Origin of the sequence: Paenibacillus sp. FSL A5-0031, from assembly GCF_001956295.1 — a bacterium.
Taxonomy (GTDB): Bacteria; Bacillota; Bacilli; order Paenibacillales; family Paenibacillaceae; genus Pristimantibacillus.
This window is the reverse complement of record NZ_MRTD01000013.1, coordinates 1-115,343: the sequence shown is the minus strand read 5'-3', so window position 1 is coordinate 115,343 and position 115,343 is coordinate 1. Positions and strand designations below refer to the sequence as shown.

The 115,343-nt window shown below is 44.8% G+C and carries 94 protein-coding genes (1 of these 94 running past the window's edge); 13 read left to right on the top strand and 81 right to left on the bottom strand.

Annotated elements, in window-relative coordinates; all coding sequences use genetic code 11:
- The 5 genes in view from BK120_RS22300 to BK120_RS22280 are tightly spaced (at most 51 nt apart) and all read right to left on the bottom strand, a layout consistent with a single transcriptional unit that may run on beyond the window.
- Positions 1-258 carry the 5' portion of a transglutaminase domain-containing protein gene (locus BK120_RS22300; protein WP_076269705.1) on the bottom strand. 2,388 nt of this gene lie to the left of the window's left edge, so only the first 258 of its 2,646 coding nucleotides appear in the window; the start codon lies at positions 256-258; the stop codon falls past the left edge of the window.
- 6 nt (positions 259-264) lie between these two features.
- A complete protein-coding gene (locus BK120_RS22295; RefSeq protein ID WP_076269704.1) occupies positions 265-1,290 on the bottom strand; it encodes a carbohydrate-binding family 9-like protein in 1,026 nt (341 codons plus the stop codon).
- 51 nt (positions 1,291-1,341) lie between these two features.
- Positions 1,342-2,220 (bottom strand): sugar phosphate isomerase/epimerase family protein, encoded by an 879-nt coding sequence (locus BK120_RS22290; protein WP_076269703.1) that lies wholly within the window; start codon positions 2,218-2,220, stop codon positions 1,342-1,344.
- Between the two features lie 33 nt (positions 2,221-2,253).
- Complete coding sequence (locus tag BK120_RS22285; protein ID WP_076269702.1) at positions 2,254-3,540, bottom strand: alpha-L-fucosidase; 1,287 nt, start codon at positions 3,538-3,540, stop codon at positions 2,254-2,256.
- 19 nt (positions 3,541-3,559) lie between these two features.
- Positions 3,560-4,945 carry an alpha-L-fucosidase gene (locus BK120_RS22280; protein ID WP_076269701.1) on the bottom strand — a complete coding sequence of 462 codons (1,386 nt, stop codon included), beginning with the start codon at positions 4,943-4,945 and terminating at the stop codon, positions 3,560-3,562.
- A gap of 135 nt (positions 4,946-5,080) precedes the next feature.
- Between BK120_RS22280 and BK120_RS22275 the strand changes: the two genes are divergently transcribed.
- Complete coding sequence (locus BK120_RS22275; protein WP_076269700.1) at positions 5,081-7,381, top strand: helix-turn-helix domain-containing protein; 2,301 nt, start codon at positions 5,081-5,083, stop codon at positions 7,379-7,381.
- A gap of 84 nt (positions 7,382-7,465) precedes the next feature.
- Here BK120_RS22275 and BK120_RS22270 read toward each other — a convergent pair whose 3' ends face one another.
- The 7 genes from BK120_RS22270 to BK120_RS22240 form a co-directional block, all read right to left on the bottom strand.
- Entirely contained in the window at positions 7,466-9,079 is a 1,614-nt protein-coding gene (locus BK120_RS22270) for an extracellular solute-binding protein (protein WP_076269699.1), read from the bottom strand.
- 41 nt (positions 9,080-9,120) lie between these two features.
- A complete protein-coding gene (locus BK120_RS22265; protein WP_076269698.1) occupies positions 9,121-10,029 on the bottom strand; it encodes a carbohydrate ABC transporter permease in 909 nt (302 codons plus the stop codon).
- 18 nt (positions 10,030-10,047) lie between these two features.
- Positions 10,048-10,977: an ABC transporter permease gene (locus tag BK120_RS22260; protein WP_372239018.1), complete on the bottom strand. Its 930-nt coding sequence runs from the start codon at positions 10,975-10,977 to the stop codon at positions 10,048-10,050.
- Between the two features lie 500 nt (positions 10,978-11,477).
- Positions 11,478-12,908: a glycosyltransferase family 2 protein gene (locus BK120_RS22255; RefSeq protein WP_083682319.1), complete on the bottom strand. Its 1,431-nt coding sequence runs from the start codon at positions 12,906-12,908 to the stop codon at positions 11,478-11,480.
- 36 nt (positions 12,909-12,944) lie between these two features.
- Positions 12,945-13,994 carry a HEAT repeat domain-containing protein gene (locus BK120_RS22250; protein ID WP_076269696.1) on the bottom strand — a complete coding sequence of 350 codons (1,050 nt, stop codon included), beginning with the start codon at positions 13,992-13,994 and terminating at the stop codon, positions 12,945-12,947.
- The gene (locus BK120_RS22245) at positions 13,991-17,149 is read right to left on the bottom strand and encodes a hypothetical protein (RefSeq protein ID WP_076269695.1); all 3,159 of its coding nucleotides are present in this window, start codon (positions 17,147-17,149) and stop codon (positions 13,991-13,993) included. The genes BK120_RS22250 and BK120_RS22245 overlap by 4 nt, the downstream gene beginning before the upstream one ends.
- Before the next feature lie 25 nt (positions 17,150-17,174).
- On the bottom strand, positions 17,175-19,367 hold the full coding sequence (locus tag BK120_RS22240; protein ID WP_076269694.1) for a family 2 glycosyl transferase: 2,193 nt from the start codon (positions 19,365-19,367) through the stop codon (positions 17,175-17,177).
- 404 nt (positions 19,368-19,771) lie between these two features.
- Between BK120_RS22240 and BK120_RS22235 the strand changes: the two genes are divergently transcribed.
- Complete coding sequence (locus BK120_RS22235; protein WP_076269693.1) at positions 19,772-21,904, top strand: heavy metal translocating P-type ATPase; 2,133 nt, start codon at positions 19,772-19,774, stop codon at positions 21,902-21,904.
- A 60-nt stretch (positions 21,905-21,964) separates the two neighbouring features.
- On the opposite strand, the gene BK120_RS22230 is transcribed toward BK120_RS22235, so the two are convergent.
- The 3 genes from BK120_RS22230 to BK120_RS22220 are packed head-to-tail and all read right to left on the bottom strand — an operon-like array spanning position 21,965 to position 24,255.
- Positions 21,965-22,147 (bottom strand): twin-arginine translocase TatA/TatE family subunit, encoded by a 183-nt coding sequence (locus BK120_RS22230; protein ID WP_076269692.1) that lies wholly within the window; start codon positions 22,145-22,147, stop codon positions 21,965-21,967.
- A 26-nt stretch (positions 22,148-22,173) separates the two neighbouring features.
- A complete protein-coding gene (locus BK120_RS22225) occupies positions 22,174-23,373 on the bottom strand; it encodes a ZIP family metal transporter (RefSeq protein WP_256710984.1) in 1,200 nt (399 codons plus the stop codon).
- 18 nt (positions 23,374-23,391) lie between these two features.
- Entirely contained in the window at positions 23,392-24,255 is an 864-nt protein-coding gene (locus tag BK120_RS22220; RefSeq protein ID WP_372239017.1) for a multicopper oxidase domain-containing protein, read from the bottom strand.
- 533 nt (positions 24,256-24,788) lie between these two features.
- Here BK120_RS22220 and BK120_RS22215 point away from each other — a divergent pair.
- Entirely contained in the window at positions 24,789-25,514 is a 726-nt protein-coding gene (locus BK120_RS22215) for a hypothetical protein (RefSeq protein ID WP_076269690.1), read from the top strand.
- Between the two features lie 14 nt (positions 25,515-25,528).
- Here the strand turns inward: BK120_RS22215 and BK120_RS22210 are convergent, their stop codons facing one another.
- Together BK120_RS22210 and BK120_RS22205 are read right to left on the bottom strand one after the other, a co-directional pair.
- Entirely contained in the window at positions 25,529-27,847 is a 2,319-nt protein-coding gene (locus tag BK120_RS22210) for a glycoside hydrolase (RefSeq protein ID WP_076269689.1), read from the bottom strand.
- A gap of 85 nt (positions 27,848-27,932) precedes the next feature.
- A complete protein-coding gene (locus BK120_RS22205; protein WP_076269688.1) occupies positions 27,933-29,345 on the bottom strand; it encodes an aminotransferase-like domain-containing protein in 1,413 nt (470 codons plus the stop codon).
- 151 nt (positions 29,346-29,496) lie between these two features.
- Between BK120_RS22205 and BK120_RS22200 the strand changes: the two genes are divergently transcribed.
- Positions 29,497-30,405, top strand: a complete 909-nt coding sequence (locus tag BK120_RS22200) for a DMT family transporter (RefSeq protein ID WP_076269687.1) — start codon at positions 29,497-29,499, stop codon at positions 30,403-30,405.
- Between the two features lie 106 nt (positions 30,406-30,511).
- Here the strand turns inward: BK120_RS22200 and BK120_RS22195 are convergent, their stop codons facing one another.
- From BK120_RS22195 to BK120_RS22145, 9 genes are all read right to left on the bottom strand, one after another.
- Positions 30,512-31,966, bottom strand: coding sequence for a DHA2 family efflux MFS transporter permease subunit (locus BK120_RS22195; RefSeq protein WP_076269795.1), 1,455 nt, complete (start codon positions 31,964-31,966; stop codon positions 30,512-30,514).
- A 264-nt stretch (positions 31,967-32,230) separates the two neighbouring features.
- Complete coding sequence (gene rsgA / locus BK120_RS22190) at positions 32,231-33,316, bottom strand: ribosome small subunit-dependent GTPase A (RefSeq protein ID WP_372239015.1); 1,086 nt, start codon at positions 33,314-33,316, stop codon at positions 32,231-32,233.
- Between the two features lie 329 nt (positions 33,317-33,645).
- Entirely contained in the window at positions 33,646-34,644 is a 999-nt protein-coding gene (locus BK120_RS22185; protein ID WP_256710987.1) for a glycoside hydrolase family 53 protein, read from the bottom strand.
- Between the two features lie 1,105 nt (positions 34,645-35,749).
- A complete protein-coding gene (locus tag BK120_RS22170) occupies positions 35,750-42,271 on the bottom strand; it encodes an endo-1,4-beta-xylanase (RefSeq protein ID WP_076269683.1) in 6,522 nt (2,173 codons plus the stop codon).
- 1,143 nt (positions 42,272-43,414) lie between these two features.
- Complete coding sequence (locus tag BK120_RS22165; RefSeq protein WP_076269682.1) at positions 43,415-44,608, bottom strand: winged helix-turn-helix domain-containing protein; 1,194 nt, start codon at positions 44,606-44,608, stop codon at positions 43,415-43,417.
- Entirely contained in the window at positions 44,605-44,802 is a 198-nt protein-coding gene (locus BK120_RS22160; RefSeq protein ID WP_076269681.1) for a hypothetical protein, read from the bottom strand. The genes BK120_RS22165 and BK120_RS22160 overlap by 4 nt, the downstream gene beginning before the upstream one ends.
- Positions 44,803-45,292: 490 nt before the next feature.
- The gene (locus BK120_RS22155; RefSeq protein WP_144376824.1) at positions 45,293-45,739 is read right to left on the bottom strand and encodes a cupin domain-containing protein; all 447 of its coding nucleotides are present in this window, start codon (positions 45,737-45,739) and stop codon (positions 45,293-45,295) included.
- A 49-nt stretch (positions 45,740-45,788) separates the two neighbouring features.
- A complete protein-coding gene (locus BK120_RS22150) occupies positions 45,789-46,232 on the bottom strand; it encodes an SRPBCC family protein (RefSeq protein WP_076269679.1) in 444 nt (147 codons plus the stop codon).
- Positions 46,225-46,545, bottom strand: coding sequence for an ArsR/SmtB family transcription factor (locus tag BK120_RS22145; RefSeq protein WP_076269793.1), 321 nt, complete (start codon positions 46,543-46,545; stop codon positions 46,225-46,227). The genes BK120_RS22150 and BK120_RS22145 overlap by 8 nt, the downstream gene beginning before the upstream one ends.
- A gap of 531 nt (positions 46,546-47,076) precedes the next feature.
- Between BK120_RS22145 and BK120_RS22140 the strand changes: the two genes are divergently transcribed.
- Positions 47,077-48,054 carry a tRNA dihydrouridine synthase gene (locus tag BK120_RS22140; RefSeq protein ID WP_076269678.1) on the top strand — a complete coding sequence of 326 codons (978 nt, stop codon included), beginning with the start codon at positions 47,077-47,079 and terminating at the stop codon, positions 48,052-48,054.
- Between the two features lie 178 nt (positions 48,055-48,232).
- Here the strand turns inward: BK120_RS22140 and BK120_RS22135 are convergent, their stop codons facing one another.
- The 14 genes from BK120_RS22135 to BK120_RS22070 form a co-directional block, all read right to left on the bottom strand.
- Positions 48,233-48,847 carry an undecaprenyl-diphosphatase gene (locus BK120_RS22135; protein ID WP_076269677.1) on the bottom strand — a complete coding sequence of 205 codons (615 nt, stop codon included), beginning with the start codon at positions 48,845-48,847 and terminating at the stop codon, positions 48,233-48,235.
- Positions 48,848-49,164: 317 nt separating this feature from the next.
- Positions 49,165-50,799 (bottom strand): chaperonin GroEL, encoded by a 1,635-nt coding sequence (gene groL, locus BK120_RS22130; RefSeq protein ID WP_076269676.1) that lies wholly within the window; start codon positions 50,797-50,799, stop codon positions 49,165-49,167.
- 78 nt (positions 50,800-50,877) lie between these two features.
- Positions 50,878-51,159 (bottom strand): co-chaperone GroES, encoded by a 282-nt coding sequence (groES, locus tag BK120_RS22125; protein WP_054026679.1) that lies wholly within the window; start codon positions 51,157-51,159, stop codon positions 50,878-50,880.
- A 304-nt stretch (positions 51,160-51,463) separates the two neighbouring features.
- Positions 51,464-52,681, bottom strand: a complete 1,218-nt coding sequence (locus BK120_RS22120; protein WP_372239014.1) for a DUF2264 domain-containing protein — start codon at positions 52,679-52,681, stop codon at positions 51,464-51,466.
- A 16-nt stretch (positions 52,682-52,697) separates the two neighbouring features.
- Positions 52,698-53,828 carry a glycoside hydrolase family 88 protein gene (locus BK120_RS22115; RefSeq protein ID WP_144376823.1) on the bottom strand — a complete coding sequence of 377 codons (1,131 nt, stop codon included), beginning with the start codon at positions 53,826-53,828 and terminating at the stop codon, positions 52,698-52,700.
- 33 nt (positions 53,829-53,861) lie between these two features.
- Positions 53,862-55,700, bottom strand: coding sequence for a heparinase II/III family protein (locus BK120_RS22110; protein ID WP_083682317.1), 1,839 nt, complete (start codon positions 55,698-55,700; stop codon positions 53,862-53,864).
- Between the two features lie 189 nt (positions 55,701-55,889).
- Complete coding sequence (locus tag BK120_RS22105) at positions 55,890-56,483, bottom strand: TetR/AcrR family transcriptional regulator (protein WP_076269674.1); 594 nt, start codon at positions 56,481-56,483, stop codon at positions 55,890-55,892.
- A 68-nt stretch (positions 56,484-56,551) separates the two neighbouring features.
- The gene (locus tag BK120_RS22100) at positions 56,552-57,718 is read right to left on the bottom strand and encodes a YhgE/Pip domain-containing protein (RefSeq protein WP_076269673.1); all 1,167 of its coding nucleotides are present in this window, start codon (positions 57,716-57,718) and stop codon (positions 56,552-56,554) included.
- Between the two features lie 204 nt (positions 57,719-57,922).
- Positions 57,923-58,675: a twin-arginine translocase subunit TatC gene (tatC, locus tag BK120_RS22095; RefSeq protein WP_076269790.1), complete on the bottom strand. Its 753-nt coding sequence runs from the start codon at positions 58,673-58,675 to the stop codon at positions 57,923-57,925.
- 129 nt (positions 58,676-58,804) lie between these two features.
- Positions 58,805-59,050, bottom strand: coding sequence for a twin-arginine translocase TatA/TatE family subunit (tatA, locus tag BK120_RS22090; RefSeq protein WP_076269672.1), 246 nt, complete (start codon positions 59,048-59,050; stop codon positions 58,805-58,807).
- A gap of 54 nt (positions 59,051-59,104) precedes the next feature.
- Positions 59,105-60,160, bottom strand: coding sequence for a molybdopterin-binding protein (locus tag BK120_RS22085; RefSeq protein ID WP_076269671.1), 1,056 nt, complete (start codon positions 60,158-60,160; stop codon positions 59,105-59,107).
- Positions 60,157-60,651, bottom strand: coding sequence for a MogA/MoaB family molybdenum cofactor biosynthesis protein (locus tag BK120_RS22080; protein WP_054026672.1), 495 nt, complete (start codon positions 60,649-60,651; stop codon positions 60,157-60,159). The genes BK120_RS22085 and BK120_RS22080 overlap by 4 nt, the downstream gene beginning before the upstream one ends.
- Positions 60,652-60,678: 27 nt before the next feature.
- On the bottom strand, positions 60,679-61,158 hold the full coding sequence (moaC, locus tag BK120_RS22075) for a cyclic pyranopterin monophosphate synthase MoaC (protein WP_076269670.1): 480 nt from the start codon (positions 61,156-61,158) through the stop codon (positions 60,679-60,681).
- Positions 61,159-61,241: 83 nt separating this feature from the next.
- Complete coding sequence (locus BK120_RS22070) at positions 61,242-61,841, bottom strand: 5-formyltetrahydrofolate cyclo-ligase (RefSeq protein ID WP_256710983.1); 600 nt, start codon at positions 61,839-61,841, stop codon at positions 61,242-61,244.
- A gap of 154 nt (positions 61,842-61,995) precedes the next feature.
- Here BK120_RS22070 and abc-f point away from each other — a divergent pair, with 154 nt between their 5' ends.
- Positions 61,996-63,930, top strand: coding sequence for a ribosomal protection-like ABC-F family protein (abc-f, locus tag BK120_RS22065; protein WP_076269668.1), 1,935 nt, complete (start codon positions 61,996-61,998; stop codon positions 63,928-63,930).
- A 125-nt stretch (positions 63,931-64,055) separates the two neighbouring features.
- Here abc-f and BK120_RS22060 read toward each other — a convergent pair whose 3' ends face one another.
- From BK120_RS22060 to yyaC, 20 genes are all read right to left on the bottom strand, one after another.
- Positions 64,056-64,706, bottom strand: a complete 651-nt coding sequence (locus tag BK120_RS22060; RefSeq protein ID WP_076269667.1) for a response regulator transcription factor — start codon at positions 64,704-64,706, stop codon at positions 64,056-64,058.
- Complete coding sequence (locus BK120_RS22055; RefSeq protein WP_076269666.1) at positions 64,684-67,080, bottom strand: ATP-binding protein; 2,397 nt, start codon at positions 67,078-67,080, stop codon at positions 64,684-64,686. The genes BK120_RS22060 and BK120_RS22055 overlap by 23 nt, the downstream gene beginning before the upstream one ends.
- Before the next feature lie 32 nt (positions 67,081-67,112).
- Entirely contained in the window at positions 67,113-67,283 is a 171-nt protein-coding gene (locus tag BK120_RS35450) for a competence pheromone ComX (RefSeq protein WP_161807554.1), read from the bottom strand.
- Positions 67,284-67,412: 129 nt separating this feature from the next.
- The gene (locus BK120_RS22050; protein WP_076269665.1) at positions 67,413-68,342 is read right to left on the bottom strand and encodes a polyprenyl synthetase family protein; all 930 of its coding nucleotides are present in this window, start codon (positions 68,340-68,342) and stop codon (positions 67,413-67,415) included.
- A gap of 48 nt (positions 68,343-68,390) precedes the next feature.
- Positions 68,391-68,618 carry a hypothetical protein gene (locus tag BK120_RS22045; RefSeq protein ID WP_076269664.1) on the bottom strand — a complete coding sequence of 76 codons (228 nt, stop codon included), beginning with the start codon at positions 68,616-68,618 and terminating at the stop codon, positions 68,391-68,393.
- A gap of 63 nt (positions 68,619-68,681) precedes the next feature.
- Positions 68,682-69,425 (bottom strand): ABC transporter ATP-binding protein, encoded by a 744-nt coding sequence (locus tag BK120_RS22040; RefSeq protein ID WP_076269663.1) that lies wholly within the window; start codon positions 69,423-69,425, stop codon positions 68,682-68,684.
- A gap of 536 nt (positions 69,426-69,961) precedes the next feature.
- A complete protein-coding gene (locus BK120_RS22035) occupies positions 69,962-70,774 on the bottom strand; it encodes a class I SAM-dependent methyltransferase (protein ID WP_076269662.1) in 813 nt (270 codons plus the stop codon).
- A 104-nt stretch (positions 70,775-70,878) separates the two neighbouring features.
- A complete protein-coding gene (locus tag BK120_RS22030) occupies positions 70,879-72,444 on the bottom strand; it encodes a 2-isopropylmalate synthase (protein WP_076269661.1) in 1,566 nt (521 codons plus the stop codon).
- Between the two features lie 962 nt (positions 72,445-73,406).
- The gene (gene tsaD, locus BK120_RS22025) at positions 73,407-74,450 is read right to left on the bottom strand and encodes a tRNA (adenosine(37)-N6)-threonylcarbamoyltransferase complex transferase subunit TsaD (RefSeq protein WP_144376825.1); all 1,044 of its coding nucleotides are present in this window, start codon (positions 74,448-74,450) and stop codon (positions 73,407-73,409) included.
- Between the two features lie 38 nt (positions 74,451-74,488).
- Positions 74,489-74,977, bottom strand: a complete 489-nt coding sequence (gene rimI, locus BK120_RS22020) for a ribosomal protein S18-alanine N-acetyltransferase (RefSeq protein WP_076269659.1) — start codon at positions 74,975-74,977, stop codon at positions 74,489-74,491.
- Positions 74,974-75,792: a tRNA (adenosine(37)-N6)-threonylcarbamoyltransferase complex dimerization subunit type 1 TsaB gene (gene tsaB, locus BK120_RS22015; protein WP_076269658.1), complete on the bottom strand. Its 819-nt coding sequence runs from the start codon at positions 75,790-75,792 to the stop codon at positions 74,974-74,976. Before tsaB ends, rimI begins: the two co-directional genes overlap by 4 nt.
- Positions 75,789-76,277 carry a tRNA (adenosine(37)-N6)-threonylcarbamoyltransferase complex ATPase subunit type 1 TsaE gene (gene tsaE, locus BK120_RS22010; protein ID WP_076269657.1) on the bottom strand — a complete coding sequence of 163 codons (489 nt, stop codon included), beginning with the start codon at positions 76,275-76,277 and terminating at the stop codon, positions 75,789-75,791. Before tsaE ends, tsaB begins: the two co-directional genes overlap by 4 nt.
- A 13-nt stretch (positions 76,278-76,290) precedes the next feature.
- A complete protein-coding gene (gene thiL / locus BK120_RS22005; RefSeq protein ID WP_076269789.1) occupies positions 76,291-77,394 on the bottom strand; it encodes a thiamine-phosphate kinase in 1,104 nt (367 codons plus the stop codon).
- Between the two features lie 237 nt (positions 77,395-77,631).
- Entirely contained in the window at positions 77,632-78,501 is an 870-nt protein-coding gene (locus BK120_RS22000) for a YitT family protein (protein WP_076269656.1), read from the bottom strand.
- 201 nt (positions 78,502-78,702) lie between these two features.
- Positions 78,703-79,785 carry an HD-GYP domain-containing protein gene (locus BK120_RS21995; protein ID WP_076269655.1) on the bottom strand — a complete coding sequence of 361 codons (1,083 nt, stop codon included), beginning with the start codon at positions 79,783-79,785 and terminating at the stop codon, positions 78,703-78,705.
- A gap of 121 nt (positions 79,786-79,906) precedes the next feature.
- Positions 79,907-81,583: a histidine kinase N-terminal 7TM domain-containing diguanylate cyclase gene (locus BK120_RS21990; protein ID WP_256710986.1), complete on the bottom strand. Its 1,677-nt coding sequence runs from the start codon at positions 81,581-81,583 to the stop codon at positions 79,907-79,909.
- A gap of 123 nt (positions 81,584-81,706) precedes the next feature.
- Positions 81,707-82,894, bottom strand: a complete 1,188-nt coding sequence (locus BK120_RS21985) for a class I SAM-dependent methyltransferase (protein WP_076269654.1) — start codon at positions 82,892-82,894, stop codon at positions 81,707-81,709.
- 53 nt (positions 82,895-82,947) lie between these two features.
- Positions 82,948-83,610, bottom strand: coding sequence for a DUF6483 family protein (locus BK120_RS21980; RefSeq protein WP_076269653.1), 663 nt, complete (start codon positions 83,608-83,610; stop codon positions 82,948-82,950).
- A 21-nt stretch (positions 83,611-83,631) separates the two neighbouring features.
- Positions 83,632-84,495: an alpha/beta fold hydrolase gene (locus BK120_RS21975; RefSeq protein ID WP_076269652.1), complete on the bottom strand. Its 864-nt coding sequence runs from the start codon at positions 84,493-84,495 to the stop codon at positions 83,632-83,634.
- A 14-nt stretch (positions 84,496-84,509) separates the two neighbouring features.
- The gene (gene yyaC, locus BK120_RS21970) at positions 84,510-85,130 is read right to left on the bottom strand and encodes a spore protease YyaC (RefSeq protein ID WP_256710981.1); all 621 of its coding nucleotides are present in this window, start codon (positions 85,128-85,130) and stop codon (positions 84,510-84,512) included.
- A 110-nt stretch (positions 85,131-85,240) separates the two neighbouring features.
- Between yyaC and BK120_RS21965 the strand changes: the two genes are divergently transcribed.
- A complete protein-coding gene (locus tag BK120_RS21965; RefSeq protein WP_076269651.1) occupies positions 85,241-85,468 on the top strand; it encodes a DUF1128 domain-containing protein in 228 nt (75 codons plus the stop codon).
- Between the two features lie 101 nt (positions 85,469-85,569).
- Here the strand turns inward: BK120_RS21965 and BK120_RS21960 are convergent, their stop codons facing one another.
- From BK120_RS21960 to BK120_RS21945, 4 genes are all read right to left on the bottom strand, one after another.
- Complete coding sequence (locus BK120_RS21960) at positions 85,570-86,022, bottom strand: hypothetical protein (protein ID WP_076269650.1); 453 nt, start codon at positions 86,020-86,022, stop codon at positions 85,570-85,572.
- Positions 86,023-86,243: 221 nt separating this feature from the next.
- A complete protein-coding gene (locus BK120_RS21955; RefSeq protein WP_076269649.1) occupies positions 86,244-87,833 on the bottom strand; it encodes a UDP-glucose--hexose-1-phosphate uridylyltransferase in 1,590 nt (529 codons plus the stop codon).
- Positions 87,834-87,866: 33 nt separating this feature from the next.
- Positions 87,867-88,853 (bottom strand): UDP-glucose 4-epimerase GalE, encoded by a 987-nt coding sequence (gene galE / locus BK120_RS21950; protein WP_076269648.1) that lies wholly within the window; start codon positions 88,851-88,853, stop codon positions 87,867-87,869.
- Between the two features lie 43 nt (positions 88,854-88,896).
- Entirely contained in the window at positions 88,897-90,069 is a 1,173-nt protein-coding gene (locus BK120_RS21945) for a galactokinase (RefSeq protein ID WP_076269647.1), read from the bottom strand.
- 205 nt (positions 90,070-90,274) lie between these two features.
- Between BK120_RS21945 and BK120_RS21940 the strand changes: the two genes are divergently transcribed.
- Together BK120_RS21940 and BK120_RS21935 are read left to right on the top strand one after the other, a co-directional pair.
- Complete coding sequence (locus tag BK120_RS21940; protein WP_076269646.1) at positions 90,275-91,144, top strand: AraC family transcriptional regulator; 870 nt, start codon at positions 90,275-90,277, stop codon at positions 91,142-91,144.
- Positions 91,145-91,245: 101 nt separating this feature from the next.
- Positions 91,246-92,475: an NAD(P)/FAD-dependent oxidoreductase gene (locus tag BK120_RS21935; RefSeq protein WP_076269645.1), complete on the top strand. Its 1,230-nt coding sequence runs from the start codon at positions 91,246-91,248 to the stop codon at positions 92,473-92,475.
- A 150-nt stretch (positions 92,476-92,625) separates the two neighbouring features.
- Here BK120_RS21935 and BK120_RS21930 read toward each other — a convergent pair whose 3' ends face one another.
- Positions 92,626-93,180, bottom strand: a complete 555-nt coding sequence (locus BK120_RS21930; RefSeq protein WP_076269644.1) for a general stress protein — start codon at positions 93,178-93,180, stop codon at positions 92,626-92,628.
- A gap of 193 nt (positions 93,181-93,373) precedes the next feature.
- Here BK120_RS21930 and BK120_RS21925 point away from each other — a divergent pair, with 193 nt between their 5' ends.
- Entirely contained in the window at positions 93,374-94,564 is a 1,191-nt protein-coding gene (locus BK120_RS21925) for a magnesium transporter CorA family protein (protein ID WP_076269643.1), read from the top strand.
- Positions 94,565-94,636: 72 nt separating this feature from the next.
- On the opposite strand, the gene BK120_RS21920 is transcribed toward BK120_RS21925, so the two are convergent.
- On the bottom strand, positions 94,637-95,605 hold the full coding sequence (locus BK120_RS21920) for a Gfo/Idh/MocA family protein (protein ID WP_076269642.1): 969 nt from the start codon (positions 95,603-95,605) through the stop codon (positions 94,637-94,639).
- Positions 95,606-95,755: 150 nt separating this feature from the next.
- Between BK120_RS21920 and BK120_RS21915 the strand changes: the two genes are divergently transcribed.
- Entirely contained in the window at positions 95,756-96,571 is an 816-nt protein-coding gene (locus tag BK120_RS21915; protein WP_076269641.1) for a lipase family protein, read from the top strand.
- Between the two features lie 98 nt (positions 96,572-96,669).
- On the opposite strand, the gene trhA is transcribed toward BK120_RS21915, so the two are convergent.
- The 15 genes from trhA to BK120_RS21840 form a co-directional block, all read right to left on the bottom strand.
- Positions 96,670-97,317 (bottom strand): PAQR family membrane homeostasis protein TrhA, encoded by a 648-nt coding sequence (gene trhA / locus BK120_RS21910; protein WP_076269640.1) that lies wholly within the window; start codon positions 97,315-97,317, stop codon positions 96,670-96,672.
- A 73-nt stretch (positions 97,318-97,390) separates the two neighbouring features.
- Complete coding sequence (locus BK120_RS21905; RefSeq protein ID WP_076269639.1) at positions 97,391-98,086, bottom strand: lipase family protein; 696 nt, start codon at positions 98,084-98,086, stop codon at positions 97,391-97,393.
- A gap of 274 nt (positions 98,087-98,360) precedes the next feature.
- Positions 98,361-98,564: a hypothetical protein gene (locus BK120_RS21900; RefSeq protein ID WP_179089865.1), complete on the bottom strand. Its 204-nt coding sequence runs from the start codon at positions 98,562-98,564 to the stop codon at positions 98,361-98,363.
- Positions 98,565-98,596: 32 nt separating this feature from the next.
- Positions 98,597-99,514, bottom strand: a complete 918-nt coding sequence (locus BK120_RS21895) for a TRM11 family SAM-dependent methyltransferase (RefSeq protein WP_076269638.1) — start codon at positions 99,512-99,514, stop codon at positions 98,597-98,599.
- 27 nt (positions 99,515-99,541) lie between these two features.
- Positions 99,542-99,871 (bottom strand): LapA family protein, encoded by a 330-nt coding sequence (locus tag BK120_RS21890; protein WP_076269637.1) that lies wholly within the window; start codon positions 99,869-99,871, stop codon positions 99,542-99,544.
- 186 nt (positions 99,872-100,057) lie between these two features.
- Positions 100,058-101,869 (bottom strand): FTR1 family iron permease, encoded by a 1,812-nt coding sequence (locus BK120_RS21885; protein ID WP_076269636.1) that lies wholly within the window; start codon positions 101,867-101,869, stop codon positions 100,058-100,060.
- Between the two features lie 66 nt (positions 101,870-101,935).
- Positions 101,936-103,243, bottom strand: coding sequence for an iron uptake transporter deferrochelatase/peroxidase subunit (gene efeB / locus BK120_RS21880; RefSeq protein WP_076269635.1), 1,308 nt, complete (start codon positions 103,241-103,243; stop codon positions 101,936-101,938).
- A gap of 4 nt (positions 103,244-103,247) precedes the next feature.
- On the bottom strand, positions 103,248-104,111 hold the full coding sequence (efeO, locus tag BK120_RS21875) for an iron uptake system protein EfeO (protein ID WP_372239016.1): 864 nt from the start codon (positions 104,109-104,111) through the stop codon (positions 103,248-103,250).
- Between the two features lie 139 nt (positions 104,112-104,250).
- Positions 104,251-105,345: a glycosyl hydrolase family 18 protein gene (locus tag BK120_RS21870; RefSeq protein WP_076269633.1), complete on the bottom strand. Its 1,095-nt coding sequence runs from the start codon at positions 105,343-105,345 to the stop codon at positions 104,251-104,253.
- 37 nt (positions 105,346-105,382) lie between these two features.
- Complete coding sequence (locus tag BK120_RS21865) at positions 105,383-107,044, bottom strand: polysaccharide deacetylase family protein (RefSeq protein ID WP_076269632.1); 1,662 nt, start codon at positions 107,042-107,044, stop codon at positions 105,383-105,385.
- 38 nt (positions 107,045-107,082) lie between these two features.
- Positions 107,083-108,954, bottom strand: a complete 1,872-nt coding sequence (locus BK120_RS21860) for a glycosyltransferase family 2 protein (protein WP_179089864.1) — start codon at positions 108,952-108,954, stop codon at positions 107,083-107,085.
- 21 nt (positions 108,955-108,975) lie between these two features.
- Entirely contained in the window at positions 108,976-110,289 is a 1,314-nt protein-coding gene (locus BK120_RS21855) for a nucleotide sugar dehydrogenase (protein ID WP_076269630.1), read from the bottom strand.
- Between the two features lie 27 nt (positions 110,290-110,316).
- The gene (locus BK120_RS21850; RefSeq protein ID WP_076269629.1) at positions 110,317-111,768 is read right to left on the bottom strand and encodes a polysaccharide deacetylase family protein; all 1,452 of its coding nucleotides are present in this window, start codon (positions 111,766-111,768) and stop codon (positions 110,317-110,319) included.
- A gap of 240 nt (positions 111,769-112,008) precedes the next feature.
- Complete coding sequence (locus BK120_RS21845) at positions 112,009-113,091, bottom strand: Gfo/Idh/MocA family protein (protein ID WP_076269628.1); 1,083 nt, start codon at positions 113,089-113,091, stop codon at positions 112,009-112,011.
- 85 nt (positions 113,092-113,176) lie between these two features.
- Positions 113,177-113,746, bottom strand: coding sequence for a C40 family peptidase (locus tag BK120_RS21840; RefSeq protein WP_076269627.1), 570 nt, complete (start codon positions 113,744-113,746; stop codon positions 113,177-113,179).
- Between the two features lie 374 nt (positions 113,747-114,120).
- On the opposite strand from BK120_RS21840, the gene BK120_RS21835 reads away from it, so the two are divergent.
- Both BK120_RS21835 and BK120_RS36445 read left to right on the top strand, forming a co-directional pair.
- The gene (locus BK120_RS21835; RefSeq protein ID WP_076269626.1) at positions 114,121-115,062 is read left to right on the top strand and encodes a hypothetical protein; all 942 of its coding nucleotides are present in this window, start codon (positions 114,121-114,123) and stop codon (positions 115,060-115,062) included.
- An 84-nt stretch (positions 115,063-115,146) separates the two neighbouring features.
- The coding region (locus BK120_RS36445; RefSeq protein ID WP_144376821.1) for an NHLP leader peptide family RiPP precursor at positions 115,147-115,343 on the top strand (197 nt) is incomplete at its 3' end.

The following is a 115,343-nucleotide window of genomic DNA, read 5'->3' as shown; positions in this document are numbered from 1 at the left end:
CACTTTTCCCCGAATGTCCAGCGTCTGCCGCACATGGCTTAGAAACAACGTACCGTCATAATCAGCCATATCGTTTACAGGCATATAGGCGTACAAATATTTGAGCGCCCATGTCTCTTCATCCGTCAGCGGCTGCTGAAAAATATCAAACAGCTCATGCTCTCTCGCCTTAGCGAGCAGCTGCTTCTCACGAAACTTGCGTTCAATCAGCTCCATCGACGCTTGCTCTAATGAGAATACAGAGGTTTGCAATGTCATGCGTACTCACTCCTTCCATAGCTTTCCGTCTTGCCTAATGCAGAAGCTCGACTTCCCATCGCTAGACGGCGTTGTGATTTGGAACATGGAGCGGGTCGTCTCAATGACAGGCGTTATGCTCCACTGCTCTCCGCCATGCATCAACGATTCCGCATCCGCTGTAAATTTACCGTGACTTGCGAAGTAATTGCGCTCACGATAATAGAGCTTGCGGAGCTCCCACTTTATGCGTTCATCCGGCGGCTGTTCGAACGAATCCGGGCCATCTTCCCCTGCAAACATGACATAACCCCATAGCTCAGGATAATGCATATTAATAAGTCCCATCGGAGACCATACCCAGTTGTCCTCTGGATAGGATTTACCCGTTTCCGGATTGATGATCTTGCGGTATTCGCCATCCTTCACTTCAACGCGCCATTCAACGCGGGAGAAATTGACGCGCCAAAACTCGCCATTCACTGGCGCTCTGCCTTCAGGCGCGCATTCGCGCAAGCTTTTCCAAGGCATCGCTACCTCAATGCTCCACTTCCGATTCGCTGCTTCCGGCCGATTCAGCTCGCCGTCAATATGTACGGCTGTCTGAAGCCCGCTAATGTCCCAGCCGTTAATCGGCGGACCACCGTCACGGTATGGTTTAACCAGCAGCAGATCCCACACGGTGTTCAGCGCGTTAATTTCAAACTCGTAATAATTGTGGCTGTCACCATCGGGATCAATAAATATTTCAAAATCATTATCATAAAAAATGACCGAATCCCGCTCCGTCAACGTCGCCCAAATCTCGTCTTCAATCAATTCTGCCGCAAAATAGAAATAGTCGTCATCCCACAGCATTTTCACGCGGGTCTGCTTCGCAGGTTTTGGCCGAAGATCGCCTTCGATATCTACAAAATCGTCCGTCCAATCCGCTGCTGCCCAGAACGGCTTATCTACTCGCCCGTCAAGAATGAGCGGCCCCGCCGCGCGGCGACATACATAATGTTTGGGTGCATATTCGATGTTCGGCTCCTGCAATCCGCTTAAATTCATGTTATCCCTCCGTTTGAATTGCTATGAATCTATGAAAACGATGAAGCTCGCTTAAAGTACACATTCATGCCAGAAGCGGCGCAGATTGTCCATCGCAATGCGGGAGGCGGATTTGCACTCTTCCATGCCTTCGAATTCAATCGTCATATAACCATCGTAACCCGATTCCTTAATAAGCTTGACGATTTTACGGATCTCAATATCCCCTTGTCCTACAATCGCCCCGCGCAAGTAGTTACCGTTCGAGGTCAAAAACCAATCACCGTCACCCGGATGCTGATCATATGGACGGAAGTAGAAATCTTTGAAATGGATAAGTGATGCATAAGGCAAGTTTTTCTTAACGCCGATGATCGAATTCTCATCCACGCACATAAAGTTGCCGATATCGAGTGTCGTCTTGAAATTCGGCCGGTCTACCGCATGAAGAACACGTTGAACCCGGTCGCTGGACTGTACGCTGAAGCCATGATTCTCTATCGTCGTTGTAATCCCGTATTGCGCGGCATAGTCCGCGATAAGCTGGCTGCCCTTCACCATGAGATGCAGGTTCTCCTCGAACCACCTAATTGTCATCTTCTCCTGCGGAATGGTGAAGGCGGTTACATCGTGCCGCATATGATTCATGCCGAGTCGATGCACAAGATCAACATGCAGCTTGACCCGCGCGACTTCCTCTTCAAACAATTGCTCCGTATCCTGCACGAAGTTCGCCGGCATCGAATAGTTGGAGAGGGCAATGCCAACCTCCTTTGCTTTCTCACGTACAGCATCCGCCAGCTCCGGGTTGTCAACGAGCGTATAGCCATATGGAACAATCTCCATATGCTCGCCGCCGTTACCCGCTATCCAAGAGATGGCATCAAGAATGCTCATCTCTCCCGATTTTATGGCGCTTAGCAAGCTGTAAGAACTTAATCCAATTTTCATCGTTTCTTCCTCCTAAGTAGACTGATCACATGATTAGTTATGCGTTACAACTGCGCCAGAACCACCATACATATCTAGCTCCTCATCAAATTCCAGCTTAAGTACGGTCACTTGCTTGTGAGTGTCTTCCGCTGTCAGATGAATCCATGTCGTCCCCGGAATATTGAACCACGGCACCCCTCCATGAATTTCATGCGTAAGCTCTTTGCCGGAATGCAACACTGTAATTTTTTTGATCTTGTTACATAATCCCTTTAGGCATACATTCTCTTTCGGATCATCATACACGAACAGATACAATGACTTTTTATCTTTGGATATGGTGCTGCCGCCCAAATAATAGCGGGTCATAATGCCTTCGTCTGTCCCAAATACCGCTTCTTCGTGCGTTCGAATCCATTCGCCTAATCCCAGCAAAATATCCTCTTGCCGTTTGTCTATCGTTCCATCCTCCATCGGCCCGATATCAAGCAGCATGTTGCCGCCTAGGGTAATGCAATCACAGAACATTCGAATGATTTGATTTAATGATTTATATTTATCGTCCGTCGGCACATACCCCCACGAACTATTAATGGTTGTGCAAAACTCCCAAGGCCCCTCCGGCCGTGTGATCGGAATCCCTTGCTCCGGCGTTTTGTAATCCCCATAGCCTTGCAGGCGTGAGTTGATAATAATGTCTGGATTAAACGATTGCAGATACTGCTTGAATTCGGGCAAATTCCACTGCTCAGCGCTGCGTTCCCAATCGCCGTCGAACCAAAGAAGATCAACCTTCCCATAGTTCATTAAAACTTCCCGCAGCTGATCATTGTTAAACTTCAGAAAAGCATTCCACTTTTCTTCATCCTGAACACCGTTTACCGGGCTCGAAAACTTGTTAACTTTGCTCAAATCATCCGGCACCTTGCCGCCTTCAAACACAGATGGATAATCGGGATGCGACCAGTCGATGAGCGAATAATACATCCCAAGTCGAATCCCTCTTTTCGTGACGGCTTCCGCATATTCCTTGATCAGATCCCGCTTCGCCGGCGTTTTCTTCACAACGCTAAGGTCGCTGTACTGTGTATCAAACAATGCTACGCCGTCGTGGTGCTTGGTCGTAAGCACTGCGTACTTCGCTCCCGATTGCTCAATTAAATCAGCCCATTTGTCCGCATCGAACTTCGAAGCCGTAAAGCCGTCCAATTGTTTCATATAATCGTCATAGCTCATTCTTCCGTTATAGAACGACCATGACTCCGAGACACCATCTACTGCATAAATACCATAATGTATAAAAATACCTAGCTTAGCTTCCTTAAACCATTGCTGCATAGCAGACTACCCCTCTCGATTAACGAATCCGAAACACATGCGCGATTGGTGCTTGTTCTGAGCATTCATTCACTGGCAAACGGACAATAATGCCGTTTTCTGCTTGGCTGTACTGCAAATGGTCTTGTCCGCCTACGAGATCAATCTGGCTGAAAGACTTCTGTATAGGGAGGTATAATTCCTCTTTCACAGCCTCTTTTTCATCCTTGTACAAATAAAAGGCATAGACCGTATCTCCTTTTTTCGTAAAGTGGCAATTGTCAGCAGAAAAAGGCTCACAAATTCGTGTTCCATAGATCGCCTCACCATAAACCTTCAACCAATCGCCCATCCCTTTGATACGGCTAATGGCTGTAGTCGACAACCTGCCGTCAGGCTGCGGACCAACATTCAATGCCAGGTTTCCGCCTTTCGCAACGATTTCAACGAGCAGATGGATCAGCTGTCGAACCGTCTTATACTTGTCCTCATAACGGAAGGAGAATGAGGTGCCCATCGTAATACAGCTCTCCCACGGCACGTTAAGCGGACGCTCAGGCAATGTCTGCTCTGGTGTAATAACATTTTCATAAGGACCGCCGACCGTGCGGTCAGCCGAGAGCAGCCAAGGCTGAATTTCCCGCGCCTTCTCAACCACCTCGCCTAATCGAATGTTTTGATCGCGGTAATCGTTAACCCAACCTGCATCGAGCCATAACATATCTATGCGGCCATATTTCGTCATCAACTCCATAATTTGCGCATGGGTGAACTGCACGAATTGCTCCCACAAATGCGGATATTGCTTCGGGTCATAGGAAGGCCCGCGCGCGGTAAACGACCCACGCTCCATGCCTGGCGCCCAATAATATGGCGTATGCCAATCTGCCTTCGAGAAGTAAGCAGATATAGCTAAGCCCTTTGCGCGAAAAGCATCAAACAGCTGCTTGCAAATATCGGCGTACTTATGCGAATGGAAAGGACAATTTGGGCTCGTAATCCGGTAATCCGTCGTATGGGTGTCCCACATGCAGAAGCCATCATGATGCTTGGTTGTAAAATTTAAATATTTAAAGCCATTCTCCGCAGCAAGATCTGCCCATAGCTCAGGCTGAAAGCGAAGCGGGTTAAAGGTTTTGTTTAGCCCAAAATACTGCCGCTTCAATTCCTCTGCGTCTACATTCCAATCGATACCATCGCGTGACCATTCCTCATCTTTGTCACTTAGCGCCCATGATTCAACTACACCTAACTGTGAATAAGGCCCCCAGTGCATCATAAGGCCCAGCTTCTGATCCTTGAACCACTCCAGCCGCTCCTGCAGAAGCGGGTTCTCTGGCTTTACCCATTGCTCTTCGCTGCTGTAATTGTGGACACCTTGCTCAACAACTTGCTCTATTTCGTCTGTCGTCTTTATTTCGCTCATGGTTACCTCCAAGTATAGTAGGACTTTCGTAAGCTTTACGTTCATTGCCTTCTTCTGCTCTATGTCCAAATTGTAAATTTGTTGCTATGATTAGTAGCGACGAAAAGGATTGATCGATCATAGGGGGCAGACGAGATGAAACGAAACTACTTCAAATCCAAACTGTTTTTAAAATATATCTGGTCCTACTTGTTTATTTTGCTTATCCCATTAGTACTTATGACGATATTTATCTATCAAAACGCAGTAACCAATCTACGTACTGAAATTGAGCAATCCCGCCTCGGCCAGCTCACGCAAGCCAAAGTTATTGTTGACGGGCGGATGAAAGAGCTAAGTGAAATTGCTTCACGCGTCTCGTATGACAAGAGGCTGACTCCGTTTCGGGTTCACGATTCTTATTACAGCGGTGAAGCCATACAAGCTCTTGATCAATACAAAGCGACCAGCTCTATCATTAGCGAGATGTTCTTGTATTTTCACAAGGATGCAAATATTTATTCCGCGAAGGGTCTATCGAGCATGGATGTATTCGCAAACACCTTTACCTTTCACAATTGGAGCAAAGACACTATTTTTCAAGATTTGAATACGGTTAAATATCCAACGATGCGTCCAGCTGACACCGTAGTCCTAAGCGCTAATTTGCAGGATTCGATGCTCGCTTATCTTGTTCCCATTACGCCGTACAACCCTAATCCACATGGAACGATTATGTATCTAATTAAAGAATCAGAGCTTACGAGTTTAATCGATTCGATTCTAGGCAATTATCAAGGCTTGACTTATATTTTGGACAACAAAGGTCAAATTCTAGTAGACAATCGCCAGGGCGAAGCCTTAACGAATGCAGAGGCGCAGTCTCTATATAGTCTCGCGCCAGGCATTCATGATAAAACCTTAAATGGCAAGCCGCATTCCATCGTATCCGTAAAATCAGAAAATAATGGCTGGACTTATGTGACCGTCATGCCAAGTTCCCAGTTTCTTAGCAGCGTAGTGCATGTCCGCAGCTTCATCGTCATGCTGTTCCTCATCGTTGTGGTCGTTGGAGCGGCGATTGCCCTCGTGCTTGCAAGAATGCAATATCTGCCGATCTCTACGCTTGTAGAGTTCGCAAATTCCAAATCCAAGCCAAAGCATTCCGCTGATCAATCAACCGAAAACGGAAACGAGCTTGATCGAATACGAACAGCGCTGCAGCAATACAGCTCGCGAGTTGATCTTCAAGAGCCATACGCTCGCAATCACTTTTTGTCCATGCTGCTGAAATATGGGAATGCGCAAAGTCTTTCACCAGAGCTGCAAGAGGCCTTCGATCTTCATTTCGACCAATCTCATCACTTTGTTATGGTGATTGGATGGGATGAAGTCGAAGATACGCAAGAGGAACGACAGGAGCGGCAAGAAATGATAGAGCTGCTCTCCCAAATCGAATTCCCGGAGCTGGCTGCTCATGCCTATGGCGTAGAGCTCCCTCAGCTGGATCAGCTTGCACTCATTATCAGCTTTAATAGGGATCAAGCCGAGCAGGAATTTGTTCCTGTGCGCCACATTGCTGAAGCGGTGCTCTGCACGATACTAGAGACGTTCGATGTTACGCCTACGATTGGCGTTGGAACCTGCTATTCAAGCCCTGACCAGCTGAATCAGTCCTTTATTGAAGCTTGCTCAGCTTTTGAACTGCAAGCGACAAGCGGTCATGGCACGATCACCTATTTCGAGAAGCTGCAAGATACACCGGATCATACCTTTTGGATACCGAATAATTCGCTGCTCAAGCTTTCTCAAAGCTTGAAGCAAGGAAGCTATGATGTAGCTGCACAAATGATCAGCCCGTCGATCCGCAGCCTGCAATCATCCGAGCTGTCTGCCCTGCTCAAACGCTGCATATGCTTTGACATTTTGAATACGATGCTAAAAACCGCATCCGAGCTTGGCATTCAAAATGTGATTCAAGACATGGCTCCTAACATGATTTACAGCCACTCCTTGGATGAAATCGAGACCGGTTTTCTGAATCTCGCCTCCCGAATCTGCAATCAAGTGGAGCGCAACAATCAGAAGGAGGAGCAATCACAGATTGATCGGATCGTCTCCTATATCGATGAGCATTTTAGAGACCATACGCTCAGCCTAGAAACGATTGCATATGAGTATGCCATTTCGCCATCACATGTGAGCCGTTCATTTAAGGAAAAGATGGGCCTTAACTTCATCCAATACATTTGGCAAAAAAGAATGGAAGAGGTTATGCATCATCTGAAAACGACAAACGCACCGCTAAAGGACATCATTATTCAAGTCGGCTATTTGGATACGCCTAACTTTATTCGCAAGTTTAAGAAAGAAACCGGATATACGCCTGGCCAATACCGCAAGCTATTCTGGGAGAATGAACAGGCGCAATTGGTATCCGATTCGGACGATGAATAAAAGACAAAACCCGGTCAGCATTTCGCATGACCGGGTTTTTGCTGTTTCTAGGTTCATGCTCTTGTTGGTTTATTTACCTGTGTACTATCTGTCGTATGCGCTTTGGTAAAGCTCAGCAATACGATTTCCGCCCATTTTTTTAATTTGCTCCACATACTTGTCCCAATTGGAGAGCGGCTCCTGGCCCGTTACGAACTTCGCTTCCATCTGTGTAACGTAAGTGTTCAGATCAGATAACAAAGCAGAAGCCTCAGTTTGCTCTTCATTTGTCAAATAAACGTTAGGGTAAGGCGGTTTTGCGATTGGCGTAAGCTTCTCTGCATTTTGCTTATCGATCCATAGATCGAATTCGCTACGAAGGCCTACGGCAACATCGCTTGAGTTCATACCCGGCGTTAGAATCCCATAGTTTGGTGTCATCGTTCCGCGGTATTCTTCACGGTCAATGCCGCCTGGAACAGGAAGCCATTCCTTTTCATGCGTTTCCTTGTTTTTATATTTCCACAGAAGGTTCTCAGGACCTTGATTGAACAAGGTAGCGCCTTCATAGCTGTATAGGTAATCTACCCAACGCATAGTTGCCTCTGGAGCCGGATTGCTGCTTGTGATGGCGAAGGTACCATTCGCTGAAATACCAGGGTGCTTGCCATAGACAGGAGAATCAGCAATTTCACTTTTCACTGGCGTCATCAACGGGTTGTCTTCACTTGGTTCGCCGCCTAGCGTAAAGTAAGGGTAATAGTCGTTGAACAAAGCAATTTGATTGTTTTTCCCTTTTGCTTTCTTCTGTTCACCTGTTTGCGAGAAGGTCTCGTGGTCCAGCAATTCCTCTTTCCATAGACGGTTGAGGAACGTTAAATATCCTTTGTAACCCTCTTCTTGTGGCGTGTAATGTACTTTGCCATCCTTATCGGCATAAACGACCTCATCATAAATGCCCCAGAAACCGAGGAAGTACATGCGCAAATCGTTCAGTTTGTCGGATGTGAGCGGAATTTCATCCTGCTTACCGTTTCCATTCGGGTCTTCAGTCTTAACACGCTTCAGATAGGTGTACAGCTCTTCTGTCGTCTTAGGCTCTGTTGCCCCAAGAGTTTTCAAGAACTTGCCGTTGTACCACATCGGACCGCGGTACCAGACTGCTGCTAAGTCAACGTTCGGCAGCGCATAAATATGTCCATCTGGCGTGGTGAACGACTTGCGGATGTCCGGATTATCATCAAAGATCTTTTTAATATTTGGCGCGTAGCCTTCATCAATATATTTTTCAAGAGGAATAAGAACACCTTGAGTTCCGTAAGTGACTTGTTCTGCAGGTTTCAGATCCGCTGCATAGAACATATCCGGCAAATCTCCGCTTGCAAATACTAGATTTTTCTTGGTCGCAAAGCTGTCGATCGGGGCGTTCTGGTATTCCAGCTTAATGCCTGTCAGTTTCTCCATCTCTTGTAGTACAGGCATTTTGTTCCAGTCAGCAACGCCAACGTCCTGTGACATCATCTTCAAGGTAATCGGTTTACTGACAACCGGAAACCCTTCTTTGTTAACCCCGTCAGCCGTATTGGACGCGGACGTTTTGGAACCTGTATTGCTGCTATTCGTTTTCTCCTCATTGTTCGGCGAACCACATGCCGCTAATACGGAAGCAAGCAGCGTAATGCTGAGTAACAAAGATGATGCTTTTTTTAGCTTTTTCATCCTAAACCCTCTCCCTTTTTTAAAATTATTTATGAGCAAAATCAGCCCTTAACGGAACCAATCATGACACCTTGCACAAAGTAACGCTGAAGAAATGGATATACGGCGATAATCGGCGCTGTCGCAACGATAATAACAGCGTATTTGACCAGTGCAGCGATTTCAGCTTTGTTATTGAGAGCTGATGCTGATGAAGCATCAATTACGCCCCCGCCCTGAGCCGACATCTCCTGCAACACAAGAATTTGCCGCAATACGAGCTGCAAAGGATATTTCGCGGCATCATTCAAATAGATGAGTGCCGAGAAGTAGCTGTTCCAGTTGCCAACACCATAGAACAAAGCCATAACGGCAATGATTGGCATGGACAGCGGCAAGATGATTTTGACGAACAATCTCAGGTTGGTGCAACCGTCGATCTGGGCAGCTTCTTGCAGTTCTTTCGGTATGGATGATTGGAAAAACGTGCGCGCTACAATGATATTCCAGATTGAAGCGGCCGAAGGAATAACGATTGCCCAAATTGTATTCACCATACCGAGTTCCTTGATGAGCAAATAACTTGGTACGAGCCCTCCTCCAAAAAACATCGTGACGAGGAACATCCCCATAAAAAAGTTTCGTCCCATAAAGTCTTTGCGGCTTAGAGCGTAGGCAGCAGGCAGCGTAACGAATAAATTGATCGACGTACCTACTACCGTATAAAGAATGGTGTTGCCGTAACCTGTCCATATGCTGGAGTTTTGGAACACCCTCTGATAACCTTCAAACGTAATGCCTTTTGGCCACAGCCACATCTCGCCGGAACCCACCAATTTCGGATCGCTTATCGAAGCGCTAATCATATAAATGACAGGATAGGCGACTACAATAAAAGCGAGAAATACATAAATATAGTTGCATATCAGAAACACTTTATCTCTTCCGGACTCTTTAACGGCGGAAATCATCGGTCATACCCCCTTCTTCTACCACAGGCTGTTTTCGTTGGTGCGTCTTACGATCTGATTGACAAGCACTAAAATAATGGCGTTAATGACGGAATTGAACAGGCCGATCGCCGTCGAGAAGCTATACTGGGCATCGACAAGCCCTGATCGGTATACGAAGGTTGAAATGACATCGGATGCTCCCATGTTAAGCGAGTTTTGGAGCAGCAATATTTTCTCAAATCCAACCCCAAGCAAGCTTCCCATGTTCAGAATTAAAAGAATGGTCATCGTAGGGATAATCGTCGGAATGTTAATATGAAGCACTCGTTGGAAGCGTGAAGCTCCGTCTATAATGGCTGCCTCATGCAGACCCGGGTCTACTCCTGAAAGCGCAGCCAAATATATGATTGTTCCCCATCCTGCGCTTTGCCAAACACCAGAGAATACGTACATCGTCTTAAACCACTTCGGGTCCGTCAAGAAATCTGGAGCATCAAATCCAAGCCACTCAATAAGATGTGTCACTATTCCCGATGAAGGCGACAAGAACGTAATGATCATGCCTGCCATAACAACGACTGAAATGAAATGCGGCGCATAAGTGACGGTCTGAGCCATCTTCTTGAAGGAACCACCCTTCAGCTCATTGAAGGCAAGCGCCAGTATAATCGGTATTGGAAACCCAATAGCAAGTTCATACAGGCTAATACTTAACGTGTTCCATATCAAGTCCCAAAAGTAATAAGAATGAAAAAATCGGACAAAATGGTCGAAACCGACCCAAGGGCTTCCGAAAATCCCTTTCGTTGGTATGAAGTTCTTAAATGCGATTTGTATGCCGTACATCGGACCGTAAGAGAAGATTAGAAAGTAGAAAAATGCGGGTGCAATGAATAGATACAATTCCCAATTTTGAAGGAGTCTTTTCCACATTCTGCTCTTCTCTTTCGTCGGTTCCGGAAGCATATTTGGTGCGTTCATTGGACTTGCTTCCTGCATAAAATCACTCCTTTCCCATTTCGTTGTAATTGCTTTTGTTTGGTGATTGGCGACAGGAATTTCGGAAATGCTATCGCTTACATTCACAACAATACGGAACATAACAATTCTCGTAAATATGTCATTTCCCGTATCGAATGATAGCGCTTTATATTTATGAGGAAACATCAATTCGCCAACTACTGCGACTATTCAGATAACTTCTCAAATGTGTCATTTTTGTTGAAAAATCGCCTATTTATCGGCAACCGCAAGATTTACCAATCGGTTTTCGCCCCCCATACAAGCCCAAACCCCCTCAGAGAGTGGTCTATTCAAGAATGACATGTATGCGTTTTCATTGTTTCTAAGCCAATTGATCCTTTTTCATATTGCGGTTGCCTATTTGGAGTATTTCCTATCGTTCAATTGCAAAAAAAAGAGTATCCGCATCTGCACGCAGCTACTCTTCCATTGCCATTTCAGCATCACTTATCGTTCTCTTTTTTCTCTTTGCTTGAAACAAATTTCTTTCTGTTCATTGCTCCCCATGAATGACGGCCTCTTCTAAAATTAAAAATACCTTCAACACGGAACAGAACAGTAAGCTGACGATAACCTAGGTTTTCCAACACGCCGAACAGCACAAGCAGCAAAGTTTCTTTAAGCGAGCTGTATTTGCGAAATGTAATTTGCTCGAGTAAGATGCTGCCCATTGATAAGGTAGTGCCGAGTAAAAACGCGATAACAAAAAAAGTAATAAAGCTGTCAAACGCAAGCAAGCCAAATAAATAGGCAAGTGGGATAAAGATATAGCCAAGTGCCTCAACAATTGGACCAATTAATTCAAAGATCCAGTAATAAGGCAGTGTCACCATGCCAATCTTGCCGTATTTCGGATTAAAGAGCATTCTCCTATAGCTTATCAGCGTATCAAAAAGACCAATTTGCCACCTTCTCCGCTGGCTTCTTAGATCCTTCATTGTTTCTGGAGCTTGCGTCCAGCAAATCGGGTCCGCTAGAAATTGTATTTTGTACTTCCTCTTCTGATCTTTCATCGCCTTATGAAGTCTAACGATAATATCCATGTCTTCACCGATCGTATTCACTTTGTACCCGCCGCACTCAATAACGACCCTTTTATTAAACGCACCGAATGCACCGGAAATAATGAGTATGGAATTAAGCTTGCTGAAGCTCGTACGGCCAGTCAGGAAAGCTCTGAAATACTCAATAATCTGAAATTTTGCCATATTGCTTTTCGGAATATTCATCTCCATAAGCTTGCCGTCTTTAATGATCGAGCCGTTGGCAATTCTGACGATCCCTCCAACAGCAATCGTTTCGGGATTTTCCACAAATAACATCGTGAGCTTGATCAGGGCATCATTTTCTAAGATGGAATCGGCATCGATGCATGCAAAAATAGGATAGACAGACACATTAATGCCCGCATTAAGGGCGTCCGCTTTGCCCCCGTTTAATTTATCTACAAATATTAATCGCTCGTATTGATTGCTTCGGTAAATGCCAGCTACTTCATTCGTAGGCAAGCTCTGCATAATGGGTTGGTTTACCTTTTTTAAATTGAACTCGTTTATAATCTTTTCTTTTGTGAAATCGGTGGAGCCGTCATTCACAATAATAATCTCATACTCAAAATAATTTAAAGCGAGCAGCGATTTAATATTATCAACTATCGTTTTCTCTTCGTTGTACGCAGGGACAATGATAGAAATCGGAATCATATTTTTTGAATCAATGTATCTTTTATAATCTGAAGCTTTCATTTTTCGTAAATAACTAAACATATCTAGCGAAGCGATCAGCATTTGCCCATTATAAAAGATGTTTATCCCAATCGTATACAGCATACAAAACTCGCTGAAATAAATAATAAACATTCTGAGAATATACATGTTGTTAAAAACCATCCTCGTTTTTCTAAGTTGTCATTAGGAAGTCATTTCGATCACACTAATCACGGCATCCCGAGCAAATTTATCGTCTCCATCGATGATCCTTGAAGCGTAAGCAATACCTCCAGGAATGAGAACAAGTGCACTGGCGGCATGATGTCTTACCCACCACACACTGTCGCCTGTTGTTTTCCCTAAATCCGCTAAACTATTTTTAGTCCCAATCTTCTCAAGGCCCTTAGCAGCAGCAGCTCTAACCTCCCAATCATGATCATCAAGCTTGGTTAGCATAGAAGCTTCATAATCTGGATTATTCAGCTCGCTCAGCGCTCTTATCGATGCGATTCTAAGGTTCTTATCCTCACTATTCAAATATTTAATATAATGCTCGCTTAAGCCTTCAATACTATAATCAGCAACCGCTTTTATTAGAATGCCCTTCATATAGTCATCACTTCTATCAATTGTTTGTCGAAACAGCTCTTCCTTTGAGCCGTCAAAAGCAGAAATAATTTCGATAATAGCTCTATGGGACAAGTTCATATTTTGGGAGTCATAGGTTAGAACATGAACTAGCCCCTCCAAATCACCTAGCTTCGCAAGAGCCAGCATCATATTATAAATCACATCATTATTTTTGCTTGAAATAAGCGTAAGGATAGATGCCGTTGTATCTCTGAGCTGCAATTCCCCTAGATGCCGACAGGCTAAGGACTGAATATGAACGCTGTTTGATTGCAGTCTTTTGAGCAGAAAAGCTTTCGTTCCCGTTAATTCGTATATGTTCATCAACTGATCATGATGGGTATGGATAAAATCAGCATCGTGATTAATGACGATATTAATGAACAGCTCTTTTTTTCTAGCACTTTTTCCGACGATTTTATTCAGTTTTTGCACGATTGTTCGTTTATTTTTATTTTCAGTATAGAAGTAGGATGTGAATACTTCTTCCAGCTGCTTCTTCAATTGGCTCGTCGCGGACTCGCTAAAGTAGCGGAAAAACCATATGACGATAATCGATATGAAAAAAAATGAAAATAACGCTGATGAAATGAGCAGCAAATATAATGCTTCTTTTGTCATATATCCTCCTGCGCAAAAAGATGTTTAAGCATGTCGTAGCTTTTCTTATTGCGAGATACGTATTCGGGTTTCGTCCATGTATTCCATGTAAAGGTTCGGTAGCCGGATGACGTAACGCTTTCGGGAAATTGATAATCGACCTTCTGCGTTGTTTTATCCATAATAACGAGTGAAGCGACTATGCCATCCGTCATTCGAACAGCAGCGCTGTCTCTTATGTTCTCGATTGCCCCTTGTTTCTTCTCATCGTCTAATACGAGCAAGCTGGACGGGTCAGTAAAGTTCAAGCTCGCCCATGGAATTCTAAGATACAGCGTCTTGCCCTCAATATAAAAATGGCTGCTGCTGTTGTCAAAGCTGCCAACATTCAAGGTTGATCCATCCTCATAAGCAGCGGGAACCTTTTTACCTTCGGGCGTTTGGTATGCTTTTGAGAGCTGACGCAACATTTTCTCATAAATGCCGTTAGACGATACGGAAGTGTAATAACTGCCTTTGCTCGCATTATATTGCGGGATTACGAGTAATTCGGCATGCTTCGTATTTTGAATGCTGATATTAAACTCTGCACCAGACCAGTTTTCATTCACGTCAGGAGCCAGCATATATTCGCCATTTTTTCTGTCAACGGTGTCCAAATAGATCATAATGTTCTTCTGATCAAACTTCGGCAGTTCACTGAATTCGGCTGTTATATAGAAATAAGATTCGTTAGCAGCATAAGAAATGGTGCGCAGAGGATCTGTTCCCCGCAAAGTCATTGCATACTCTGTCGGCGTAGGTGCTTCCATCGCTAAAATACCGTATCGCTGAGCAGGATCAATGACATTTTGCCAGAGGCTTCCATGCTCATAAGGGATCATCAGGGAAGAGGTGAACCGGCTGCTTTTTCCCCATTGATCCGCCCATTCGTAAACAAGCCCGCCCATACTGCCGCTGTCCTTTATGATATTCATCATCGCAACGATGCCTTCTCCTTGCTCCGCCTCGCTGTTTTGACCATCCTTATGGCCAGAAGCGGATATTTGCGATGAGCCTAGGCTTGTAGACAATCCAAATTCACTAATAAGTACCGGATACTTTTTTTGAGTGCTCATAAAACGATCCAAATACTGCTTATAACCTGCATAGTCAGGTTTTGCTTCCTTCGTTTCCCCAGCTATAAATGCCGGATGATCGGGAAAGACATTGTACGCGCCAAAAAATCCGCTGATCACTTTGCTAGAAATAACAATATGATTAATATCCACTGAAACCGCGTCATCGAGCGTTTCTGGATTTGATGCAGCATGTTCGAGAATGTCTAGCTCTGGAATGCTGGTAATCGCTGCTGGATGCTGCATGTTGTAATTACTTTGCTCATATTGAAAGATAAGATCCGATAGAGAAGCAAGCCACGACTCGGTAGGCGTTGCGTCTACGCTTGATGAAACATAGTCCCCACTATAGTTGTAAGAGGGATGTGCTTGATCCGTTGCCTTTACCTTTTGAGGGGTTAAGCCTGGGTCAACTAAAAAACCAAGGATATAGCCTGACACATCATTCATGTAAAGATCGGAGTTCATCCCCTCTTTTGTTTTTAACTTGGCATTCCCATGAACTGCGTTAATGGTATCTTGAATCGTTTGTTTGTAGGCTGCATTGTACTCTTGATTCAGTAAGTCGCCTGATGGCGGCTCACTGCTCGGCGATATATTTTGAAGCAAATACAGCGGTTTATCTTGATGATTCGTATTGTAAATATCAAGCGCTCGATAAAAGCCTGACGGCATCAACGTGTATACTCGTATCGTATTGGCGTTCATTAGACCAATCTTCTCAAGCCACTCTGAATAAATAGTCGTATCCTCCGGGAAGCTTCCTGCAGGTATACCTGGTATTGCTGTGCCAATATTCATCCCTTTTACGAACATGCTCTTCCAAGCTCCGTTTTCATAAACGGAAAATGTATTGTTGACTATTTTTGATACGAGCTGTGTACCATTTGAAGCTGTCTCTGCTTTCGCCAGGAATGTAATGCTTTCATCTAGTGGCTTTGTTTCCTTCAACAGCTTGGACATAAGCGGCACATAAAAATGCCAATAAAAATACGAATGATCCCCTTCGCTGTTTACACTGAATATTTTGTATAGCGTAGAAGCACCCCAAAACCGTTTAATCTTCTCCGGTTCCTTATAATCACTAAAATCTCCCGCAAAATAATAGGAGCTCTTTTTGCCGGATTTATTTGCAATGATTGCTGGGAATCTAGTATTTAGCCCTAAGACCTTTAATTGCTCCTGACCTGCTTCTGTAGCGTTTAAGTCATACCATGCGATTACCGACTTATCGTATGCTGGCTCAATGATTTCAAACCAGTTATAGTAATCAATCGTGTCCGTATGATAGATACCAGCATGATCCTCAGTCATGAATAGACTGATCGATTGTCCTGTAAAATCTTTGCCGCGCTCCAATATGATGATTCTATTGTTGCCCGCAATAACGATTCCCGCTCCCGTTAAGCTCCACTTTTTCCCGTATTGCTGCTCATAGGTTGCTCTTATCCAGTTCGGTACATCTTCTGCCGACGATAATTCCGAGAAAAACTTGCCTGCCCACCCCTTAAAGCCGACGTTAAAAATAGCTTCAAGCTCCTTGGATACGTTTGGTGCAGTAGGCTCGCCTGCAATATTGTATTCGCCAATAACCGTTGTCCCTTTAGCATAGCTGGTAGCTATTAAACTAACCTCATCCACCGTCAGACCTGAAACCCCTTTTGGTTCTACACCATTCACCTTTGAATTGCCAGTGCCGTACGCATCCGAAATATAGATCAGATCTGGCACATTAGCTCGTTTATCAAAAGGAACAGCAGTTAATTTCCCATTCGATAGGAAATTTCCATAATAGTCCTTCGTGGCGTCATACGCTTTATTCGTCGCGGGGTTATTTATGCGCAGATAATCCATAATCCAAAACAACCCGCGCTGCTTGCTGTAATCCAGATCCCTTATGCCGCTCGTTTCAGATGCTTGAGTCGGAAAGGTTTTATTAATGACAACGACATCAAGGTTTTTGCTTGGTGTAAGCAGCCAAACGATGAAAGGAATCGATAAACCAATTAATAAAGCTATTAAAATGATATAGCGAGCTTTCATATTTCTTGTTCTCATTTGTATTCCTCATTTTATATATGAATTAATTCATCGCTTGAAATCCTTTTTGCAAAATGTAATAGGAAGGCTTCAATCGTTCATGAAAAGTCGGCTGCTCCCATTCCTTCCAGCTATATTCCTCCATTGCTATAGGCTGCTGCGTCGTTTCCGGCGTGCTTCCCGTCTTGATATGCTGTATGCCAAAGCTTATTCCATCTACCTTCAGCTTTGATATTTTTCCACGAGCAAACATATCATCAATGACATATTTATGAGATGGGTCCATCACATTCAGCAGCTGCCACGGAATTCTCATTTCCACTTTTCCATCTTTATAATAAAAATCACTTAAAGAATTAAAATCGGGGTTATCCGGATTACCTATTCCGTATTGGAGCAGCCCCGTCTCATATCCTGCAAAAGGAACGACCTTGTTCAGCTGCGGAACTACATAGCTTTTATTTAAACTAAGCCTGATGGGGTTAAAAATACCCGTGTTCTTATGATGAAAGGCTGGGGTCTTGTCGATGAGGCTCGTTTGAACCGCATATCTAAAATAGTAGTTATCGTAATAGGCATCTACTAATACATGCGAGTCCGTTGGTCCATGAATTTTCACTACGAAGTCTGCATCCTTACTAAATGTGGAGCCAAGCTGTGAGAAGCTTCTGTTCCCTTGTTCCTTTATCGTATCGATCGGTATGATCAACGTGTCCTTATTAAAATCGTAGTCTTCAGCATCAATCATGAGATAGACATATCCCTCATCACTTTTTACGTATAGCTTGGTATGATCGTCAGCGTACAGGGGAGTATCATTTGCCCAATCATCGAACGAACCATCGATATAACTGATGCTTTTTTCGTTGCCAGGATCAAGCGCTAATAAACCAAAATGCTGCTCATTCGTTTGAGCATTAAGCCAGTATGGCCTTGAATCAGGCAAATCCAAATCATTGTTGTTCCACGTTCGCTTAAACCATTCATCCTGCCACGAAAAAACCAATCCCCCTGCTAAATTAGCAGCGTGAATATCCTTCATCATTTTCATGAGCATATCGCCTTGCGTACGTTCATCTATAAAGCCCTGATTAAAGCCTGTAATTTTATTTTCATGCGCCTTGCCGCGTGAGGCTGGAATGCCAAATTCCGAAATAAGAACAGGCATGGAATGGAACTTCTTAATTTCCTCTAAATAAGCCAAATAAGGATTTGGTTTTCCCTCGGCATCTTTAAAGTGAATATAATCGGTCTGATAGCTAAACGTATCGGGGTAATAGGGGTAAACATGATAAGAGGCAAACATGCCGGCTTTATAGCTGTCATGCCATTTAACATGCTCGACGTTTACTTCTACAAGGTCTTCATTTTTATAAGGCTCGTTAGGATGTTTTAGCGGATCTGTCGTTACCCAATTGGAAAAGGCAACCGGGCTTTGCATGTTATAGGTTGTCATTTCATAATCAATCAGCTTATCTCCTACTTCAGTGAGAAAGGTCTCAAACGGAGATGCGCCTACGGTATAAAGGTATTTGCCATCATAATGGTTGCGCTTTGCGTTATTTTCATTCGTGCTGACGACAAGCGAAGGCTCCCATTCAATACCAACAATCCATCCAATGACATACTTCGAAACATCCGAGGTATAATTGCCGTCCGCATGGCCTTTATTTACTGGCAAATAATGATTGCCATGCAAAATATTAATCGTATCTTTAACCGTAACATTCATATCATTTAGAATCTTGTCATTGCTGCCAAAAGCATCTTCGATTGTTGCTATATCGCTCTCATTAACCCAAACGCCATGAAACACATAAATAGGCTTCTTGCCATTTTTCACTGCATTTTGATTAAAATCAAATAAGGCATTATAAAATTGCGGCCGCTGTATCGTGTACACTCTGATCGTGTTTGCATGCATATCTGAAATATAGCCAAGCCATCTATAGTATTCATCGTATGTAATGGCAACCTCGCCGGGAAAAGCGCCTGGCTTCCCAGCTCCAAGGTTCACTCCTTTAATAAATGTTTTCGACCATTGTCCATTTTCCAATACATAAAAAGAGTTTCCATCCACCTTGCTTACATACTCCGATGCCATTGGTGATGTGGGGTTGTTATGATCTGTTGCATTTATTTTATTTTTCAAAATAAACAAGCTTAAATAGGCTATAGCGATTAAAATAATGATAATAATTGAACCATACATATAGTTCTTGCGCGAAATTTTCATTTTCAGCCCCCCGAAAACATTATAAGTATAGATTTGTTTCACTGTCTATTCGGCGGTATACCTCAAATATATCCAATTAAAAATTTAAAAGGCTTGAAATCCAATCATTCTCAATTTGATCATACTATATCCAGCAGTTCATGAATGTCCTTTTTTACGACAGGCTCGAGCATCATTCCTTCACATCGTACGCCATACATTATTTCGCATATTCAAACTCCGCAAAGCTTACCATTCCTTGTCTACTTGAATTTATGGCGTTTCAGATGTGTACAGTTTCTAACAAACCGAATGGTGTTTACATGAATTTATAGCGGAATGGAGAAAATACGTTTGACATAAATGTTGGAATTGCATATTATATGAACAAGTATTCATATATTCAACTGGAAGAAGGATGTCTTATGAATGAGTATCGAATAAAGGGACTCTCTTGTGGTGGCTGTGCCCTCCGAATGGAGGAAGAGATTAAACAATTGGAGCATGGCTCGGATGCAAAGCTCAGCTACAATTCAGGAAAATTAACGGTTGATCCGCAAATTTCCATGGCTGCAGTTAAGAAAATTTTAAAGTCAGACAATGCCTATATCGAAGCAAGCTCGGAAGCGAATACGGGACACGATCATAGTTCTCATAGTCATGCTGGACATGATCATGATCACGATCACAGTCATTCCGAAGGCCATTCAAATATGCTCAAATTGCTCATCGTATCGGGCATCATCTATGTTGCCGCATTATTCCTTGATGGCGTGCTCGACAAACAAGCAGTCATTCTATTATATTTGACCGCAACGATTATTAGTGGCTACACCACATTTTTCCGCGGACTTAAAAATTTAATTAAATTGAAGTTTAATATTGATACCTTAATGACGATTGCGTTAATCGGAGCTGTATCCATTGGTGAATGGAAGGAAGCTACTCTCGTTGCCATCTTGTTTGGACTAAATGAGCTGCTAGAAGGTTATGGTATGGAAAAGGCGCGCCGCTCCATGGAAGCTTTATTTCAAGTTGCACCTAAGGAAGCATTAAAAGTAGAAAATGGCCAAGAGATTATCGTTCCGATTGCTTCTCTTCAAATCGGCGATCTTGTAAAAATTAAGCCAGGCGAAAAAATCCCTTCGGACGGCATCGTCTCTGAAGGGAAAAGCTCGGTGAATGAAGCGGCAATCACAGGTGAATCACTGCCGGTTGAGAAGGAAGCAGGAGAACCCGTTTACGGCGGAAGCATTAACAATGAAGGGCTGCTTCTCGTTCGAATTGATAAAGCATACAAGGATTCCTCCTTGGCAAAAATTCTTCATCTCGTTCAAGAAGCACAGGAGACCAAAACGCCAACGGAGCTTTTCATTAATAAATTCGCTAAATATTATACGCCGCTCATCATGATTGTTGCTGCGCTTGTTGCCCTTATTCCCCCGCTCCTCTTTCAGGGAGACTGGATTACATGGCTTTATCAAGGATTATCCGTATTAATTGTAGGCTGCCCTTGCGCCTTAATTCTTTCTTCGCCAATTGCTATTGTTTCGGGCATTACAAGAAATGCTCGGAACGGTGTACTCGTCAAAGGCGGCGTATTTCTAGAGCAGCTTGGCAAGATCGACACGCTTGCTTTTGACAAAACAGGTACGTTAACAAAAGGCGAACCGCATGTTGCCAAATTGGAAGCTTATGATGAAGAACGGTTTTTCCAAGCAGCTGGAGCAATCGAGAAATCATCCTCCCACCCGCTGGCGAAAGCGATTATGAAGGAAATAACGAGCAGAAATATGACAATACCAGAACCGGATGAAATTCAAACGATATCAGGTCGGGGAATTAAAGCGAAGGTTAACGGCCTTGCATACTGGCTTGGAAATGAAAAAAGCATCGAGCATATTACGATTCCGGATCCTATCCAAAATCGCATTGAACAATTAAAAAATGACGGACTTACTCTTGTATTGGTGGCAGACGAGCAGCAAGTACTCGGTATGTTTGGCATTTCAGACGAAATTCGCGAGGAAAGCCGGTCTGTAATCGCATCCTTACACAAGCTGGGAATTAAGCGTACCATTATGCTTACCGGGGATCATCAGAAAACAGCAGAGAAAGTCGCTTCCGCCGTCGGGGTGTCCGAGTTTTATGGCAATCTTCTGCCGGAAGATAAAGTGAAGAAGATTAAAGAGCTTTCAGCAAGCCACCATGTCGCGATGATAGGTGACGGTATTAATGACGCTCCTGCTCTAGCCTCTGCGCAGCTCGGTATTGCGATGGGCAAAGGAACAGACAGTGCGATTGAAACAGCCGATATCGTCCTCATGCAGGATCACTTGGGCAAGCTGCCCGAAGCCGTTTCCATTGCCAAAAAGGTCAATCGCGTCATCCGCTTTAACATTTGCGTCTCGCTCGGACTGAAAATCATCGCATTATTGCTTACCATTCCCGGCTGGCTCACCTTATGGATTGCCATTCTCTCCGATATGGGAGCGACTATATTTGTTACGCTTGTCAGCTTGACAATCTTAATTGAAGGAAAGAAGCGTGCAGATTAAATTCATACGCAAATAAACAAGAGCCGTTAGCATTATGCTGACGGCTCTTCGCTTGTTTGATCATTCGCGCTCCTTCGGCTGATCGGGTTTTTCATCCGGGTCTATCAGTCCTTTTGCCCCTTTTTTGAATTCTGACAGCGTCGTTCCAATCGCTCGCCCAAGCTGAGGCAGCTTGGATGGTCCAAACAGCAGCAACCCTAAAATCACAAGCAATACAATTCCTGCAACACCTATATTCGGCATTCTGAACTCCCCATTCCCATTTGGTTCTAGAAGTTAACTAACAAAGCTGTTACATACATCAGCAATATGCCAAGTGTTAAACCTGAGAAATTGAGCCACGAAACGGCAGGTGCTTCTGCAGCCTTTGCATCCCTAACAATCATTTTAAAAATGACATAAATAACTTGTATAATGGCCCCTGCGCCAATACCGAAGAATAATGCCGCCAGCGTTTGATTAAATACAAATCCACCGATCCACGTTCCGATAATAGCAGGACCGCCGCCTAAGAGTGCTAATGCGAGGAAAGTCTTGTAAGTTGGTTTTGCTTTTAAAAGCGGCGCCGCTATGCCAATCCCTTCAGTAATGTTATGCAGCGTAAACCCAATAATAAGGAAGGATCCAAGCGCAGCCTCACCCGCGGCAAAAGCGGCACCTATCGCAAGCCCTTCACCGAGATTATGGAGACCTATTCCACTCGCGATTTTGAAGGATACCTGCTTGCCAGGATCATTATGCTGGATTTCCTTTTTGGATTTCGTCTGATCAATGGCTATGAGGAATAAGAAGCTTAATGCCGCACCGAACCAGACTAGGCCTGTGCCTTGAAATACGCCGGGTGCTTCCGCACCAAGCTCTAATCCTTCTTGTATGGTATCCACAGCAAGAAAAAATAAAAGTCCAACTGTAAATGCCAATACCGCCTGAATGCCTTTGCTTGAGAAGCGACGCATAAAAGGATACCATAGCAATCCCAGTCCAACTGGAACGACACCGACATAAAAACCTATTAGTGAATATTGCAAAAATCGATTGGTATCGGCAGTTGGCGTTTTCATTGCAGCAGGTACATCCCCTGTAAATATTAGTCCGTTAGAGGTGATAAGCTTAATTTGATGAGGATCTCCCTCCACCCAAGGATAAGGAATATAGATCGTCGAGCTGCCGAATCTCTCAAGCGTAGGACTAGGTGAGTAGGAAGCATTCCAAAAAGAATCATCGACAACAACTTGAGCAACCGTCAGCTCCTTTGGCCCAGAATTAAGTATACGAACTTCAAATCCATCATCCGTCAAAATAATACGTTCAAAATTGAGCACTTCAATCGGGGCCGCTTGCTGTTCTTCTACACCTGTACCCCATGAAGCGATAACAGAAATCAAGCCAGCCAGCAGCAGCAAGGGCATTATGCCAAGCAGCCAGACTGCTTTTTTACCCAGCTTTTTATTTATTATTTCACTTTGCACATCGCATACCCCCTCTACTTAACCGACTTCAAAAAATCCCATCCAGCCGAGCTCCGTAAACTCACTTTGATGAGCATGGAACATATATTTTCCAGGAGCGGGGAATGTAACTTCAATGATGCCTCTCTCCCCTTGGCACTGCATAATCGTATCTGTATATTGCGGCCTCGCATCTGGGTCAGCGCCGGTGGCATAATAGTGAAAAAAATTAGCATGCAAGTGAAAGGAGTTAATCGGATCAAATTCCGTTAAATTACTTAAATAAATACGAACCAGCTCACCCGTTTTCACCTTAATCGGTCTAGATTGGTATGCAAATGCGTAGCCATTGACCGTGTAAACCTCGTTCTCGCCATCTAAGTCCAGATCAAAACCATTCATGACCATACTTAGCTCTTTTGCAGGTTTCCTTGGTTTCTTAGGATCAATAATGAAGTGACCATATAGGCCCTTGTGAATATGTCTAATCAACGGAGGAACATGACAGTGATAGGGCTGCAGCCCTGCTGGCTTGGCTTCAAATTCATACACAAATTCACTGCCCGTCGAAATAGGCTCTAAACCATCCATGTGGGTTGGATGAATACCGTGAAAATGTATGGAATGCGGGTGCGCGGACCCGTTCCCGAACTTGACTCGTACGATATCCCCCTCCGTACAACGAAGTGTCGGCCCTGGAATCGTGCCGTTGAATGTCCACCCTGGAAATTTAATGCCCTTCGCTATTTCCACCTCAGCATCCCATGCCTGTATATCGTATTCTCTAATCGTCCTGCCATCTGGAGAAGTACTAACGACCCCGTAATCAAAAGCCGTTAATGCTTTTACTGCCGCTTCAAGCCCCGGCGTTGAATCGGTTCCCGGATCATAACCATGCGCCATCCCTTGTTTCATCTGGTCTTTGAGCGTATGATGCATTTCTTCCTTCCCCATCGCATGAGCAGACCTGCCAAATAATGCACTTGTATTTAAGAAACTGCCTCCGATCACACCTAGTACGCCGGCAGCTCCGACCTTAAGGATGTTTCGTCTTGAGAACTGCCGATTTGGATCAAATACCATTCGATTCACCTCCATGTTAATTTAAGGGATTAATTTTGCCCTAGTGCAAAATTATTAATAAAAAAAATTTATTTCACTTAAGGACAATTAGTTTACCTGAGGAAACTTTTTTGGTATGAGTAAAATATATGCTAACCTAGGCATGTTGTAAAGTGTTTTTTATGAAGCTTGTATGTGCTTGGGAGCATACTGCATCATTGAAAAAAAGGCTTCCCTCGAGTTCGATAAACTCACGGGAAACCTCTCTCTCCTATTTCGTAGAAGAATATGAATCACAATAGCCTGCAACATACGAGCAAAAATCTACGTTTAGAATTGTAGTTCATTATTAATTAAAGTGGAGACAAAACGAAATGAGAAAAAAAGTACTGCTACCTCTTCTTCTTCTTTTGATAATCGCAACAGCCGTGGTATTTATCATAAAAAGTCTTCAAGCTGATCCATTAAAAAAGTCCATTTCCATTGAACAGAAACCATCCGAGAATTCAACTGATACACTCTTAGTCAAAGACGAAAATGGAAAAAACTTAAAGCTAAAGATTAATGATATTCCTCCGTATAAGCAATATTTACAATCTCAAGAGGATAGCAAGACCGAAATCGAGCGGACCCAATCAGAAGCGCTCACTCTCTCCACTCCAGAACATTTCATATTGTTAAAGTACAGTTGTGGAAATAAGCAATGTTCAACCATTTTAGTGAAGGAAAGCAACTCCACAATTACAAGTCTCGCTTTGGGTGACGGCATTTTTCAAGACTATCAACTATCTCCGGATAAAACAGAGCTGCTGTTACGATACGGTTATAGTGAAGGCGGAGAAATTGTTCGTCATACGCTGATCGCCGTTGATTTATTAACTATGGAAAAAATACCTTTTGAATCTACAGCGTTAACGAACGATTACATGTCTACTCCAATCTGGCCTATACTCGACTATCAATGGATCGAGAAAGATCGGTTTATGATCGAGTCGCCTGATTTAGAATCATCAGATTATGAAGCAGTGAAGCACTGGTACACTTCAACTGAAAAGAAAACAAAAATCGTTGAAATCTTTATAAATAAAGCTAAAAATTAGAGCCCCTTCCTTTTTTATTTCTTTGTGGGCTCTTTCGGTGTGTAGATCGTTTTATCATCTCCATCAAGGATTAGCGCTGATTTCGCTGGTATGACCTCGCCTTGAAAGTTAAAAGAAGCTTCCGAGAAGTTAGCCACTACTTTTAACGCTTTACCATATTCCGTCATCTGAACGAGTTTGTCCTCTGTTAGAACTTTATAATCCGTCATTTCTTCCTTTATCGCTTTTTTACTAAAGCTTGACCATACCTTAGAATGATTCACTATGGTTTCTTTATATTTTTCCCACTCGTGCTTATCTAGATGATATAACGGAGGCACATTATAAAGCATTTCATACAGCATCCGATTCGAAATTTCATCTTCTATTTTTAAAGTTCCCCAGCCCCACCAATATGTCGTGATTACTGAATTGTTGTAAACTAACTTATACAATGGGATCGTATAGCTAGTATCCAAAAACAGCTTCTTGTACTTGTCCTTTAACGGTATTTGCTTAGCAAATAGTTCGGGAACTCCGCCGTTGCTCGAATAATATCTTCCTACATAATATTCGCTTTCTTTATTTGTGCTCATATCCTTATCCATCCATGAGAATGATGGCGTCTCTATTCCATGCGCAAAAGCAACCGTTTGGTTAGCAAAATCGTTGCCACCCTCTGTTCCAACGACCAGCTTCCATTGTTTTTGCAAATACGCCATTCGCTTTATTCTAGCCTGAATATCTTCTTCTTCCGTAGTCACATGCTCTGGCGAATAGTCATCGAAGATTTCTCCAGTACCATCCGTATCTAGAAACCATGAGTTAAAAGCTAGACCAGTATTGAAAATCGATGTTACTCTTTCTTCTACACTAGGCAGGGCAAGCGTTGGGTTGAGCTTTCTGCCTTCTCCTTGGAACCCTACAATTTTTTTCCCATTCTTATCGGTCACCGTCGCATGCTCGTAAAGGGAAGTATCCTTAAACTTAGCCGTCGTCCATTTCTCTTTTCCTGGTTCATGGATTGAATGATACGAGTCATAGGTGCCAATTAAATAACCAAGACTTTCTGCCTCTTTGACAAACGCAGGTTTAATAAACCCTTCCTGCCAATCATCCAAACCAATCCACATATTGTCGAGCCCAGACTGCTTCATATCCTTTATGACATCAATCGTATTGGCATCTGCCCACTTTTCAATGGGATCAACTGCAGCACCAAGCACGCTTTTTAACAATCGTTTATTCAGATCAATCAATTCAACAGCGTTCAAATTTTCTATACCGCTGCTTAACAATCGCTGAGTTTCTTCATCTAAGTCAGTAAAAATTTTGGAATCATAAAATTCTTTTAGCTGCATGACCGCACTTAAACTTTTTACAATTCGATTTATCGTGTATTTATCTACATAGTCTAAACGATTTAAATCGTCAAAGGCGGATGAAAGCTCTGCTCCATCTTCCACTTTAGTTTTTAATAGCTCCTGAATCCATATTCTCAGTTTTTCGGGAAGATTGCTCCTCAGCTTTGGCCATTGTATATTTTCTTCTGAAATAACCGTTCTGTCCCAAAAATAAGCGTGCGGTGCTCCGTAAAGCTTTTCGATATTGTTATTTTCTTTAGCCTTATCCGCCAAGCTTTTGAATTCACCCTGTTCAATCAAATAATCTTTATACGTTTTTGCGACAGCTGTTGGATTTTTTTTCGTTACATAAATTCTAAAACCGTATTCCTTTTGTTTATTAATTACTGGAAATTCATGATGAAAAGTAAACTGGATAGCGTTATCGGTATTAAAAACAATTTCATTGTTATATGCGTTTTTAATAATGTACATCAACGTGTATTCGCTTTTATCAGCTGCAAAAAATGGCATCGAAAAAGACTCAATAACTTTCATTTCTTGTTCACTCAAATACTCTTTCCACGTCTGATCATCGCTTGGAATATACTTTCCTTGGTTTAATGGAAGCATATACCCCTCGCCCGTTACGATTGGCCATGCAAAGCTATTTTCCTCCACCTTGCTGGATTTGATCGTTACATCTACATAGTTCGCTTTTTTTTCAATTTCAACGTCCATTTGTTTCTCTGGATAGGTCCAGCTAATTTGGTCTCCGCTGTTTTTTACATTTGAAACTTTCATTTTGTCCAGTGGTTCCGATGCTTTTTCAGTCCTTCCACCCGACTCGACCTCAAGCGCGAAGGTTTCTGGATCTACGTTAAAGCTAAAATCCACATCTTCTATTTGTGCATTTACTTCCCCGCCTCGCGTATTATTGTCGTCCTTGCACCCCGCAAGAACACTTGCTGTGATTGCAGCCAGCATGATGATGGCTATTATTTTTTTCATGTCTCGCACCTCCTGAATCAGACTACATCAGGGGTGTTACGCCAATGTTACAAAAAGTATGTTCAAGCAACTAAATTTCTTTCAATCATAAAGTCCGCGATAAAGCCGTTAAGCGCTGCATTCCTTCCCGCAATAATGCCTCACTCGCAAAAGAATAACTAAGCCGTATCCATGATTTCAGCTCGCCTAGCGGGTCAAATATTTCTCCGGGAACGAAGGAAATGGATTGCTCCCTGCTTTTTTTAAGAAGAGCTTCTCCTGATATATGGCTTGGAAGTTTAACCCATAAATTAAGCCCGCCCTGTGGTGCAGTCCATTCCCAGCCTGCTATGGCAAGCTCCTCTTCCATGATCTCTTTATGAACCTGCAGCGCAATACGAAGCTTTTCCACATGCTGCTGCAGCCTCGGTGAGGCGAAATAATGCAAAAATATTTTCTGATTAAGCTGCGGAGTCCCATTATCCGCAAGCGCCTTCGCTTTGATTAACTGCTCCATGAATGGATATCGGCAGGCTGCAGCACAAATCCGCAGACCCGGCGCAATATATTTGCTGAAGCTGCTAATATAGATGACCCAGCCCTCCGTGTCATAAGCGAATAAGGGAAGCGGGGGCGGCTCAACAAAATACATATCTCGGAATGGATCATCCTCCACGATAAGGCAGCGGTAACGCTCTGCCAATTCCACCAGCAATTTGCGCTGCCATGCTGGAACAGTATAACCGGTCGGATTTTGGTGGGTTGGATTCATATAGAACATACGAGGCTTATGCGTGCGCATCAAGGCTTCTACTTCTGCTAAGTCATAACCTTCCGGTGTGATCGCAACAGGAATAAGCCGCGCGCCTTGCCTGCGAAAAATATCCATCGCTACGCCGTAGGTCGGTCGCTCAATCAACACCGCATCCATCGGCCCAAGCATAATCTGGGCAATCAAATTTATGGCCTGCTGAGCACCTGATGTGATTAACAATTCCTTAGGTGACAGCTGCAATCGATGATGCTCTCTGAAATGCTGGCTCAGCGACTCGCGAAGCTCTTCATCCCCTTGAACGCTGGCATAAGTCCCCATAACCTTAGGATAGAGATCAAACACTTTTTTCACATAGTCCGATAAGAACAAATTCGGCAGCAAATTAGGATCAATCAGCGCTTGAGAGAACTGATACTTAGCTGGAATTCGATGAATATCAGATAACGAGTTATTCACTGCATAAGAGGTAACGACGGTGCTCTCTTCCAACCCTTCAGAAAAAGCATTGTCCTCCGATACGTAATATCCCGATTTGTCTTTTACATACACTTTGCCGTCCTCAGCTAGCAATCTATAGGCTTTAAATACCGTCAGCCGATGCACATTGATCTCTTCAGCAAGCAATCGTATCGACGGTAATTTTTGATGGGCTTTCCATTCCCCTCGCTCTACACGGTTCAAGATATAATCATACACTTGCCGGAATAACGGATGGGCTTGCTGCGCTCCCGATTCTTTTTTCATCTGTTCATAACACCTCTTCGCCGCTGCCTATTTCCATTATTGTACACGAAATATTTATTTATCTGTTCTGTTCCATACAATCTGTTCTGCCTTGCTCCCTATATGATTAACAAAAAACAATCTCGATCCGACATCTAAAGGGGAAATGAACATGATTTTTTTGGCTTATGCGCTCGTATGTCTTATATTTGGCACAACCTTTCTGGCAATTAAAATCGGAGTAGACGCCGGTGCTCCCCCTTTCTTCTCGGCAGGGCTTCGCTTTTTTCTAGCTGGCGCTATTCTGTTTCTTTGGATGGTTTGGAAACGCAAGGCAAGCTTCTCCTTGCTGCTGCGCAAAGAGATGCTGTTCACTGGGGCTACGCTGACGTTTGGAACCTTCTCTACGCTGTACTGGGCGGAGCAATATGTATCTTCTGGACTCGCGGCTGTGTTATCGGCTACGGGACCCATCATGATTTTGCTGCTGCAAACGGCTATTCTTCGGCAAAAATCTCCCAAACACTCGCTATACGGCTGCATTATTGGCTGCATCGGTGTACTGCTGTTAGTTTTGCCCAATCTTTCGGTGGATGTCTCACCCTTGTGGCTTGTCGGATGCGGAGCCATATTGATAGGAGAATGCTGCTATGCAACAGGAGCGCTATATTCCAAAAAAGTAATCAACCGCATGTCCGATGCTTCACCGATAGCCATGAACGCGGCACAAATGATGGTTGGCGGAGCGATGATGTTCATTTTATCTCTGTTCACCGAAGAGGTGCACCTTGAATCCTTTGCATCATTTCAGACGACAGGCTCATTAATTTATCTGATTGTAATTGGTTCCATGGTTGGGCATACCTTATTCTACTGGCTCGTCGCAAAGACGAATCCCGTTTTCCCATCTACATGGCTCTATATCTCTCCTCCAATTGCTGTAGGAGTCGGCGTACTCTTTTATGATGAGACAATCTCATGGGTTACACTGCTTGGTATCATTACGATTATTGGTGGAACCATCCTTGCAAATGCAGGTGCACTCAGCCAGTTAATCGCAAAGCGAAGATTGAGGGTGTAGAGTAATTAAAAGATAAAAAAAGGCAGCCAATAAGTTCATTGAACTTATTGGCTGCCTCTAATTTTTAAAAAGATGTATTTTGTCCAAGCTACTCGAACAAATCTGATTAAGCAGACTGCTTCAGCTCATCCTCTTGAGGTGCCTTCGTTTTGCGAATGAAGAGACCGATGAGAATTGCGAGGACAGAGAGAATTCCTCCGACAATAAACGCACTGTGAAGACCAGCTACCATTGCAGGTATTCCCTCAGCAGGGTTGGTCGGATCCGGGGATGTAGACATATAATCTCTCATGCCGGACGACATAATGCTGACGAACAATGCCACACCAACCGCACCTGCCACTTGCTGCAGCGTGCTCATAACCGCCGTACCATGCGCGTACAATCTGCGCGGCAGCTGATTAAGGCCTGTCGTCTGCGCAGGCATCATCACTAATGAGATACCAATCATCATCAAGATATGCAGGAATACAACATATCCGCTCGTCCATGCTGCATCAATTCCAGAAAACAGCCAGATGGATACACTCATCAAGATGAGACCAGGTATAACGAGCACCCTTGGTCCAAATTTGTCAAACAAAATACCGGAGACCGGTGCCATAATACCATTCAAGATACTACCGGGCATCATCACAAGACCAGCGCTAAGTGCAGTAAGCATCATGACATTTTGCAAAAATAGCGGAAGCATGATCATCGTAGAGAACATAGCCATCATAAGTACAAGCATCAGTACCGTTACAAGCGAAAACATAGGGTAACGGAAAACACGCATATCGAGCATCGGTTCCTTCACCGCAAGTTGACGCCATACAAATGAAATCAAGCTGATTCCGCCTACAATCAGGCACCAGACAACCTTAGGATCTGACCATGAGCCTTCTCCTGCGCTGCTAAAGCCATAAACGATGCCCCCAAAACCGATGGAGGAAAGCAGGATGGAAATAATGTCGACCTTTGGTTTCGTCAATTCACTTACATTTTTCAAATAAATCGCTGCATAGACGATAGAAACGACCGCCAAAGGAATGACTAGATAGAAGAGCCATCTCCAGTTAAGCGAGTCAACGATAAGACCAGATAAAGTAGGCCCAATAGCCGGAGCGGACATCATGACCAAACCGATCAATCCCATTGCGCCGCCCCTCTTCTCTGGAGGGAAAATGATAAGAATCGTATTCATCAATACAGGTATCATTAATCCTGTTCCCAGGGCTTGAACAACACGTCCGACAAGCAGAAACTCAAATATTGGTGCTGTCGCACATATCACCGTACCCGCAAGGAATAAAATCATTGCCCCGAGAAACATTTGACGTGTGCTGAACCATTGTTGCAAAAGTGCTGTTATAGGGACAAGAATACCGACTACAAGCATGTAAGCTGTGGCCAGCCATTGTACAGTCGTTTCCGTGATGCTGAAATATCTCATGAGCTCTGGGAATGCAATGTTCAGCAAGGTTTCATTCAGAATCGATACAAATGCGCCAATAATGAGTGCGGCAACGATCGGTCCTTTCTTGATTTTGCTCAAATCCAGGTTAGAATTAACCTCCATAGTAGGGCCGTTCAAGAATACTCCTCCTCCAATTTTCTCTTCTCTTTTCGGACAATTGTCCGAATTACTTACAAAATATACCGAACATTTGTCCTCATTGTCAATAACCTAAATTATGACACTAACGAATTGAACATTCAACTTCTTTGCTTCATGAATTCCGTCGAATATTTCAAATCTTCACAGCTTGATCCCTCAAGTTAGCGTCTATGCTGAAGGCATAAAAAAAGAGCCCTAATCTTTCAAAGGCTCTGTGGGACTGACTTATCTTTTTACTTTTCGTTGTTTCATATCTGTGCTAATCTTTTTCCATTTTGCTTTTTCAGAGGCTGCCAATCGCGCATCTTCCTTGCGTGCTAGATACGCCAGCTCACGTTGGAGTTTGAGATAGCTTTCAAAACGAGCCTGCTCCAAAGATCCATCAGCTATTGCCTTTCGGACAGAACAGCCTGGCTCTTGCTCATGCTTGCAGTCATTAAACCTGCAAGTATTTGCAATTGAATCTACGTCATCAAATGCACCACGGAACCCTTCATCGGCCTCCCAGAGCTGAAGCTCCCTCATACCAGGTGTATCAATCATCAGTGCTCCACTTGGTAATTGAACAAGCTCGCGATGCGTCGTCGTATGACGACCTCGGTCATCCCCGCCACGCACATCATTGACTCGTTGCAGATCAACACCGCTCAATTTGTTAATCAGTGTAGACTTGCCTACACCCGAAGAACCTATCAGCGCAATCGTGTTGCCTATACCCAAATATGGTGCGAGCTGATCTAACCCTTCTCCCTGCGAAGCACTGACTACATGAATAGGGACAGCAATCGCAACTGATTCTACCTCTGTGATGCGCGCATCCAAATCGTCGCATAAATCTGCTTTGCTCAGCACGATGACCGGCGCAGCGCCGCTTTCCCATGCGAGGATCAAGTAACGTTCCATCCTGCGTATATTAAAGTCATTATTTAAGGCATTCACTAAAAAAACAGTATCAACGTTAGTGGCTACAATCTGCTCTTCTACCGTGTCTCCAGCCACTTTACGGGAAAATTTGCTCTTTCGTGGCAGCAGCGCATGAATCGAAGCTTTCTGTTCCTCCAGCCGCGGTTTTATAACTACCCAGTCACCGACTGCTGGAAAATCTTCTCGACCTGTTGCCTCAAAACGCAGCTTACCCGTTACTTCGCCCATGAGCTCTCCATGCTCACTCAATAGACGGTACATGTTTTTATGCTCCAATATAATTCGCCCGGCACTATAGCCTTGTTTGGCATAAGCGGCAAAATAATTAGAAAAATAGTCGTTCCAACCTAATGTTTGTAATACCATATTCGTTGTTTGTTGATTCACTGCGGATTCCCCCTGTAATTGGTTATTCATATGGCTAACGCCAAAACCAGTCACAGTTGAATCCTCATTTGGGAAACGAAATTATTGTTCGCTTGAAAGGAGGATTCCTGTGACCCCGACTGCCGCACCTTCAATAATAGTTAATTTCTCCATTTTCATCTCTCCCCTCAAGCCAGCTTAGCTAGCTTGCAACTAAATTTCTCCATTATTGTAGCATGAAAACGAAACATTGCGAAATAACGAAAACATCATGTTTCTTTCTCTCCGTCTATAGCTATAGAAAAAAGACCTATCGCCAGTTCTAATGAACGAGGGATAGGTCGTACTCATTAATTCAAGAAGCCTTCAAGCGCAATCGTCGGTTTGCCGTCCGCCTGCCAAGCTCCCTTATTATAACCTCCGTTATAACCAGGGGTCGCTTCCGGTTCCCAATAAAACACGCCAAGCCCTTTTCCGCCTGCAATATTGCGTATTTTTGTCTTTATATCAGCGACGAAGCTTTTGGCAGCAGCAGGCTGATTATAATCCATACCAATTTCGGTAATCATAACCGGCTTGCCATAGCGCGAGATCATATTGTTGGAGTTGCTGACCGTTTGCGTAACCTTAGTCGACCAATCTGTACTGGTAGGATAAAGAGACATCCCAATAATATCGAAGGTCGCTCCGCTCGCGATCAGTCCGCCGATATTCCAGACAAATAAACTGTTGTCATAGCCGTTGGACAAGTGGACAATCGTTTTTGTAGCTGTACTAATAGACTTGACCGCATTGTTTCCTGTATTAATAAGCCAAGCGTAGTTTTGCATATTTAAGGATGCTTTGCCGTCATTCCAGAGCATGCCATCGTTCGTTTCGTTGCCGATTTGCACCCAATCTGGCGTGACCCCTTTGCTTTGCATAGCTGTCATTACCTCGCGCGTATGATTCCAAACTGCATCCATCAGCTGCTGGAACGAATAGCTTGCCCAAGCCGCTGGCTTTGTCTGTTTTCCAGGGTCCGCCCACGAATCGCTGTAATGCAATGTAAGCATGACGCTCATCCCTGCATCCTTCGCCCGCTTCGCCAAGGTTGCAGCGCGATCCTTATTCATATAACCGTTGCCATAGTTCGAAGAAGGATTGACGAATACTCGAATACGTACGGAGTTGATTTGATAATCCTGCTTCAAAATTTGAATAATGTCCCTAGTTACGCCGTTTTTGTCCTTCCACGTATACCCTTGCGCCTCCATGCCGGCTACCCAGCTAATGTCCGCACCTTTCGCAAATGCAGGAGCTGCGCTGACCTGCGGCACAGATCCCCCATTCACTCCAAAAATAGTCATTAACAAGGCGACAACAAGCGTCAAAATGTAAAACCTTCGTTTCATACATTCTCCTCCTTCACCTGAATGTTGAAGCATCGAACACAAATGTATGCGCTTTCAGTGTTGTGTTCTTATTATAGAGGCTGCCAAGCTTTGGCAAACAGGATACAATTGCAACATCCGTTATGTTATTGAAGTCAATTGCAAAAATGATTAGACTAATCTTAATAACGGAAGCGGGAGGAAAATAATGTGGAGGGTTCATTATTGAAGAAAAACGGCCTATATTCCTTACCTCTTCACCAACAGTCTAAACTGAAGTGGTCGCTCCACATTCTATATAGCTTCATAATAATCATGTTTATTGGCTTCATCATGATACCTGGGAATGACCAACAAAAATTAATACTAAATATTTTGTTTCTAGCGTTCTCCATTTTTTTCGGATACATATGGCTTGGTCTGGCTTTATTTAATAAACCCTACTTAAAAATCACCAATGAATCTCTCGAATACAAATGGTTATTCGGTCGCAAAGTTATCCTAATGAACGATATATACAGAGTAGAGTGCTTTTCGGAAAGTGGAGTCAATAAACTTGGGATCTGGGCTAGCGAGCGAGGAAATCGTTCATTTTTGGAAATTATAAACCGAATTTTGGGCAGGGACTATTCAGTAAGTATCGTTATGTCCAATTTTCAAAATATTGATTTTGAAAAATTACGTTTAACTATACTTTCAAAAATCAATAGTGCGCATAACCTTCCGTGATCATATCTCTAACGAACTGTATAATGCTTATTATGCAGAAAACAGCTTTTTTTTCATTTTAACGAATCTGATTAACGTTATATCATGATTTACAGGGTCTCATGAGCTACTTTGCTCGAATTAACGATTCTGGGGTTCGTTACAATTTTAATTCATTATTAATGGTACAAATAAGATCTGCTGGGTTCGTAAGCTATAGGTTTGATAAGGGGAGGACATCTTTCTGTCTAAACAGCATCATAAAAATAGGAGCTGCTCCAATCGTAGATAAATCTACTTTTGGAACAGCTCCTATTTCACTTTATTTGTAACAGTCACATCATAGGTTTTCTACTTTTCTACTAATTAGATATTACAGAGACTTCATTAACAATTGATACAAGATGACTGCCGCTTGGGCGCGAGTAGCCGTTCCTTTTGGATCAAACTTGTCATTCCCAACGCCATTGATGATGCCAGCTTTATGCATAGCTGCCACCGCTTCTTTAGCGTAGCTTGCAATAGCTAGTTCGTCATTGAAGGCTGCTGCCGCTTTCTCATCACTCATCGTGATTCCTGCTTTCTGAATCGCTCGGTATGCCATTGCAGCCATCTCTTGACGAGTAATCTTGTTGTTAATACCAAAAGAACCATCAGTCAGACCGGACACGATACCAAGTTGCTGAGCCGTAGCGACCGAGTCGTAATACCATGCACCTTGCTTAACATCTGAGAATGTACTTGTTGCGTTCGGTTGATTCAGGTCAAGCGTTAGCATTAACATTTGGATGAATTCGGCTCTTGTAACTGAATGGCCTGGTGCGAACGAATCCTTCGTCACACCGTTTACGATTCCGCGTGCAGCCAATCCATCTATACTGTCACTCGCCCATGCGATTGCTTTCGAATCGCTGAATTTAACTGCTCTAGCGATGGCAGCATATTTGCTAAAGTGCTTCGCATTAAATTCCACCGTGCCAGTATCCTTGTTATAACGGCCATTCTTGATGATTTCAAGTTTGCCATCATCCGACAAGTAGTAGATCACGATTTGATCCGGGCTCTCTCCAGGCTTCAGCGTGTAAGGTATTTCAACCTTCACCTGCTTGCCTTGTCCAAAATCAGTAATCTTCTGACCGTCAACACTTAGGTTGAAGTCATAAACCGTATTCGAACCTACTAAAGTGCGTGCTGCTTCTGGCAGCGTGCTGTTATCCACCTTGGCAACACTCAATTCAATACTGGTTTTGCCGGCGGCACCATCGAATAACGATACAGGCAGCTGTACAGATGCGAGCCCGAAAGAAATCTCAATACGTTTAATGCCTGCTTCTTTGGCTGCATTCACTTGATCAACTGGTATGGATACTGTAATCAGTTTGGCATTCTCGGTACCAAGAACGACTAACTTCATCGTTCCATCCTTCGCTTCAGGCAACGCCTTCTTCACATCATCGGCTTTGACTAGAGCTTTGGCGTTACCGCTCGAATCCACTTCTGCCTTTACTTCACCAGGTTTAACAGGAGTTTGATCCGTCGGTGATGTTGGCGTAGTATCCGGGTTAGTGCTATTACTATTCGTCGTTGCTTGCGTTACTGCGGATAGTACGGATTCTCCAGCATCATTGACAGCTGCAACCTTGTAGTAATAAGTAGTTGATGCCGACAAGCCACTATTTTGGAACTTGCTTTCGGTAATCAGCTGCGTGTTGACTTTGCTGTAACTGCCGTCAACAGAAGCGGAACGATAAATGTTGTATCCCGTTGCGTTCTCCGAAGCTGTCCAGCTGACTTCAATCTCGCTGCTGCTCTTCGCTTTTGCTGAGACATCAGTCGGTGCAGCAGGGCTTGGATCAAGGTTCAGATAACCTTCTGGATTGATAACCGCATAGTATGCCGGCTTGGCTGCCAACGCCTTATCAAAGAGCAGAGGGCTTCCCGAAGCACGCCAGCTCTGGGAATCCGCCTTGCCCCAGAAGGTAACGCGTTCGATGCTGCTCGCATACTTCTTGAAAATAACGAATAGCTTCGCATATAGCTCAGCCTGTAAAGTCTCCTCTTCCTTCGTGAGCGTGCCCGTTGACGGGATATCCAGCTCGGTGACGCTAACCTTCACGCCTGCTTGAACAAAACGAGCAATACTTGCTTCTACGGTGTCTGTATTCAAGCTCTGGATCCAGTAATGCGCCTGCATGCCGATGCCTTCCACTAGCAAACGTTCAGGCTCTTTGTTGCGATCGTCCGTTTTCCACTTCTCGTTAAGGTCTTCGGCCATCAGCGCCATACCTTCCCGTTTCCATGGCTCATTCTCGTTATAGTCGTTGTAATACAGAGTAGCTCCCGGATCAGCCAAACGCGCGAACACAAACGCATCGTAGATATAGTCGGCGCCGCTTTCTCCCTTGCTCTTATCAGCGCCGTTCTCATAAGCCATGTACCAAGGGGAATCCTTACGCAGAACCGTTTTCCAGTCCGTAGGAATGCCCGATCCGCCGTTAAAGGCCTCGTTCACGACATCCCAAGATACAACTTTGTCCTTGTAGTGTCCAGCAACATTGTTGATATACTGTTCCATGTTCGCCTTGGCTTCTGCACGAGTAAGTGGTTTGTTACCTTCGCCCGTAGTCAGCCATGGAGCTGACTGGGAATGCCAGACGAGCGTATGACCATGAACCTTGATATTATTCGACTGAGCCCAGTTCACCAGACTGTCGGCATTACCGTAGTTGTACACGCCATTAGCAGAGCTTAAATACTGCGGCTTCATATCATTCTCAGGCGTCATGACGTTGTAATGATGCTTATACATGGCCGTATTCTCGGCATCAGTCGTCTGACTAGGACTCATGACGTTACCGATTAGGAAATAATCCTTATAGGTATCTGCGATTGAAGATAATGTCAGATCCCACTTAGGAATCTCCTTTAGATCGCCAACTTGGCTGATCACAATCTGGTCCATGTACCACACATCAGCATGAGCAGCTGCATCGTTAGTAACTAAACGGAAATCGATTGATTCCAACGGTCTCTCCATTAACGGCGTTTGAACGTTTACCTCTTTCCATTGACCGATCGGCAGATTGCCTGGATTACTTGGCAGTTTGTTTGCGCTATTGGCGTAATCCTGATTAAGTACCAGACCAGGGCCACTCAGCATACCCTTGCCTTCGTTACCGACAACAGGGGCATAGAACCATGCAGAGATATTATAAACTCCTCCGGCAGGAAGCGGCTCAGCAAGAGTCAGCCGAACAGCGTTGTCTGCGCTGGTATAGCTTGTATCAGGTACATGTGTAACCTTAAAAGCGCTATCGTCGTTCTTCCCAGCACCGGTTTCATTGATCCACTCAATCTTTGAGGATGCAGCTGACGTAAAAAGGCTTCCTTGCTCCGCTTTATTGTCGAAGTCGAAACGCAACAACTCCTTGGTCTCTGGCTCCTCCACTGGCGCAGGCGGGCTTATGAGTTGCAGCTTTACCTCATCTAAATAGAAGGTGAAATCTGTCATTTGTGCGTCGTTGTGAAATACGATGGCGCTAACAGACTTATGGTCTGCAGGTACAGTGAATTCCAACGCTACATCCGCCCATTGGCCAGCTGCAAGATTTACCTTGGATTTCCCAACGGTGCCGTAAGTATCGTTGTTTCCGCTATCTTTGGTTTCTACGCGTACGCCCAATGTGGCGTCTTTTGCACTAAGTGCCTTGGCTGTCAGCTTATACTTGCCGCCTGGCAGCATCGGCATCGTAGGCAAGGTATTGCGAAGAGCAACCCCGCTGTAGTTGTTCGCAGCAGTCGGAGCGACGCTCAGACTGCTAGTACCTGCGGCAGCATATTCCTGCGTCCGACTAACTGTCGCATCACCGTTTAGTTGAAGCGTGTTGCCGCTTTCAAATCCCTCATAGTAAATGACATCTGAGTTTGGCATGAGGGTGAATGAATGGTGTATAGGAGCCGCAATCATATTGCCAGCGGCATCTCTCAGACGCATGATGTATATGTTGCAAACTTCACCTTTGTTTTTTGTAATACTGTTGAATGTCACTTCGACTGATTTGTTATCCTCAGCCCACTTAAGCGTAAAGTCGTCTGAGAAATCAAAGCCGATGCCAAAATCGCCTTTGTTCATAGGCTCATCAAATGTAATATTGAGCGTATCACTGGCAGTCAGATCCACCATGTCATTCAAACTGAAAGCAATTTCAGCATGAAAGTCAGTCGTTGTCGCCGTGAGTAAAGGACGGTTTCCGTCGTCCTTCAGGCTGTTCGGATACGGCGGCCAGTTCGGCTGAGGACCTGTCTTCTGAACGGCTGCTGATGCGTTCCAGCTGACCGTTTCCTGATTGTTCGCCAGCTTAGATTTGTCGATCGAAATCTCAAACGTGCTGCCTGGCATAGCCTCCATCTGCAACTTTTTCAGTGTGATGACATTAAAAGCATTATTCAGTATGCGGTTATTCTCATTAGGGTTCGTCGTTACGCCGTAATTGATAATCCAAGCCTGTTCAGTATCCTCCTGCAAAGATTGTGTCAACTTGTTGCCATCGGCGTAGACTTCTACCAGATCCTTATTGATTTTGCTGGTAAAGCCATACATTACAGCCGCACCATTATCATTTCTAGCGGTGCCGTGGCGCAGTCCTGTTGCTAAGTCGATGCCTTGGAAGTATACAGTCTTGCTGTCCTTAGCAGTACCAACGGTCGTAATTTCGTAACGCCCGATCTTAACTTGCTCATCCGTTAGATTAAACACCGCTGTGCCGTTGACAACATCGGCTGTCCACGTGTCCTTCGTCGGCTTGTTATTTCCGTCAAGTATCGTTAGTTTAACCTTCGCATCGTCAGAGTGAACCTTGATTGTCGCAGAAATGCCTTCGGTGACAATCTCATTTTCAGTCCACAGCGTGTACTTGCCTGGGCGAGACCAACGGATGTAGGAGCTGTCGACATCGTATGGAGAAATCGTCATGTCAGAGATTTTGTCGTAAGTCCCTATTCCATAGCTTGGCGGGTCGCTTTTTGGGTAGAGGTCCTTAACTTCCAGCGGCTTATTACTGAATGTCTTGTCCATAATTGCAATCATGAACGGCACGTCTCCGTCCTGGATGGCGTGAGCGCCGTCGCGCACACGTACAGCAATATTGTCACTGTCTAGAAACTCATAGACTTCATTAGCTGCACTCATCGCCATTACAGAAGATGGTGGAGTCGTCCAATCGAAGTTATTATCTGCGACAAATGCGATAAGCGGTCTCGGTGCCATCAGTGCCTCAACGGCATGTGAATCGAACGGCATATATTCCATATCCGTCTGTTGGTGGAATCCAGCCGCTGTTCCAAGACCCATCCAGAATGATTCGCCAGAGTACTGAATGCTATTGAGTCCTTTCTGGTTCCTGCGATAAATCCGGTCGAACGGTGCGTTGTAGTTAAATAATTTGCCTTCAGCGGTGTAACGGAAGCTGGACACACCAGACTGTCCGCTATCTACGGGCGCTGCCGCACCGACACGCTCGTCCATGGCTGCCGACATCAGAGCATATTTACCGTTTATAGAAACGCCTGTTGTAATAGACTTATATGGGTTGATATTCCATTGATTTATACCGTCGTTAGCTTCAGCGCTAATCTCCATTGCGTCAATGATTCGGGAGACAGTCCATGCCGCCGTCATTATCGAACCCGTATTGAAATCATACTCGTAGGGGTTAAATGGGTATAGCTTATAGTAGTCTCCGTTTCTGCTAGCTCCCCAGTTGGAGACACTGATTACTGCGTAGCCGTTTTGGATCGCCATGGCCGACTGGCCGAAACCAAAGGCGATGATAACTGGCCAGCCGCCCTCGGGCGCAGTGCCCATAGGTACGGTGACATTGCCAAGGCTCGCAGTCACGGTTCTGTCGTTGTCTTTTATAGTGACATTAACTTGGTTAGTCTGGGCATTCACTGTGATGGCGCTCTTAGTCGTCGGGTACTTTCTGCCATAATAGTAGTACTGAATCTGGTCTTTGAGTTCCTGCCTGCGTTCGAGCCAATCGTCATCGGTTTCTACTCGGCCCTTTGTGCCGCTAGTGGGATCTAGAAACGTAAATAGGTCGTTAAGTCCCGGTGACTTGGGCAAAGAGGTAATATCCTGTGGGAAAATATCGCGGGGCGGCGTAGGTTGTAAAGCCGTCTTATCGACCTTTGCATTAATAATTACATTCTTCTGATTGGCTTCTATCCCAATTGTATCGATCTGGACACCGAGCGTACCCGTTCTCGTAATGCTGCTGAGTGCAAGTTCGTATACATTTTCGCTTACTTTCGTCAAAGATCCCTTCTCCGCTAATGAGGAAGCGTAGTTAGATACTGCGGCGGGGGTGCCAGCGCTGAGAATAATATCATCTGCCGAAAGGTTTGATACAGCTGCATTGAAGGTCAGTCTTATGGCGGTGCTGTTCCTCACAAACGCTGTGCCGCCAACATTTGCCACGTTAAAGGTGATCGGGTTTCTATGGATATCAACGATCTTTTCCAAGTCGTCCACACCGTCCTTGGTAATCTTAAGATTGACGGTGCCTTCAATAGTAACCCCGCTAATTCCGAGATTATATTGAGTGCCGTTAGACTCGTCCACCACAGTCAAAGTTCCTTTGGTTACACTAGCGGTACCAGCTGAGATGGTAATGTCGCTCTCCACTAATCCCAGTACCGGTTCTTCAAAGACCAGTGTAATTACATTTGATGCCGTACGATTCGCCTCGCCATTCGCCGCTGCGGTATAGTTAGTTTTTATAATTTCATTATTATTAGGCATATTCTCGTCAGCGAACACTAATTTCATATCAACTAAGGTAAGTGACATAATTACAACTAGAAACAAAGAAATAAAGCGCTTACAAGAGTTCATGCTTTAGTCTCCTTCGATTTCAACTTTTTCTCTGCAATAAATCTTACCTCCATTTGCAATAGACCCACTCAGCCGTATATTGTAGTGGTGGTAACGAGACCCGTTACTTTTCTGGTCGGCTTTGTTCGGTTTCCTTGGTTACAATCACCTCCTTCATATCCTTTCACTTCAAGTGATTGGATACGGGTACATGACCTTCATTTGGTAAAAGTGACAGCCTCGCAGACAAAACGATAATATAACGTAAAAAAGCGTAAATGATATTACTAGTATGACTAGTATGTTTTAATATTATCTCACAACATTTAGCAGCGTCAAGAAATTTGTATACATGAAGCTCAGAATATCTTACTATGATGATCTCCATATAACGCAGGACAGAAAAAACGCTCAAGCTGTTTCTTCATTTTGCTCCAGGACATGTAATCCTCCTATGTTCTATATCATAAAGTCATCTCTAACATTTTTGGGGGATAGGGCACATTTTCTAAAGTGTCCACGACTTCGAACGATTAAGACAGTAGCTCCACATGTTATTATTTCAACAGTGCTTTATTTCGGATAATCTGTTAAAAACAGATACATCTTTATGAGTCTTGAATGGACGGCTCCCGCTCTTAAATGTATTTCTCAAATAATGAGCAAGTACTTTTCTAATTAGCGAATGGTTGAATATCGACTTTTTCAATCACAGCACTAAAGCATGTAAAACAAAAAAGATTAACGACGAGATTACCAATTCTACGAGAAGCTCCAATCAATTGGATAACAAAATAAGGACGTAAAAATATATTTACGTCCCCAACTACCCTATTCACTGACTCGAAATTTTTATAAATTAAGGAACAAACAACTTCTACATGCCCGCATGCGGGAACATATAGATCTACATTTGCAGTTCCAACCAAGCCACATACTCAACATGTAAGGACTGCTGAGCGTTGCACAATTTCTCAGATATAAAACCGCCAAACGGTCGGCATAACTTTACATGAATGACCATCAATCGAGCCGTTCGAGAATTTCTGACGTACCTGCAAAACGATAATATAACTTAATTGTGCTATCCTTTGACACCACAATCTTCTCAACTTCGTATTACGCGAAAACTCGTCGGCAAATGGTACCAGGGAACTGAAAATATCAGTTCAAAGACTCTGTCGAAATCGTCTTGCATCCGTTGAATAATGCGAAATTTTGGAAACAATTATTTAAGGCTGTTCGCAATTGCTTTGTTGGCTTTATGCCGTCCTCGTACCATATATTTTTCACAACAAGCGTCCCGGCTTTTCGCTCCGCGATTACCTCGGCTCGTCCGATGAAGCTTTCTCCGTATAATAGAGGCAGCACATAATAGCCGAATTTCCGTTTGATTGCAGGCGTATAAATCTCCCAAGTGTAATCGAACCCAAATAATTCTTTGATCAGTTTTCTGTCCCATATGAAATTATCTAGTGGGGCAATCAGCTCGCAGCGCAATTTCGGCGTCGGATTTTGCAGGACGGCTGCAATTAGTGGTAAATCCTCCGCACAGCAGTACAGTGTATCCTTCATTTGTTCCACGGCAACAGCAACAATGCGAGCTTCGTGCAACAGCTGGCGGAAAACCTCGTTGCGCTGCTCCGCTTTCAATCCCCATATGTTCAGCCAGGCATCGGATGCGCGATTCCATAAAAGGCCAACAGCTCCGATTCGACGTAGTACCCGCCACTTATGATGCTCAAGCTCGCCCTTCAACGGCTCCGGCGCATTCAGCAGATTTGGCTGTATGTACTTACCGGCGATATCGTAATATTTACGCGTTCCTTTTTTGTGATGGATAATCAAATCGCCTGTCGAGTACATCTGCTCTAGAACCGAACGGGATGAATTGTTTCCGCTGCTCCAGTGGATGACCGATTGCCAAGTGAAATTTCCTTCCAATTTTAGATCATTCGAACTTAGCACACCGTGATTTTGGATGTGAGCCAGAACTTGTTCTACCAACGCTTCCATTTCGGGATAGCGCTTAGCATGTTGCCTTGCAGCCTGCCTGTACCGCTCAAAGTACGGCCAGTTCTCGACAGGGATAATAGCCAAATTTTTGTCGGGGTAATCTACCAGGAATCTATCTTTATACAGCAACTCTTCGAGCATGTTCTTGGTAAATCCTCTGATACGCGACTGCAACACCAGTTCGGCGTTTTTTCCGCAAACATCGATGGGATCGTATTGAATACAACCGACCTGCCGCACAAAATCCAATACTCCCTGCTTTCCAGCAAATTGATATTCGCCCAACAGCCCGTGCTTCAATAACAGAAACTGCCGTGCCTGGCGGTTCGTCAATTGAATCATGTACGCATCAGCTCCTTATCGAAACAAACGGAAGCTGCTTGCACCTGATGATGGATGGCGAGGTTGCTTATCTCAATAAAGTTACTATTTGCTTGTTGCCATAATGCTGGTATCCATTGGGGAGCTTCATCGGCAATCCCCTTTCCTAATTTTCCAATCACCGAAAATTGCTCTTTTTCAACAATTTCAACCACGCCTGTTCCCCCGATCTGTTAGAACACTAACAAAAACAAACATATGTTCCCGTAATATCTTATCATTGTCTTGAGCATAAAAACAAGAGATAATGAACTGCTGCCCGTGTCCTACGTGTAAGCAATCATTAAAGCAATGTAATTGAGCGAATCTGTTACATCTCATTTATTATTTCAGAATTATCAATATTAGACACTCCACATGTGTGGAGTCAGTGGCTCACTTCTCAACTGTCTTTTGATTATTATATTTCTGAATCTACCATATGTATTTACCTCTTTACGTGTATGCGATACACAACTACAAATATGTAGTTTATATAATTCTATTGAATTCTTGTAGACAACTCGTCTACGACATTTCAGGATATTCAGCTTGTAAAATTCTTTCGTCTACAATCCGTCTACAATATTAGGGTATAACAAAGCCCCGTCCTAGTGCGGGCGGGGCTTTCATGGTGAAGATCCACAATTCGCTGGAGTGTGATGCTTAGGTTGTTTTGAGAGATTGCATGATCCATTCGACAGGTTGTTCCAGGATTACTCCGTCTGTCTCCACCCATTGGGTAAGGCTATTCTCTTTGGCTTGAATAACGATAAAATACATATCTTCCGAAGCGGATGTATTCTGCAACGCCCTCACTCCGTCAGGAGCAATTCGAACGGAGGTTCCTTCGAACACATCAAATTCGTTTCCGTCCACTTGAAATTGACCTTGTCCTTTAAGAAAGATGTAGAGTTCCTCATTTTCTTTGTGTTTGTGATAGAAAGGGACTTCCGCCTTCGGGGGCAGATTATTTAGTGAAACTTCCATGCTCGTAAGTTGTAAGGATTCTTTTAGAAAGATTTTCCCTTTTAGCATTCCTTCCGTGACGTTTCCAAAATTCGAAAATGTACCTGCATGGTTAACCGAGTAATTCGCTTGATTCGGCTCCAATTTGCTCACCTCACTTTAGATCTAATTGTTTCAGTAACAGAATGATAAACTAAAAGGCTGGCAGGATGTTGCCTGTTTCGAGCAAGCTCTTTAAATTGTTGAGAATGACAGGCCAGCCATTATTAAATCCTTCCATCTTGCCTTCATCTTTGCGAATATCCTTCTCTAATAAATCCTCGTGGCGTAGCGTCAGTTTTACAGTAGAGTTCAAGGGTGATAATTCATAACTAACCTTAGAGAATCGCTCTCCTTCAACGTCTCTGATGCTCCAGGTAACTGTGAGTAGACGATACGGCTCACATACAAGAACTTCACCATGATGATCAACCTTATCTTTATCCATCAATTTAAAGCTGGAGCCAACTTGCCAATCTGAAAAGATTTCACGACCGAAAAAATACTGCTTGGTGAATTCACTGTTAGTTAGGGCTTGCCAAAGCTTCTCGGGCGTAGTTGCGATGTAAGTCGTATAAACGAATGAAGTCTTATTCATGGTTAGAATCCTCCTCTAAGGCTTGCTTTAGTGTGTTTAATGCCTCAATCCGGTGACTCTCAAACTTGCCGATCCAGCGTTGATAAATTTCCCCGATAGGTATCGGATTAAGATAATGCAGCTTTTCACGGCCTTGCCAAACGACAGTAACAAGGTTTGCTTCTTCCAGCAGCTGAAGGTGCTTCGTAACAGCTTGACGAGTCATAGTCATTTGTTTACAAAGTTCTCCTAAGGATTGTCCGTTATTAGCGAACAAGAAGTCGAGTAACTCTCTGCGAGTTCCATCGGCAAGTGCTTTAAATACTTTGTCCATGCCCTCATTATATGCAACCATTTAATTGCATGTCAAGCTTCACAGTAAAATTGCTCAGCTCCCTTTTTTGCATGTCCAGTCAAATACTTAATCACTACCGACACACAGCACTCAACGTACATGGTATGCGGGAACAGGTCGACAGGTTGCACGGTTTGAAGCGTATAGCCGAATACGAATGGCAGCAAGTAGCTTTAACTTTCTGGGATAGAAACCTATATCACTCTCACGACAACTTACAACTATTCCAATGCCTTATTCATCTATATGGTCAATTTCCGGGACTAGCGTTTGTTCTCTTAAATTAGTCAAATCATTATAGCAAGAATGGTGCAGATCAAAGATGCACTTCATACGAATTCAACAACATCAAGCTTAATGTGTGATAGGTGACTGTTACCAAATATATGTCTGTCGCTCACACAATCGATTCTGTGCATCAAACGAAAAAAAATGATATTATGTATGTTGGGTAAAAGACTTTACTACGGCTTTTATCGATTTTTATATATTGCAACAAGAGGAGATATTATGAGTAACGAACACAACTTTTGGCTTGATTTACCAAAGCCGTTTTTTATATTAGCACCAATGGAAGATGTCACAGATGTTGTATTTCGTCACGTCGTTAGTACAGCTGCAAAACCCGATGTATTTTTCACAGAATTCACAAGTACAGATAGTTATTGTAACCCTGCAGGAAGAGCCAGTACTCGTGGCCGGTTAACGTTCACAGAAGATGAGCAACCAATCGTCGCTCATATTTGGGGCAATAAACCTGCATTTTTTGAACAGATGAGTATTGATATGAAAAAACTAGGCTTTCGTGGTATCGATTTAAACATGGGATGCCCCGTCCAAAACGTCGCATCCAATGGAAAGGGTTCTGGATTAATACAACATCCTGAACTTGCAGCCGAAATTATTCAAGCAGCAAAAGCAGGTGGATTGCCGGTTAGTGTTAAAACAAGATTGGGTTACTTTGAAATTAACGAGTGGCGCGATTGGTTAGGGCATATATTGAAACAAGATATTGCGAATCTTTCTATTCACCTTCGTACAAAAAAAGAGATGAGTAAAGTAGAGGCGCACTGGGAGCTCATTCCTGAAATAAAAAAATTACGCGATGAAATTGCACCAAATACGTTGTTAACCATTAATGGAGATATTCCTGACCGCGCAACAGGATTAAAATTAGTGGAACAATACGGCGTTGATGGTGTCATGATTGGCCGCGGCATTTTCACCAATCCGTTTGCTTTTGAAAAAGAACCTAAAGAACATAGCGCGAAGGATTTTCTCAACTTACTACTTTTACAGCTAGATCTTCACGATAAATATTCAAAAGAAAACGAACCACGTCCATTTAAACCACTTCTTCGCTTTTTCAAAATCTATGTTCGTGGATTTAGAGGCGCAAGCGAACTAAGAACTCAATTGATGGATACGACGTCAACAGATGAAGTACGTCGTTTAGTAATACCTTTTTTAGACGAAGAATTAGAATAAGCTATTTATCAAAAATAATGAGAGACCTCCCAAAAGTTCAATGAACTCTTGAAGGGGCTCTCATTTTTACACTATGTGGTCAAACGGCGTTTACGCTCAAGAAAACTAAGCTGCTACAGGCTTTTCTGCCTGATAACCGACAGGATCTATTATCTTTTTCTGTGTGCATTATTTCCTCTTAATAATCCTTTGTTCTATTCCCTTTCGATTTAGTTAATGGAGATAGAAGCAAATTTTCGCATTTCGCATAGCCCCCTAGCAATTTCTGAGTCAAGCTTAACTTAGGAACAACAAGGTAAACAATTGAGCTTGAAATGATGCTTATAATAGCTCCTACTAGAACATCTGCTGGATAGTGGACACCAACCCAAATACGAGAAATACCAACAAGGGAAGCTAGTATAACCCATAAAAACCACCAGCCTTTTCTAAATAACCAAAAGGATACACAAAATGAAAAGAACAATATTGTATGATCGCTTGGAAAAGAATTATCAACGGCTTTTTCAATTAATTTATTAACATTTGTCAACTCAGCAAATGGTTGATTATTCGAATGAAATTTGCCTGCTATTTTCCCAATAATTTCAGCAAATACAAAAGTAATAGTTGCACAAACAATCATCATTCTACTCTGTTTATGTCGAGTAAACCAAATGAAGATAACACCTAAAGCCAAGAAATATACCGTAAACTCAGCAATGAAAACCATTGTAGGGTTTAAGTAAGGATATTGTTTACCTAGGTCATTAACCATTCTAAATAAATTAATATTTTCTTCTAAAAAATTCATTTCACACCACCTCCTCTGCCTTTATTTCTTATATCTTAAAAGACAGATAGGCAAACAACCATCGATTCCCCTAACAATTAAGGGTTCCTATGTTACATTATTGTCATTTTGTAAATTTGCTTTACTATTCACATAGGCAGTTGCCCCCGTTGGCAGCGATTACCTCCCTCTCCTCCAATATCCTTATTCACGTTGAATTTCGACAAACGCAAAAAGACCTCCCAGAATAATCTGGAAGGTCTCAAAGTTATAAAAATATTGATAAACAGGATTTTCACTGACGAAAACCCTTGATGTATAAGGGTTTGTCACCCTTATTACATCATGCCGCCCATTCCACCCATACCGCCCATATCTGGCATGCCAGCGCCTGCACCCTTAGGTTCAGGTTTGTCAGCAACAACAGCCTCAGTTGTCAAGAACATAGCTGCAACGGATGCTGCGTTTTGCAATGCTGAACGAGTTACTTTAGCAGGGTCAACGATACCTGCTTCGAACATGTTAACCCATGTTCCAGTAGCTGCGTTGTAGCCTACGCCGATTTTTTCGTTTTTCAGACGCTCAACGATAACCGAACCTTCTTGACCAGCGTTCGCAGCGATTGTGCGAAGCGGCTCTTCAAGGGAACGAAGAACGATGTTAACGCCTGTTTGCTCGTCGCCTTCTGCTTTAACAGCAGCAACAGCGTTGTATACGTTAATGAGGGCAGTACCGCCGCCCGATACGATACCTTCTTCAACCGCTGCACGAGTGGAGTTGAGGGCATCTTCGATGCGTAGTTTGCGCTCTTTCAATTCTGTTTCTGTAGCTGCGCCAACTTTGATAACTGCAACGCCGCCAGACAATTTTGCAAGACGCTCTTGAAGCTTCTCACGGTCAAAGTCGGAAGTTGTTTCTTCCAGTTGAGCGCGGATTTGGTTCACGCGAGCAACGATGTCAGCGGAGTTACCGCTGCCGTCAACGATGATTGTAGTTTCTTTAGTGATGCGGATCTGACGAGCAGAACCTAGTGATTCAACGCCAGTTGATTTAAGCTCAAGGCCTAGCTCTTCTGTAATCACTTGGCCGCCTGTTAGAGCAGCGATATCTTGAAGCATAGCTTTACGACGGTCACCGAAGCCTGGAGCTTTAACAGCTACGCAAGTGAATGTTCCACGAAGTTTGTTCACTACTAGAGTAGCTTGAGCTTCGCCTTCTACGTCTTCAGCGATGATTAGCAATTGCTTGCCGGATTGTACGACTTTCTCAAGAACCGGAAGGATCTCTTGAATGCTCGTAATTTTTTTGTCAGTGATAAGAATGTAAGGGTTGTCTAGGACAGCTTCCATTTTATCAGTGTCAGTAATCATGTATGGAGATACATAACCACGGTCAAATTGCATACCTTCAACAACTTCAAGCTCTGTAACAAAGCCTTTCGACTCTTCTACAGTGATAACGCCGTCGTTGCCGACTTTTTCCATAGCTTCAGCAATAAGTTGGCCTACTTCATCGTCAGCAGATGAGATCGAAGCAACTTGTGCGATCGATTGTTTGCCTTCGATTGGTTTCGAGATTGCTTTAAGCTCTTCAACAGCAGCTTTAACAGCTTTCTCGATACCTTTGCGGATAACCATAGGGTTAGCGCCAGCTGTAACGTTTTTCAAGCCTTCGCGAATCATCGCTTGTGCAAGAACAGTTGCCGTAGTTGTACCGTCACCAGCAACGTCATTCGTTTTTGTAGCTACTTCTTTAACAAGTTGAGCGCCCATGTTTTCAAAAGCATCTTCAAGCTCGATTTCTTTTGCAATGGAAACACCATCATTTGTGATAAGCGGGCTTCCGAATTTTTTCTCAAGTACCACGTTGCGGCCTTTTGGACCTAGTGTTACTTTAACTGCATTTGCAAGTGCATCAACACCGCGCAGCATTGCGCGACGAGCGTCTTCGCTAAATTTAATTTCCTTAGCCATTAACAGAAACCTCCCAAAATAGTTTAAGTAGAACTGCTTAGTTTATGCGTTGCCTTCTATGTGACCCTAAGCGGGTTGTTATTCAAAAATCGCGTGAATTTCGCTTTCTTTCATAATCAAATACTCTTTGCCTTCGTATTTGATTTCAGTGCCTGCATATTTGGAGAAAAGAACGCGGTCGCCTTCTTTAACTTCAAGAGCAATACGAACACCATCTTTCAGCGTGCCGCTTCCAACTGCAATCACTTTGCCTTCTTGCGGCTTTTCTTTCGCCGAATCCGGCAATACGATACCGCTAGCGGTTGTTTCTTCTTTCGCGATTGCTTCGATCAATACGCGTTCACCCAAAGGTCTGATCATTGAAAATAGCCTCCTTCAAAATTTGTCGCTGCTTATATTCTCGTTAGCACTCGAAACCTTCAAGTGCTAACAACTATTTTTATCATACTCATTTTCGTTATTAATTTCAAGTGCTTGGTTTCATTTTTCCGTTTATTTACACTAGGCAGAAGGAACTAAATCTTTTTTATGCGGATTGGCCCGTCCAATGTGATTCGCTCAAGCTATTATTATGCGCCAAGTACATCTTGAGAATACGATTATGCTCTAATCCCTTCTCTCGACCATTTGCTCTTTTTAAAACGACCTCCGGCTCAGTAGAAACTTACTTCAAAGCCGCATCGATGCCAAATGCCTGTCCTGACCACGCCTTTTTAGAAGTCCAAGCCTCGTCAGCTCCACTCCAAAAAGGATGCTCGCTTGCTAGGCCAAGCGGCAAGAACACCGCAGCGCATAAATAGAGGCTTCCCGTTGATATGTACCGCTCGCCAATATCTCGCTGATGTCCGCAGAAGCCGATTGTAAGCCATCCATCCGCTGTAAAATTGCCTGGCACTTCAAGTGTTCGACGAATCGCAGCGGTTAACGCACAGCGTACCTGAGGCGCTGTGACGGACGCTGGCAAATCATCATTTAAAGCATGCTGAGCTAGGCTTTGAAAGGCTCCGAAACGATAGGCAAGCGAGCGTCCAATTGGCGGGTATGTTCCATCCGTTCCAATTAGCCGCTCAAGCACTTCTGCATAACGCCGTGAACGGCTCGCAACAGCAGCGCGCATGGCTCGCCATTCCTCGTGCTCATCACCTGCTGCGGCAAGCACATCGACCAGCATCGGCTGAATAACGAAGCTGTTATAGTAATCCCAGTGGAAATCCGGACCATCACTATATGCGCCGTCACCCAAATACCACTGTTCATGCTGCTTCAACGCGTAATCGATCCGCATCGGGTCCCAGTCAAGCTCACCCAGCTTAAGCAGCGCCGCTTCAATCGTTGCTGCAAACAGCAGCCAATTCGAGAAGACTGGCTTTCTCGTCCTCGTTTGCTTCAGCGCCGTAATTACATTTGCTTTCACACGCTGCTCCAGCTTTTCACCAAGCTCTATCGGCGCACGCAATATCGCAAGCGCCAAAAAAGCAGCGTCGACAATCGGCTGGTAACCATCGCTGAAGTTCATATAGTCTGGCGAAGCTGGATCAGTGCCCGCATCCACTGCTTCACGAGCAAGCGCGGCATAACGAACTCGCAGCTCCTCTTCGTGTCCATTAATGTGCTGATTCTCAAGCCATGGAGCCATACCGGATAAAAGACGTCCTAACGCTTCCAAATGCGTGAATTTCGCTCGGTCAGCTTTAAGTTCAGCGGCAGCTTTCTCACCATCAGCCTCTCCAGCAGTTATTGCGATTTCTATAGGCATCTTCTCTTTAAGACGGCGCTCCGCAAGGGCGCTAAGCACAGGATCGCCAATAGCGAGCATCTGCTCCAGCCAGTATTTGCGCACAGGTAGCATTTCGTTTATCTGTGATCCACTTTCGATTTGCATGTTCGTTACCTCTCCTCTACCAGAACGTCGAGGAATCCCCTCTTAATCGTGCTAAACCTTCTACGAAGAAATAGTCGCCATAAATAAGCGGCACGTCAATGTTTCTTCGCTCTGGGTAATGGCTTGTCCCATGCAAAATCAAGCCTTCCTCCGCCTCATCATCCCAAGCGCCGTAATTCTCGTACAGTGAGCGAAATATTCGCTCTCCAGCCGCTTGATATAGCTCCGATTCTTCCGAAGGAACTGAGCTTGCGATTTCTAGCAAACCGCAGGCTGCACAAGCGCCAGCAGAGGTATCGCGATAACGTTCTACACCTGATGGCAGACGGAAATCCCAATGCGGTACCGAATCCTCAGGCAAGTTCGCAAGGAAGAAATGGGCAACCCGCTTCGCTGCCTCCAAGTACCGAGCCTCGCCCGTATAACGATAGCTGAGCGCCATCCCGTAAATCGCCCACGATGCTCCGCGCGACCACGCTGAGTTTGGTGCAAAGCCTTGTCCGCCGTTCACACTTACAAATTCACCCGTATGCGGGTCAAAGACTACAATATGATTAACCGATCCGTCCGTCCGTATAAAATGCTCCAGCACCGTATCCGCATGCTCCATCGCCAAATGCTTAAATCTTGGGTCGCCCGTTGTCTCGCTCGCCCAGTAGAGCAAAGGTAGGTTCATCATGCAGTCAATAATCGCCCAGCCCTCATTGCGATCACCCTCACCCCATGGGTTCCAAGCTCTAATATAATTTCCTTTTACATTAAATCTACCGCTAAGTACACTAGCCGCTAACAGCGCTCGTCTGCGGGATTGCTCTTCACCAAGCAGCTTATAGCGGGCTACACTCGTTAGCGACCACATGAAGCCGATGTCGTGATCCAAGCGATCATAACCGAACAATACTTCATCCAATTGCTGCTCGCATGCTTCGGCAATATCTTTATATCGATCATCCTTCGACTCCGAATCACGGTACAGCAGCCATAACAAGCCCGGCCAGAAACCGGCTGTCCACCACTGAGGCGCCTCCAGCACATACGTTCCATCGACGCTCGCATGCGGAAATCTTGCACCAATCCGATTGCTCGTTCTCGTAACCTTCTCATGTACATTTGCCCAAGCTTCATTTGCCCAATTGATCTGCTCCATATCCTTACTCGCTCCTCGCATCGAATATTGTAGTTATGATTCAAATTGAAAAATAAAATTTGCAATCAACGGCACTTCAACTGCTGCTGCTCTCCATTCAAAATCAAGCGTATACCAGAATCGCTCAACGCCATAATGATCGATATCGCTCCTTGCGGTAACGACTGGCTTCCAAACCTGATGATCATAATTAATGAACAATTGGCGTTGTCCTGTTAAAATCACTCGACCTTCCTCCGCCAGCTCGGGAACTAGAAACGTAATGAAACGCTCTGTAACTTGCCGCTCAGCATCAGCTTCTTCTCCATTTGACATCATCCAAATCGTGTCCGTCAGCGTCAGGCGCGGCAGCTTATCCTTTTCCCAAAGGAATCGGCGCTCCAATCGCTCCAGCTTGGAATGGCCATACGCCGAGCTGATTTCCAGCGCTAACTTATCCATACACGCATTTGTTGACGCTTCCATAACAGCTGCTCGAAACACAGCCCCATTTTGCTGATGTGAGCCGTCTATAATAGGAACCGAATGACCCTGAGAGCCATTGCACCAAATCGAATACCGTTCCGGGCCAAAATATTTCGCCGTATATTTTCCGCTGCCCAAATCCGCTAAATAAGCTTGTCCATCCGCATGTACGATGAAATGGCCCACATCATTGTGGTTATGAGGCTCCTCATTATGGCCCCCTTTTGCCGCAAAGCTGTAGTTGCCGCCATTCTCGCTTGCATGTCTGGACAAGAGCCACTGCACATCAGATAAATAATAGGACTCGGCAGGCCAGATCGTTTTACTTTCAGTCGTCTTCATCCATTCTTCCTTCGCCCATAGCAAATTACGAATCGCCGGCGCCCAGCGTCCGCAATGATCAGCAGAATACTCCGCTCTAAGGCTAGCATCCGGTACAATGACCTCTGCAAACTCCTGATGCAGACAGCAGCTGAGTCCCATAAATATACCGCTTTCAGGACGCGAATCACTAAAGTTAACGACCGTGCTGCTTCCTGTAAAACATTTCTGCTGAAAAAGTGCAATCTCCTTCACCTTATTCGAAGTAAATAAGTTGATTTCTCCATCAGTTGCCCTTTTTAACATCTGTGCAAAATATACATAATATCCGAAACCATACTGCCAATATAAATAACCTTCCGCGCACGCGCCGTCATCGCCAAATCCACTCAAATAACAATCAAGCGAATGAAGCACACGTTCCAGCACTTGCGACAGCCTATGCGAATCCTCAATGAGATAAAGCGCCGCTACCCCAACCGAACCTGCGCATACAGCCGCCCAATTGTGATCCGCTGTCTCCCAACCGTATGGGCCTTGCTCCAAAAAAGGACGGAATAGGCGATTCTCTACCTCAGTCTCTATACGCCTTCGCAGCAAGTCCGGCAAACGGTCACCTAATAACAACTTTATCTCACTCAGTGCAAACCCAGTCTCCGCCGAAAATAAATCGATGTCCAGCCTATCTGATCCTTCATTAAAATGAGCAGGCAAACACCAAGTAAACTCATTGCAAACCGACCAGATCATATTAAGAGCGGCAGCTTCGTAATCTGCATTTTCCGGCTCCTGCAGCGCCATAATGACATACGAATTCAATCTTTTTCGCCTCTCAAAATATACTCGTTCATAAGCTAAGCGCTCTCCTGTATCTCCATAGACACGAAAGAGGGAGTAGGTGAGCTCGGGATCAGAGGTAAGCATGAAGCGATCGGCTTCCCTTTTAATCTCTTCAAGGAGCTGTTCATTAATGGACTGATTCCACAGTTGCGAACATGGCTTCCGCGTTTCGCCGCTTGAGGTAAGAAGCATCAGCCCTTTTTTCCTATGCTGCTGCAAAATCTCCTGTATCCGTTCACGTTTCATTTGTATAATCTCGCTCCTATTCTGCCTGCGCAGCTGCTGGCTTTATACTAAACGGGCATTAGGCTTGATATTCCAAACTTTCATAATCGTTGCACCTAAATTGTACCAGTAGTTTATGAATAGCAGAAGGCTGTAACAAAAAAAATACCGTACAGCGATTTCTCGCGCACGGTATTTCATGGTTTTCAGCTATTCGCCTTTATAGTACAATCCACCCAAAATAAATAAGGTTAAATCCTCGACGATCGCTTCCTGTGATGAACGTTCTTCTTCATGCAAGATAGCCCAATATTGGCTATTCCGATGAAAGAGCAACGTACCGATAATGGAAAACAAAGTGTTATCTAAGGAGTTGAATTGAAATAATCCTTGTTCCCTGCCCTCTTTGAGCCAGTAGCGGAGCTTCCCCCACATCGGCATCACATGCTTGCGTATCTTTTCAATTCGATCCGTGTTCATGATAACTTCTTGCTGAATAATGTTAATTAATTGATAGTCGCTGTAGCGGAAATTAGTTACCTCACGAACAATAAGTCTAACACCCTCTACCGGATCTATCTGCATGGGGTCTAGCTCGGCAATTTGATTGTTTGGAAAATAATAATCAAATAAAGCATAGAACATATTTTCTTTCCCGCCAAAATGATACGAGACGAGCGCAACGTTAGCTCCAGCCTCTTCGCATATTTGCCTAACGGTCGTTTTATCGAAGCCGTTTTCCGCAAACAGCTTTTTGGCAGCTGACAATATTCTAATTTTAATATCCGCATCTCCTGTTGTCATGACGGGCCCCCATAAAAACAATATCTTTTATTTTGAACCACACTAAACCAACAGCAACTGCATTTGAATTATCGTTTTTGCCCTGCAATAACTGCTGTAGGCTGTACTACAGGAGCGGCTTGGCGCTTCAGCGCAACCGCAGCTACGCTAACCGCAAAGGCAACGACAGCAATAACGCTAAGTGACAAAGAGTCAGCTGTAGCCGCTGGGCCGCCGAACAAAATATTCATCGTACCTTCAACTGCATACGTCGCTGGAAGAATATCACCAAGCTTGACGTAAAAGTCGGATAACAATTCACGCGGTACGATCGCACCAGAGGTAACAAGCTGTGCCGACAATAAAATAATATTGAACAGCATACCGCTTAAACCAAACAGGTAAATAAACATTTGCGAAACGAATATAAATGTTAATACGAACATCAGCTGGAACAACCAGATATGAAGGAATCCTTGTTCCATCTGACCGCCAAATGCAGCGAGCAAGGAAGAACCTACTAACGAAACAATGACACCTGCTCCTACATTAATTACGCTTCTTGCGCCGAAACGTTTCCATCTGCTTGTTGTTGCTCCTAGTGAAAGGGAAGATTGCTCAAAATTCATACCCATGATCATCGCGCCGACATAAGAAGCAAGCACCAGCATCATCGGAACCATTTGATTGTTCATTCCTTGTATCACGTTCGTTGACTGAATTTCAGATTTAACACGCTCTGACAATCCTTGTGCCGCTGCTCCAGCTTGCTCTGCTGGCAGCTGCATGTTGCCAAGTACGGTTTGAATGCCGCCCGTTACGGCCTGCTTATTTACTTCTGCTGTTATTTGTCCGGCTGCACCACTCATAATACTTTTAATCAGTGCTGGATTTGATTCGTTTATTACATATTGAATGGAGGCTGTACCATCGGCTGCGGAAGCCTTCTGAGAGAAATCCGCCGGTATCCATACGACCATCTGCAACTCACGCTCATTCAGCTGCTGCTTCGCCTCATCGATGCTGCTGATTTCACTCATGTTAAAAGGCAAGTTCTGAACAAGGTTGCCAGCAATCTTCTGTCCCATCTGTGCATCTTCATTCACAATAGCAATATGCAAATTTTGTACGCGGTCCGTAACACCGTTATAACCTGTCATCCAAATGACCGAAAAAATAACTTGGAACATGATTGCCGTAAATATACCAACGATAGTCGTTGGACGTTTCATAAAAGCAATTAGTGCGTTTTTCAATATGATCCACTCCCGTTTTCTCTATTTAAACAATCGTTTTAAACAACTGTTTAAATATTATGCGGAAATGACGTTTTTGTCAACCACGCAAACTCGCCTTCGGCGTCCTCTGGATTCTGAAGCAGCTTTGACGGAGAACTATAAGCACGTTATAAGCTTCTTATATTAAAAAAAAAGAAGAAGAGGACATTCCCCTTCTTCTTCCTATGCTTCAGACATTGACTCGCCATATTCCGCTTCCCATTTTGCATCAGCGGCAAGCTGCTTTTTGTGTACCGAGCCTGATAAGAACACACTAATCTCATATAGAACGAGTAATGGGATTGCCACTAATATATCCGATATGAAATCCGGGGGCGTAATCATAACTCCGATAAGCACCATGATGAAATACGCTAGACGGCGCATTTTGCGCAGCCGCTGTGGATTCACTAAACGAATAGCTGTCAAAAACATGATGACTAGCGGCAGTTCGAATAACAGCGATATCGGAATGAGCAGATTAAACATAAACGTAAAATACTGCGCGATACCATATGTTTCCTCAAGGTTTAAATGCTGTGATACTGTTCTTGTAAAATTAAAAGCGAGTGGAAAGACGACAAAATAAGAAAACGCCAATCCAATTAAAAACATGATTAGTGCAAACGGAACATATTTAAGCGTGGAACGCTGCTCGTTCTTGCGCAAAGCCGGCTTTACGAATGCCCATAGCTGATATGCAATAACAGGCAAAGAAATAATTAAAGCGATGACAAATGCAAATTTCATATACATGCCAATGCCATCCCAGAGGGAAAACGTATGTAACGAAATTGTATTAGCAGGCTTCTGGCTCATTAGAAAGTTATAGGTAGGCTGTGCAAATATAAGTCCGACGACTAAGCCTAACGTTAAAATAATAAGCACGTAAATGATCCGCTTGCGCAGCTCGCCAAGATGCTCCAAAAGCGGCATCAACCCTTCTTCACGAAGAAGCGCTTTACGTGATTTATGCTCCGATTTGCTGTTTCCTTCCGATCCCACCTGCACTGTACCTCCTTCGCCTAGCGGTAAACCTTTTTTTCAAGAAAAAAGCGGGCCCGATTAATCCGGCAGCCGCTTATTGTCTTTATCACTATTTTCCGAGCGACTCACTTCAACACGGCTCGAATCTTTGTCCTTGCGATCACGGTCACGATCATCATCATCCATGATCTCTCTTGCTCCGGATTTAAACTCACGCAATGTCCGTCCGAATGCACGTCCAAGTTCTGGAAGCTTGTTTGGTCCAAATAGTAGCAAAGCAACCAACACGAGCAGTATAACACCTGTTGCACCAATTCCTGACATTTGCCAACCTCCTCGTAATTTTATGTAGCAGCATCATTATTAAGCAGTTCATACTTAACAGCTGTTTAAGCCGCCATATCCCATGCTGACAATATCTTCACGAACAATCGTATCTCCCGCAAGTATCCGCGGCAGCAGCACATCAAATGATGTATATGGATCATGCATGACGCATCCTGGAAGCCCCAATATCGGCACTCCGTTTAAATATCCAATAAGCAGCATTGAGCCTGGCAGCATCGGAGTTCCATAACTCACGATATCCGCGCCTGTTTCCTTTATGGCTCCAGGAGTGCGATCGTCGGGATCTACCGACATTCCGCCAGTCACTAGTATCATATCATAACGTTGTGCAAGCAAATAGTGTATTTCCTTGACAATTGTTTGTCGATCATCGGGTGCAAAACGCTGCTCTGCAACTTCTGATCCAAGCTCCTCGAGCTTGCTTCTTACTGCCGGACCAAATTTATCTTCAATTCTTCCGTTAAAAACTTCGCCGCCCGTCGTCAACAAACCGACGCGAAATTTACGGAAAGGGCGAACGCGCAGCGGTGAAGCTCCGCCATTCGCTTCACGATATTCGGCGGCAAGCCTCTCCACCGTCTCCACCTTTGATTTTGGTACGACAAGCGGAATGGCTCTTGTTGCAGCCAGCGCTTGTCCTGGCTTAACGACTGTTTTTGCCTTAATCGTTGCTAATGCAATTTCACCAAGCTCATTAATGGCATCAACTAACGCCTTATCAATCTCCGCAAGGCCCAGCTGGTTTGCTTTAATGCTCACCTTGCCCTCATGCGGCTCTGAAAGAATGAGTTTCTCGTCATATAACGCTTCAGCCATTCGAATGGCTGCATCATCCTCATGAAGCTCGTTTTCTCCAAGCTCCATAATATAGATATGCTCCTTGCCAATATCAAGAAGATTAGGAATGTCTGCTTCTACTACGACATGACCTCTTTTGAACAATCGACCTTTAAACTGACCTGGAATAATTCGCGTTAAATCATGAGCCAGTCGCAGCCCGATCGCATCATATACGGAAACTTCTCTTAGTGTCGTCGATCCATGTTGTTCTATTCCGTTCTTAGCATGATGCTGCTGCTGACTCATACGCTATGTTCCCCCAGTTCTCCGGATAAAATGCCCAGAGCATGCGGCAATTGATCCATGATCGCCATTAAGCTCTCGTGTACGCCCTTTGGGCTCCCAGGCAAGTTAACGATTAATGAGCTGCCTCTAATGCCGCAGACGCCTCTTGAGAGCATTGCTCTTCTTGTTTTTTGGAGAGCGCCCATACGCATCGCTTCCGCAATCCCCGGAACAGCACGGTCAATAACCTTGAGCGTTGCCTCGGGCGTAACATCGCGCTCTGCAAGACCTGTACCGCCCGTTGTAAGCACAAGATCCGCATGGAAGTACTCTGTCATTTCAATAATGGCTGCCATTATCTCATCCTGCTCATCCGGTACAATCCGATAATCAATAATTTCTCCACCCAGCTCTTCCTCAACCAATTCACGGATAACCTGGGCACTCGTATCCTCACGTTCTCCACGTGATCCTTTATCGCTTGCTGTTAAAATTGCTACTTTCCACCGCATTTACCATTCCTCCCATTCCTATTTCGCTCATGGGTTTGACGAAATTCGATAATCGCCGCTTTTTCCGCCCGTTTTTGAAACCAGCTGCGTAGGACCGATAACCATATCCTTTTGCAGCGCTTTGCACATGTCGTAGACCGTTAGAGCTGCGGCAGACACGGCTGTCAGTGCTTCCATTTCCACGCCGGTTTTTCCAGTTGTCTTTACTGTACCTTCTATGTAAAGCTCATCCGTTCCGTTATCGCTGAAAACCACATTGATGCCTGTGAGCGGTAGCGGATGGCACATTGGAATCCAATCTGACGTTTTTTTGGCAGCCATAACTGCAGCAACCTGAGCCACAGCCAGTACATCGCCCTTCCCAATCTTGCCAGCCTTAATTTGTTCTAATGTATCTTGGTTCATCGTTATTCTGGTTTGAGCGACTGCCGTGCGGGAAGTGACTTCCTTGTCAGAGATGTCTACCATTCGTGCCCGGCCCTGCTCGTTAAAATGTGTCAACTCCACCTCAAACGCTCCTTCTAGCGCTAATGAACGGGTTCGCCTTTAACGTTCATAGCTCGCTTGGCAATCATTCAGCTGTATTTCCTCTAAAATAAATACATGTTTTTTTCAGTAATCAAGCCATCCATTTTCAAATCATGCAACTCGAGTGGCACCTCATCGATTAGCTGCGCCTCGAACGCTATTCCAAGCCAGTGCGGCTTAGAGGCATTGTTTTGAGAGGATTCAACAAAGCGGTCATAATAACCGCCTCCATAACCAAGCCGGCCTCCTTGAAGATCAAAGGCTAGTCCCGGCACAAACACAACACCCAGTTCACAATTGTCCTTAAAAGGCTGAGCTGTATTCGGATTCGGCTCCATAATCCCATATGCACCAGGTATCAGATCATCCCAGCTCCGCAAGGTATAGAGCTCCATGGAACGATCTGCTGCGATGCATCTTGGCGCAATGACTTCTCGCCCTGTTCGCCAGCCCCATTCAATGAGACCCGACAAATCAAGCTCGCTCCGAAAAGACACGTACACCATAAACGCGCCGATCGAATGGCTTTCAATATAAGCCATCGCTTTCGTGCATGCTGCTTCTGACCATAATCGCCGCTGCTCGACTGGTAATTTATTTCGTTTTATCGTTATCTGACTTCGTATGTAAGCCTTATCGCCCCGTTGATTTGGTTCAACCAAAAGCATTCACCTATTCTAGTTCCCATCATTTTCTTTCATTAATTGTAGTTTAACATTGTTGTGCAACTTTCGCCAATGCTAGCGCTCGTTTATGGTACACTAATATGTAGTATGAGCATTCGTTCTTTACCATTTATTTGTTGGAGGTTTCAAAATGCTGCTGCAGGTTTCTAACGTAACAAAAAGCTACGGCGTAAATGTCGTATTATCCAATATTTCGATGCAAGTGCTGGAACGAGAACGTATTGGTCTCGTAGGTGTGAACGGTGCAGGCAAGTCTACACTGCTCAAAATCATTGCAGGCGAAATGTCCGCAGATTCTGGCGCTATTCATAAAGCCAAAGAAACTAAAATTGGTTATCTCGCTCAGAATAGCGGATTGCAATCCAATCGAACGATTGGTGAAGAAATGCTTGCCGTTTTCTCGCATCTAATTGAAGCAGAGCAAGAGCTTCGTGATCTTGAAGTCAAAATTGCAGATCCCGAACTTCATCAGGATGAGAAACGTTATACAGCCATACTCGATCGTTATGCCAAGCGTTCAGATTGGTACCGAGAGCAAGGCGGCTTCGAGGTCAACACGCGTATTAACAGTGTTCTTCACGGTATGGGTTTCGGAACATTTCCAGCTGACACTTTAATATCAACATTAAGTGGCGGCCAGAAAACACGGCTCGCACTCGCTCGCATATTGCTTCAGGCACCAGATCTGCTCATGCTTGATGAGCCTACCAACTATCTCGACATTGAGACTTTAACGTGGCTAGAGTCCTATTTGCGCGGATATTCAGGTGCCATCTTAGTTGTATCCCATGATCGTTACTTCCTAGATGCTCTTGCTCAAACGATTATCGAAATCGAGCGTCATACCTCCAAGCGCTACACCGGAAATTACAGCCGCTATATGGAGCTGAAAGCTGCCGAATACGAAATCAATATGCGTCAATTCGAAAAACAGCAGGACGAAATTTCGCGTATGGAGCAATTTGTGCAACGAAATATTGTTCGTGCTTCAACGACCAAACGTGCACAAAGCAGACGGAAAGCCTTGGACAAAATGGATCGCCTGGACAAACCGCAGGGTGATTTGAAAAAAGCTCATTTCACTTTTGAAATCGAGCGTTCAACAGGCAAAGACGTACTTGCAGTTAGTGATGTTTCCGTTGTTTTCCCGGGTAAGGACACACCTATCTTTAAAAATGTATCCTTCCAGCTCACTCGTGGTGAAACCGTTGCATTAATTGGTCCGAACGGGATTGGGAAGTCAACATTGCTAAAGGTTATTGTCGGTCAAAATGAACCAACAACAGGTACAATTAAGTTTGGAACTCACGTCAAACTCGGCTACTATGACCAAGAACAAACGAGGCTGAACGGCCAAAATACTGTTCTTGAAGAGGTCTGGGGCAGCTACTCCCATATGGAGGAGGCACGTATTCGTACGGTGCTCGGCAACTTCTTATTTAGCGGCGAAGACGTACTCAAGCGAATTTCTTCCCTTAGCGGCGGTGAGAAAGCACGTGTATCTCTAGCGAAGCTTATGCTTGCAGAGGCCAATGTCCTTATTTTGGATGAGCCTACCAACCATCTCGATCTATTTAGCAAAGAAGTTCTTGAAGCTGCATTGCTTGACTATGAAGGAACCTTGCTCTTCATTTCACATGATCGTTACTTCCTAAACAAGATGGCTGAACGAATTGTCGAACTAAAGTCGTCAGGTACTGATCATTTCCTAGGAAATTATGACGAAATGATAGAGAAAAAAAGTGAAATCGAAGAAGCACGGCTCGAAGCACTGTCAAAACAAGCTTCAAACTCAAAAACAACAGCCGTATCCGACATTTCACCTGCCAACTCTTACGAGGCGGACAAGCAAGCAAAACGTGAAGAACGTACACGTCAGCGTAAAATTGAACAATTAGAACTGGAAATCGCTACGCTGGAGCAGCAAATAACCGATTTGGAATTACAGCTCACTGATCCTGCGATTTTTAATGATTACATCCGTATTCAAGAAATTCAAGCTGCCATTGAAGCTGTCAAAACCTCACTATCGACCGCATATGAGGAATGGGAACAATACATGTAAGTTTCGTAAATCAATTCCTAAATCAATTAAAACCGGCAGCTTAAGGATAATCCTTTAGCTGCCGGTTTTATTCATTCCTATCCTACTTTAACCACCTAAACAAGCTAGAGTTAACTAACCTAATTCTAGTATTGTTCTAAGCTGATCAAGCCTAAACGCTGTGCTTCCTTAATTGCTTCCGAACGGGACCGCACGTTGAGTTTATCAAATATACGCGACAGCTGATATTCGACATTCCGCTGGCTAACATGAAGCATGGCTGCCAATTCTTTATTGCTAATTCCAGTAGCTACTTCATGTAATATGGTCTGTTCTTTCTCATTAATAGACACATCTTCAACAGCTACTTCTGTCCGTCCAATCGTTACTTCATGCCTTCTAAGCTGCTTCAACAGGGTAATCGGTATAACCGTGTCCCCTCTCATCGCACATCGAATCGCATTATGAAGCTGTTCTCTTGATACTGTTTTGGAAATAAAACCAGAGACGCCTGATTCAATAAGCAAGTTAAAATGTGAGCCAATCTCATAGCCCGAGTAAATAATAACCTTGCGCTCCGGATCCTGTTGAATAAGACGTTTCGTTAATTCCAATCCACTAATGCCTGGCATATTCAAATCACATAAAATGAGATCAAATTGCTGGATTTGTACAATATCGAGCGCTTCAATGGCGGACAAAACGACCGATACCGACATCTCGCTGTCTTGCTCAATCATTGTTTTGGTTCCTTCTCCGACAGAAGGATGGTCATCAACTAATAAGATACGAATCACGCGATATACCCCTCTCCGATCTACCGGCTGTCATGATCTCTGGCAGCAAGATGACAACCTCTAAGCCGTTACCGCTTTCCGAATAAAATGATATGTCACCTTCCAGACCAGTCACCCGCTCTTTAATGCCTGACAAGCCCATATGTTCAAAAGAAACACTCATTTGATTTACATCCATACCGACACCATCATCTTGATATCGGAAATATATCGTTCCTTTGCGCAGCTCAAGCTCAAGAACAACTAATTTAGCTTGAGAATGTTTGTCCGCATTACGCAGCAATTCCTGTACGATCCGGTAAATCGCCGTAATTTGTTCCTCGTTAAGCGGACGATTAAATGATTTTGCACGAAAATCCACTGCAAAGTTAACACGCATTTGAGTATGCTCGATAATCGATTCAACAGCCTCGACTACTCCCATCTCCTTCAAAAGCGGTGGACGCAGTTCATTGCAAGTTTCACGAATTTGATGGATAACATCGAGTAATCCTTCTTTAATATCCTCCAGCTCGCGTCCCAAACTATTCGAAATCGGATAGTCCATCATAATGGCTTCAAGCTTCCGGTACCAAAGCAGCTGATCTTGCAGCGCTGAGTCATGCAAGTCAGCAGCAAGTTTTCTTCTCTCGTTCTCAGACAAACAGAATAGAAGGCGCAGCACCCATGGTGAAGTTGAATGCTCTTTGCGAACCTCCGACTCTAAATCCTCAATTAAACCTTCAATTAAATATAGATTCTCAAATACGATGCTGGAATAATTGGACATCGTCTTAAGCCAACGAAGCTCGTCCGAATTAAAGCGCGTATGATTGGTTTTCATGCCGATCCACAAAATATGGTACCTTGACCTTTGTCTGCCTATTACGAGACCGAGTCCATAAGGCAGCTCGATTAATTCGCCCACCTGTAAGGAATTTACAGTTCCGAGCAAAAACTCGGCAGTGATAAGTTCCTCAGGATGATCGCCCATCGGGTATACGGTATTCTCCGTTTGCTCAATAAGTAAAAAAGTAATCCGACTAACTGGCAGCAGATCACTAATCTCTTGTTTAAGCACAGCTTCCAAATCGCTTTGCTTCATTACTCTAGCGATTTTTCGCGAGAAACGATCCAGACTATCCTGATAACTATACATCGCCTTAAAGAGCTTAGGTCTGAACCTTTGATCAATTTGTTCCTTCCCATATAAAAACAACGTCATTCCGATGTAAATGACAAAAAATACGCCAAACCACGCGGACCATGACGGATTGTTCTCTCCTAGTAATACGAACGCTACAAGTGCCGCCACAATGACAGCTGGAATAAAGGCTAGCGCCGTATAATATTTAAATCTAGTTAGAATAAAGTCAATATCAAATAATTGATTTGAGGTAGACAGATAGAAATAAACGATAGGTAATAAGAATAGGAATAGCGCAGTAAAAGCGGCTGGAAAAACTTGGTCTTTGCCAATAATTTGAGGCAGCAAGTTCATTAATGCAAACGGAGTAAAAGCAACTAGATGCGAGATCAACGTGATTGTGAACAGAGAATGCAGCTTTGTACGCCGGTGCTTGATAAACTTTCGCACAAGCATATAAACGCATACAAAATTACCTATCAGCACAGAACTGCTATAGGCTATTTGAATATAGGTATAGATATTGTTTGACGCTAAATTTGTCCAGATATAAATCAAGCTTATGATCCCTACAAAACCCACAATCCCATATAAAGTGTTCAATATTGATTTACTAATAAAATGAACATCGAATCGCTTTAAATAAATGTTCATGAAGCTCATAAACAGCAATGGTATGTTGGGTAGAACCAAATAAATAATAGTAAGCCCTACAGAATCGCTTCGACTTGATGCTGCAGAACTATAGTAACTTAAGCCAATCGAAATAAAAAACAAAATAAGAATGATTACAGCCTTATCATTCCTTCGTTTTGCATACAAAAATCCTGAAAATGCACAAAAAATAATGAGTGAAACACCAGGGATATACAACTGAATCAGCAGCTCCCATAACGAATGGTCGCCTGTCCACCCCTTGGGAAACTCAATTTTCTGTGTAACTTTATCCTTATGTAAAACAAGAACGTAATCTGCGGATTCAATTGAATTATATTTCTTCACATACTCAAAATCCTGTACTGAATCACCGTTTATTTCTAAAATCTGATCGCCTATTTCAATACCTTTTACATCCGCTTGTCCCGCTGGTTCTATCGACTTAACAAAATAACGATTACCTGGCTCCTCCACTAGTACAGCACCGATTGAAGGAATTCTTACGATTACCGAGGTTAAGTATAAAACAGAACCTAACAAGACAAACAGGAAGAGGATTGCAACAATTCGGTTAAATAAGTTAGGTCTCATGCACTCCTCTTCCTTCCTTACAAATCAGTATGCTAATTCCACATGTATGCGTAGCCGCTATTTTTTTCGTTTTTGTTCTTTAGTTCGCCAAGAAGAGCGCGTTGTTCAGCAACTGAAACACCTGCTACTTGCAATTGTCCACCCATAGCCATAGACATTTTTTCAGTGTTGCTTACCAACTGACGAATAGCTTCTTTTAACATATTAACTCCTCCGCTTCTCTACTACTATATTAGTAATCTTTTCTTCTTCTCTACTATAACAGGAATAGATACGACAGGAAACGCAAAAGTGATTCGTATTTACCGAAAGACGTTTTGCGTGGTTTGTTGTTATGCATTTTTAGAGTTTATTATGTGCAAAAATTCCGCTTTCCAAGGACTTATTTCCTGTATGGAGTCTACTAATTCCTCAAAGCGGTTATAGTGCATCCGACTCATGACAGAGCCATATAATATAGTTCCTGTTCTTTCACAGGTTTCAAGAAAAAGCTCTCTTTTCATCGCAATTTCTTCGGAAGTTAACCGACCCTCAAAATACTCTTTAATCCAGCGATCCTCTTCTGCTTCTCCTTCTATTAAATACAGAGTAAGCAAGGTGCATTTACGTTGAAGAAAATCACTTTTTTCATCCCATCGCAGCAAATCTCGGAGGTCATTTTGAATTTGAGCTGAAACACCTATTTCTAGCGCATATTCTGCTACGGTTTCATTCCAAGGGCGACCAGCCAATATTACGCCGGCCATACACGCTAGTTGAAGAAGCGTAGCAGACTTTTGTTTGACGACATCCAAATAGGACTCCTCGTCCTTCATTTCATTCATAATATCAAGCATTTGACCATTTGCGGCCTTCAAAAGCTGCGCATTCATCATTTCTGTGAGTGCCAATCGAATCTCATGATTAGATGTGCTGCTTAACATTGCTTGCTGCGACAAAGTTAGTAGAGAGGAGGCTACATGAATGGATATAGGCATTGGGACTTTCATCCAAGGCTTGCTTGGAACATCCTGATCCTGCAAATCATCCAATATATCCGACGCCAAAATAAATAGTTCGACTGCAGCAGCTGCTTTTATGGGGTCTTCGCCTTTTCCGCCAAACATGCGGTAATGAATAACCGTCAGTTGACCAAATCGAATCGTCTCTTCAAGCTTGTCCGCAATAAACTGCTCTGCATAACGTGCAAGAGGCTCAGCTGTAAAGAAACGCTGAACCAATAATTGCATGTGTTGACCAATGAGTGGAATACAATCGTTCACAATCGATCCTCCGCCAAATCAAGATCATTATATTATACTACTAAATCGTTACATAAACATACGCTGAAATACAGTTACAAATCGTCCTAACCGATGTAGTGTCCTTATGCCGTTGCAGTCGTCTCTGCGCTTTTGTTTTTTTTGCTTTTGATCTTCTTGCTTCTGACTCTCCCCCTCATTCATTTGATTGATTAAGTTTGTAATCATCTCCATTCTCTTCTCCAATAGTTTTCTGCGCTCGACTGACGGACTTTCGATGCGATCTCGATGATCCATTTACTAAAAAGCCCTCCTTGAGGAATACATGTGCAATAAACATACTTTTAGTTTTTGTTTTTCTTATATGCTGACACTCCCATTCATCTCAACTGCGTGATGCATATAAACGGCTTCCATTGTCATGCCACCGCCAGGCAGCTGTGCAATAAGTGTAGAGGGGTTGTCGCAAGTAATGAATTCTCCCTTGCGCATCACACATACGCGATCGCAATTGCGCTGAATTTCCTCCATATCATGAGAAGCGACAATAATTGTTTTCCCTTGTTGTCTAAGAATCTGCAGCAGTGACCAATAATCACGTTTGGCTTGCGGATCCAGTCCTGTTGTGGGTTCATCCAAAAATATGATTTTTGGATCGTTCACCAATGCGATAGCTAGTGCCGTACGTTGTCTCCAGCCGCCTGATAAACGTTTAACTAGTTTATCCGAATATGGGCTAAGCCCAAACTGTTCAATGATGTGATCCAAATTATTTTTCCGTTTATAAAAACCTTGAAAAAGCTCCATTGCCTCTCGAACATTCATTTTATCTACTAAGGTTGTGCTTTGCAGATGAATTCCGATGTCTTCCTTCAATTTTTCTGCATCCAGCACCACATCATGTCCATAGATGCGTATGCTGCCTTGGTCGGGCATACGAATCCCCATTAGCATCTCTAGCAACGTCGTTTTTCCCGCGCCGTGCGTACCGATAATACCGAATATTTCACCTTCGTTTACTTTGAAGGAAACCTGATCTACTGCCTTATTCGCACCATAGTACTTGCTGACCGAGCTTACCTGAATGATCGTTTGCTTATCCATTCCTTGGTTAACCTCCATTCACACTTAAGCATTGCCTATCACTAAAAGCTATAAGGTGAGATTTATGTTTTGGTATGCGTCATAGTTTCAAGATAACGCATACCGTTAACTTTTTCACCGAAAACCTGTCTAGTAATTCACGCAATTTTTTTGCGTGACCGCAATGCTAGCGCAAATCAAAAGGAAGCTTACTAATGATTCCAAAAGCTGCTATAAACAACCAATCACCTTTATCCACAGAGATATCAACAGTTCTGTATAAATTGTTAGTTAATTCTGTCGATAGTACCTACGTATAAGAGTAGCATTTTAGCGGAATCCGTCGTTTTATAGGTACAATTTCTTACATTTATTTATTTTATCCACGTTATACACATTATCCACAGTTATACACCGCAAATAATATCCCCTTTCCGTTCACATTATTGATGTTTCGTAAATCCAGTGTTTTCGGGCATTTCACTCTTTTATCCACAAAATGAAGCCTCTTTGTGGATAACTTTGTGCACAACACTAATTTTGGTAATTTTTTATGGCTATTTTCTAATTCCGATATAAAGTAAATGTGAAGCTGAACCTAATAAATGAATATTTTCAGCAGAATCATAAATCATTTGCATGAAATCGGAGAATTGTTTGTTTCCCTGAGACCTCCAATAATCGAACTGCTCCGTTGTAAGTGCTCCTGCAACGCTGGAGGAACCAATCAACTTGACCGTTTCAAATCCTTGGGTTTCCATAAACGGCTTAATCGCATCGATATCATAGTAATAGGCTCCCGTGAATCTGCCTTCATCTGTATGATTAAAAACGCCGGAATCCATAAACTGCTGAATCTCATCCATTGAATCGAGAGGCTTCCAGTTTTGCGGATATGCAAGAGCATTTAGCAAATGCCTAATACGTGTCATAAAGGCGATAAACACATAACCTCCGCTCCGTGTTACACGATATAGCTCCTTAACCGCCTGTTCACGATCCTCTTCCTTCTGTAAATGATAGAGCGGCCCCATCATCAATGAAACATCAAATGTCTCGTCGGCAAACGAGCTCAAGCTTCTAGCATCTGCAACGTGGAAACCTTTAAAACGATCTGTAAGCCCAAGCTCCTCTGCCTTCTCAGCGGCTAATTGTACCAGCCTTGGTGTCAAATCTGTTAACGTGACATCATAACCGCTAGCAGCTAGTTCCATCGCATATTTTCCAGGCCCGGCGCCATTATCCAAAATATGTCCACGCTCAGGCAAGTAATTTCGAATAAAATGCCAGTTGACGATAAACTCAAGGGGCGCTCTATCGAGACGCCCCCATTCATCAAACTGATTATAATATTGAATAATTTCACTCATCGCATATACCTCCTTGAGGTTTTATGCCAACAGCAGCGCTTATTCCCATAATAGAAAGAACTTACTCTACTATGGGAAAAGCAATCCGTTGGCCTTATGAGAAATTAGTTGGCAGCTTTAGTTTGGATTTCTTCTACTACTCTGCTGCCTGTCGTCATAACTGCTTGATTGCACGCTGAAACATAAGCTTGAGCAGCTGCAAGCACAATATCACTATGAATGGATGTACCGCGGAATCGTTTCTGTTGATGAATAATGCTGACGACCGCTTCACCGTGCGCATCCTCGCCGGTTGATAGCGAATGAAGCTCCAAATCCTCGAACTCCGCTGCTACTGGAATCGCTTGTTGAATGGCATGGATGACTGCCTCAATGGGGCCGCCTCCCATTGCAATATAAGATTGTTCTACACCAAACTCATTCTCACGGATGGTAACCGTCGCTGTACGTGAAGGCTGCGTACCCGCGTGAACATGCAGATCAACCAGTACATATGGATCTGGCTGCGTCTGTGTCAGCTCACCTGCGATACGAATCAATTCATCATCTGTCACGATTTTTTGAGCATCAGCGACTTCCTTGAATTTATCGTACACATCCTGCAGCTGCAGTTCTGTCATATCGATGCCATACTCAGCAAGGCGATGTTTAATCGCATGGCGGCCGGAATGCTTGCCTAATATAATCATGTTCCGCGAAATACCCATCGCTTCCGGATCCATAATTTCATACGTGTTGCGGTTTTTCAGCAAGCCGTCTTGATGAATGCCCGATTCATGCTGGAATGCATTGCGGCCAACGATTGGCTTATTGTAAGCAATCGGGAAATGCATCGCGCGACTAACCAAACGAGAGGTTTCATAAATTTCGCTAATTTTAATGTTTGTTTCTGCTTTAATAGCATCCTTGCGCGTTTCTATTGCCATAACCAGCTCTTCTAGAGAGCAGTTGCCAGCCCGTTCGCCAATCCCGTTTACAGTCACTTCGATTTGCGTGGCACCTGCATTAATAGCCGAAATACTGTTAGCTACAGCAAGGCCTAGGTCATTATGACAATGGGCACTATATCTCACCGTTTCTCCGCCTCTGGCTTGCTTGCGCACCGCACGGAACAGCTCGCTCATTTCCTCTGGCATAGCATAACCAAGCGTATCAGGCAGGTTAATGATAGTCGCACCTTCCGCAATAACCGCCTCAACGAGCTGAATGACAAAGTCTCTGCCAGATCGTGTGGAATCCATTGCAGAAAACTCGATTTCATCTACGAATTGCTTGCCGTAAGCAACCATATCTCTCGCAATCTTAATGACCTCTTCCCGAGATTTGCGAAGCTGATGATTAAGATGAATATCGGAGGAGGATATAAACAAGTGAAGGCGTCTGCGTGCTGCATCCTGTGTCGCTTTCACTGCAGCGTCAATATCAACCTTTACCGCTCTCGCAAAACCTGCGATCTCTACATGCTGAAGCTCACGTGAAATTTGCTGTACAGCCGCGAATTCGCCTGGGCTGGAAACCGGGAAACCTGGCTCAATAACATCAATGCCAAGCTTGCCAAGCTGGCGTGCAATAATAATTTTACGTTCAGGATCAATCGAAGCACCTGGTGACTGCTCGCCATCACGAAGAGTTGTATCAAAAATTTGGATTTTTTTCATTTCGTTTGTCATTGTTAATTCCTCCTAGGGATTCGTTTGGATGTATTTTTTTAATTTTTGGGTACAAAAAAAAGCGCGACGTCTCCTTGTAAGAGACGACGCGCTTACGCTGCCGTGGTACCACTCTAATTGACCGGTTCTTGCTGCAGAAGCTTAAACAATGCTGCCTTGCAAAAAGGCAATATTGAATAGCTTGCTGCGGGAACCGAGCCCGCTTAAATGCCCGATGACGGCGGCTAACCGTAACGTTGTAGACAAAAACTGTCTTTTATGACAGCTTGCTTCCCACGTTCCGCTCCCAGGCGAGATTCAAACCTCAGCTTCGACTGCGTCACACCACCCCGCAGCTCTCTGTACGATTTCAATTCGTTCATCCGCTTTTGATGAACATATCTTGAAATTCATTTTGCCAGCCTACTGTTCTACTGCTCCTGTTCATTGCGTTTTCACTCTATATGGATTGTTGATAATCATTAATTCGTTAAATCCTTCACTTCAAGACAACAAGAAAAACCTGTCATCTCTTGAATCAAGAGACGACAGGTTATTATGACCCGCGCGGTACCACCCTTGTTGACACCCATACGTTCGCAAACGAGCAGGGACGCCCAACTTAAGCATATGGCCAACTCCGGATGTTGACTCACATGCACCCGATTACGGTGGTTAACCGTAACAATGTACCTGCATGGCTATCAGCATGAACTCATGCTGCCATCGTTTCCACTGTTCCGCTCCCAGGCGAGTTTCAAGCATCCTTCGACTGCGTTGCACCATCCCGCAGCTCTCTTGTGTCATAACGACGTATGAATGATATACATTCATAGTGACGTTTCAGACATTCCCGGACAAGCTTTACTATTCCTGTTCTTTGCGTTTGTAACGTATGAAGTTGAAGTTTGAAGTATTGTTGCTTATTATATGCTCTAATAAATTGTCTGTCAATTCCAATTGAAATAATTTTTTATTAGCCCCTATTCGGCCAATGAATGTGGCATATTGCTCACTGACCAGCTCTCAAGCGATAAACCAGGGTCAGCTTTCATGTCAAGATCTGTGAATTGCGACCGTTTTAACTTCAAATAAGCCGCTGCTCCAATCATTGCAGCATTATCTGTACACAGCGAATTCGGCGGTATGAGCAGAGGCACACGTTCTGACACGCACTTCGCACTTAAAGCTGCCCTCAAGCCCTTATTCGCAGCCACGCCGCCACAAAGCAGCAGCTGCTTCGCGCCATATTGTTTGACTGCGCGCAGAGCTTTTGTGACGAGCACCTCAGTGACTGACTCTTGGAATCCGCGAGCAAGTGCCGCCTCATTCAGGACTAAGCCCTTCATTCTCGTCTGATTAATAACCGCTAGTACTGCTGATTTCAAGCCGCTAAAGCTAAAATCATAGCTATCCGGTTCCAGCCATGCACGAGGCAAAGTAATCGATTCCTCTGCTTCGACTGCAAGCTTGTCGATATGCGGCCCGCCTGGGTATGGCAAATGCAGCGCCCGCGCTACCTTGTCATACGCTTCACCGACTGCGTCATCCCTAGTACGGCCAACGACTTGGAAATCACCTTCACTTTTTAACAGCACTAACTCTGTATGGCCCCCCGAAACAACTAGCGCCATACATGGATATATAATGTCATGAACGAGCTCATTTGCATAAATATGACCTGCAATATGATGCGTACCGATCAATGGAATATCTAATGCCATAGACAGGCTTTTGGCCGCTACAATACCTACGAGCAAAGCACCTACAAGACCGGGACCTTGTGTGACTGCGATAGCAGACATATCCTTTAGCGTCAGCCCTGATTCCTTGACAGCCTGTTCTATTATCAATGTAATCGACTCTACATGTTTACGCGAAGCAATCTCGGGAACTACACCGCCGTATCGCTCATGTATTTCAATTTGGCTGGACACGACATTCGATAAAATATGTTTTCCACCGCGAATAACCGCCGCTGACGTTTCGTCGCAGCTCGTTTCGATCGCCAAAACAAGATCATTCATTGACTGTTCATTCACTGCCTGTTTCGATTGATTCACATTCATTGCTCCCTTACCTTCAACCGCTCTTTGTCTAGCTCAGCCCACATAATAAGCGCGTCTTCATTGTTGTCCGAGTAGTACCTCGGGCGTATGCCGGCAGGCTCAAAACCGTATTTCCGATAAAGGTTTTGCGCAATTTCATTGGAGGGACGAACCTCTAGCGTCATCTTTACCGCGCCAAAGAAAACTGCCGTCCGCTGCAGCTCATTAAGCAAGCAGTTTCCTAAACCTTGCCCGCGATAATCTGAGCGTACCGCAATATTCGTTACATGTGCTTCGTCCATAATAACCCACATGCCGCCGTAGCCTATTATTTGATCCTCATATTCCATAATCATATAGCGAGCAAATAAGTTGTTCATGAGCTCATTCGTGAATGCTTCCACAGTCCATGGACTCGTAAAGGCTTCCTGTTCAATCGCAACGATAGCGGGTATGTCTGCCATAGTCATCGCTCGAAAAATGAGTTTGTTCACTTCTACTTTCATGCCTTAGCTTCACCTGCCTGCTTTGCCTTCCATACGACCTCAGCCTCAGTTAGCTGAGTGTAGTTAGGAATAAGAGTATGCGGATCTTCTATTAGACCTGACTGCAGTCTTTTGAGGCCAAGCTCTGCTATCCATTTGCCCTCTTGGATATAGGGTTGAAGCTGAACGATAACGCCTGCTGCATCGCCAATCTGCTTCAAGCGCATCGCGCTTTCTTCATGAAGCGACAGGTCGCCGACGAGTGAGATGCTCCTTATGCTTCCAGCCGGCAAATTCGCTAATCGCTGCTCAAGCTGATCTACAAAATCTTTCATAATACGAACGCCATCATCCAGCCAGCGAGTCCATTCAGATGCATCCGTCATCGAGAAAGCCGATGTATACACCTGACCGCGCCTTGCATCCATAATCGGAAATACCCAATGCTCGCCATTACGCGCTTTCTCCAGCTCCGCAATTCCGCTCACCTGCTGATGCCAAGCGCCATATGCTATGGCCTCCAAGCTGGACACGCTCACCAGCGGCTTGTTCCATACCCATGCCAACGTTTTTGCTACAGAGATCGCAATACGCATTCCTGTATATGATCCTGGTCCATTCCCAACCGCAATCGCCTCGATGTCCGTATTAGCAAGGCCGCTTTTTCGCAGCATTTCTTGAATATGCGTCACAACGTGGACAGAATGGTTTCTTTCCGCTAATGTTTGAATTTCCGCAAGCACCTCATGACCGCTAACGATAGCAGCTGCCATCGACGCCGTGGACGTATCTAAAGCGAGTATCGGTCCCGTTTGATTTCTCTGCTCATTACTCATCTGTCTGCTCCTAACTTGCTTAAAGCTTCACACCAGCCTGCGTAAATTTCACCGTAGCCGGTCAATTGTATGCGCCGTGCTTCATCGCCAAGATGCTCAATATACAGCTCCAACCGCTCAGCTGGCAGCAGCTCCTTGATCAAGCTAGCCCATTCCACAATCGTTACGCCATCGCCATAAAAATAATCATCCAAACCAAGCTCATCCGCTTCCTCCAGCGAAAGCCTGTAAACATCCATATGATAAAAGGGAAGCTGATTCCCTTCGTATTCTTTTATAATTGTAAAAGTCGGACTATTCACAATGCCTTTCACACCGATTGCGCCTGCAAAAGCTTGTGAAAATCTAGTTTTTCCCGCGCCCAGATCACCATCCAATGCAAGCAATGTACCTGGTTTTACCCAAGCTGCAAGCTGTTCGGCTAGCGTTACAGTGTCTTGTTCCGTTTGTGCCAGCCAAGTGGCATGGCTTATCTGTTGTTGCATGCTATTCACCCGTTCATGTCGAAAAATGATTATATCCGCGTTTCTTAAGCAAAACTCTCTTCTCCAAATGAGGCAGCGACTCTTTTTCCTTAAAAGCTTGATCATGTCGAATGAGCTCAACAGCGGGTTCACCCATCTCGGTTTCCCCAATAATAAAAAAAGGAATACCTTCAAGGTGAAAAGCTGCTCGCATCGCTTCCGCATGCTCTGGTGCTATCGTGCCTAGCAAGACGTAATCTTCTCCGCCATACAGCATCCATTCCAGCGGATCTATTCCTACGCTTGAAGCGTAAGCGGCCAAGCTGCCGCTCTTTGGCAGAAGTTTCTCATACAGCACGAGGCGAAGCCCCGACGCTTCAGCAATTTCCCATGCTTCGCTCGCGAGGCCGTCGCTTACATCATTAAGTGAACGACAGCTCCCATGCTCAAGCAGCAGCCTTCCCGCACGCACTGAAGGAGTTGGCCGCTGATGCGCCTGCACAAGCAAACCTTCCCTGCCCGCGCTGAAATCCGCGGGCTGCAGCACCGCGCGCTCCTCCTCTGCAAGGAGCGCATGCAATCCCGCCGCCGACATGCCTACGGCGCCGGTCACAAACACTGCATCGCCCGGCTTTGCGCCCGAGCGACACAGCTCACGCCCTGCTTCCACGGTGCCAACCACCGTTACAGCGACAACCAAATGCTCCGGCGCCGACGTTGTATCGCCGCCTACAATGGCAACCCCGTAGCGCTCGGCGCACTCGTACAGCCCATCATACAGCCTCCGCATTCGCTCCGGCGTATACGATGGCGGTACGCTGACCGAGACGAGCGCATGCAAAGGCATGCCTCCCATCGCGGCAATATCGCTAATGTTGGCGGCAAGCGCCTTATAGCCGACATCCTCGTCCCGCATCGTCGACGGCTTGAAGTGTACCGTCTCCACCATCGTGTCGACGGCCAGCAGCATCCGCTTTGGAGCAGCAATGCCATCCGCAGCAGAAGCGGGATCAACTACGGCGGTATCATCGCCTATCCCTATAACCACGCCGCGCTCACGCTGCCAAGCACTTCCTTGCCTGCCTGCCGTCCAATGATGAATACTCGCAAACTCATCCAAATTGCCGGTCTCCTTCATCTCAAAGCAAAAGTGGGCCGATCTGTGCAAGCCAAATCGGCCTCGCATTTCTTAGAAACTGACTAGGGCATGTCTGATAACCCGTTCAGCGGCACCTTTCACAGCCTTTTCGCCCCTTGCTTCGTTCCGTTTGCTTGACGTACCCCTGGTACGCCTTCACAAACACGCCTTGCATGGAACGAAAATTCGGCAAAATTTGCTGTCCTCAGAGTTCTCAGACACGCCCTACTACCATCATTAGTGAATATCCCGTTTCTTAAACCGTCCGCCCTTCACATCGTGAATATTGCCGACGGCAAGAAACGCCACAGGGTCAAGCTCATGAACAATCGACTTCATCTTCGCTTCTTCAAGCCGCGTAATGACACAAAAAATAACGCGCTTGCTGCCGCCAGTAAAGCCGCCTTCGCCATGCAGGTAAGTAACTCCGCGTCCTAAACGGCTCATAATCGCTGCGCCGATTTCCTTCGCTTCATCGCTAATGATCCACACCGCTTTGGATTCATCGAAGCCCTCGATCGTAATATCAATCAATTTATAAGCAATATAATACGCGATAAGCGAATACATTGCCCGATCCCAGCCAAACACGAAGCCTGCACTGCCGAGAATGAATAAGTTGAAAAACATAACGGTCTCGCCAACCGAAAGAGGAATACGCTTATTAAACACGATCGCAACAATTTCGGTACCATCGAGCGATCCGCCAAAGCGAATAACCATGCCAACGCCAATGCCCAAAATGACACCGCCGAATATAGCAGCTAGAAAAGGCTCTACCGTAAGAGGCGGTACGGGATGAAGCAAAAACGTTCCTAGCGACATGACCGAAACGCCGTACAGCGTCGATATTGCAAAGGTTTTGCCGATTTGCTTGTAACCAAGAAACAAAAATGGAAGATTAAGAAGAAAGAGAAAAAGACCCAGCGGCACTTTCGTTAAATAGGAGGCCATGATCGATATGCCGACAATACCACCATCAATAATATGATTTGGTACTAGAAAGATTTCCAGCCCAACTGAGACGAGCGCAGCGCCTAGTGTAATAAACAGCACTCTTCGCAACACTTCGAGCTTGGACAGTTTGTGGTGCTGTAATGATCCCATAAATGTACGCACATCCCCCTATTAGCTCTATTTCTCATTATTTTACCTTAAAAAGTACCAGATATAAAGCAACTCTGTCATTATTGCAAAAAAAGAAACCTTCCACTTTAGCAGCAATTTGCCTCTAAGAGAAGGTTTCTATCCATGTTTAATATTCAAGTTAGCGCGAAAGACATAGCGCCTATTTCCTACAAAAAATAATTACAACTCCTTTACGATCGTAATATGAAGCTCGTTCTTGAGCTCAATCTCATAAGGCGATGCCGGCATTGTGCCGTCTGGCTCCATAATAATTCGTACACGGGGACGATGGACAGCGAGCTCCGTATTTTCTGAAACGACACCAACTTGACCAGTGCTAAGCAAAAGCGAAGTCGAAACTGGATATATTGATATATGCCGACAGAACAGCTTAATCAAGTCCAGATCAAAAAAAGTGCCGCCGGCAGCAAATAAAAACTCAATCGCTTCGCTTGCCGTGTACCGTTTGCGATATGGCCTTGGTGAAGTTAATGCATCAAAAGTGTCCGCTAATCCTACGATTTGAGCGTACATATGAATCTCGCTTTCCTTGAGACCGCGCGGGTAACCTGATCCGTTAAATCGTTCATGATGCTGAAGCGCGCAGTGTGCAGAAACGATAGATATATCGTGATACTTGCGCAATATATCGAACCCGTCCTTCGCATGGCTTTTGATAACTTCACGTTCCGCCAGCGATAAACCGCCAGTATGAGCCAGCAGCTTTGGCGGCACCTTTGTCATACCGATATCGAAGAGCAGCGCGCCAATGCCAAGCTCTTCAAGCTGATTGCGATTAAAGCCCTTTGCCATGCCCATAATGCCTGAAAGCACAGCCACGTTAAAGGAATGCTGAAATAAATAACCTTCCATTGCATGAATGCTCGTTAAATTAACCAGCATGTTTGGTCTTGAGGATAAATCCTGCATAATTTGGCCGAATACCGCCCGAAAGTTGCGGCCCATATCCGGTGCGATCGTTCGCCCTTTTGTTACGGTCTGGTCTTTGAAGGAGTTCATCGTTTTGTAAATAGTATCGACCGCTTGCTTACGCGTTTCATCACGGATCGTATCTTCAGGAATCAGATCCTCCGTCAACCCATCCTCTATGAATAGAAAATCGATGCCTAAGTTCCGCAATCGATCGATGTAACGATCATTCAATTCAACCCCTTCTCCTAGAAGCACGTTGCCGTTTTCTTGAAAAATGGGTTTAGCCACCTTGTCTCCCGGCTTGACCATTCCAATCTGCGTTTTTCTCATTAGATTAGTTCCCGCCTTTGATAGTTTAGCGATTGTAACCGGATCAAATCCATTTTATCAGAACTATGTCCAACTGACTATGCAGCAAACACGAAAAAGCCTAAACATACTGTTCAGGCTGCTAGGCTAATTTTCGTTTAACAATCCGATTACGTCCATTATACTTAGCTTCATATAATGCGGCATCTGCCTGTGCAAGCAACTCTCTTAAAAAAGCTTTTGGATCAACTAAATCGGTTGGGTCAACATGTTCAATAGAGATTACGCCCATGCTTATCGTTACCGATACCGGCTCCTCAGAGGTTCCCGTGTTTATTTTATTTTGCTCAACCGATTCCATAAGAATCTCCGCTATCTGATCAGCTTGGTCTCGGTTGGTATGCGGCAAATACACCGTAAATTCTTCTCCGCCATAACGAGCTAATATATCCGTAAATCGCAGAACTCCTCTAACGGCATCAACCGTACCGCAAAGCACCTCATCACCAATTAAGTGGCCATATTTATCATTAATCAATTTAAAATGATCGAGGTCAAATAAAAATATAGAGAAGGGTATGCCATAACGAATATTAGCAATCACTTCTTGCTCCAATTGATGAAGCAAGTAACGCCGATTATAGCAGCCGGTCAAACCGTCAGTAATCGCCATATGCTCAAGCTTCTTATTCGCTTGAAACAGCTCGTCCTGCATAATAAGCAGATCGCGATTCCGATCCTGAAGCAGCTCGTTCTGAACATTCGTTTCTTCGACTAGCAGGCGAAGCTCCGTCACATCCTGGAAGGTCAGTACTCTGCCTACCAATGTCTTCTTATTGTTCAATATAGGCGCAGACTGTACGATAATATGTCTATGCTTGTCATGCTGAATTGCAATTTCCATCTCAAGCCTATCCATCGGACGCTTATTCTGCTCTTCAAAAAAAGCAGCTATATCTCTAGTAACCTCGCCTTTAAATTGCGGTCCTAGATGAGCGGAATTAAACTTGTCGCCAATGCGCAGCCTCAGAATCGGCTTTATTACTTTATTTACATCGATGATGATATCGTTCTCATCGAGCACGATAATCCCCATCGACATCGTATTCATTACATCTCTTTGTACGGTTTGAATAATATCTAGTACTTTGTTCCGTCTAATGGCATGTACCAAATAAACAGCGGCAACAGCCATTCCTACTGAAATAAGCGGAATATATTGATTCATTTTTTCAATTAATAGAACATTGATAAATAAATCTGTTATAGCAAACGAAACGAGTACAAACATACCGTTTATTGCGGTTTTGATTAATGTGCGCTGCCGTACCGAATTTTCGCCGCGCAGCTTGTAGAACATAATAACAAAAGAAACGGTTACATAAACAATTAATTGCGTAATCATAATCCAGTACAACGGCCCTTGCTCTAGCTGCTTGAGCGGACTTAGCTGATCGTTAATTCGTAGAAACATGCCATTTGGGTTAATGATAACCACAGCTACAGAAATAAGCGCGGGCATCGCTAAAATGAACAACCGGCTCTTTCGTATAACATACGACTGGCCGGTGAGATATACGATGAATACGAACCATCCAATTCCAAGCAGAGAAAGCCCTACATACGATATGGAAACGTAAAATAGTCTAAAGAGTGCAGAAGTTGTCGTCTGGGACGCAAATTGAAAAAGCGTCCAACACATAAAAACGACATGCAAAGTCAAATACATACGATGCAAAATCGTAACGTTGCTGGAGGCAAACACGTAGAAAAACAAGCCGAGCAGCACTAGAAACATACTAAAGTCTAGCCAGATCATCCATTCCAATACGGTTCACCCATTCATTTGATAGCCATCTTCTTCCATTGTAGCAAATGTTAATACTATCGACAATTGCTTACCCTCAAAAAATTCAAAGTGTAACATTCGCCAATAAGCATATTATTTGGAAATGCGATTAGGCCATCGTTCGGAAAGCATATGCTCCAGCGACGGGGAAATGTTCAGAAACTGACGGAATTGCTCATACTCTTCCCATTTTTTCATAGATGGCCCATGCTGCTCTGAACGAACCGCGCGAATGAGCAGATTTTTTGGCGTATGCTCTGGATCTACAAATTCCAGCATCGAAACCTTATACCCCAAAACCTCCAGCAAAGTTCCTCTTGCGGCATCCGTGGCGAGTGCGGAAAAACGCTCCTTCAGCAGGCCTTGAGAGAGTAGCGGTGATAGTACATCATTCTTTACCTGCTTGAACAGCTCATGCTGGCAGCAAGGTACCGACATAATAACGGAGGCTCCCCAATTAACAGCCTTGGCAAGCGCAGCATCCGTAGCCGTATCGCATGCATGCAGAGTGACAACCATATCAGCAGCTTGCAGCTCTTCATATTCAGCAATGTCACCTACAAGAAACTTAAGCTTGTCATAACCCAGCTTCTCCGCAAGCTCTGAACAGAAAGCAATGACATCGGCTTTAAGGTCAAGTCCAATAATGTTAATATTCCGCTTCTGCTCCACTGCAAGCAAATGGTAAAGCGCAAACGTCAAATAAGATTTGCCGCAGCCAAAATCAATGATCGTAATTTCCCTGTCCGTTGGCAAATACGCAAGCACATCCGTTACCATCTCTAGAAAACGATTGATTTGTCTGTATTTATCCTGTTTTTTGGCGTGGACAAGCCCTTCCTGCGTCATAATGCCAAGCTCAACAAGAAAAGGGGCCGCTTGATTCTCGGACAAAATACGCTGTTTCTGCCGATTATGCTGCAAATTTGCTTTGCTCGAATCACCAGTTGGCGGTTTCTTTAAAATAGCTGCTTTCCCTTTTTTGCTAAAGAGCAATTGAACGTCAGCCTCGTTCGTTTTTACAAGCGCCTGACGATAGTTCTCCTGCAGCAAATCGATGACTCGCTCAGCCGCTTGCGGCTCTGCAACATTGTCATGCGTAACCTTGTTTGCAAAATGATATTCAAATTGATAAAACAAGCCGTTCTTCATCTCAATGGGACGAATGATTGTTTTAGGCGCTGCGGTTCCGTCCTTCCGCTTCGGCTGGCTAAGCGTAGCCTGCAGCAGCTCTTTGCCAGTGATCCATTTCGTAATTTCTTGCTGCCATTGTTCCGTCATGCTGTCCAATCACTCCTAAATCAGTTTTGAAGCTAAGCACACTATACGTACGCTTATGCTATATCGTCTGTTTGCTGCTTGGCAAGGTCTTCAATTCCCTGCTCAATCTCCTCGCGCGGCAGGCCTCCCGCATCAAGCCGCTCGTCCGGTTGCAGCAACAATCGTCTATAAGCTGCATCTGCTTCCTCGTTCGTCAGCGCGTTATCTTCAAGCAGCTCATGCATCATATTTTCAACAGCGTCATAACGCCCTTCTGCTTCAAGCCATTCCATTAACAAACGTTTCGTAGCAAGGGGCAATTCATATGGCTTCAGCCGCTCAAGCAGCTCCTTTATTTGTTCGCGAGGCTCGGTAATCGTTGGCGCCGCATCTACTAGCGATAATCTTAGAAACAAATGCAGCGACTTCACATACGCGATAAAACTCTCATCCTCGCGTCCCAAGTCGGCAGTCAATTCAGCTTCCTGCTTCATCAGAAGAGCGATGGCTTGCAAATGATCTGTTTCCAATATCCCGTTCGTTGTCATCATTTTTAGTAAGTCTTCATCCGAAAGGGAACGAATAAGCTTGCTGCTTAGCCTAAACTTTGTATCAAGAAGCTCATCGATGTAGAGCAAAGCCTCCTCGTGCTTGCGCTCTCGCCTCAAATTCATAATTTGACCGACTGCTTCTGTCATTTGCTCAATCATTCGCATGAAATAATCGCGCTGAAACATCTGGTTCCCCCTCTCGCCAATCTACTGCTGCTTATTCTTTACAAAGCTAAGAATAGCATTGATCAATTGCTTCGGCTCTTCGATCATTCCCATATGACCTGCGCTGCCAAGCTCCACTTTCACGGTAGATCCGTTTGATGCTGCAAAAACACTCTCCACCGGAATAACCTTATCTGACACCCCTGCAACAAGTAGTACTGGCAGCTCAGATTGCTCGATTACCTGCGTCCGGTTTGGACGTGCCTTCATTCCTTTTGCTGTGCCGATTGCGCCTTGCAGGGATGTGCCATAACCTATTTTCTTTCCTTGCTCAACCTCAGCGGACAAAGCCTCCACATTAGCGGGAGCAAACAGCTTAGGAATAAGACCATCAACGAATGTTTTCACGCCATCTTGCTCGAGAGCCGCTGCTGCTTTATCACGGTTTTCTTTGGCAGCGTCACTATCTGCTAGCGCTGTTGAATGGATCAGGCCAAAGCCGGAAAGCTTCTTCGCATATTTTTCAGCGAATGCAAGAGTAATGTAGCCCCCTAAGGAATGCCCAAGCAATACTGCATTATGAATTTGCAGCTTGATAAGCAGCTCAGCAATATCCTCCGCATACAATTCCATCGTATAAACCTCATCACTTGGCGCAGAGCTTCTTCCATGTCCGCGTGCGTCTGGCGCAATGATACGTACAGATTGCTCTAGCCCATCCAAGATATGCTCCCAATAGGAAGAGCTTCCGCAGTAGCCATGCAGCAATACGACAACCTCGCTAATGCCATCCGCCGCGCCTCCGTCATCCGGATGGGAATCATAATAGGCAAGCTCCAATCCGTTATTCAAAAAAAGCTTGCGCTGTGCGATTGAGTATACTTCTTTGCTATTTTCATTTGTCATTTGTTCATGCTCCTCTACACGGATGGAATTTGTAATGCTTGATTAACATATGACAAGCTATCCGAATGCTGGCCCCAAGCTGAATCTACCGCGCACGCGATCTCGCTTGCCATACGCATCACTTGGTAAAGTGAAGTCGTTTGCAGCATCCAGTAAGCCTTGGGTCCGTTAGCATTTACTACGCCTGCAATACTATAATGCCCAATTGCTGGAAGTCTGCGGCCGATTGCCTTTCCTGGCTCAAGCGGTCCTTCGTGCAAAATAAAACGGCCGATGGAGGTTGGTTTGCCAAGGCATGCATCAATGGCAATGACAACGTCATCTTTATGCAGCGACTGAGCGGCTTGCTGAACCGCATGCGCATCACATGGCTTGTCCAATGTTCCAATGACATTCGGCCAACCTCTTTCCTTAAGCATCGTTCCCACTAACGGGCCAAGAGAGTCCCCTGTGGAACGATCACTGCCTATACATACAAATACAATGCCGCTGCGATTCATATACTTATTTGCAATGGCACTAAAAAAGTTCTCCAATTCACTGCTCGTTAGCTGTTCCGTCGTATTGCACCTGCCCTGTCTTCGATTGCCAATCGTATCTAGTTCAATTGTATCCAATTTTAAGATACTGTTCAATTTGTGGTCATACTCGTTTGAAACATGTTACAATTGCAGCATTGCAAAACGTTCGAACAAGCCCATTTCCGAAGCCGACTTCGGCTCGCAAAAACTTTAGGAGGCACTCCATGACGAATTTAAACTTACAAACGCAAGAAAATGTAGCGTTTATGATTGAAGTTATCAAAACAAAGCTGAAAATGGCTTCCGCTGCAGCAATGCAGGCATCTAACTTTGATCTCAATAAATATGAGGATATAAAAGATCTGTACGAAGTAGTCGCTTCAAAAGAGAAATTCAGCATCAGCGAGGTAGAAGCGCTCGTTTCCGAGCTTGGAAAGCTGCGTTTGCAATAAACTATTTACAAACATAATATTCCAGTATCAGACATTTATTTTCATTTTTCTACAAAAGAAGAACCGAGCCAGGCAACTTCGCCGAACTCGGTTCTTTTTATTTACTCCAGCTCTTCCACTTCTATTTCCGCAGCTTCTATAGACAGCTTTATCGATACTTCCTTGTGCTCGCCTTTTAGAAAATGTGCGATACGCTCCAGCTTGTCTGCAAGTGCAGGTCCGCTTAGCGTCGTATTTAAATGATAATCGAAGCTATCCGACGGAAGCTTACGCTCCGCGAAAGCAGACTGGCCGGACCAGCCGCGCTCTCCGCCAGCATTCGTTCTCGTTATGAGCTGCTCTTGGACGGGATAAAACTTATCTGATTTATTAACAACTCTTTCGTAAATCCGAAGCTTCTTCAGCAGCATATAATATTGCGCGGAATGCTTGAAGTTCCAAGCTTCCCGAATGTCTTTAAGCGTGTAATCCATCTTCCAACGCTTTAATTTTTCCACTTGCTCGTCAGTGCTAAGCTGCAAAAAGTCGTCCAACGGCAGCATTTTTTCGGACATCTTGACCCCTCCGATAAATAGTTTATAGAGAAATAAAAATATAATTCAAAAAGGTTTGTTTATTCTATAAAAAATACCATAAATTTTGTCACTTTACAAATTAATATAATTTCACAATGCATGATTATAAAACATTATATAAATTGCTTCATTTTTAAGCTTGATAGCAAAAAACCTCCATCCAATCGCTAGTGGCCCGCGTGGATAGAGGTTTTATTATTTTATGCTCTTTGGAGCCCTATAGACGTTAAGAAACGTTCGAAGGCTGCGGCGCCATCAGCGGTGCGCTTGTATACGCCTGCGTCCTTCAACACCTCTAGAAACTTGCTGCCCGTTTCAGCTTCAACGATTTTTTTCGCTTGTTCAGCAGTATTTGAAGATCCAAAACGATCGATTAGAGCTAGCAGCCACTCAGCATGCTTATGGAGCGGATGAGAGTCCGCATGAAGTTCTTCTGCTACAGCAGCTGATGCCCCTGACAAATAAGCTGCAATTTGCTCCAGTTCATCCTTCAAGCGTCCTGGCAGTACCGCCAGTCCCATGACTTCGATCAAACCGATATTTTCTTTCTTCACATGATGCAAATGCTGATGCGGATGGAAAATACCGTCCGGATGCTCTTCGCTCGTGCGGTTGTTGCGAAGCACTAGATCAATCTCATACTCGCCGTTGTCCCGTAGACGTGCAATAGGCGTAATCGTGTTATGCGGAGTATTTGTGCCATCGGCCTGTTTCGTAAATGCCATCACATCTACAGCTTCATCGCTATAATTACGCCATTCGTCGAGAATATGGCAAGCTGCACGATGAACATCCGCTTTGGACGTCCCGTTAACCCGAACGACTGACATTGGCCAGTTCACGATGCCAAAGCGCAAGCCTGGCAGCTTAGGATCAGTAAACAGCGTATCTGTTGATGCAGCTTCCATCGGAAACACATGGCGGCCGCCTTGGAAATGATCATGGCTTAGAATCGATCCGCCGACTATCGGCAAATCAGCGTTCGAGCCAATGAAATAATGCGGAAACAATTCCACGAAATCGAGCAGTCTCGCGAATGAAGAATGTGAAATAACCATCGGCTCATGTGCGCCTTTGAAAATGATGCTGTGCTCATTGTAATAAACATACGGTGAATATTGCAGATACCACTGCTCTTCTTGCAGCGTGAGCGGCAGGACACGCAGGTTTTGACGAGCCGGATGATCAGGACGGCCAGCATAGCCAACGTTTTCTACGCAGAGCAAGCACTTCGGATATTTCGCCTGCGGCATCGTTTTGAGCAGCGCAATCTCCTTCGGATCTTTCTCGGGCTTCGAGAGATTAATCGTAATCTCAAGATTTCCGAATTCTGTCTCGTGCAGCCAATAAAGGTTTTTGCGTATGCGGTCCATCCGAATGTAGTTCGAATCGATGCTCAGGTTGTAGAAAGCGTCCGTAGCTGCTTTTAGTCCCTGCTCCTTCGCCAAACGTGAAAATGCAGCGCTGGCTTCTGAAGGACGCGGCAGCAAGAAGCCCATAATGCGAGCATCAAGCAAATCGCGATATGTCGTCGTATTATCTGGAATGAGTCCGATAGCGTAACCATAGTCAAGCAGCGGCTCCAGAAGCGGTACTGCGCTTTCGAGTCGCTCCTCTGTCACTTGGCCTTCAAAAGGCTCAGTAAAGTGAAAGAGATCTAGCAGTTCGTTTCTCGCTGCATGCGTATCAAGCTGATCGTTAAGCAGATTGCGCTGCAATCCAAATTGCAGCAATCGTTCTATAAGAATCAGCGCATCGTTTGCTAATGTTGCTTGTTGCTTAGTTTCCAAGGTGATGCAGCTCCTTTCCTTTAAGCGTCAACCCTAGTCGTTGTATCCATTTGGATTCGCTTCATGCCAGCTCCAAGCGCTTTTGATAATGTCCTCAAGCTTATCCCGCTTCGGATTCCAGCCCAGCTCCTTGCGAGCACGATCTGATGAAGCTACGAGAATAGCAGGGTCGCCCGCACGGCGAGCTTCGAACACAGCAGGGATTTCTTTGCCAGTCACTGTGCGCGCAATTTCAATAACTTGTTTGACAGAAAAGCCTGTTCCGTTGCCTAAATTGTATACAGAGCTTTCAGCCCCGCTGCGAAGACGATCCACTGCAAGCACATGGGCATCGGCAAGGTCGCTTACATGAATATAATCACGGACACACGTACCGTCAGGCGTCTCATAGTCTTCTCCAAATACCGAAATATGAGGACGTTGACCAAGCGCTGCTTGGAGCACGATAGGAATCAAATGGGTTTCCGGGCTATGGTCCTCGCCGATTTTTCCGCTCTCATGAGCGCCCGCCGCATTGAAGTAACGAAGCGAAACAAACTTGATGTTATGAGCAACGTCGAACCACTTCATCATTTTTTCCATCGCAAGCTTCGTTTCGCCATAAGCATTCGTCGGAAGCGTGCGGTCGTACTCGTCGATCGGCACGTTCTCCGGTTCGCCGTAAGTAGCAGCTGTCGAAGAGAATACGATTTTACGAACATTGTATTCATTCATTTTCTCAAGCAGGCAAAGCGTACCAAACACGTTATTGTGATAATATTTGCCCGGGTCCTTCATGCTTTCACCAACAAGCGAATTCGCTGCAAAGTGGATCACTGCATCGATTTCATTTTCCTTAAAGACGGTATCCATGAAAGCTGCATCGCGAAGATCACCCTCATACAATTTGCCTCCAAGCAAAGCCTTATGGTGACCCTGCTGCAAGTTATCGACGATAACGATTTCCTCACCGCGTTCCTGCAATGCCGCTACTGCATGCGAGCCGATGTAGCCAGCCCCTCCAGTTACTAATACTGCCATGATTCATTTCCCCTCTCCATTTGGTGTCGCATGATCATGCTATTTATACTAGGCGCTCTACACCATTTCCGATTGTGCATACATAGAAGTCAGCAGTTAAGCCTGTTGCTTCATTATACTTGCGGCCTACCTCTGCTTGGAACGCTTCAACGCTGTCTTCGTGAACGAGCGAAACCGTACATCCGCCGAAGCCTGCGCCGGTCATACGCGAACCTAGTACGCCTGGCACGAGGCGAGCAGCCGCAACCATCGCATCCAGCTCAGCACCCGTTACTTCGTAAAGATCGCGCAGCGAATCGTGTGAGCCGTTCATTAATTGTCCAAACTGCGCAAGGTCGTTTGCTTTCAATGCTTTGATTGATTGCAGGACACGGTCGATTTCCTCTACAACATGCTGTGCGCGTTTGCGAACTGTTTCATCCTTGATCAGATGTTTTGCAGAGTTAAATTGCTCCAGATTAATCTGTCCAAGAAGCGTAAGCTCAGGGAATGCTGCTTTAAGATCCTGTACCGCCTGCTCGCATTGTGCGCGGCGCTCGTTATAAGCGGAGTCAACCAAGCCGCGGCGTTTGTTCGTATTGCCAATAACCAGCTTATAGCTGCCGGAATCAAATGGAATGAGATCATATTCAAGCGTATCGCACATGAGCAGGATGGCATGGTCCTTTTTGCCGTTTGCTACCGCGAATTGGTCCATGATGCCGCATTGCACGCCATTAAACTCGTTTTCGGATTTTTGTGACAGCAATGCGATTTTCACTTTATCAGTTGGAAGTCCCTCAAGTGTTTGCAGTGCAAAAGCTGTTACGACCTCAATGGATGCAGAGGAGGAAAGTCCAGCGCCATTTGGAATTTCGCCATGATACAGCAAGTCGTAGCCGCTGGAGAATTTCACGCCTGCTTGCAAAAGCTCATGAACGATTCCTTTAGGATAGTTCATCCAGTCGTCAGCCTCGTCATACACAATTGTGCCTAGCGAGAAGCTTTTTGACGCTGGGAAGTTTGTTGTCGCTAGACCAAGCTGATGATCAGGGCGTTTGCGGATAAGAAGTGTCGTTCCGAAAGTAAGTGCAGCTGGGAACACGTAGCCGCCGTTGTAATCTGTATGCTCACCGATCAAGTTTACGCGGCCTGGAGCATGAAATACAGCGATGTCGCTTGCTTCTCCGCCGTATTGTTGTATGAACTGCTGTGTTAGCGCTTCAATGTTTGCCATTTGCTATCACGTTCCTTTTTATATCGATTTTGTATGTTTGGATAACAACCTTAGTATACGGGAAGCAGCAGTAAAACTAAATGGCGGCAAGTGCTTTTTATATGGATTAATGTGACTTCTCGCATAAACATCGGACATGCTATGATAGTATAAACTCTACAATTGTTTATCTTCGCATTCCACTGTAAAGCAGGTGTAAAGTAAAATGCAGCAGGATATGTATACCGTAGCCTCCAATCCCGTTATCAGTGATGGCAAAAACTCCCCACTCAATGTATTGTTTGCTGGCGAGAGCCAAACGAAGCCGTACCACCGGCTTGGTCCCAAGGTTTATGACTTCTATTTGATGCACATCGTACTGGAAGGAACGGGCATCTTTATTTGTGATGAGGTTAAGCATGAGCTTCGTGCAGGGCATACCTTCTTAATTGAGCCGGAACAATTAATCAGTTATGAATCTGACGGTGACACGCCATGGAAATATCGCTGGGTCGCATTTCATGGAACATTGTCCGCCGATCTTGTTGCAACCGCTGGCTTAACAGCAGAGCAGCAGGTAGTGTTCACGCCAGATAAGCGGCGAGCCGCTGCTTTGTTTCGTCAAATATATGATACCTTTCGGCGGGGAGGCGCTGCGTCTGATATGAGAGCCGTAGGTTATTTGCATTTGCTCCTTGCCGAGTACAAAAGCGTGCTTAATACCCAAAACGGCAATGAAATCCGTACCTCCCAAGCAGAAGGCGATCACTTGCTTCAACAAGTCATCCATTACTTATCAACGCAGTATGCCCATCCGGTCTCCATTGAACAAATGGCGGAATCGCTTGGCTACAATAGAGCGTACTTGTCCCGTTTGTTCAAGCAGCGCATTGGCGTGTCTCCCGTTACTTTCCTGCTCAAGCTCCGAATCGATAAAGCACGCCGCATGCTGAGGGAACGGCCAGAGCTGACCATCGAACAAATTTCCGCATCAGTCGGTCTACAGGATGCTCTGTACTTCTCCAAACAATTCCGCCGGCTTCATGGCCAATCTCCTACAGCATACCGCATGGCGATGCGGAATTTAGGAGACTAAGCAGCACCTTTTAGCTGAATCTCCATCCTCTTGTTAGTATCAGCTCCCGATCGCTTCATATTCGTAAATTCGGGTAATACTATCGTAGGGAGTGATGATCTATGAAAGAGCTGCACACCGGTAACTTATATTGGCCGGTTACATTAAACAATCCCAAGGTGTATGCGCCCTTGCGGCAAAATAAAAAAACACAAGTGGCTGTTATAGGCGGCGGGATGTCAGGTACGATATGTTCTTCTGTATTCAATAAAAGCGGCCTTTCCACCATTATGCTTGAACGTGGACAGGTAGCAGGCGGAAGCACCTCAGCAAATACAGGCCTCCTGCAATTTTGCAACGATATTATGCTTTGTGATCTCATCGATCAAATCGGGGAGCGGGATGCCCAAATCTTCTATAAAGCATGCAGAGATGCAGTCCAAATGCTCGAGAAAACAGCTGATTCCCTTTCTGTCGATGTAGGTTTAATTAGAAGAAACAGCCTGTATTATGCCTCATCGGAGCAGGAGCTTCCAAAACTCAAAAGGGAATATGAGGCCTTAAAGGCTTGTGGGCTTAAAGTCGAATTTTGGTCTCCAAGCGACATCGCCAAACATTTTCCGTTTCAGAAGCCAGGTGCAATCGTTGCACACGGCGACGCAGAGGTAAATCCTTATCAGTTCGTAAACGGTGTAGCAAACGATGCCGCTGAAGCTGGGCTTGAGATTTATGAGCAAACCGATGTTGTAGCCCATGAAACGCTGCCAAGCGGTCTCCATCTTCTAAAAACCGCTGACGGTTATGAGATTGAAGCAGAGCATGTTGTTTATGCTGTAGGTTATGAGCCTGAAGAGCTTCGCGGCAAGCTGATCAAGGCGGAGCTGAATCGCTCCTTTGCACTTGTTACTGAAGTTCAGCCAAGTCTTCAAAGCTGGCACGAACGTTTTCTCGTATGGGAAACCGCCCGTCCCTATTTGTATATGCGAACGACGATTGACGGCCGCGTCGTTGTCGGCGGCTTGGATGAGCATACTGAAAAGCCCACTCACAGCGATAAAGAACTTAGGAAACACAGCGATAAGCTGCACAGCCAGCTAAAGGCTTTATTTCCCGAGCTGCAGGCTCCCATTGCCTATGAATGGTGCGCCACCTTCGGCGAATCGCGTGACGGCTTGCCCTTTATAGGTGCTGATCCCGCTTGGAAAAATGTTTATTATTGCTTAGGATATGGCGGCAACGGTACCGTTTACAGCATGCTTGCATCCCATTTGCTGCGTGATCTTATTATCGGCGAAGAGCATCCCTTAACTGAAATCGTAAAGCTGGATCGCAAATCCTTAGCAAATGTATAATCAACAACATAAATGATACAACTTTTCATTGCGGCTGCCGTCCGTCGGACGGCTTATATACATAATTAAAAAGCCTCACCTATCGGCAAAAAAAGGCTTCTGCGCGATAAGTGAGACTTCTCTATATTATCTTTCTGATGTTACCAGCAGCTATTCGCCAGCAATAACGCTGGAGGCATTGCAGGCGCGAAAAACAGCTTCTGCCGCCCCTAGCCGTGACAAATCCGGACCGCCATCCTTGTCAAACAACGATTTGCTTTCCAGAGTTTCAACAATAACGATTAATGAACCGCTTTGCAGAGCATCGCTGCACAATCGAACCTCTTCATTTTCAAGACCAAGCGACTGCAGCGTTCCACTGTGATCGTCATCGCCAAGCAAAATTGCCGCTGCAAAAGGAAAACCTCCGGCAGCATAAGGCGCTGTCCCGTAACCTGTCATGCCATAAACGGCATTCATGCCAGCTCCTGCAAACCCAGCAGCTGCAGCCATGCCAAGACTACCCAAACCTTGACGGTCAGGCATATCTTCGAGCTCTCTAAGCTCGTCCACATGGACATCGCTCTCTGCTTCTACTCGCCTAGAATGCTCAGAATCTTTCGCTATGACTTTTAGCTCGCCTTGAACGAAGCCCGCTTGCTCCAGCTGTTCAATAGCCGTTATGACTTGCTGCTCCGTTTCAAATATGCCTATTTTTTTTGCCATTGCCTTATCCTCCTTATGTTGCATACTAATCTTGGTATGCCCTTCTTATGACGGATTAAGTCGTATTGTGTTGAAATTTGGCATGAAATAACGAAGGTTTTGTGTTGTCAAATGATCAGGTTGTGCATCATTGAAGTTCGCGGTATGATGGAGGAATAGATATTGGAAAATCGGACAAGCAGGAGGCAGAGCGATGATTCATCGGATGCTTCGCTATCCCGCAGGATGGGAATGGCATGTACTGCAGCAAGCGAGGCAGCAAACCGTAAGGAATGAGCCCTTGCCCAGCAGGAAAGGTGCACAAAGGCAAACCGTTTCTTCAAGCGAAGGACAAAAGACCATTAAAGCCATTACCAAACAGGAACAGGAAGCGGCTCAGCAGCAGCGAGATGAGCTCAAGCAGCTATTTCCAGAATGTGCGTCATGGATTGATGAATGCGCAGGCAGAAGAACAAACAATATATCCGTTGGCGGTGCGACGCATTCGCAGAAGCTGTTATATGGCACTGTTATGTTCCAAGTGTCGGACGACCAATCGGATATTCAACCTTTTCACTTCTGGCTGACAGAAGACCGACTGCTGACGATGCATGATGACATGCGCATTCCGCTCCGGCTTCAGTCCATTGACCATAACCTAAAGTTCGAGAGCTGCGAATCAGCTCCTGAAGCGTTATTTATTATGCTGAGCATTATTTTGGAAACGTTCCATGCTGGTCTTGATGGTTTTGAAAAAAGACTCGGAGAGCTTGAAACGACGATGCGCAATGAGAATCGTACCGGCCTTATCGATACTATTTTTGAGAGGCGTTATGATTTGCTTCATTGGAGTCATCTCTTCATTCCGATTAGAGAAGTACATAGTGCTGCACAGGAAGCTTTCATGGATGAACTCACCGAGACGGACAGCTTTAAACGCATTACGCATAAGCTGGAGAGAATCGAAGCGCTTCTGAAGCATTACGCACTGGAAATAGATACCTTGATCTCAATGGACGATGCCATCTCCAACTTTCGCGGCAACGATATTATGAAGACGCTCACGATATTTACCGTCTTGTTCCTGCCTGCTACGATTATAGGCGGAATATGGGGTGTTAACTTCGAGATCCTGCCATTTAAAGATAATAAGTGGAGCTTTACAGCGATGAACGTATTTATTTTATTCGTTACGATTTTCATGTATTTATGGCTTTGGAAGAAAGGCTGGACTGGCGACTTGTTAAATGGACGCAATCCGAAGGAGATTGTTACTACTGATTCTTCCTCTCCGACAAAACGTTCCAAGCGTTCGAAGAGCAGCCGTTCGCAGAAAGCCTCTGCGAATGCTTCAAGTGAACCCCCTCAAGCTCAAACTCGTTCCCAAAGAAAACGAAGCCAATAATGAAAGTCAGCCCATAATAAAACCGTCCACTAGGGTCAATGACCTTCATGGACGGTTTTTTTACATCATATTCTAAAGCTTAACTGGCAATCCAGTACGAGCAGATTCATTAGCAGCAATGGTCACTTGATGTGTTCTTACTGCATCCGCATAACTGGAGCGAATGCGGGAAACATCCCCGGTTCGGATCGCATGAAGAAAAGCCTCATTTTCCAGCTCATAGGGATCCGTTTGGTTAGCATATTCTGTTCTGCGTCCAGCCTCTATGTCAATCAATCCGCTATGGCCAAGCTCCAGCACGCCTTTGTTCGTATAAATATGCAGGCCGGAACGATCTCCGGCTGGAATAGCGCAAGTATTGCTAATTGTAGCAACTGCACCGCCCACTAGCTTCAGCGTAACTGTGCCTACATCAGGAACCGTCACACCTTCTTCAACACCGCCCATATATCGATTGCCATAAGCTGCGTAAACCTCACTTACCTCGCCAACCGTATACCTTAGCAGATCCACAATATGTGTTGTCTGCTCTACGAATTGACCGCCTGATCCTTCCATCTTGCGCCACCAGCTTACCCCCGGCATGGAGCCCATCCAATAGCCAAGCGCCATTAATGTTGTGCGCTCGCGCAGCAGCTCTCTTGCACGGTCGGTTCCATCCATATAACGGAAATGATAGCCAGCCGATGTAATCAGCTTTTTCTCTTCGATTCCTTTCAAAATCTCAGACGGCAGCTGCTCGTCCACTCCAAGCGGCTTCTCTACAAGAAAGGGAATGCTTCTTTCAAGCAATGCAGATTCAATCTCCCCATGCGCAAATGGCGGTACACAAATATATACCGCATCAAGCTTACGATCATCAAGCATGCGATGTATCGAATCATAACCGCGTGCACCCTCAAAGCGCTGTGCTGCTGCATCTGCTTTTTGCTGGCTAGTTGCTAAGAAAGCAGTTACCTTGATGCCGGCAAGCTTAGCGAGCTTCTCCGCGTGCATCATGCCAAACCATCCTGTACCTGCAATACCTATTTGAAGAGTCATTTATGAATCCCCTTTCAAAATCGCGTTATTCCCCGATTATACTTGGAGCTGCCTTAAGAAGTCCATTTTTTTCCGCTGGTACCCATCTGCAGGGCTGATCATATATTACAAACATCGGGAGAACCGGAGTTGTATGAGCGGAGGGATGGTATGACAGCAAAAACGAGAGGCACGTTAGCCACGCAGGATCTCGATTTTCGAACAGCTCTGTTTTTGGCTGCGGTTTGCGGACAAACGTACATGCAATACAATAACAAGGACGGATTATTTCTTGTACCTAGAACCTACAGCTTAGTAAGTGAATTTACGGCTAGAGCATATGACGACAGCGATGAACGATTCGGTTTTGTTTTAACATCTGAGCGTGCGTCCGTGCTCGCTTTTCGCGGCAGCAACTCTGCAGTGGATTGGGTATCTGATTTCATTGCCCAGCAAACGACTTACCGCCCAGTCAAAAATGCCGGTCTAACGCACAAAGGGTTTACCGACATCTATATGTCAGCACGGACTCAAATCATTGAAATTATAAATCAGCTTCCACAGGGCAGACCGCTGTTTATAACGGGACACAGCCTTGGGGGCGCACTTGCAACCCTTGCTGCTCTCGATCTGGCGAACAATACCTCATTTATTGATCCCATTGTATATACGTATGGAGCACCTCGAGTCGGTGATCCGAAGTTTGCAAGCAGCTATAACGCATCCATTGGTACCCATTGGCGTTTTCAAAATGAATTTGATATCGTCCCCCATCTGCCTACGCTCGTTTACCAATCACCAAAAACCAAACAAACTTACTACTATATGCATGCAAAGGGTGAGGTGAAACGTTCGTTCCGTATGGGCTCTGTCTCAGGAAACCATATATTATCAAGCTACTTCGCTGATCTTGCGCAAGAAGATCCCGCCTTTGCCTTGGCTATTTGCGCGGAGCCGCCAGGCTGGTGCCCAGCAATTGAAGTTTAATTCCGAGCTGCTAAAAAAACAAAAAAAGCAAATCTCAACTCCCGCACAGCTTGCTTCATGCGAGTAAGATTTGCTTCTGTATGTCCAAATAATCTTTGTCATTTCGCTGGGAGAACATATAGCAATATAGCGAAGAAATGGACGATTGAACCGCCAAGTACAAACAAATGCCATACGGCGTGATGGTAAGGAAAGGCACGCCACATATAAAATATCGTTCCGAATGTGTACAGCAATCCCCCTGTAACGAGCAGCTGCACCCCTCCTGGAGCTAGATGCGTTGTGAGCGGCTTCCAAGCAAATACGATAATCCATCCCATTGCAATATAAATGATCGTTGATGTGAATAAAAATCGTGATGCAAAAAAAGCCTTAAACGCTACACCGATTAATGCCGCTCCCCAAACGATCCCAAACAGTACCCAGCCAAGCGTACCCTGCACGATATGGAACAATATCGGAGTGTAAGTTCCTGCTATAAAGACGTAAATAAACGAATGATCAAGGGATTCAAATACCCGCTTCGCTTTTCCCTCGGGGAAACTGTGCACGAGCGTAGAGGCCGCATACAGCAGCAGCATGGCTGATCCATATATAGTAAAGCTGACAACATGAAAGGCCGTTCCCTTCGTTGCCGCGAATACGATCAACACGACGAGTGCCGCAATGCTGAGTGCAGCCCCAATCCCATGTGTGACGGCATTCGCAATTTCTTCTTTCTTTGTGTACGTATGTGTATTGGCCATGGGTCCTTCACCTCCTAAGTCGTAAGCATCTCACTTTAGAAGCTGCTGCTTACTCTCACCTTAGTGTATAGGATCAGACCCACCCTTTCAACCAACCCCGCACGCGGTCCACTGTTTTATCTAGATTGCAAACGGCCTCTTGGTCGCTAAAATCCTCCGTATGGCGAAAATAATCCGCATGCCCGCCCACAGTTGGAATTCCTTCAACATAGCCTGGCGCGTACTTCATGCGATTCCACCTTGGCATCGCATATTTGCTTATGTTCCATCCGCCCCAAGTACCAATTCGGCTAATCGGGTCATTAAGCTTGCCTAAGCTGTCGATGGAATGAAAATAACTAACGCGCTCCTGAAGCTTTGGCTCGATCGGCGTTCTTGGTGATCCAATTTGCACAATTCGAAAATCCTCGATTTGATCCTGCTCATAAAGCATTTTTGCGGCTTGATAAGCAGCAGCACCGCCGCCGCTGTGTCCAATCAGCAATAAACGCTCGCTGCTCATCGTTTGTTTGATTTTCTCCAGCGCATGTTGTCCGCCGATTCGACCCGCCGTTAAACGGTTGGACAAGTCGCTCTTCACTTCTAGCACTTGTCTAACCAAGCTGCGACTGGCATCTCCATAAGGAAATATAACGTGGATAGCTGGTTCTACACCATCGGATTGAAACATTTGTTCCAGCTTAACCTTGCATTCCGTAAATATGCTATTGGATGTTGCGACACCGGCAAGCAAATAAATACTCATTCGTGATGGTTTGGTCGCCGTCATAACGAATCCCTCCGTAATTAACTTAAACGTCATTCATTTTCATGTTTTATTATTTTTTCTAATTCATCCGTGTATATTCATTATGCGGGATAGTCGATTGATTCATTCTTGCCTTTTGTTGTTATTTCAGTAAATTTAGGCAAGAACCCCGTGAACCTCCAAGCTGACTAACCTGCTTCTTATATTATTATATAAGAAAAACGCCTAGCTGTTACCAGCTGGCGTCCTTCATTGTTGCTATTGCTGCATTTCAAAAAAAAGTTGGAACCGACAGCTATACACCCATTTTTTTACGCTGATTGTTAACTTTCTTCGTGTTCTGGCTCTTCAGTGCCTGCGTCCCCGTAGAAAGATGCGATTGGCCTGGAGCTCCTCCAGCTTTCGCTTGTTTCTTCTGAGCGAGCAATTGCTTCGCTTTCTCCGCTTGAGTCAGCTTCTTAGGCTCCTCTTGGGATTCGTTTTGTTCGATTGTAGACATAGGTTCACCTCGTTTCATGCGCTACATATTTCTTATTCTACTACACTTATATATCTGGTAAAAGAGGCTTTACTCAGGGTTGTGGTTTTTATGCTCTTCCAAGATGCCAGCTCTAACTGTCTCATCATTGGATCAGTTGTGACAATAACCGCTCGCTTCGCCCACCTTCTTACACTCTCAAGCATAACAAGCTGCTCGCTTTCTGGCAAGACAGAGCACAAATTGTATGGCATATCTACAATCGCAGCATCGTAATGACCTTCGAGAAGCCGCATATCGCCAAGTCTTACTCGGTCTGGATAACCAAAATGAGCAAGATTTACGCGCGCGCCTCGCACGGCAAGCGGATTGATATCCAACCCTTCAATGTCGATTCCCATTGACATACCTTCAATCAGAACGGTTCCCATTCCGCAGCACGGATCAATAAGCTTAAGCTGTTCAGCTGCTTGCCCAGCCGCAAGATTCACGATCGCACGAGCTGCTCTTGTTGGCAGTGCAGTTGAATAGTTTTGCGGCTTATTCTGATGCCTCAGCCATACAGCTCCGTTCTCCTCCAGCGGTCCAAAGTACCAGCGTCCATAAAGCTTCATTAAACCAAACAGCTGCTCTGCTTTGCGCATATCGGCTTTGCCATGAATAACCGCGCCGGCAGCTCTCTCGAGCAGTCTTTGCTCATCGAAGGTGAATGCTTCATCGCCTTGCGTATAAACAACCTTGAACGTTTTTCCACCCAGCTCAATTGACGGAAGCATAACGATCAGTTCTTCCATACTGTTAGCTTCCAGCATGACGGCTATACGCCGTTTTACGAAAGGGCTGCGATCAACCGATAGCCCATACTGACTTCTGACAACGCCTTGTTTGGGCTTCTCGCCGAATAAGACTTGCAGCTCCAGCTCACACAAAGCTGCTTCATCCTCATGGCATGCATACGTATAAATAAACATTAATGGCCTCACGATCTGATAACTATATTATTCCTTTTGTGGAACAGCCGCCTCTTCGCTCGGCTCCGTGCGGATCGTTGCCTTGGATAAACCATGCAGCTCCGCTTCGGTTGTAAATTCAGCAAGCTGCTTCTCTAATGATTTGACGGTTCGCTGCAAGCGAATCTGACGAATCATCCCCAGTAAGCCTACGGTTAAGCCGCCAAGCAGCGTCGATCCCAATATGACGAGAATGAGCGGAAGGGTTGCCTTCGTAAACAAAAAGTTCACATGTACCGAATCGATATTGATAACCGCAAATATCGCGATAAGAAGCGCGAATACTAATGCGGAAATAAGAATTCCCGGACCTTTCATACCGATTCCTCCCTTTTCAAAAATCATACCACAAACCTAATCCATTCGCCTATTGGCAAGCTATGAGTAATTATTTTGCCTTACATACTAAACTTAACCACAATTTTATGATAATGAAGCATTAATAAAAAATGAGCTGCCCCAAAAACAGATTATATCTGCTCTTGGAACAGCTCCATTACATCATTATTTGGCTTCAGCTGCTTTACCGGGTGATGCCGCTTTGCGCAGCTGCGTTATACTTATCTTTACGATAATATATACTAGCACTGCAAGCTGAGGCAGTGTTGTTTCCCAAGTCGGATATACGCCTAACGCCCCTATAGTCGGTACGCCTGAAGCAGTATGTGACGGAACCCACCCTGATACCTGCAAGGAATGTATGCTCTCGCCAAGGAAGCGAACAACGAGATAATAGATTAATGCGGATGCAACAAGGAAAAATGGCCGAATGGGAAGCTTCGCGCTAAATTTAATAATCGCAAAGCCAAGTGCAATCAGCAAGATGAACGTAACGCCAAATCCGAGAGCCAGCTGCAGCGGATCGATAGACGGCGCCATCCCGACATAAAAAATCGTCGTCTCCGCACCTTCGCGGAAGATCGCTAGACCCGAAACAGCAAATAATGACCATAGGCTTCCTCTTGCAAGCGCACTACCCATTTGTTTATCGATGTATTGATTCCAATTGTTCATATTAGACTTATTGTGCAGCCAATTGCCAACTGTAATCATTAGAATAACGGATAGTAAGCCAGCAATGCCTTCAATCGACTCACGCGCACTTCCAGCTGCGACCTGAGCAATGGCATACGTTAGCACAACAGCCATAATACCGCTAAGCAGAAGTCCAACCCATACGCCAGACCATACCCATTTGCGCTTATCCTGATTGCCGGTACGCTGCAAGTACGCAAGTAAAGCAGATAATACAAGAATGGCTTCAAGACCTTCGCGCAGCAAAATCATCCCCGCATCCCAAGCGGTATAACGGGTATCCTGCATCATTGGCTCTAGCTGCCCCAGCATCTCAGCTATTAGCTGCTCCGCCTTATCTGCCGCTGGAGGATCGGAGAGCAAATACCCGCCCGCCTCAGCCATTCCAATCTCCATACTGCTATAGATAGCAGCCGAACGCAGGGCAACCACACCCTCAATCGCAGGCCACTGCACGATAAAAGCTTCCATCTGTCCAGCCGCTTCTGGATAATGCCCTTGCTGGACATCATTTAACGCCTGATTTAGGATGTCCACAGCATCGGCTACCGTTATGCCCGACTCCTTAGCCACAGTCGCTATTTTCCCATCGCGATAATCTTGAATAAGCTGAATGAGTGCGAGCGCTTCTGTTTTCGCTTGTTCGGTTCTCGGAGGATCTGCTTGAACAGCAATCCGAAGCATGCTCATCTTCGTTTCCAAGCCGCTGTATACGTTAAAGTGATCCGCTCGAATAGCAGGCTCAACCTTAAGCCAGCTGTTGTTCATTTCACGATATTCAGCATATGCCTTCTCCAAGTCGCCTGCTTGAATGCTTGCAAGCAGCTTCCCTGCTAAAGGAAGTATGCTGACAGCCGCATCTTGACCAGTTAGCTGGGTCGCTGGTGCGTCTTGAACGCTCTTCACGTATTTATTAAGTGCCTTCGCTAATGTGGATAACGTGGCTTTGGCAGCATCAGCATCGCTTTCCGGCGCTGCTAAAGCTTTTACAGCTCCCGCTAGCGCAGAATCCACCGCGGCCGATTCACTCGTTGCCGCAGGCTCAAGCTGCTTCCACTTAGCCGAAGCATCGTCAATATGAGCCGCTGCTTCCTTCCACTTTCCTTGACCTGCTTCAACAAGAGCACCGCCAACGAGCGGAAGCAAACGATCAAGCTCGGAGGATTGCGCACCTTCAGCAAACGCATATAATCCGCTGCTCCCTAACATCAATATCATCAGTACAAAAAAAGAAATGAAACGAATACTCCACTGTTTCATTCCGCCATTTTGTGCGAACATAGACGTCCGCCCCTTTCATCATCAAGAGCTATTTTCTGCAAAGCACTAATCGAGCAATATCATGATTTAAAATAACGTTTCTCCGATATATCCGCCTTCACGAACACCTGGAAAACAAGCAAACATCGCACTGCCCGTATGAACGACATACTCATTCATGAGGTCGCTTTGCCCAAGCTTAGTCTGCATCGGAATAAATTGTTTCCGTGAGTCGCGGTTAAAACAAATAAACAACAAGCCCGCATCCAGCTGCCCGGTTTTGTGATCCATTCCGCTTGAATACGAGTAGGAGCGGCGCAAAATTTTTACCGTGCCATCGCCATGAGCTAGACGCACATGCGAATTCATCGGAAGCACCGGCTTGCCCTTCTCGTCCTTCTTCTCCAAATCAAGCTTGTCGAACTCATGCGCTCCGCCAAGCGGGGCACCGCTGTCTCGGTGGCGGCCAAAGGTTGACTCCTGATCACCGAGCGTCGAACGATCCCATACCTCAATGCGCATACGAATACGCCTTACGACCATATAGCTGCCCTTATCCATCCACGGCGTACCATCAGCTGCGGCTGCCCACACGACCTTGTTCATTTCCCCATCATCGTTAACGTCTGGATTGCCTGTTCCATCCCTAAAGCCCATCAGGTTGCGAGGCGTAGCATTCGCTGGATCTGCACCGCTCGTGCGCTGGAAACCTTCCTGCGTCCAGCGGAGCACCGCTTTCCCTCTAGCTATACGAGCTAGATTGCGGATCGCATGGAATGCAATTTGCATATCATTAGCATTCACTTGAACGCCAATATCGCCGCCTGACCATTCCTCTCGCAGCTCGTCACCGCCAAAAGCAGGCATATCAGCTAGAGCAGCTGGCCTTTTGCCCGCTAATCCATATCTCGCATCAAAGAATGACGAACCTACTCCGAAAGTAATTGTTGTACGTGATGGCAGCAGACCTTCTGCTTCACCCGTATCTGACGGAGGAAGATTTAAATTATCGTTAGTCTTGCCGAGCATCTCACCGTTTGTCATCGATGCTGCCGCACTTGTCCATGCTTGAAATAACTTGCGCACCTCATCCAGTGTACTCGCCGTTAAATCAAAGGCAGCGAATAAAATAAAGTCTTGTGCCGGCGTCGTGATCCCGGCCTGATGCTTGCCATAAAAGCTGACAATTTGATCCTTGTCTGCTTTAACTGCCTTGGAAGCGGGCTTAGCCGCGCTTCGTTCCTGCGTTTGGAACAAGCCTCCAACTCCTGCTGCTCCGAGCAGTAGTCCTGCTCCGCCAACGCCAGCCAGCCGCAGTAAATCTCTGCGGCTGATTTTTTTAGCATCTATGTTGGGCTTGCCCTCATTTTGATTGGAATCAGAAGGTTCCGTCATGTTGTTAAGCCTCCAATATCGTACCCATTTGAGAAAGCGGCTCTGCAAGCGCATCAATAAGCTGGCTTAGCTTCTTTGTATCTTCCTCTTTCAAATCTAGATAAGACACATAGCCATCACCTGATTTGTAAACTGACAAAGCTTGCTCAAGATCAGCAAAACCTTTGCCTATTTGCTCATCCAGCGCAGCATCCTTTTTGTTCAGTTCAGCCTTAACCAGCTGATAGATTTTGTCTGCACCTTCCACATTAGCTGCAAAGTCGTAAAGATCTGTGTGTGAATAACGTTCTTCCTCGCCTGTCACCTTCGAAGAGGATACCTCATTAAGCAGCTCTACCGCTCCCGTTACAAGCAAACTTGGCTCAACCTCAACGGTTTCCATCAAAGCGCGAAGCAGCTTTACATCCTCCAGCAAACGGTCTGCATATTCACTCATGCCCTCGGTTGAATTCTTCTCCCACAGCGACTGCTCAATACGGTGGAAACCGCGCCAATCCTTATCTTCTACGTCATTCTCACGCGCATCAATATTTGGATCGAGATCGCCAATCGCTTCAGCTATCGGCTCAATACGTTCAAAGTACATGCGTGTCGGCGCATACAGCTTCTTGGCCGCCTCAACATCCCCGCTCTTCACAGCTGTTACAAACTTTTCTGTTTCTAATATGAAAGTATCGGCTTGCTCAATTGTAAACTGACGATAGCTCTCCAGAATAGGTGCCCAAGTCTCATCCGAGACGACAGCCCCGCTTGCGGAATTGCCTTCTGCTTGTTTAGGCTCATTCTTATCTGCATCATTTGAGCCGCAGCCTGTAAATACTACCGTACAAGCCAGTAAAAAAGTCATTAATTTATACTTCATTAAAATTGCTCCCCACTCTGTTTTTGTCCTAAAATGAAGTATATTCGCTATTGATAATCATTGTCAATGGAATATTTCAGTACTAAAGAAAAGTGCTTCCGCAGCTATTCTCATAAGCTTCGGAAGCACTTTGTTATTCCCTATTTTATTGCATATACAGCTTTAAACTAGTCAGAGATTCCATCTCGATTTCGCCTAATCTCCAAATCGCCGCCTTGCTAATTCCATTATCTTTTGCAATATTTATCCAACGAGATAATGTCACTTCATCTGCATACCACACGGTATGCTTCATATTGTTGGCCTCAGCATCTGTATATTCAAAAAACATGCAGCCGCTCGCTTGATCGCGCTGCGCTTTACTGCCTGTTTGCTTTAACAGCAGCCCCGCTCGCTCCTCAGTCAAAGCTTCAACCTTGCCATCCTCATGCCAATCGAACCCGCCAACCGAGAAAGCCATATACGGACTGCCAGGCAGTACTTCCATTCTGGCTGCCAATTGTTCAATAAAAGCTTCATCCGCTTTTGGTCCTGGTTCGCTGTGTGAGCCATATAGGTTATAAGCCATCATGACATATTCCGGGCCTTCCGGAAGCTTTAATTGTTCAATAGGAGCTCTTGGTTCCAAAATGATTCGAAGCGACTTCCCGCTTTTCTGCAAACGAGTATGAAGCTCCGAGTAGAAAAGCAGCATCCGTTCCCAGTCCTCTTCCTCGACTCGCTCATAATCGATCTCAATTCCGTTCAAGCCAAATTGATCAACGGCTGCAATCAATTCATCAACATGTTTTTTGCGACTTTTCTCCGTCTCTACTAGCCGCGTAATTAAACTCGAATCCTTTTGAACAGACTCGCCATTTTCTTTAAACTGGTCATTTACTACCGTCAGATAGAGCTGCATCTGTTCGTTCTTCTTATAAATCTTCATGATTTCAGGCAACGCCTGCTGGAACTTATCCGTAAAATAAAGACTATCCTTATAATCAAAATAGGCCGCGAACAACTGCAAGCTCGTTAATTCACCTTTAATAATACTCAGGTCCTCAATTCCCTGCTTCCACTGCCAGTCCACAATCCAAGCTGACAATTCAGGCAGTACGTTGGCTGCAGCCTGCTGTACATCTTCAATAGACGACTGCTCCGCTTTCTTTGCGCGATTTGTAAGATTGGAAAAATACATTGCTGCGCCTACAAGCACCACAAGCAAACATGCTGCAATAAGACCTTTTCGTTTCCGCATTGATTCAAACTCCTCGAATTATTAGGTTCTGATTAAGCTAAAACGTATCGATCGCCCAGTCGAATGATGCATTTATCGCGTTCTTCACTCTACTGATCAACCCCTCAATCCCAACATAACCGTTCTTGTATAATGACTCATGCTCTGTACCGTCTTCTTTGACGGTCGTTACTTTTATATTATCAAAAACAGCGTCGTAAATATCATCTTTTTCGTTGTTAAGGCTTGCTTTGGAAGCAAGCGCAATATTTCCGCCGACGATCGAGCTGCTAATTTGCTGCAAAGAGAGCTGTACATCATCTACAATCACCGTTAATTGATCGCCCGATGCGCTAACTTCAAGCTGCTTCGCACGTTCAGCAGCCTTGTCCCCAAGCTTGCTTGCTAGCAGCCGTTCAACCTTGCCTCCGGGTGCCTTTTGCTCAACAATAACCGAATTATCCTCGATCGATACTCGAACAAATGAATCCTTATTCTGATCGTAGCGAACATAAATCGATTGGCTGCCGACTACATGACCGCCAAGCTCCGCAGTTAGTTTTACGTTGGCAGCATGAATATCTTTCAACAAAAGCATGCCGCTTCCTGCTGGAACAGAGGTTAAAGCAATCCGGTTATCCGTAAACTCAGCCGCACCGCTGATAAGCTGCCACTTTGCCGATCTCCGCTCATCCCCTGCAATAAAGCTGACTTTTTGACCGGTATCCTTACTAATTTTCATAAGCAAATGATTCGTATACCAATAGGAAGCAGGCTGCACCCTTGTTAAATTATAAAGGCTGTCACTGCTTTTATTCAAGGAAAGTCCTTCACGGTTAAAATGCATGCCGAACATCGCTTTAATATTTTGGTCGTTCACATTCTCAACAAGCCGGTTCATGCCGTTGTACATAATGTTCGCGTGCATAATCATATACACGTTAGGAACAAAGCCAAGCGTCTTGTTGTATATCTCCTTCATCGACTTGTAGTCTGCATTGATGCGTGCTTCCATTTCATCTCGATGCTCCGCAGGCACTAGGTTCTCATCCCGGATAAAGTCCATCAGGTAGTGAGTGTAGTAGCTCGTGTTAGCCCGATCTTTGAACTCATTCTCTTCCTTCACACCAATGAGCTTGCCTTCCTTGTCAAAAATATTAATATAAGACAAGCGGTAGCCGTTGCTTCCCAGCTCCCAAAAGCCATTTTTCATCATACTGAGCATGTCCTTAGGCTGAAGGAATTTGGATTCATTGCTCCCAACCTTATTCGCATAAGACAATATGGTCGCTTTATAGTTGTATTTCTCCAGCAAAGGCTGAGCAAATAAACTGGAATCGTTTCGTCCATCCTCGAAGGATAGAAACAGCGCTTTAGGCGGCAAAGGTTTTCCAAGCTTGTAATGGTCCATAACATCCTGCTGCGAAATGGTTACATAACCTTGATCGTGCAGTGCTTTCAGCTGCTGATCCAGCCGTTTTTTGGAAATCAGCTCCGATGTGCCGTTTCTTGCTACGCCAAAATAAGACAGCGCAATAAACCCGTCTTGATTGGTCCACTGCGCCTTATCCGGCTCCGCATATTGCTTGATATCAAATACAGCATGGAAAAGAATGAAGCCCAAAACAAGCAAGATGATCATCTGTACGGTCGTTCTGATCACCTTTCTTTTGTTTTTCCGCTTATAATCGAAAACTCCATTCGTATACCACTTATTCATAGCGGTCATCCTTATCTATGAAATAGACCATAGCCGCTTTAAAGCGGCATGTCCATATTCTTGTTGTTTTTGTTCTTTCTCGCTGCTTTCTTATTTCTAGCTTCAATGTCCTGCGGCGTTTCTCTTGTCCCCCAAGTGGATTTCCAGAAGGTCACCCAAGCAACAGGCATTTGCCACAGCAGCACAAACTCGTAGAAAATACAAAATACGAATCCAAAAACCCACAGCTTGCTCTTTCGAAACAGCAGATGGGCAAAGCTCATCAACAGCGCCATCAGCAGCAGTCCCATCAGGAAGGTGCTTGGGAAGATCCGATACATAATCGGTACATAAACCAAGTTGTACAAAACCACAATCGGCGCTGCAATTGGAACAATAAGCCCAATGTAGAAGAACAAAGCCATAAACGGCTCCTTCCGCCAAATAAAGCCCCCTGCTCGCAGCGACTCACGCAGCCATGAACGCTTCCAGCGCATTTGCTGCTTTAAGAACACGTTCATCTCTGAGGGTACGATTGTGGAGCAAATCGCGGTATCCTGATAGCCGGTACGATGTGTTTTCAAAATAAAATTAGTCATGCTGCGGTCATCGCCAAAGGTCGCTGGCTGCCCCAAAAACTTCTGAGTCAGCCAAGCATCTTTATGCTTCAAAATTAAATCCTTGCGGTAGCATGAGAGTGGCCCAGACAGGCAGGTTACGCTGTCAAACCAAGATTCCGCAGCCTTCATAATTCGGAATGCAATATAGTAACGAACCGTCTGCAGCTTAGTAACTGTGTTCGTATATTTATTTTCCACATCCGTGCGTCCAGCGACACCGCCCATTCGCGGGTCCTGAAAGGGCTGTACGAGATTTCTAATCGCTGTTGGCTCTAGAAAGCTGTCAGAGTCCACAAATACGACCAAACGATGCTTTGCCATCTCCACGCCCTTTACAAGCGCTACGCGTTTGCCCCCATTTTCGGACAATACATGCAATTTCAGACGATCCTTCGTTTCATACCTCTGCGCCTCTTTGTGAACAAGGTCGATAACCTTCTGAATTTGCTCCACAGAACGATCCTTAGAGCGATCATCTACGACAATCACTTCCAGCTTGTCGATCGGATAGTCTTGATTCATGCAGCTCAAAATCGTTCGATGAATCCATTCCTCTTCATTAAAGCAAGGAATTATAATCGATACGCCTGGCGTATAATGCGGATTAACCGGCACATCGCGGTGCAGCGCGCCGAAGAAGTAACGAGTAAGCAAAAAAGCCGCTGCCGTAATACTGTATAAATACAAGATGAAATTATATTTAAAATAAATGATGCTCTCCACACGCATAAGCATAATAATACCAACTGCTACAAACAGCAGGGTGCTCGCCGCATAGACAGAATAACCCCAACGCTTCTTCTGAAGATACGTGGATAATGGCCTCTCAAATTGGAAAGCGATAAGCTGCTTCGCTCCCTCTTCGCTATCTCGCGTAAATGTTCTTTTGATAACAGCTTCAATTTTCACGGCAGACTCATAACCTTCAGGCATCGTCCCAGGCGGGATCTCAAAGCTCAGCTTATACTTTGCCCCCTCCATGAACGAATCGCCAATTACGGAGGCGTCCAGTTCAATCAAAATGCCTGTAGAAGAAATGTCTACCGCTTTTCCCTTTATTGCCTGCTTCTTCCTCCGGCCATTGCGAAGCAGCCGCACGTCAAAGCTAGCCTCATATCTCAGGCTAAGCTCACGCAGCTTATGCATCGCCGCCGCATCATCACGGCCGTCCTTGCTTTGACCTTCGGCATAACCTCTTCGATCAACCTTTTGCCGCAAATGCTCCGGATCGGGAACGCTCCAAAGGGTGCGTCTGTCCGCTCTTGGAACAGTCAGCACTTCTATCGGCTTTTTTTTCTGTCGTCTAAACACGCTGCTGTCTCCAATCCGGCACTATAGGCTCCAATAGTCGTATCCGTTTTGCTCGAATAACCGCTTATCAAATACGCCTTTTATATCAACCAAAAACTTCGTTTTATTGTCGTCATACAGCATGTCAAAATCCTCAACATTCATCTTCATAATTTGACTGTGGGGAACCGCTACAATAACAACATTCAACCCGCTTAATTCCTCAATGTCGCATAGCTCGATGCCATACTCACCATAAACCTGCTGCTTGTCCACATTTGGATCTGCCACAAGTGTTGTTATCCCGTACTCTTGAAGCTCTTCGATAATGTCTGTCACCTTCGTATTGCGAATATCGGAGCTGTCCTCTTTATAAGAAAAGCCAAGAAAGCCTATTTTGGCTGTATTTATATTTACCTTCTGCTTAACAAGCCTCTTAATGATTTGCTGAGCGACATACTTGCCCATCCCATCGTTAATTTGGCGTCCCGCTAAAATAATTTTGGAATGATAGCCGGTATCCTCAGCCTTATAGGTCAAATAATAAGGATCAATTCCGATGCAATGACCACCAACCAGCCCAGGGCTAAAGTTAAGAAAATTCCATTTGGTGCCTGCGGCTTGAAGTACAGCTTTTGTATCAATGCCCATGCCATTAAACAGCATGGACAACTCATTCATAAAAGCAATATTTACATCTCGCTGTGCGTTTTCAATGACTTTTGCAGCCTCAGCTACTTTGATGCTCTCCGCCCGAAATACGCCTGCATCAATAATCAGCTCATACATGCTCGCGACAGTTTCCAGCGTCTCCTCGTCCATACCGGACACGATCTTCGTAATGTTCTCTAGTCGATGAACCTTGTCACCGGGATTGATCCGTTCAGGCGAATAACCTACCTTAAAATCGACGCCGCAAACAAGACCCGACTCTGCCTCCAAAATCGGAATACATATTTCCTCCGTCACCCCCGGATAGACGGTCGATTCAAACACAACCATTGCACCATGCTTGAGCTTCTTGCCCACCAATTGACACGCACTCTTCACATAATTCAAATCCGGTATATTACCGCTTTGAATCGGTGTAGGCACGGCCACAATGAAGAAATAAACATCTTTAAGCTCATTCAGATCTGAAGTAAACTGCGCTTCGGTATTTTTGAGCACATCACTGCCTATATCGCCGGTTGTATCGATCCCGCTGCAATATTGTGCAATCTTATCTTTATTAACATCAAAACCGATCACGTCCACTTTTTTCGCAAAAGCTACTGCAATCGGCAATCCGACATAACCTAATCCAATGACCGCTATTTTCTTCTGCCTTGTAACGATTTCCTCGTATAACGTCATATGTCATCTCCATCTAGTAAGAAAAAGTTATTTTAGAGACATTTGCGACATGGGAACGAATGCATAGCCCTTGCTTTTCAGCTTCTCAATAACATCTGGCAGCGCCTCAATCGTATGAATGTTATCCAGCATGTGCAGAAGAATAACACTCCCATCAACCGTTTGATCCAAAACACCCTTCACGATATGGTCGGCATCATTGGCAGAGTCCCAGTCGAACACCGTTACGTCATACATCGCAATGGATGTGTAGCCTGTTGCAGCTACGATTCTCGCCCGTTCATCATCAATTTCACCCGTCGGGGGTCTAAATAACATGGTAGGCTGCTGCTGAATGGCTTCGGTTATCACTTGATGAGCCTTGACGACTTCCTCTTGCAATTGCTCAGGCGTTAACTTGGTAATGACAGGATGACTGTACGTGTGATTAGCAACATCATGTCCGGCTTCCGCTATCGCCTTAGCTAAATTCGGATTTTTCTCTACCCCGTTGGCACGCAAGAAGAATGTAGCCTTCACGTCATGCTTTTCCAAAATATCAAGCAGCTTTGTAATCGTGTAGTCGGTACCCCAATCATCAAAGGTAAGTGACACAACCTTCTTTTTATTTTCCCAGTTATAAATAAGCTTGTAGCTCGATTGTTTGTCGTTTAAATTTTTTCGAGCAGCATCAAATCCTGGTATTTGCTCAAGCGGTTTTCTCTCTTGTCCACTGCCTACCAGCTCTTTAAGCGGAACGAGCTTGTAGCCGACCTCGGCCGCTGCCTTCGCAATAAGCGGTATCGATTCAAGAACCTGTCCATCCAGCTCCGTATCCAAGGCAATAATGCCGCCCCGGGTCACATATTTTCGAATATAGTCCGCTTTCTCTTGCTCCGATTCCTGCTGCCATTCATGCAAATTAAGACTGTAAGATACAACAGCCGAAAGCCCGCTCTGCGCTGCCGCCAGCTGAACGGTATCATTGTAATCGCCGGATCTCGTCCGCATATATTGAGGCTTTACTCCTAGCTCCTTCTCGATCACTTCATTGCTGACATTGATCTCTTTAAACACTTGCTCATAGCTTAAATGAGTTAGATCGAGCCGACTAAGCGTGTTGTTCTCAATGCCATGACCTCTGGCCAAAATCTCCTTGGCGACTTCCGGCTCTTCAGCCACCCTCATGCCCGGCAAAAAGAAGGTCGCCTTAATATCGTAGCGATCAAGTTCATCGAGCAGCTTGGTCATCAGACTCTCATCACCCATACCATTGAAAGTAAGAGACAATTCCTTTTTTGTCGTATAGACAAATGGAATCACTTTACTCTTTTCACCGTTTGCAGGCGCGACAGGCTTTTCCGTCTCTATTGGTTTATTCTCTTCACCCGAATTGCCGCTGCTTTGAAACAAAGCGCACCCTGTAACCGAAAGAGCCAGCAACACGAACATCAGCAATAAAATGACAGGATTCTTTTTTTTATTCGTTAAAAATGGCATCTGTTTCTCCTTTATAACTTGATTACCCATTAATTAAGAAATCGAATATGTTTTTCCAAGAAAAAAAATAATAATTTCCAGAAAATTCCGAATATTCAAAACAAAAAAAGACTCTATCACAAAAATAGTGACTACGAGTCTTCTACTTATCATACAATTTTAGCACAGCCGAAGACTTACACCTGCATGTAATTGGTACCAATTTTGTTTAGTGCTAATTGTCCTAATTGGTGATTATGACTATTCTGGCATCCACACTTGTTTCTCCGTATGCACCGTTTGTCCCGAAGCCATTGCTTCTCCCATAAGGAGCGCCAAATAGTGATCCTGTGCTGCTTCTGCCAGGCTATAGAAGGAAGCTCCTTTACCGGAAGCGAGCAGCCCCATTCGCAGCAAACAAGTCGCGATTGCGATTTCGTCATCACTAAGCCTTGCGGGAGCAACTGGATTCTGGTAAAGCCATTCGCCATCCGCAATAATCCCGCGATGATAATAACCTTCCAAATTCCCGTGCTGACCGGTATCGACTCTGCGAAGCTCCGTATGAATAGGCGTGGCGTAATCTTTTAAATAACTGACCTCTGAGTCTACTAGCTCACCTTTACTGCCTCTTACGAGCATGCGGCTGCGCCGTATCCAAGAGAAGTATTGATCTCCCGTAAAATCATATACAGCCAGCTTGTCGCCAAATCGGAGCGTTGCAATTCGCTGCACAGATTGAACCATTCGTTCTTCTAGCGGATCACCTTGTCTGCTTGGCCCTTGCATGATCTTCGATTCAAAGGTCTGTCCGATGATGCTGGCATGCTCGAACCCGACGCCAAGAAGCTGTCTAATTAAGCTAATCCCGTGATAGTCATGGGCAGCAGATACCTGTGCTTGCGATACTTCACCCAGCTTCCCGGAGCGGGCAATCTGAATACGAGCCGCATGCATCGGCTGAAATAAATACTGTTCGGCTACTTGTACCATTGCATCCTTAGGCAGCGATTGATACAGGTCGGTTAGTGCTTCCAAATCAGCAGCCGGAGGCGTCTCTGCCAGCACTGGAATTTGCCGTTCAGCTAGCTCTTGGATAATAGCCGGAGCCGCTGTTCGCGGGACAGATACGACAGCGAAGCTGAATTGCTTGGACTCAGCCGTAAACTGATCCAAATTGCGAACCGTACGAATGCCCCATTTTGCCTCCAGCAGCCGCCCCTTCTCCTCGTCACGAACAAGTATTGTATGAATATTGAATTTCTCAGGCAATGCTTTGGCGATACGTATGTAAAACTCTGCGCGCCAGCCTCCGCCAACTATTCCAAAGCTAATAATAGACATCGTGAACCAGCCTCCTGGATGTAATCCGTTTTCGTCATAATGATCATTATAAAAAAGAAAAAGATCTCAACACGTGAGATCTTCTTTACGCAGTGCGGAAGGTTCCAGTTGCCTTTATTTCCTCTTGAACACCTGTATAAGCTTGCAGCTTACCATGGTAAACGAGCTCCAGCAGCGTTGTATTCTCCAAATCAGCAGGTGTTACGAACAAGGAAGGTTTATTAACAAGATTTACGCCGCTCTCCTCAAAAACAGAGGCTACAAACTGTGAGCAAAAGTATGCGTACTCTCGTTTCATCTCAATATTAAGCATGATGCCTAACATGCCAAGCAAATTGTATTTATACTGATCGCGATTTTTCTCCATGTAATGAATTTGATTTCGTATGTTTATATAGGCACAATGACTAATCGTACATCTATACAAAGCGCAGGTTGAGTTCTCAAAAAACTCGCCTCGTACATCCTCTTTCACAAATCCCGCAAAAAATGGGTTGTTCGGATTTTTTCTGCCAAAGCTATAAACCTCATTCAAGTCTCTGTCAAATGCAATTGAAGCGTGATTCAGCATATTTTTAGTGTACCATCTAATTGTCTTGGAAAATAAGGTTCCCGTATTCGTTAAGAGAACATAAATTTCAACATCTCTATTCATGCCATACTACCTCCACATTAAAGAACTCTCATCTAGGTATTAACTTTAATGCAGGAGAACTAAATTCTAAACCTGCTCAGGTAATAGATTCATCCCCGACCTAAGTCCAGTTCTGTAAGCATAGCGTGACAGAGGATCATCTACTAACTTCACCTATTTTTATAACCTTAATCCATTTTACTGGATTTTCTGCTTTTACTCAATACAGACTTCGTTTTTTTCTTCCTCATGCTTAAAAATATGTTAAGATTTTCTTTTTCCAAAAATGATATAGTAGGAAAAGATTGACACCGTTCATATACTATTTATATGCATCAAATCTTAATTTAGTATGGTCGTTTGGCTTACATTCTATTGCAGCGGAGGACATTTAAATGGAATGGTTTACTCGCTATACCACACAGCTGGAACTTGTTTATGCTAAAGCCGAAGAACGTATTGCAGCTTTCCCCGCACCGCTCGGCAGCCTTGGTCTGGCCTATGCGCATAAGTTCAATCCGGTGAAGCATGACAGTAACAAGGATTACATATGCAGCCTTCTCCCCTTCTGGATGAAAGAGCCGAGCGGAATTAATGATTCGCAATGTGAAGCGCTCGCATTAGCTAATGTATATGGAATGCTCTATTTTTTTATTCAGGATGACGTGATGGACAGCAAGCCGGCATCCAATTGGAAGGAACAGCTTGCTCTTGGCAACCTGCTCATGCTCGAAATGTTCCGTGTATTCCGTGAGCTGTTCCCTTCAGCTTCACCATTTTGGGCGTATTACGACCATTATGTAACGAACTGGGCCGAAAGTGTAACCAACGAGGATCGCGATGATTACTTTATAAACGACCCCATCCGCACAGCTGGCAAAGCAGGTCCCGTCAAAATCGCCAGCACTGGCGCACTGTTGTTAGCAGGACGGCCAGAGCTCATTGCCAAGATGGAGCTCGCCATCGATATTGTGCTGATGTCGCTTCAGATGTCTGATGACTATCAGGATTGGAAAGAAGATCTGGCTGAAGGCAGCTATAATGGCCTGCTTGCGATGATCGCCGCAAATAGAACTGCGGAAGATTCCTTATCTGAGCAAAAGGTTGAAAATGAAATCTTTATTCGAGGATGCCTCGGACCTTATGTTCAGCTTGCAATTGATAATGAAAAACGACTAATTGAATTGGAAGCGGGATCTAGTGAACTGGTCGCATTCCATAGCTTTATACTAAAACATTTGAACCATACCCATGAGACGATAGAATCAAACAAAAAGTTGCTGCTAGAGGGCGGATTTAACTACTTTTTGTCTACTCAACACATTAATCAAGAGTAGTAAGTGTCGAATTATAATAAATAATTGGTTTTTTTGTATTTTCATGTAGACGAAGTGGTTCTGACATGGTAGATTAAGCTGGTAATGTTATACAAGATTGGGAGGGTGATAAATGTGTCAAAAGATCAAGCTTTAAAAGAAAAAATAATCTCAAAAGTCTGGGAAGATCAAGGTTTTAAAGAAGAGTTGCTTGCAAATCCCAAAGCAGCCGTGAAACAATCTTTCGGTATCGAATTTCCTGAGGATGTGGAAATTAATGCTTTAAGTGAGACTTCACGAAA

Bases quoted from the DNA above. Each gene is read 5' to 3' on its own strand.
- BK120_RS22295 (WP_076269704.1), bottom strand. From the start codon at position 1,290: ATGAATTTAAGCGGATTGCAGGAGCCGAACATCGAATATGCACCCAAA.
- BK120_RS22290 (WP_076269703.1), bottom strand. From the start codon at position 2,220: ATGAAAATTGGATTAAGTTCTTACAGCTTGCTAAGCGCCATAAAATCG.
- BK120_RS22285 (WP_076269702.1), bottom strand. From the start codon at position 3,540: ATGCAGCAATGGTTTAAGGAAGCTAAGCTAGGTATTTTTATACATTAT.
- BK120_RS22280 (WP_076269701.1), bottom strand. From the start codon at position 4,945: ATGAGCGAAATAAAGACGACAGACGAAATAGAGCAAGTTGTTGAGCAA.
- BK120_RS22275 (WP_076269700.1), top strand. From the start codon at position 5,081: ATGAAACGAAACTACTTCAAATCCAAACTGTTTTTAAAATATATCTGG.
- BK120_RS22270 (WP_076269699.1), bottom strand. From the start codon at position 9,079: ATGAAAAAGCTAAAAAAAGCATCATCTTTGTTACTCAGCATTACGCTG.
- BK120_RS22265 (WP_076269698.1), bottom strand. From the start codon at position 10,029: ATGATTTCCGCCGTTAAAGAGTCCGGAAGAGATAAAGTGTTTCTGATA.
- BK120_RS22260 (WP_372239018.1), bottom strand. From the start codon at position 10,977: ATGCTTCCGGAACCGACGAAAGAGAAGAGCAGAATGTGGAAAAGACTC.
- BK120_RS22255 (WP_083682319.1), bottom strand. From the start codon at position 12,908: ATGTATATTCTCAGAATGTTTATTATTTATTTCAGCGAGTTTTGTATG.
- BK120_RS22250 (WP_076269696.1), bottom strand. From the start codon at position 13,994: ATGACAAAAGAAGCATTATATTTGCTGCTCATTTCATCAGCGTTATTT.
- BK120_RS22245 (WP_076269695.1), bottom strand. From the start codon at position 17,149: ATGAGAACAAGAAATATGAAAGCTCGCTATATCATTTTAATAGCTTTA.
- BK120_RS22240 (WP_076269694.1), bottom strand. From the start codon at position 19,367: ATGAAAATTTCGCGCAAGAACTATATGTATGGTTCAATTATTATCATT.
- BK120_RS22235 (WP_076269693.1), top strand. From the start codon at position 19,772: ATGAATGAGTATCGAATAAAGGGACTCTCTTGTGGTGGCTGTGCCCTC.
- BK120_RS22230 (WP_076269692.1), bottom strand. From the start codon at position 22,147: ATGCCGAATATAGGTGTTGCAGGAATTGTATTGCTTGTGATTTTAGGG.
- BK120_RS22220 (WP_372239017.1), bottom strand. From the start codon at position 24,255: ATGGCGCATGGTTATGATCCGGGAACCGATTCAACGCCGGGGCTTGAA.
- BK120_RS22215 (WP_076269690.1), top strand. From the start codon at position 24,789: ATGAGAAAAAAAGTACTGCTACCTCTTCTTCTTCTTTTGATAATCGCA.
- BK120_RS22210 (WP_076269689.1), bottom strand. From the start codon at position 27,847: ATGAAAAAAATAATAGCCATCATCATGCTGGCTGCAATCACAGCAAGT.
- BK120_RS22205 (WP_076269688.1), bottom strand. From the start codon at position 29,345: ATGAAAAAAGAATCGGGAGCGCAGCAAGCCCATCCGTTATTCCGGCAA.
- BK120_RS22200 (WP_076269687.1), top strand. From the start codon at position 29,497: ATGATTTTTTTGGCTTATGCGCTCGTATGTCTTATATTTGGCACAACC.
- BK120_RS22195 (WP_076269795.1), bottom strand. From the start codon at position 31,966: ATGGAGGTTAATTCTAACCTGGATTTGAGCAAAATCAAGAAAGGACCG.
- BK120_RS22185 (WP_256710987.1), bottom strand. From the start codon at position 34,644: ATGACTATTTTTGGAGTGAATGGGGGATCTGTGCCGCAGGTCAGCGCA.
- BK120_RS22170 (WP_076269683.1), bottom strand. From the start codon at position 42,271: ATGAACTCTTGTAAGCGCTTTATTTCTTTGTTTCTAGTTGTAATTATG.
- BK120_RS22165 (WP_076269682.1), bottom strand. From the start codon at position 44,608: ATGATTCAATTGACGAACCGCCAGGCACGGCAGTTTCTGTTATTGAAG.
- BK120_RS22150 (WP_076269679.1), bottom strand. From the start codon at position 46,232: ATGAATAAGACTTCATTCGTTTATACGACTTACATCGCAACTACGCCC.
- BK120_RS22145 (WP_076269793.1), bottom strand. From the start codon at position 46,545: ATGGACAAAGTATTTAAAGCACTTGCCGATGGAACTCGCAGAGAGTTA.
- BK120_RS22140 (WP_076269678.1), top strand. From the start codon at position 47,077: ATGAGTAACGAACACAACTTTTGGCTTGATTTACCAAAGCCGTTTTTT.
- BK120_RS22135 (WP_076269677.1), bottom strand. From the start codon at position 48,847: ATGAATTTTTTAGAAGAAAATATTAATTTATTTAGAATGGTTAATGAC.
- groL (WP_076269676.1), bottom strand. From the start codon at position 50,799: ATGGCTAAGGAAATTAAATTTAGCGAAGACGCTCGTCGCGCAATGCTG.
- groES (WP_054026679.1), bottom strand. From the start codon at position 51,159: ATGATCAGACCTTTGGGTGAACGCGTATTGATCGAAGCAATCGCGAAA.
- BK120_RS22120 (WP_372239014.1), bottom strand. From the start codon at position 52,681: ATGCAAATCGAAAGTGGATCACAGATAAACGAAATGCTACCTGTGCGC.
- BK120_RS22115 (WP_144376823.1), bottom strand. From the start codon at position 53,828: ATGGAGCAGATCAATTGGGCAAATGAAGCTTGGGCAAATGTACATGAG.
- BK120_RS22110 (WP_083682317.1), bottom strand. From the start codon at position 55,700: ATGAAACGTGAACGGATACAGGAGATTTTGCAGCAGCATAGGAAAAAA.
- BK120_RS22105 (WP_076269674.1), bottom strand. From the start codon at position 56,483: ATGACAACAGGAGATGCGGATATTAAAATTAGAATATTGTCAGCTGCC.
- tatC (WP_076269790.1), bottom strand. From the start codon at position 58,675: ATGCCGCTTTTGGAGCATCTTGGCGAGCTGCGCAAGCGGATCATTTAC.
- tatA (WP_076269672.1), bottom strand. From the start codon at position 59,050: ATGTCAGGAATTGGTGCAACAGGTGTTATACTGCTCGTGTTGGTTGCT.
- BK120_RS22085 (WP_076269671.1), bottom strand. From the start codon at position 60,160: ATGAGTCAGCAGCAGCATCATGCTAAGAACGGAATAGAACAACATGGA.
- BK120_RS22080 (WP_054026672.1), bottom strand. From the start codon at position 60,651: ATGCGGTGGAAAGTAGCAATTTTAACAGCAAGCGATAAAGGATCACGT.
- abc-f (WP_076269668.1), top strand. From the start codon at position 61,996: ATGCTGCTGCAGGTTTCTAACGTAACAAAAAGCTACGGCGTAAATGTC.
- BK120_RS22055 (WP_076269666.1), bottom strand. From the start codon at position 67,080: ATGAGACCTAACTTATTTAACCGAATTGTTGCAATCCTCTTCCTGTTT.
- BK120_RS35450 (WP_161807554.1), bottom strand. From the start codon at position 67,283: ATGTTAAAAGAAGCTATTCGTCAGTTGGTAAGCAACACTGAAAAAATG.
- BK120_RS22045 (WP_076269664.1), bottom strand. From the start codon at position 68,618: ATGGATCATCGAGATCGCATCGAAAGTCCGTCAGTCGAGCGCAGAAAA.
- BK120_RS22040 (WP_076269663.1), bottom strand. From the start codon at position 69,425: ATGGATAAGCAAACGATCATTCAGGTAAGCTCGGTCAGCAAGTACTAT.
- BK120_RS22035 (WP_076269662.1), bottom strand. From the start codon at position 70,774: ATGAGTGAAATTATTCAATATTATAATCAGTTTGATGAATGGGGGCGT.
- BK120_RS22030 (WP_076269661.1), bottom strand. From the start codon at position 72,444: ATGACAAACGAAATGAAAAAAATCCAAATTTTTGATACAACTCTTCGT.
- tsaD (WP_144376825.1), bottom strand. From the start codon at position 74,450: ATGAATGATCTTGTTTTGGCGATCGAAACGAGCTGCGACGAAACGTCA.
- rimI (WP_076269659.1), bottom strand. From the start codon at position 74,977: ATGAAAGTAGAAGTGAACAAACTCATTTTTCGAGCGATGACTATGGCA.
- tsaB (WP_076269658.1), bottom strand. From the start codon at position 75,792: ATGAGTAATGAGCAGAGAAATCAAACGGGACCGATACTCGCTTTAGAT.
- tsaE (WP_076269657.1), bottom strand. From the start codon at position 76,277: ATGCAACAACAGATAAGCCATGCCACTTGGCTGGCACAAACGGAACAA.
- thiL (WP_076269789.1), bottom strand. From the start codon at position 77,394: ATGAAGGAGACCGGCAATTTGGATGAGTTTGCGAGTATTCATCATTGG.
- BK120_RS22000 (WP_076269656.1), bottom strand. From the start codon at position 78,501: ATGGGATCATTACAGCACCACAAACTGTCCAAGCTCGAAGTGTTGCGA.
- BK120_RS21995 (WP_076269655.1), bottom strand. From the start codon at position 79,785: ATGAGAAAAACGCAGATTGGAATGGTCAAGCCGGGAGACAAGGTGGCT.
- BK120_RS21990 (WP_256710986.1), bottom strand. From the start codon at position 81,583: ATGATCTGGCTAGACTTTAGTATGTTTCTAGTGCTGCTCGGCTTGTTT.
- BK120_RS21985 (WP_076269654.1), bottom strand. From the start codon at position 82,894: ATGACGGAACAATGGCAGCAAGAAATTACGAAATGGATCACTGGCAAA.
- BK120_RS21980 (WP_076269653.1), bottom strand. From the start codon at position 83,610: ATGTTTCAGCGCGATTATTTCATGCGAATGATTGAGCAAATGACAGAA.
- BK120_RS21975 (WP_076269652.1), bottom strand. From the start codon at position 84,495: ATGACAAATGAAAATAGCAAAGAAGTATACTCAATCGCACAGCGCAAG.
- BK120_RS21965 (WP_076269651.1), top strand. From the start codon at position 85,241: ATGACGAATTTAAACTTACAAACGCAAGAAAATGTAGCGTTTATGATT.
- BK120_RS21960 (WP_076269650.1), bottom strand. From the start codon at position 86,022: ATGTCCGAAAAAATGCTGCCGTTGGACGACTTTTTGCAGCTTAGCACT.
- galE (WP_076269648.1), bottom strand. From the start codon at position 88,853: ATGGCAGTATTAGTAACTGGAGGGGCTGGCTACATCGGCTCGCATGCA.
- BK120_RS21945 (WP_076269647.1), bottom strand. From the start codon at position 90,069: ATGGCAAACATTGAAGCGCTAACACAGCAGTTCATACAACAATACGGC.
- BK120_RS21940 (WP_076269646.1), top strand. From the start codon at position 90,275: ATGCAGCAGGATATGTATACCGTAGCCTCCAATCCCGTTATCAGTGAT.
- BK120_RS21935 (WP_076269645.1), top strand. From the start codon at position 91,246: ATGAAAGAGCTGCACACCGGTAACTTATATTGGCCGGTTACATTAAAC.
- BK120_RS21930 (WP_076269644.1), bottom strand. From the start codon at position 93,180: ATGGCAAAAAAAATAGGCATATTTGAAACGGAGCAGCAAGTCATAACG.
- BK120_RS21925 (WP_076269643.1), top strand. From the start codon at position 93,374: ATGATTCATCGGATGCTTCGCTATCCCGCAGGATGGGAATGGCATGTA.
- BK120_RS21920 (WP_076269642.1), bottom strand. From the start codon at position 95,605: ATGACTCTTCAAATAGGTATTGCAGGTACAGGATGGTTTGGCATGATG.
- BK120_RS21915 (WP_076269641.1), top strand. From the start codon at position 95,756: ATGACAGCAAAAACGAGAGGCACGTTAGCCACGCAGGATCTCGATTTT.
- trhA (WP_076269640.1), bottom strand. From the start codon at position 97,317: ATGGCCAATACACATACGTACACAAAGAAAGAAGAAATTGCGAATGCC.
- BK120_RS21905 (WP_076269639.1), bottom strand. From the start codon at position 98,086: ATGACGGCGACCAAACCATCACGAATGAGTATTTATTTGCTTGCCGGT.
- BK120_RS21900 (WP_179089865.1), bottom strand. From the start codon at position 98,564: ATGTCTACAATCGAACAAAACGAATCCCAAGAGGAGCCTAAGAAGCTG.
- BK120_RS21895 (WP_076269638.1), bottom strand. From the start codon at position 99,514: ATGTTTATTTATACGTATGCATGCCATGAGGATGAAGCAGCTTTGTGT.
- BK120_RS21890 (WP_076269637.1), bottom strand. From the start codon at position 99,871: ATGAAAGGTCCGGGAATTCTTATTTCCGCATTAGTATTCGCGCTTCTT.
- BK120_RS21885 (WP_076269636.1), bottom strand. From the start codon at position 101,869: ATGTTCGCACAAAATGGCGGAATGAAACAGTGGAGTATTCGTTTCATT.
- efeB (WP_076269635.1), bottom strand. From the start codon at position 103,243: ATGACGGAACCTTCTGATTCCAATCAAAATGAGGGCAAGCCCAACATA.
- BK120_RS21870 (WP_076269633.1), bottom strand. From the start codon at position 105,345: ATGCGGAAACGAAAAGGTCTTATTGCAGCATGTTTGCTTGTGGTGCTT.
- BK120_RS21865 (WP_076269632.1), bottom strand. From the start codon at position 107,044: ATGAATAAGTGGTATACGAATGGAGTTTTCGATTATAAGCGGAAAAAC.
- BK120_RS21855 (WP_076269630.1), bottom strand. From the start codon at position 110,289: ATGACGTTATACGAGGAAATCGTTACAAGGCAGAAGAAAATAGCGGTC.
- BK120_RS21850 (WP_076269629.1), bottom strand. From the start codon at position 111,768: ATGCCATTTTTAACGAATAAAAAAAAGAATCCTGTCATTTTATTGCTG.
- BK120_RS21845 (WP_076269628.1), bottom strand. From the start codon at position 113,091: ATGTCTATTATTAGCTTTGGAATAGTTGGCGGAGGCTGGCGCGCAGAG.
- BK120_RS21840 (WP_076269627.1), bottom strand. From the start codon at position 113,746: ATGAATAGAGATGTTGAAATTTATGTTCTCTTAACGAATACGGGAACC.
- BK120_RS21835 (WP_076269626.1), top strand. From the start codon at position 114,121: ATGGAATGGTTTACTCGCTATACCACACAGCTGGAACTTGTTTATGCT.